At 58.3% G+C, this 81,934-nt stretch carries 86 protein-coding genes and 1 pseudogene; 52 read left to right on the forward strand and 35 right to left on the reverse strand.

The window, feature by feature from the left end:
* The first annotated feature begins 117 nt into the window (after positions 1–117).
* The gene (locus ACSQ8V_RS39250) at positions 118–465 is read left to right on the forward strand and encodes a hypothetical protein (protein ID WP_436209485.1); all 348 of its coding nucleotides are present in this window, start codon (positions 118–120) and stop codon (positions 463–465) included.
* Positions 466–969: 504 nt separating this feature from the next.
* On the opposite strand, the gene ACSQ8V_RS39255 is transcribed toward ACSQ8V_RS39250, so the two are convergent.
* From ACSQ8V_RS39255 to ACSQ8V_RS39280, 6 genes are all read right to left on the reverse strand, one after another.
* The gene (locus ACSQ8V_RS39255) at positions 970–1,965 is read right to left on the reverse strand and encodes a CAP domain-containing protein (protein ID WP_436209486.1); all 996 of its coding nucleotides are present in this window, start codon (positions 1,963–1,965) and stop codon (positions 970–972) included.
* Positions 1,966–2,153: 188 nt separating this feature from the next.
* Positions 2,154–2,768 carry a TcpQ domain-containing protein gene (locus tag ACSQ8V_RS39260; protein ID WP_436209487.1) on the reverse strand — a complete coding sequence of 205 codons (615 nt, stop codon included), beginning with the start codon at positions 2,766–2,768 and terminating at the stop codon, positions 2,154–2,156.
* A gap of 705 nt (positions 2,769–3,473) precedes the next feature.
* Entirely contained in the window at positions 3,474–4,055 is a 582-nt protein-coding gene (locus ACSQ8V_RS39265; protein ID WP_436209488.1) for a DUF6817 domain-containing protein, read from the reverse strand.
* Positions 4,052–4,630 carry a 2OG-Fe(II) oxygenase gene (locus tag ACSQ8V_RS39270; protein ID WP_165989341.1) on the reverse strand — a complete coding sequence of 193 codons (579 nt, stop codon included), beginning with the start codon at positions 4,628–4,630 and terminating at the stop codon, positions 4,052–4,054. The genes ACSQ8V_RS39265 and ACSQ8V_RS39270 overlap by 4 nt, the downstream gene beginning before the upstream one ends.
* Positions 4,627–5,220 (reverse strand): hypothetical protein, encoded by a 594-nt coding sequence (locus ACSQ8V_RS39275; protein WP_436209489.1) that lies wholly within the window; start codon positions 5,218–5,220, stop codon positions 4,627–4,629. The genes ACSQ8V_RS39270 and ACSQ8V_RS39275 overlap by 4 nt, the downstream gene beginning before the upstream one ends.
* Positions 5,221–5,508: 288 nt before the next feature.
* On the reverse strand, positions 5,509–6,276 hold the full coding sequence (locus ACSQ8V_RS39280) for a hypothetical protein (RefSeq protein WP_436209490.1): 768 nt from the start codon (positions 6,274–6,276) through the stop codon (positions 5,509–5,511).
* Between the two features lie 518 nt (positions 6,277–6,794).
* Here ACSQ8V_RS39280 and ACSQ8V_RS39285 point away from each other — a divergent pair.
* On the forward strand, positions 6,795–7,421 hold the full coding sequence (locus ACSQ8V_RS39285; protein ID WP_436209491.1) for a molybdate ABC transporter substrate-binding protein: 627 nt from the start codon (positions 6,795–6,797) through the stop codon (positions 7,419–7,421).
* Positions 7,422–8,110: 689 nt separating this feature from the next.
* Here the strand turns inward: ACSQ8V_RS39285 and ACSQ8V_RS39290 are convergent.
* The 8 genes and pseudogenes from ACSQ8V_RS39290 to ACSQ8V_RS39325 all read right to left on the reverse strand — a co-directional run bounded on the left by ACSQ8V_RS39290 (position 8,111) and on the right by ACSQ8V_RS39325 (position 16,129).
* Positions 8,111–9,316, reverse strand: coding sequence for an IS91 family transposase (locus tag ACSQ8V_RS39290; RefSeq protein ID WP_436209492.1), 1,206 nt, complete (start codon positions 9,314–9,316; stop codon positions 8,111–8,113).
* Positions 9,317–9,324: 8 nt separating this feature from the next.
* On the reverse strand, positions 9,325–10,203 hold the full coding sequence (locus ACSQ8V_RS39295; protein ID WP_436209493.1) for a tyrosine-type recombinase/integrase: 879 nt from the start codon (positions 10,201–10,203) through the stop codon (positions 9,325–9,327).
* A 270-nt stretch (positions 10,204–10,473) separates the two neighbouring features.
* A complete protein-coding gene (locus ACSQ8V_RS39300; RefSeq protein ID WP_436209494.1) occupies positions 10,474–11,487 on the reverse strand; it encodes a tyrosine-type recombinase/integrase in 1,014 nt (337 codons plus the stop codon).
* On the reverse strand, positions 11,480–12,451 hold the full coding sequence (locus tag ACSQ8V_RS39305; protein ID WP_436209495.1) for a tyrosine-type recombinase/integrase: 972 nt from the start codon (positions 12,449–12,451) through the stop codon (positions 11,480–11,482). The genes ACSQ8V_RS39300 and ACSQ8V_RS39305 overlap by 8 nt, the downstream gene beginning before the upstream one ends.
* Positions 12,448–13,701, reverse strand: a complete 1,254-nt coding sequence (locus tag ACSQ8V_RS39310; RefSeq protein ID WP_436209496.1) for a tyrosine-type recombinase/integrase — start codon at positions 13,699–13,701, stop codon at positions 12,448–12,450. Before ACSQ8V_RS39310 ends, ACSQ8V_RS39305 begins: the two co-directional genes overlap by 4 nt.
* A 280-nt stretch (positions 13,702–13,981) precedes the next feature.
* Positions 13,982–14,515: pseudogene (locus ACSQ8V_RS39315) on the reverse strand (DNA polymerase Y family protein); the annotation flags it as partial.
* A 3-nt stretch (positions 14,516–14,518) separates the two neighbouring features.
* A complete protein-coding gene (locus tag ACSQ8V_RS39320; RefSeq protein ID WP_436209497.1) occupies positions 14,519–15,478 on the reverse strand; it encodes a PD-(D/E)XK nuclease family protein in 960 nt (319 codons plus the stop codon).
* Positions 15,479–15,532: 54 nt separating this feature from the next.
* Positions 15,533–16,129: a hypothetical protein gene (locus ACSQ8V_RS39325; RefSeq protein ID WP_436209498.1), complete on the reverse strand. Its 597-nt coding sequence runs from the start codon at positions 16,127–16,129 to the stop codon at positions 15,533–15,535.
* Between the two features lie 392 nt (positions 16,130–16,521).
* Here ACSQ8V_RS39325 and ACSQ8V_RS39330 point away from each other — a divergent pair, with 392 nt between their 5' ends.
* From ACSQ8V_RS39330 to ACSQ8V_RS39340, 3 genes are all read left to right on the forward strand, one after another.
* Entirely contained in the window at positions 16,522–16,986 is a 465-nt protein-coding gene (locus ACSQ8V_RS39330) for a hypothetical protein (RefSeq protein ID WP_436209499.1), read from the forward strand.
* 143 nt (positions 16,987–17,129) lie between these two features.
* A complete protein-coding gene (locus tag ACSQ8V_RS39335; RefSeq protein ID WP_436209500.1) occupies positions 17,130–17,480 on the forward strand; it encodes a hypothetical protein in 351 nt (116 codons plus the stop codon).
* A 552-nt stretch (positions 17,481–18,032) separates the two neighbouring features.
* Entirely contained in the window at positions 18,033–18,635 is a 603-nt protein-coding gene (locus ACSQ8V_RS39340; protein ID WP_436209501.1) for a hypothetical protein, read from the forward strand.
* A gap of 776 nt (positions 18,636–19,411) precedes the next feature.
* On the opposite strand, the gene ACSQ8V_RS39345 is transcribed toward ACSQ8V_RS39340, so the two are convergent.
* From ACSQ8V_RS39345 to ACSQ8V_RS39365, 5 genes are all read right to left on the reverse strand, one after another.
* Positions 19,412–21,160 (reverse strand): hypothetical protein, encoded by a 1,749-nt coding sequence (locus tag ACSQ8V_RS39345; protein ID WP_436209502.1) that lies wholly within the window; start codon positions 21,158–21,160, stop codon positions 19,412–19,414.
* A 75-nt stretch (positions 21,161–21,235) separates the two neighbouring features.
* A complete protein-coding gene (locus ACSQ8V_RS39350; protein WP_436209503.1) occupies positions 21,236–21,490 on the reverse strand; it encodes a hypothetical protein in 255 nt (84 codons plus the stop codon).
* An 81-nt stretch (positions 21,491–21,571) separates the two neighbouring features.
* On the reverse strand, positions 21,572–22,168 hold the full coding sequence (locus tag ACSQ8V_RS39355) for a hypothetical protein (protein WP_436209504.1): 597 nt from the start codon (positions 22,166–22,168) through the stop codon (positions 21,572–21,574).
* A 79-nt stretch (positions 22,169–22,247) separates the two neighbouring features.
* A complete protein-coding gene (locus tag ACSQ8V_RS39360) occupies positions 22,248–22,745 on the reverse strand; it encodes a hypothetical protein (protein ID WP_436209505.1) in 498 nt (165 codons plus the stop codon).
* A gap of 157 nt (positions 22,746–22,902) precedes the next feature.
* Positions 22,903–23,571, reverse strand: a complete 669-nt coding sequence (locus tag ACSQ8V_RS39365; RefSeq protein WP_436209506.1) for a hypothetical protein — start codon at positions 23,569–23,571, stop codon at positions 22,903–22,905.
* Between the two features lie 632 nt (positions 23,572–24,203).
* Between ACSQ8V_RS39365 and ACSQ8V_RS39370 the strand changes: the two genes are divergently transcribed.
* The 6 genes from ACSQ8V_RS39370 to ACSQ8V_RS39395 all read left to right on the forward strand — a co-directional run bounded on the left by ACSQ8V_RS39370 (position 24,204) and on the right by ACSQ8V_RS39395 (position 27,540).
* Entirely contained in the window at positions 24,204–24,968 is a 765-nt protein-coding gene (locus tag ACSQ8V_RS39370; RefSeq protein ID WP_436209507.1) for a hypothetical protein, read from the forward strand.
* Between the two features lie 52 nt (positions 24,969–25,020).
* Positions 25,021–25,269 carry a hypothetical protein gene (locus tag ACSQ8V_RS39375; RefSeq protein ID WP_165989318.1) on the forward strand — a complete coding sequence of 83 codons (249 nt, stop codon included), beginning with the start codon at positions 25,021–25,023 and terminating at the stop codon, positions 25,267–25,269.
* 14 nt (positions 25,270–25,283) lie between these two features.
* On the forward strand, positions 25,284–25,649 hold the full coding sequence (locus ACSQ8V_RS39380; protein WP_436209508.1) for a hypothetical protein: 366 nt from the start codon (positions 25,284–25,286) through the stop codon (positions 25,647–25,649).
* A 78-nt stretch (positions 25,650–25,727) separates the two neighbouring features.
* Positions 25,728–26,303, forward strand: coding sequence for a hypothetical protein (locus ACSQ8V_RS39385; RefSeq protein WP_436209509.1), 576 nt, complete (start codon positions 25,728–25,730; stop codon positions 26,301–26,303).
* Between the two features lie 704 nt (positions 26,304–27,007).
* Complete coding sequence (locus ACSQ8V_RS39390) at positions 27,008–27,247, forward strand: hypothetical protein (protein WP_436209510.1); 240 nt, start codon at positions 27,008–27,010, stop codon at positions 27,245–27,247.
* Between the two features lie 86 nt (positions 27,248–27,333).
* On the forward strand, positions 27,334–27,540 hold the full coding sequence (locus tag ACSQ8V_RS39395) for a helix-turn-helix transcriptional regulator (protein WP_256443297.1): 207 nt from the start codon (positions 27,334–27,336) through the stop codon (positions 27,538–27,540).
* A 92-nt stretch (positions 27,541–27,632) separates the two neighbouring features.
* Here the strand turns inward: ACSQ8V_RS39395 and ACSQ8V_RS39400 are convergent, their stop codons facing one another.
* Together ACSQ8V_RS39400 and ACSQ8V_RS39405 are read right to left on the reverse strand one after the other, a co-directional pair.
* Positions 27,633–28,163, reverse strand: a complete 531-nt coding sequence (locus tag ACSQ8V_RS39400) for a hypothetical protein (RefSeq protein WP_436209511.1) — start codon at positions 28,161–28,163, stop codon at positions 27,633–27,635.
* Between the two features lie 420 nt (positions 28,164–28,583).
* Positions 28,584–29,384, reverse strand: a complete 801-nt coding sequence (locus ACSQ8V_RS39405; protein ID WP_436209512.1) for a hypothetical protein — start codon at positions 29,382–29,384, stop codon at positions 28,584–28,586.
* A 40-nt stretch (positions 29,385–29,424) separates the two neighbouring features.
* Between ACSQ8V_RS39405 and ACSQ8V_RS39410 the strand changes: the two genes are divergently transcribed.
* The 7 genes from ACSQ8V_RS39410 to ACSQ8V_RS39440 all read left to right on the forward strand — a co-directional run bounded on the left by ACSQ8V_RS39410 (position 29,425) and on the right by ACSQ8V_RS39440 (position 34,566).
* On the forward strand, positions 29,425–29,703 hold the full coding sequence (locus ACSQ8V_RS39410) for a hypothetical protein (RefSeq protein WP_436209513.1): 279 nt from the start codon (positions 29,425–29,427) through the stop codon (positions 29,701–29,703).
* Positions 29,704–30,019: 316 nt separating this feature from the next.
* Positions 30,020–30,295: a hypothetical protein gene (locus tag ACSQ8V_RS39415; RefSeq protein WP_165989302.1), complete on the forward strand. Its 276-nt coding sequence runs from the start codon at positions 30,020–30,022 to the stop codon at positions 30,293–30,295.
* A 134-nt stretch (positions 30,296–30,429) separates the two neighbouring features.
* A complete protein-coding gene (locus tag ACSQ8V_RS39420; protein WP_436209514.1) occupies positions 30,430–30,786 on the forward strand; it encodes a hypothetical protein in 357 nt (118 codons plus the stop codon).
* Positions 30,787–31,080: 294 nt separating this feature from the next.
* Positions 31,081–31,578, forward strand: a complete 498-nt coding sequence (locus ACSQ8V_RS39425; protein ID WP_436209515.1) for a hypothetical protein — start codon at positions 31,081–31,083, stop codon at positions 31,576–31,578.
* Positions 31,487–32,587, forward strand: coding sequence for a YqaJ viral recombinase family protein (locus ACSQ8V_RS39430; protein WP_436209516.1), 1,101 nt, complete (start codon positions 31,487–31,489; stop codon positions 32,585–32,587). The genes ACSQ8V_RS39425 and ACSQ8V_RS39430 overlap by 92 nt, the downstream gene beginning before the upstream one ends.
* 5 nt (positions 32,588–32,592) lie before the next feature.
* Positions 32,593–33,624, forward strand: a complete 1,032-nt coding sequence (locus ACSQ8V_RS39435; protein WP_436209517.1) for an ATP-binding protein — start codon at positions 32,593–32,595, stop codon at positions 33,622–33,624.
* A 96-nt stretch (positions 33,625–33,720) separates the two neighbouring features.
* Positions 33,721–34,566 carry an ArdC family protein gene (locus ACSQ8V_RS39440; RefSeq protein WP_436209518.1) on the forward strand — a complete coding sequence of 282 codons (846 nt, stop codon included), beginning with the start codon at positions 33,721–33,723 and terminating at the stop codon, positions 34,564–34,566.
* A gap of 589 nt (positions 34,567–35,155) precedes the next feature.
* On the opposite strand, the gene ACSQ8V_RS39445 is transcribed toward ACSQ8V_RS39440, so the two are convergent.
* From ACSQ8V_RS39445 to ACSQ8V_RS39460, 4 genes are all read right to left on the reverse strand, one after another.
* A complete protein-coding gene (locus ACSQ8V_RS39445; RefSeq protein WP_436209519.1) occupies positions 35,156–38,401 on the reverse strand; it encodes a conjugal transfer protein TraG N-terminal domain-containing protein in 3,246 nt (1,081 codons plus the stop codon).
* 129 nt (positions 38,402–38,530) lie between these two features.
* Positions 38,531–39,037 (reverse strand): hypothetical protein, encoded by a 507-nt coding sequence (locus ACSQ8V_RS39450; RefSeq protein ID WP_436209520.1) that lies wholly within the window; start codon positions 39,035–39,037, stop codon positions 38,531–38,533.
* Positions 39,038–39,054: 17 nt separating this feature from the next.
* On the reverse strand, positions 39,055–40,068 hold the full coding sequence (locus ACSQ8V_RS39455) for a ParM/StbA family protein (protein ID WP_436209521.1): 1,014 nt from the start codon (positions 40,066–40,068) through the stop codon (positions 39,055–39,057).
* A 1,041-nt stretch (positions 40,069–41,109) separates the two neighbouring features.
* Positions 41,110–41,553 carry a hypothetical protein gene (locus ACSQ8V_RS39460; RefSeq protein WP_436209522.1) on the reverse strand — a complete coding sequence of 148 codons (444 nt, stop codon included), beginning with the start codon at positions 41,551–41,553 and terminating at the stop codon, positions 41,110–41,112.
* A 691-nt stretch (positions 41,554–42,244) separates the two neighbouring features.
* Between ACSQ8V_RS39460 and ACSQ8V_RS39465 the strand changes: the two genes are divergently transcribed.
* Positions 42,245–42,976: a DsbC family protein gene (locus ACSQ8V_RS39465; protein WP_436209523.1), complete on the forward strand. Its 732-nt coding sequence runs from the start codon at positions 42,245–42,247 to the stop codon at positions 42,974–42,976.
* A gap of 87 nt (positions 42,977–43,063) precedes the next feature.
* Complete coding sequence (locus ACSQ8V_RS39470) at positions 43,064–43,774, forward strand: DUF2786 domain-containing protein (protein ID WP_436209524.1); 711 nt, start codon at positions 43,064–43,066, stop codon at positions 43,772–43,774.
* 215 nt (positions 43,775–43,989) lie between these two features.
* On the opposite strand, the gene ACSQ8V_RS39475 is transcribed toward ACSQ8V_RS39470, so the two are convergent.
* Positions 43,990–44,364 (reverse strand): hypothetical protein, encoded by a 375-nt coding sequence (locus tag ACSQ8V_RS39475; protein ID WP_436209525.1) that lies wholly within the window; start codon positions 44,362–44,364, stop codon positions 43,990–43,992.
* 153 nt (positions 44,365–44,517) lie between these two features.
* Here ACSQ8V_RS39475 and ACSQ8V_RS39480 point away from each other — a divergent pair, with 153 nt between their 5' ends.
* The 4 genes from ACSQ8V_RS39480 (at position 44,518) to ACSQ8V_RS39495 (ending at position 48,640) form a co-directional block, all read left to right on the forward strand.
* On the forward strand, positions 44,518–44,751 hold the full coding sequence (locus ACSQ8V_RS39480) for a hypothetical protein (protein WP_436209526.1): 234 nt from the start codon (positions 44,518–44,520) through the stop codon (positions 44,749–44,751).
* Positions 44,752–45,780: 1,029 nt separating this feature from the next.
* Positions 45,781–47,406 carry an ATP-binding protein gene (locus ACSQ8V_RS39485; RefSeq protein WP_436209527.1) on the forward strand — a complete coding sequence of 542 codons (1,626 nt, stop codon included), beginning with the start codon at positions 45,781–45,783 and terminating at the stop codon, positions 47,404–47,406.
* A gap of 222 nt (positions 47,407–47,628) precedes the next feature.
* Complete coding sequence (locus ACSQ8V_RS39490) at positions 47,629–47,943, forward strand: hypothetical protein (RefSeq protein WP_436209528.1); 315 nt, start codon at positions 47,629–47,631, stop codon at positions 47,941–47,943.
* A 175-nt stretch (positions 47,944–48,118) separates the two neighbouring features.
* Positions 48,119–48,640: a hypothetical protein gene (locus ACSQ8V_RS39495; protein ID WP_436209529.1), complete on the forward strand. Its 522-nt coding sequence runs from the start codon at positions 48,119–48,121 to the stop codon at positions 48,638–48,640.
* 478 nt (positions 48,641–49,118) lie between these two features.
* Here the strand turns inward: ACSQ8V_RS39495 and ACSQ8V_RS39500 are convergent, their stop codons facing one another.
* Entirely contained in the window at positions 49,119–49,493 is a 375-nt protein-coding gene (locus tag ACSQ8V_RS39500; RefSeq protein ID WP_436209530.1) for a hypothetical protein, read from the reverse strand.
* Between the two features lie 65 nt (positions 49,494–49,558).
* On the opposite strand from ACSQ8V_RS39500, the gene ACSQ8V_RS39505 reads away from it, so the two are divergent.
* The 13 genes from ACSQ8V_RS39505 to ACSQ8V_RS39565 all read left to right on the forward strand — a co-directional run bounded on the left by ACSQ8V_RS39505 (position 49,559) and on the right by ACSQ8V_RS39565 (position 61,258).
* Complete coding sequence (locus ACSQ8V_RS39505) at positions 49,559–49,849, forward strand: hypothetical protein (RefSeq protein WP_436209531.1); 291 nt, start codon at positions 49,559–49,561, stop codon at positions 49,847–49,849.
* A 159-nt stretch (positions 49,850–50,008) separates the two neighbouring features.
* Positions 50,009–50,617 carry an LPD29 domain-containing protein gene (locus ACSQ8V_RS39510; protein WP_436209532.1) on the forward strand — a complete coding sequence of 203 codons (609 nt, stop codon included), beginning with the start codon at positions 50,009–50,011 and terminating at the stop codon, positions 50,615–50,617.
* 236 nt (positions 50,618–50,853) lie between these two features.
* Complete coding sequence (locus ACSQ8V_RS39515; protein ID WP_436209533.1) at positions 50,854–51,231, forward strand: hypothetical protein; 378 nt, start codon at positions 50,854–50,856, stop codon at positions 51,229–51,231.
* A gap of 205 nt (positions 51,232–51,436) precedes the next feature.
* Entirely contained in the window at positions 51,437–52,255 is an 819-nt protein-coding gene (locus ACSQ8V_RS39520) for a hypothetical protein (RefSeq protein ID WP_436209534.1), read from the forward strand.
* A gap of 139 nt (positions 52,256–52,394) precedes the next feature.
* Positions 52,395–52,781: a hypothetical protein gene (locus ACSQ8V_RS39525; protein WP_436209535.1), complete on the forward strand. Its 387-nt coding sequence runs from the start codon at positions 52,395–52,397 to the stop codon at positions 52,779–52,781.
* Positions 52,782–53,197: 416 nt separating this feature from the next.
* Positions 53,198–53,950 (forward strand): hypothetical protein, encoded by a 753-nt coding sequence (locus tag ACSQ8V_RS39530; protein WP_436209536.1) that lies wholly within the window; start codon positions 53,198–53,200, stop codon positions 53,948–53,950.
* Positions 53,951–54,306: 356 nt separating this feature from the next.
* Complete coding sequence (locus tag ACSQ8V_RS39535) at positions 54,307–55,059, forward strand: hypothetical protein (protein WP_436209537.1); 753 nt, start codon at positions 54,307–54,309, stop codon at positions 55,057–55,059.
* A 255-nt stretch (positions 55,060–55,314) separates the two neighbouring features.
* Positions 55,315–56,172, forward strand: coding sequence for a hypothetical protein (locus tag ACSQ8V_RS39540; RefSeq protein ID WP_436209538.1), 858 nt, complete (start codon positions 55,315–55,317; stop codon positions 56,170–56,172).
* Between the two features lie 50 nt (positions 56,173–56,222).
* Complete coding sequence (locus ACSQ8V_RS39545; RefSeq protein WP_436209539.1) at positions 56,223–56,534, forward strand: hypothetical protein; 312 nt, start codon at positions 56,223–56,225, stop codon at positions 56,532–56,534.
* Positions 56,535–56,673: 139 nt separating this feature from the next.
* The gene (locus ACSQ8V_RS39550; RefSeq protein WP_436209540.1) at positions 56,674–58,251 is read left to right on the forward strand and encodes a hypothetical protein; all 1,578 of its coding nucleotides are present in this window, start codon (positions 56,674–56,676) and stop codon (positions 58,249–58,251) included.
* Positions 58,252–58,521: 270 nt separating this feature from the next.
* The gene (locus tag ACSQ8V_RS39555) at positions 58,522–59,667 is read left to right on the forward strand and encodes a replication protein RepA (protein ID WP_436209541.1); all 1,146 of its coding nucleotides are present in this window, start codon (positions 58,522–58,524) and stop codon (positions 59,665–59,667) included.
* A gap of 698 nt (positions 59,668–60,365) precedes the next feature.
* Positions 60,366–60,791: a hypothetical protein gene (locus ACSQ8V_RS39560; protein WP_436209542.1), complete on the forward strand. Its 426-nt coding sequence runs from the start codon at positions 60,366–60,368 to the stop codon at positions 60,789–60,791.
* Complete coding sequence (locus ACSQ8V_RS39565; protein ID WP_436209543.1) at positions 60,734–61,258, forward strand: hypothetical protein; 525 nt, start codon at positions 60,734–60,736, stop codon at positions 61,256–61,258. Before ACSQ8V_RS39560 ends, ACSQ8V_RS39565 begins: the two co-directional genes overlap by 58 nt.
* A 343-nt stretch (positions 61,259–61,601) precedes the next feature.
* Here the strand turns inward: ACSQ8V_RS39565 and ACSQ8V_RS39570 are convergent, their stop codons facing one another.
* The 4 genes from ACSQ8V_RS39570 to ACSQ8V_RS39585 all read right to left on the reverse strand — a co-directional run bounded on the left by ACSQ8V_RS39570 (position 61,602) and on the right by ACSQ8V_RS39585 (position 65,017).
* Positions 61,602–61,784, reverse strand: coding sequence for a hypothetical protein (locus ACSQ8V_RS39570; RefSeq protein WP_436209544.1), 183 nt, complete (start codon positions 61,782–61,784; stop codon positions 61,602–61,604).
* A 237-nt stretch (positions 61,785–62,021) separates the two neighbouring features.
* Positions 62,022–62,264, reverse strand: coding sequence for a DUF3717 domain-containing protein (locus ACSQ8V_RS39575; protein WP_436209545.1), 243 nt, complete (start codon positions 62,262–62,264; stop codon positions 62,022–62,024).
* A gap of 150 nt (positions 62,265–62,414) precedes the next feature.
* A complete protein-coding gene (locus ACSQ8V_RS39580; RefSeq protein WP_436209546.1) occupies positions 62,415–62,675 on the reverse strand; it encodes a hypothetical protein in 261 nt (86 codons plus the stop codon).
* Positions 62,672–65,017 carry an AAA family ATPase gene (locus tag ACSQ8V_RS39585; RefSeq protein WP_436209547.1) on the reverse strand — a complete coding sequence of 782 codons (2,346 nt, stop codon included), beginning with the start codon at positions 65,015–65,017 and terminating at the stop codon, positions 62,672–62,674. Before ACSQ8V_RS39585 ends, ACSQ8V_RS39580 begins: the two co-directional genes overlap by 4 nt.
* 274 nt (positions 65,018–65,291) lie before the next feature.
* On the opposite strand from ACSQ8V_RS39585, the gene ACSQ8V_RS39590 reads away from it, so the two are divergent.
* From ACSQ8V_RS39590 to ACSQ8V_RS39615, 6 genes are all read left to right on the forward strand, one after another.
* On the forward strand, positions 65,292–65,993 hold the full coding sequence (locus ACSQ8V_RS39590) for a hypothetical protein (RefSeq protein WP_436209548.1): 702 nt from the start codon (positions 65,292–65,294) through the stop codon (positions 65,991–65,993).
* Positions 65,994–66,128: 135 nt separating this feature from the next.
* Complete coding sequence (locus ACSQ8V_RS39595; protein ID WP_436209549.1) at positions 66,129–67,898, forward strand: type IV secretory system conjugative DNA transfer family protein; 1,770 nt, start codon at positions 66,129–66,131, stop codon at positions 67,896–67,898.
* Entirely contained in the window at positions 67,879–68,796 is a 918-nt protein-coding gene (locus ACSQ8V_RS39600) for a hypothetical protein (protein WP_436209550.1), read from the forward strand. Before ACSQ8V_RS39595 ends, ACSQ8V_RS39600 begins: the two co-directional genes overlap by 20 nt.
* 432 nt (positions 68,797–69,228) lie before the next feature.
* Positions 69,229–69,444 (forward strand): hypothetical protein, encoded by a 216-nt coding sequence (locus ACSQ8V_RS39605; protein WP_436209551.1) that lies wholly within the window; start codon positions 69,229–69,231, stop codon positions 69,442–69,444.
* A 233-nt stretch (positions 69,445–69,677) separates the two neighbouring features.
* A complete protein-coding gene (locus ACSQ8V_RS39610; protein ID WP_436209552.1) occupies positions 69,678–70,028 on the forward strand; it encodes a hypothetical protein in 351 nt (116 codons plus the stop codon).
* 164 nt (positions 70,029–70,192) lie between these two features.
* A complete protein-coding gene (locus ACSQ8V_RS39615) occupies positions 70,193–71,479 on the forward strand; it encodes a hypothetical protein (protein ID WP_436209553.1) in 1,287 nt (428 codons plus the stop codon).
* Positions 71,480–71,639: 160 nt separating this feature from the next.
* Here the strand turns inward: ACSQ8V_RS39615 and ACSQ8V_RS39620 are convergent, their stop codons facing one another.
* A complete protein-coding gene (locus tag ACSQ8V_RS39620) occupies positions 71,640–72,020 on the reverse strand; it encodes a hypothetical protein (protein WP_436209554.1) in 381 nt (126 codons plus the stop codon).
* Between the two features lie 301 nt (positions 72,021–72,321).
* Positions 72,322–75,252, reverse strand: a complete 2,931-nt coding sequence (locus ACSQ8V_RS39625; RefSeq protein ID WP_436209555.1) for a tetratricopeptide repeat protein — start codon at positions 75,250–75,252, stop codon at positions 72,322–72,324.
* 661 nt (positions 75,253–75,913) lie between these two features.
* On the opposite strand from ACSQ8V_RS39625, the gene ACSQ8V_RS39630 reads away from it, so the two are divergent.
* Positions 75,914–76,252: a hypothetical protein gene (locus tag ACSQ8V_RS39630; protein WP_436209556.1), complete on the forward strand. Its 339-nt coding sequence runs from the start codon at positions 75,914–75,916 to the stop codon at positions 76,250–76,252.
* Positions 76,253–76,447: 195 nt separating this feature from the next.
* Here the strand turns inward: ACSQ8V_RS39630 and ACSQ8V_RS39635 are convergent, their stop codons facing one another.
* The gene (locus ACSQ8V_RS39635) at positions 76,448–76,585 is read right to left on the reverse strand and encodes a hypothetical protein (protein ID WP_436209557.1); all 138 of its coding nucleotides are present in this window, start codon (positions 76,583–76,585) and stop codon (positions 76,448–76,450) included.
* Positions 76,586–76,720: 135 nt separating this feature from the next.
* Between ACSQ8V_RS39635 and ACSQ8V_RS39640 the strand changes: the two genes are divergently transcribed.
* The 8 genes from ACSQ8V_RS39640 (at position 76,721) to ACSQ8V_RS39675 (ending at position 80,877) form a co-directional block, all read left to right on the forward strand.
* Positions 76,721–77,239 (forward strand): hypothetical protein, encoded by a 519-nt coding sequence (locus ACSQ8V_RS39640; protein ID WP_436209558.1) that lies wholly within the window; start codon positions 76,721–76,723, stop codon positions 77,237–77,239.
* A 79-nt stretch (positions 77,240–77,318) separates the two neighbouring features.
* Positions 77,319–77,786, forward strand: a complete 468-nt coding sequence (locus ACSQ8V_RS39645; RefSeq protein WP_436209559.1) for a hypothetical protein — start codon at positions 77,319–77,321, stop codon at positions 77,784–77,786.
* Between the two features lie 21 nt (positions 77,787–77,807).
* On the forward strand, positions 77,808–78,140 hold the full coding sequence (locus tag ACSQ8V_RS39650) for an H-NS histone family protein (RefSeq protein WP_436209560.1): 333 nt from the start codon (positions 77,808–77,810) through the stop codon (positions 78,138–78,140).
* A gap of 47 nt (positions 78,141–78,187) precedes the next feature.
* A complete protein-coding gene (locus tag ACSQ8V_RS39655) occupies positions 78,188–78,694 on the forward strand; it encodes a hypothetical protein (RefSeq protein WP_436209561.1) in 507 nt (168 codons plus the stop codon).
* Positions 78,695–78,767: 73 nt separating this feature from the next.
* Positions 78,768–78,974, forward strand: coding sequence for a hypothetical protein (locus tag ACSQ8V_RS39660; RefSeq protein WP_436209562.1), 207 nt, complete (start codon positions 78,768–78,770; stop codon positions 78,972–78,974).
* Positions 78,975–79,585: 611 nt separating this feature from the next.
* Positions 79,586–79,831 carry a hypothetical protein gene (locus tag ACSQ8V_RS39665; protein ID WP_436209563.1) on the forward strand — a complete coding sequence of 82 codons (246 nt, stop codon included), beginning with the start codon at positions 79,586–79,588 and terminating at the stop codon, positions 79,829–79,831.
* A gap of 149 nt (positions 79,832–79,980) precedes the next feature.
* On the forward strand, positions 79,981–80,178 hold the full coding sequence (locus ACSQ8V_RS39670; RefSeq protein WP_436209564.1) for a hypothetical protein: 198 nt from the start codon (positions 79,981–79,983) through the stop codon (positions 80,176–80,178).
* Positions 80,179–80,535: 357 nt separating this feature from the next.
* Entirely contained in the window at positions 80,536–80,877 is a 342-nt protein-coding gene (locus ACSQ8V_RS39675; RefSeq protein WP_436209565.1) for a DUF7685 domain-containing protein, read from the forward strand.
* Here the strand turns inward: ACSQ8V_RS39675 and ACSQ8V_RS39680 are convergent.
* Positions 80,860–81,885: an IS30 family transposase gene (locus tag ACSQ8V_RS39680; RefSeq protein ID WP_436204693.1), complete on the reverse strand. Its 1,026-nt coding sequence runs from the start codon at positions 81,883–81,885 to the stop codon at positions 80,860–80,862. The two genes, ACSQ8V_RS39675 and ACSQ8V_RS39680, sit on opposite strands and share 18 nt — an antisense overlap.
* Between the last annotated feature and the right edge of the window lie 49 nt (positions 81,886–81,934).

Below are 81,934 nucleotides of genomic sequence, written 5' to 3' on the forward strand. Positions count from 1 at the left end.
CAATATGAGAAACAGATTTGGAATACTAAGGTTCGCGCTGTTCATCGGTGTGCTTTTCTTCACACAGTCCTCATTCGCGCAGGACTCGGATTGTTCGCCGGGGAATCAGGACAACACGTGCCTGCACCGCGTGACACACGCGATGATTTCCCCGCCGACCTGCTCGACAGCTGCCGGCTGGACGACAGTGACACCTGCGAAATGGATCGGATCCGGATACACCTCGCCGGCGTGCAATTACCAGTCGCCGCCGGCATGTTCAACCTCCGCTGGATGGCTTACGCTCACGCCGGCCAGCTGGAACGGGTCGGCGTGGTCCGCCCCACAGTGCGCGTACGAGGCGCCGCCGACGTGTTCAACGGATCCTGGGTGGACTACTGTCGCCGCAGCAGCGTGGACGGGAAGCGGATGGACAGCTCCGCAATGCAGTTACGTGGCCCCGCCCAGCTGTCCGAGCGGGTATAGCCAGACCGCCGCGCCGTCGTGGAACGGCTCGGCCTGGACCGGCCTCGGATGCGAAGCGAACACACCACCCGTCACCCAAACCACGCAAGAGGCCGCATGCGCGCAGTTCATCAACTCGTGGCAACCGTACGCCTCAACCTATCCGAACCTCCAGAATCAGCCATTCTCACCGTCTGGATGGCAGACCGTCGACAGTTCTGCTTCCTATATGATTAACGGGCCTTATACGTACGCAACGGGAAGTGCGAGCAGTTGGTCGCCTAGCTCGCCAGGTGTGACTTTTTACTACAACTGGAATTTCGGCCAGTACACGGACGCAAATTACCTGGTCTGTGGGGTTCAACAGGGTACGAACACTGTTGTCGGCATGGGCTTCTTTTTCACGACCGACAGCGATCCAGGAGCTGGAGGTGATGGTAGTGGTTAAGCCTGATGGTGCGCATGTTCTGCGGATCAAAAAAATACCCCGCACTGAGTGCGGGGTATTCACAAGGTGTTGGCAGACTACCCCACGACGCTACCAGTCGTGAAAGTAAAGCTGCGGGAAAACGCGGTGCCGTTGTCGGTACCGGTGATCGACACGGAGTACGTGGCGTTTGGTTGCAGAGGAGTGGTCGGATAGGCCACGGCTTCGAACGACGGGAGTTCCTTGTTCGGATCATTCGCCGAGTACAGCAATTGCAGGTTGATGACGTTGCCCGACGTGTCGGTCATTGTCCCGCTTTGCAGCACCAGCGTGTCGTTCTGACTCAAGCCGGCCAGTGCGATAGGCGTGCCCCAGTTACCCGACGTGTTCGGCGGAGTCGGCGTTTCACCGCCTGCCGAATATGCAACACCCGTTGTGCCCTGGCACGGGAACGTGAGCGGACCACTACCCGTTCCCGTCTGCATGTTCCCAATCTCGAGAGAAGCTTGGATTTCCGGAAAACCGTTGTAAGTCGTCTGGTTCCAGCCTACGCCAACCTCGGTAACCGGCCACACGCCGATGGCGATGTGATACACCCCAGACAGCCAGCCATACACGAGTTGCTGGCCATACTGCGTCGGCGTGAGCGTTGCGTTGGTGTAATACCCACCGCTTACCCCGCTGGTCAGCACAGTCGAGGGATAGCCGAAATGCACGGCACGGTCGGTATAGGTCACCCCGGTGAAACCTGGGTTGCCTGAAACCTCGGTGTCGGTAATCAGACCGCTGTTTTCGCCCATATACGTCGCATGCGCCTGAGCTGGCTGGTCCAAAGTTGTATTTTCCGTCAGCGCGGCGAACCCGCACTGCTGACGCTCTTGGTTTAGCAACTGGAAGGCAGCGAGCTGGGCGCTGGATGCAGCGTACTGCGGGGTAGACACGTTCCCGCTCGTTGCCGTCGTCGAGCTCGCCGACGTTGCCGCTGCGGTGCTCGACGAACCACCGCCACCACCGCCTCCGCAAGCTGCAAGGATGGCCGTGCTAAAGATCGCACCGTACAGAGCGCATTTTTTAATCTGGAGATTCCCGTTCATGGTTTTTTATTCCTTGGATGTACCCCGATGTGCAATGTGATGACGTGGGGCAACCTGCGCTCCACGCACACACATTGGTTATCGGTAGGGGATGAAATTTCTTGAAGGTCAGGCTTACTTGTGTGCGCCTGACCGGGGTCTTTGCGGAAGGAGATGACACACCAAAAAAAACCTGCGCGCCCTTGGCGTCAGGCCGCATCAGATACAACGATCTCCCGGGTCCGTGGATTTATCTTGATGTCCAGCTTGGGGACCAGGTTCGAAATCATGCGTAGCGCATCGACGAACCCGCCGGACACGGGCCCGCCCTGGGTCACCTTGTAAGGATCTGACGCCCGCCACTCAGGCGGTTTCCAGCCTGCGGTTTGCGCCCACGCCGCAATTGTTTCCTTTAGCGTATGGTTCGACTCGAGCGTCCAGACGTCCGGCACCGTTGGAGGGGTTTGAACTGCTGTCGGCGTCGGCGTTGTGACCGGCACTAATTTTGCAGCCGAGCTCACAGGCGCCGGCGTAAGGGTGGGCGCCGACGTTTTCGCCGACGTGTACTGGATGGAGTCCGGGTGGAAGACGGCAGACATCATGTAATTCTTCGCAGGCGCCGCCGGTACGACAACTTCAACCCCGTCGCGAGCGGGCGCCTTCGAACCCGCGTCCGGTGCTGATCCCGACGTCGGCGTCGCTTGCGCCGCTTCGTCCTTCATCAGCAGGGAAAGCAGCCGCGCCGCGTCCTCGGGCGGCAGCTGATGGCGCGAAACGAGATCCATGATGTCGCGAACCAGGGCGGTCCTTTGTACGTCACCCATCCTGGAAGAGGTTCCGCGGTTTGTCGCGGGCGCAGTAGCTTGCGTTGCCGCGCTAATGCGATCGCCTGATGTGTCTTTGTCGGCGGTCTGGACGGAAGTTGGCGCCGCCGCCCACGGCATTGTCGGTGACGCCGGTTGTGACTGTGTCGCGAGGGACTGGAGAGATGGAGACATCGTAACAATGACCGCGCAGTCGTAGAGCCGCCCACGCCTCAGTACACTTGAATCAGCGTCAGTCGCGATCGAAACTGAGCGGGGGTCTGTGCCGTTGCCTATCAGCCAGCTGCGGATCTGCGCCGCCCTTTGATGCGGGATCGCGTTCCTTGCAGTTCCAATGTCTCCGCAGCCGGCGATCGTGACCGCTCGCGCGTCCAGAGCACGAGGAAGGACATTGTCGAGCACGATCGTCGCGTCATCGGATAAGTGGCTCGTGCGAGCTGCGAACGGTACGCGATAGACCGACTCGACGAGTGCCGGCGGCCGGCCGCCCGTGGGGTCGGCCTGTGCATGGACATATGCCGTGGGCATGAGGACCGTGCCCACTATGAAGGCGATGCTTGATCGCATTGGTTTCTCCGGGATAGGCCTTGAGGACCTTGAAGTCTGATTTCTGGGATCAGAAATCGCCGTACGAGAATTATATTCGTGTTGAGATTTAAAACTATATTGACGGATAGCCCTGTCGGTCACCAGTGACGGTGTGCGTCAACCGGGCCTGTCACTTGCGAGGAGTTCGTCTTCGGTTCTCATGGCGAAAACACGGAAACCGTGAGGTCCGACCATTCCCCACGCACGCGCACCGCGCGCGAGCGCCGGCGCGCTGGCCAGCGCGTTCTGCTCGAGCAGGTTTGCGGTCTCGAGCCAGGCGAGAGCGACTACTTCGTCCGGGGAAAGGGGTAGGGCGTCGCGCGTGATCCGGTCAATTGGATCGGATCGACGTCCTGAGATCAAGCCGTTAATGGTCGAAACACGCCGATCGAGCCGACAGAACAACAGGGACAGTCGGGCAGCCTGTTCACCAGCCAGATCAGCCACGAGCGGGGCCTCATCCCACCTGCAGACCGTGTGCTCGAAAGCGCTCGTACCGAAGACCGAGTGAATGAGTCCGGCGAGCGCAACGTGCTCCGGCGCTCCAGCGTGGTCGAGGATGTCATAGGTGCCGAGGAGATGGTTCAGTAGCTTTGTGCCGCTATGATCAATCTTGGCGGCGCCGCGGGCGCGCAAAAATGCAAGTATTGGTGCGATAGAAGTCACGGATGACGACAGAATCTCCACAGTCGTGCTCATCGCGGAGCTCTCGTCTTGAACACGATGCACACTCGTAGTTCGTGACATTCCCGATCGACCGCTCTGGCTGCGTGCATCACGTTGGCCGGAAAGACAATCGCACGGTTCGGCCGCGGCAGACATGACCAGGCAATATCACCGGAATGGTCCAGAAAGACAGTTTCACCGCACCATTGCGGTTGCCACTCGGGCACCGCGTAATACACGAGCGACCAGTACCCGTCATCGCGGCGGTCCATGTGCGCATTGCCGCCGATACCGAAGGTGTGGGCATTTGCGTATGCCCGAATCAGCGTATGACCGCGCATTGGGCCGGCCGAGGCTCTGGCCCAAAGAACGCGGGCGATATCGTGCGTCAGTTCGTGCTCGACGCTGGCATCGTTCTCGGTCCGCGTACCGCCGTCGAGATCCACATGCCAGTGACTTCCATTTCTGCCAAGGTTCGACTTCCAGCCAAACTGCCATGGCAAGATACGTGCATCATCGGCCACCCCCCTGACCTGTTGCTCGGGCAGGAAGTCGTCAAAGCGCAGCAGCTGATAGCTTTGCGCACCCGCCATGCGTGCGATGCTCATTCGGGTTCTCCTGCCTTCGCTAACTCGGCAGCGGTCTCCGCAGTTGAGATCTCCTCGTAAATTGCCTCAATCTCGCCAAGGATCTCCGTTGCGGCCTGCAGAACAGTGATGCCGCGGACCCGTGCGCGTGCGGCCACGATCGGATACAGCTCTGGATTTTCGCCCCGTAAGGCAGCTTGCGCCTGCATGCATCGGAGCTGCGCTGCCACCGATTCGCCGGCGGCCCGCTCGCTCAGCCGAAACGCAAGACCCGGGAGAGCGTCCTCGTTGTGAACGTGGGGACGCTCAGTAGACTTGGCTGACCCACGCGGAGCCTTCTCCTCGCCAACTCGTTCGAGTGCCATTGGAAGTGCGATTGCGTTGACGATGTCACTTTCGTCACAGTCGTAGTGGTAGAAACTGCAATTCAATGCGTGTAACCCGACCGGAAGCATTGCGTCGGGAACGACGACGGTGCGCATCTCAGCTGTCGAAAAGGCCCGCTTGCCGTCATTGGAAATGACAAGGATGTCGGTCGGTATCGGATCGTGCCCGGAACGGGAAAAATACATGATCCGGTGCGACTGTGGGTCAAGGAATAGCGTTGCCATGGAGGCAGCATAGCAGCGCACGACCGCATCAAATTATCGCTGCGTGAGTTCAATCCCGGCACGCGGAGCCGTTCACGTCCGGCTTAGTGCGGCCAGTTAGAGACGTTCGACACCGAAGGCTAGATCGTCGACGTTCTTTCCCTCGGAAGTCACTGAAACTTATTCGTGCGGGCTTCAGTTGCCGCGTTGAAGCCCACAAGGCGTGTACTCGAGAAACGCCTTCGACAGAAGGCGCTCAACGGGCGCGTCGGTCGCGACCCACCGCGCACCGTCCGCAGGAAAGCATTACTAGGTGTTGGCGGCAGCTGATGGGGGGAAGTAAGCTTTTTTGAGAAAAGTTTTTACAACCGACGTGACGAACGCGTGAGCCTCTTCAAGAGTCATTGATGCGGTTTTATTCTGCTTTATAGCCTGCTTGAAACCGTGGCGAGAGTCGAACCCTGATAACGAGAAGTTATTAGCGGTGTTGGTGAAAGCTTTCCGGGTTTTTTCGTCGGTGCCTAAGGCAATGGATTTCGCCGCCGCAAACTGCTCTACCGCTTCTAAAAGCTTGTAATATGAAACCCAGCTGGCTTCCATATTCAGGTATTTGAGAATGAAGTACACGTCTTGATTTTCCGTTGCGAGATGTATCAGGGAAAACTTAAACGAAAGCCTTCTACCATGCTCCTGTTCCTCGTCGATCCGCTGCTGCGAGAATGGAGGCGGTCCTAGCAGTGCTGCTGAGCTTTCCATCGGTTCCCACTTGACCCCTGCAGAAGATCCTTTGTACAGCAACGAAGGAATCGACATCCTCCGGATATTGTAAGTAAGAAGCGCGCTCGCACCGTTGAAAAGGCCAACGAGCTCATACCCCACTTGCCAAACTGTATGCGATTCGGTTTCATCCTGCGCATATAACGTTGACATTCGGAAATCATCGTTGCGGCAATCCAGATAGTGGTCGATACCACCATGAACGCGAAAATATGCGGTTCCCAGCGACTCGGAAAGATCACGCAGTTCGTGGGGGTTCCCGTCGACGACAAACTCCCAGTCCATATAGTTTTCGTTCATGTTTCTTTTTCCGTTATTAAAGTGCTGACGTGCATGGTTTGTCCGCTGAGATGATACCTTTACTCCATTCTGTTGCGGAGCCCGATGTACCATCGGCGGCCGTTTTTGAAAGATTTGAAGGGATGCTAAGGATCGACATGCGCCCGACGCGTCGGGCAGCACGCGGCCAACAAGCGACACTCACTTGCCTCGTTGTTCAGTCGTCGCGACGGCGGCTGCGGGTCGGCTAACGGTCAACTCGCGATCAGGGAAAACGAGCCTGACCAGGCCAGGTTTCGTGCATTAGGGTTCTTGCATACGGAGCGGGTGCTTCATTTTCGCAGGCTGGCGCTCCAGAGAGGCTTGTATCAATGCTCGAACGAACGCGCAGCGACCAACACCGGCAGTCCCCCCACAGGGGCAAACCATGAACACAAAACTTAAGCGCATCAGCCTGAGCACTTTTCTGGCCGGCTCATTGAGTATGTTCGCAGCGATAGTACAAGCAGCCGACATCAAGGTCATTAGCGATAGCCCGGGTGGTCGATCTTTATCGCCGGCAGACACATAACCAGGTCAGCTTGGTGTTCGATCCATCGCCCGTTGTGAAGAAAAGGATTGAAGACGGCGAAGCGGCCGACGTCGTTATCGTTCAGCCGGACTTTGCCGAGGACCTTACGAAATCGGGCAAGGCGAGCGCCGGAGACAGACCAATAGTCGCTCACGTTGGCGTCGGCCTTGGTAACCGCAGAGACAGTCCGGCGTACGACATTTCAACCGTTGAAAAATTCAAGAACACTTTGCTCGGTGCAGACCTCCTTGTCTTTAACAGTGTTAAATCGGGACAGGCATTTGAAAGCACTCTTGAGCGGCTCGGAATTGCAGAAACGCTTAAGCCGAAAATTATACGCACGACGCCCAATGGAATTTTTGAACCTGTACTAAAAGGCAACGGCAACGATATAGTGGCCGGGACGATACCGCTTATCGCGACGACACCCGGCATAAAGTTTCTTGGCCCGCTTCCCGGCAATCTCCAGAGCACTCTTACATACACTGCTGTGCTCATGGCGGACATCTTACAACGCGATACAGCCGAAGGGTTTATCAAGTTCCTGTTGTCACCAGATGCGAGGGCGGCTTTCGCCGAGAACGGTGCGAAGTGAATTAACAGGCCGCCGAGTAAATCAGCGACCGGGGTTAGCTCGATCTTGTCGCAGCGGCGGGCGGAGAGCGATTGGGCACACTCTCCCGCACAAAGCCCGGAGAAAGAAAAGATCCGACACTGTTCACCTTGCAAGGTTTCGGCAAGAGCGAAGTGCGCTGATCGTCAGGCATCATTCCCGATTGCAACGCCGACGAGAAAAACTGCACCTCACTCGCCGACCACGGGCCGCCCGAGGCGGCCGTGCCAACGGCCGGTATGTCCCGAGACCCGCCGTCTAGGCTGCACAGTGTCGAAGGACGGCTACGGGTCGCTATGTAAACCTTTGCATAGGGCAGAGATTTTTTTGGTTGGCGGTCGCGGCAACCAGCGCATCGCCATGTCGTCGGACCTGATCCGCGACCGGTAATCAAAAAAATGTTTGTGCTAAACCGCTCCACAGGCGGTGGCCGCTATGGGCATTGAATGACCGCCGCGGTAATTTGTGAAGTCTTGCAGGGGCGATCACACACGGACTTCCGGCGCGAGTGGGAAACATCACGTGTAAAGGAAGCGCGAATGTGCGCGTGAACCGGCAAATCACCCGCCATTTTGGAGTACCCTGGTGCGCCAGCAGATCGAAGGCACGAGTGCAGCCGCGTTGGCCTCGTCAGGAAAGGCGAACGTGTACGGAAACAGGTGCGATGGCAACTAGCGCGCATGGGTGGGACCTGGCGGGGCTCGTGGAAGGCTGCCGGGCATGTCTTCGATGCGGAGCATGTGTCCCTTGCCACATACGGGGCAGTCGCGCAGTGACTTGCCGGTGAGTCGCTGGTAGCGGTCACGGTAGTCTTCCCCGGGCTCGACTGCGGCAACGGCGGGAGCCTCGACACCGAGCAGCCGCCTGCAGGTGGCGAGCTTGTCGGCACGGTGGCAGTTGGCGAGCCACCCGTAGCTGCGAATGCGCTTGAAGCCGTCAGGTAGCACATGCAGCAGGAAGCGACGGATGAACTCGTCGGCGGTAAGCGTCATGGTTCTTTGTCTGGACTCGTGCCGATAGTCCTTCCAGCGGAACTGCACGGTGTGCCCGTCGAAGGCGAGCAGCCGGTTGTTGGAGATGGCGACGCGGTGGGTGTAGCGGCCCAGGTAATCGAGCACGTGTTCGGCACCGCCAAAGGGTGGCTTGGCGTAGACCACCCACTCCGCCCGTGCCGCGGGTGCAAGCCAGGCTGCGAATTCGACGGGATCGCTCAGGGACTCGAACTGACCGCGCAGGCGCAGCCCGCCGGCGTCGTAAGCGCGGCGCAGCTGTTCGAGAAACAGGCGGCGAAAGAGCCGTGACAGGACCCGCACGGACAGGAAGAAGCCGGGACGGCAGGCGATCCAGCGCTTGCCGTCCGGGGAGATGCCGCCGCCCGGCACAACGCAATGCACATGAGGGTGATGCTGCAGATTCTGTCCCCACGTATGCAGGATCGTGAGGAAGCCGATCTCGGCGCCCAGGTGCTTCGGATCGGCGGCGATCGTGCGCAACGTTTCGGCGCTGGCGCGAAACAGCAGATCGTAGAGCGTCCTCTTGTTCTGGAACGCGAGAGCGGCGATGGATTCGGGAAGCGTGAAGACGACATGGAAATACTCGGTCGAGGGGAGGAGCTCCGCATGCCGGCGTTCGAGCCATTGCGCGCGGGCGAGTGACTGGCACTTCGGACAGTGCCGGTTACGACACGAGTCGTAACTGATGCGCTGATAGCCGCATGCATCGCACTGCTCAAGATGGGCACCAAGCGCTGCGGTACGACACAGCTCGATGGCACTCATCACGCGTCGCTGCACACGACTGAGCCCCCCGGCATGGGATAGCCGGAAACTGGGCCCACACTGGCGGAAAATGTCCGCCACTTCGAGCGCCGGTCGCATGACTGCGCTCAGAAGTACTGGGGCGCAGGTGGCGGGGATGGAATGGGTGCAGGGTGCGGCAGCAGGTCGAAGGGACTGGTGGTGGCGCACACGGTGCTGGTGGCGACCTTCAAGTACCGGGACGTTGTCGAGAGGGACCTGTGGCCCATCAGCAGCTGGATCCGGCGCACGTCAGTACCGGCTTCCAGCAGATGCGTAGCGAACGCGTGTCGCAAAGAATGGGGTGTCACGGGTTTGGTGATGCCGCTGCGCTTGCGTGCAAGCTCGCATGCGTCGCCCACGGCATGGCGGGTGATGGGCCGCCCCGGAATGCTGCCTGGAAAGAGCCATTCCTTCGGATGGGCGTCCTGCCAGTACAGTCTCAGGATCTCGAGCAGCCTGGGCGAGAGCATTACATAGCGATCCTTACGGTTCTTCCCCTGGTTCACACGGATCACCATGCGCTTGCTGTCGATATCAGTGACCTTCAGATGCACGACTTCGGAGACACGCAGTCCGGCGGCGTACGCGGTCATCAGGATGGTGCGGTGCTTGAGACTGGCGACCGACTCGAAGAAGGTGGTGATCTCCTCCAGGCTGAGGACGACTGGCAGTCGGAACGGCTTCTTCGGTAACGGAAAGTCCTCGTCGCTCCAGGGTCGCTTGAGCGTCACACGGTAGAGAAACCGGAGTGCGCCGATCGTTGCGCCGAGACTGGCGGGTGCCAGCTTGCGTTCTTCGCGGAGGTAGATGAGCCAGGCCCGAATCTCCTCGGGACCCAGCAGTTCGGGCGAACGGCGAAAGTGGCGGGCGAAACTGGCTACCTGAATCAGATAGGACTTCTGGGTATTCTCTGCAAGGTTGCGGATCTGCATGTCATGCAGCATGCGTTGGCGCAGTGGCGTCATGGCGAGCCTCCTGGAAGCAGTGGGTGGAATGCCCAACCGGGCGTTCACATACTGCTCCCGGCGATACCACTCACCACCTCGCCGAGGTTCAGCGCCAGACAACCCTCTTCATGAAACGTCAGCCACGAACCTGTGCCTACCTCCCACTACCGCGTCAGCGGTTTAGTACATCGACCCCTATGCTCAGGTCGCAACTATGCGCAGATGGTCATCGTGAGCGAGGCCAGCCCCTTGAGAGGTGCGGTCGGGGCTGGCGCAACCTACGCATAGTTACAGCGTCCTCAGGAATCGAATCAACGCGTCCGGTGCCTGATACCGGCGGATCCTGGCATCGGGCGCCTCCAGCCGACCAAGCGCTTTCTCCTTCATCGCGAGGTCAGCTTCGACGTAGCGATGGGTTGTCATCGGGTTCTCGTGACCGAGCCACAAAGCGATTACGTTGAATGGAACGCCCGCCTGCAACAAGTGCATCGCGGTCGTATGTCTCAAGATGTGCGGTGAGACGCGCTTCTTGAGGAGGCTGGGTTGCTCCACACTCGCACGGCTCACGGCAAGATTTAGGCGTTGCGCGACGTTGGAGCGCGACATTGCCTGCCCATCCCGGTTGGGCAGCAAGGCAGCTTCGCCGCGCATCATTGGATTCGATCGCAACCAACTGCGGATCTCGGCGACGGTGGCGTCCCACAGGGGAATCGATCGCAGCTTGCGTCCTTTGCCGCGCAGGTGCACGCACGCTGCACCGTCGAGGACCACATCGACGACCTGTACTCCGATAATCTCGGAGACACGCGCCCCCGTGTTGTAAAGCATCGTCAATAGCAAGTGATCGCGCCGTGAGGACCAGCTCTCACCCGGCTGGCCGAGTACGGTCACCACCTCCGCACGCGTGAGGTAGTTCAGCATCGGTCGCTCGAAACGCTTCATCGGCACCGCCAGTGCGCGCTCGACGTCGTGCAACGACGCCACGTCGCGGCGGCCGGCGAACTTCAGGAACGCGCGCAGCGCGGTGAGCCGCAAGTTGCGGCTGCGAATTGAGTTCTTCCGATCCTGCTCCAGATAGTCAAGGAAGGCCAGAATCAGATCGGGTTGGATGTCGGCCAGCCGCATCGTGGTCGGCGCCTTGCCAAGCTGACGGCAGGCGAAGTGCAGAAACAGCAGCAAGGCATCCCGGTAACAGGCCACTGTACGCGGACTGAGCGCCCGCTGCGCGACCAGGTACTCCGTAAAGAATGTCTGGACCAGCGCAGCGAACGAAGGCGGCTTCGGGGCTAGGGTCTCACGCATCTTGCACCTCCCGCTTGGCCGTGAACGACGTGAAACGTCCGGCGGCCAGCGCCATCAACTCGGGCACCGCCGAGAGGTACCAGTAGGTGTTGGTAACCATCGTATGTCCGACGTAGGTCGACAGCGACAGCATGGCCTGATCGATGTCCACGCCCTGGGCCTGCCACTGCACGATGCGGCGCACGACGAAGGTATGCCGCAGGTCATGGATGCGTGGGGCATGGTGCGCTCCGCGGTTGCCCCAGCTCAGCTGCTGGCTTAGGTCGCGGAAGACGCGTTGCACCTGACGCTGGCCGAGTGGCAGACCTCGTCGTCGACCGCGGGTGCTGACGAAGAATGGGCCATCTTCCGTCGGCGACCCCTCGGTCAAGTCGCGCTGCCAGCAATACCGGCGCAAAGCATCCACGGTGCTTGGGTGCATAGGAACCTGGCGCGACTTGCCGAACTTGGTCCGGCGGATGGTCAGCATCCCGTCCTTGAGATCAATGTCGCCGTTGCGCAGCGACAGTGCCTCGCCGATCCGTAGCCCCGTGGCGGCGATCAATCCAAACAGCGTTTCGTAGACGGCGCCGCGTAGCCCCGGCGATGGCCCGAGTAGGCGCGAGAGAGCAAGTAGGTCGACGATTTCTTCCTCGCTGAAGATGTGTGGCGCTTGCCGCTCCGGCAACCGTCCGAAGATCGAATCGTCGGGTACCTCGGTGCACGGCTCGAACTGCTGCAGCCAGCGTAGGAACGTGCGCAGCCTCTTAAGCCGTCGCGCCCACGTTCGCGGGTCATTGCTCTCATGGCACTCGCTTCGAGCCCAAACGGCCATGAGTTCCACCGTCAAAGCGCCGCGATGGCGGGTAGCGTGGACATGGCGTGCGAAGCTGCGCAGAACGTAGCCATCATCGGAGAAGCCAAGTTGGCGACGCTCGACCAGAAACTGTTCGACGCGTGCTTGCATAGAAGTCGTCGCGCTCATGCTGCACTCCCCGGCCATGGCAGCGCGACCTCGACCAACTTGCGGCTGTCGAGCTTGGCATAGATCAGAGTCGTGTTCAGCGAGCGGTGACGCAGGACGTCGGCTACTTCCTTCAACGAGGAGCCACCGGCCAGCAAGCGGTTGGCCATTGTGTGGCGCAGCAGATGCGAGCGCGTGTAAGGAAGGCCGGCACGCGCGAAGGCTTGGCGTATCGTCTTGCGCACGAGGTCGGCGCCGGCGGGCTGATCGCGCGGCGCGATATGGCGGACGAAGACGGCCCGATTGGAAGTCCTGGGACGTTCCTGCTCGAGGTAGGCCGCGATGGCTTCACCGGTAGTGGCGGGTAGCGGCAGCATATCCTCGCGGCGTCCCTTGGTGTGCCGCAAGACGAGCGTACCGGCTCGCCAGTCGATATCGTCCAGGTTGAGACGGGCGATCTCGCCGCTGCGCAGTCCGAGGTCGAGCGCACAGCGCACGATGGCGTCGGCTCGTCTCATCGAGCGACCCTGTTGGCCGAGCGATCTGATCAACCGCTCGACCTCTTCCACCGTCAGCGACTTGGGCAACGAGGAGAACGACCAGTTAGCAGGATAGGACACCGCGCCAATCAGTCCGTGGACAAGATCGCCGAGCGAGGCGCGATAGCGGAAGTAGCCGCGCAGCGATGCCACGACCGACCCAGCATTCGCCGGTTTGCTATAGAGCTTCGCTTGTCCAGCGAAGAAACGCCGAACGTGCTCGGGCTTGATCGCGGCGACGTCGACGGCGCCTTCGCCGAAACGGGCCGTCAGCAACCGTCCAACGATGCGCAGGGCTATGCTCCGCGTCTTAGGCGCCAGGCCGCGCACGTGATCCATGTACTCGTCGTAGCGGCGCAGTTCCTCGTCTACCGGTGTTGCACGGTCTGCGGGCACCGCGATGACGCCTTGAGCGCGCAACACCACGAGCAGATGTCCTAGCGCCGCGCTGTGGTCACCCCGATCGCGTTGGATCGCGCCGGGGCACTCGCACTGCGGCAGATGCTCGTCGAGGAACTCAGCGATCAACGCTTCGTCGATCCTTTGCCGCCGACGGTGCCCGAAGTGCGCCCATCGAGCGAAATGCGTGATGCAGCGAAGATAGGTAACGACCGTCTTTACAGCGTACCGGCGTTGCCTCAGGTACTGCTTGAACGCACCAACGCATGGCCCAATCGGGCCGTCGGGGAGATGGTCTATGTCAGTGCTGTGGGAGCGGCGAACGATGCCCATGGTGATCTCCAGAAGTGGGACCACCACTGCATCCGTAGATGAGAACTATGTCCAGATCTTTACCCGTTCGCCTTGCCAACGCTTCACAACACTTGGGTCGGCGTCGTCAGCCACCGACCATCTGCGCATAGTTGCGACCTGAGCATAGGGGTCGATCAGCGACAGTGGCGAACGGCCGAGTCCTCGCAGGAAGTGTCGGCCGCCGGATTTTTGCACGAACTGTGGCAGCAGTTTTTCACTTACCCGGCACAGTTCTCACGTTCTGTGGCATCCATCCGACACCAATCTTCGCGAGCAGTTTGTTTGGCGCGACGCAGATCGAGCAGGACAGCCCTGTCGCATCCGTCACAGCGCCCTTGATGCGCGACGCAACGGCACGGCAATCGCCCACGCCTGGCACGTCCGTCAGATCGATGCAGATTCTCGTCGATGCCTCGGTCCTCGATCCGGTCTGTGAATGCGGCCACAGCCGCCTTGAACAGCCTCGAGTAATGTCGATACGAGTCAAAGTCAGTGGGTTACAGGATCGCGTCGGGTGCCAGCTGCGCAGACTTCATCATCCCCATGGCCGAGAAGTCCCCCGGGGCGCGCGCTTCATACGTTGACGTGGTAACGACACCCCGGTCGGTATAGTCCCGCAGCCGCGCTTACCTGCGACCTCCGTCCGGGCGCGTCTCCGGCGCCGCGCTGTGTCGCCCCACTCCAATTACAACGCCCTGACCTCGCAGGTCGGGATATCGCAGGATCTCGACATGGATGCGTAACACGCGTCCATGTCGAGATGCGCAATCCGCCGCTCCGGTGTTGTACCCATTCCTTACCTGTCGGGGTCGAGGGCGTCGAGAACCTTTCGCCCCAGCTGTCTTGTATTGATAGGTTTCCCGGGACTTCGCTCGAGCGGGATTTCAAGGCGATATGCCCCGTTTACCTTGCGGAGAAGTGGATGCGCGGCAAGCTCGGAATCTGAATCAAGATCGAATACCTTGATCGCATCGGAGCGGTACCGGACGATCAGATATCGAACGCCGTCCAGGCTAACCTCGCGCTGCATGAGGACGTCGTCAGCCTCCGGGTCGGCCACTCGGATCGTCGGTGCGGATGACTGAATAACCCGCTCGAGGAACTGCACAAAAGCTTTCAGCGTGTGTCTGGTGTAGTCCGTCACCGGCTCAATTTCTGCCGATGCCTCGCGGCGCAACAGTTCGCGAATCAGATCCACAACGGTTCGCGGGACACTTGGATCAGCGACACCCCGCCATCGCAACCAGACCTTTGTGTTAGCACCGGATGCGTCAAGCTGCAGGGTATCGAACTCTGTCTGCAACACCCGGGCATCACCAGGTGGCGTGAGGAACACAACAGTGACGGGGCACGGTTCCTCCTGCCTCAACGCCTGCATCACACCCTCAAATTGATCCTTGAGTTGGTCGGCCTGTGCGGCACCGGTCTTTATCTTGTTCTCGATGATAATGTGATGCAGCTTCTTCTGCGTCGACGCGTTATCGAAGATCTGTAAATCTATATCAACGATGCGCGCGACCGTGCCGTCGTATCTGACCTCAAGACCGACTTGAGCGCTTATGGTTCGCCTCTCCAGCACGCATCGAAAGCGCTGAGCGTCGCCACAACCTTGCGCCATTTCCTCAAGAAAGCCGCGCAGAAACGTGTCCCCCAGACCGTGAGGAGCGTGTGGCGTAAGCAGGTACGCCAGGAAGGCGCTCAGATTGGTTTCCGTCAGGCGCCCGCGACCCTCCGACAGCGCATAGAAAATGTTCATGGTTTCATCCAGTTGAACCTGAGCTCAGAAGCGTCGCGTCGACCCGACAGTCAGTTACGGTTGATCCATGCCTGCGGCGAGCCGGGCCTGGCGCGTCAGCGGCGCCGCCACTGACGCGAGATACAGGCAGCGCTGCTCTTCCGCGCTCAGTGGATCTCCGTGATAGATCTTCTCTAGAAGATCCAGAAGGTCGGAGGCGGTACCGTACTCCATGCTGGCATCTTGCATGCGCCGCACTGTGATAGCGTCTTCGTCCTCGAGCCGCAAGGAACTACGAGTCACCGGCACGTCAGCGAGGGAATCACGGATACCTGCCTGCAAGCACGGCAAGAAGCGGGCGCTGGATTCCGATAAAGAAGTATTCGGCACCGCAATTTCCATTAAGGTCGACAGGGCCTGCCGGAACCATTCCGTGTCCGTACCCGACGGCGGAATCGCATGGACGTGAGCAATGTATTGCACCGCGTACGCAATTACTTCATCAGACTCCCGCTGACGACGGACGAAATCCTGATGTTCCTCTGCGATGGTGAGATATTTCCGCGCGAGTGTCTCAACCACATCGCTCGACGCGGCACCGTTCTTCCAGAGCACCGCACGCGCTACTTCCTTGCAGGCGTCGAACAGGTCGACTTCGATCGATTCCGTCATTTTCAATGGTCCTTTTGTGTAGTGCGACAACCGGCGCGGCACCGCGACGCGAGCCGCAGCGGTCATCCCCGCGGACACCTGTTTGTATATACAGTATATCGCTAATCCGGGCACCGCTATCTCGGCGGAACCGGACCTGCTTACGCGTAGCTATCGGTTGCGTATTTTTATCACTCACATCTCCGACACTCAGGCAATTGTTCGCGTAAGCGGATGTCACTTTCAGGAGATATCGAAATGGCCGTAAATTTTCAGCAAAGCAACGAAGCGCTGCGTGAGTTCCTCGGCGCGGCCGGGTATCGCGCGGTCGCCTACGGAGAGATGACGGCGATCGGACGAACGGGCAGGGGGCTTGCGCCGTTGCCCACTTCGCGCCCGAACAGGCGGATGCCGTGCTCGAAAAGTTGTCGGCGCTTGGCGGTCACGCCGTCGCGCGGCCGACATCTGTGCCGGGAAAGTATGTCGTTGCTTTCGAACAGCCCGAACGAAAATCACCGGAATCCAGCACGGTCCAAAGGATCGAGGCTGTTGCCAAGACCGTCGACGGGTTGACGAAGGCGTTGATGCAGGTGCTCGAGATGATCGCTAGTGGCTCTGGCGACGCGAAGGCGCTTGCAGCGACAACCCTACACAGGGCTGGCATGTGGGCCCCTGAAAAGGCAGCACCCGCGCCAGCGGTCGCCGAAGTGCTTCGCGTGCCAGTCAACGTCCTGGGGTCGCTCATCGCGATGGCAAACTCGCACGTTACGGAAATCGAATCAGGTCTCGAGGACGGCACCTACGAAGCCTCAGAAAATCTTGATCTCATGACGAAGCAGGAGGCGATTAAGGTCGCCGAAGAGCTTTACCGATTCTGACCCATTGCGCACAAGCAGTATTGTCCTTGCCTAACCCACACCCCGCTCATCTCTGATGCAGCGGGGTTTTTTTTGTCGCTCCATTCCGTCTGCTTTGCTCACTACTCGCCTGAACCGGGCTTACTCATCAAGGAGATTTGACGATGGAAAAAACTACGTTTGAGATGGTGCCGGAGAACGTCCGCCGGGCCATCGCTTTCGCATTGGGACGGCTGACTGAGATATACGACGGGATCACCCGTGCTGCAGACCTTGAAAAACGCATCGGTCAGGCGGGACGCTATCAGGCTGACACTTTCGTCAATCGACGTCGAGAGATCCAGAGCGCACACGCGACGCTCGCCGAGTTTCGGAAGCTTGCACCATCACACGGCGTCGAACCTGAAGCCTTCATAGGCTTCCTGGGAGGAGAACCTGACCTCACACCTTCCTCGGAAGCTCAAGCATGGCTCGATGATCCGCGCGGCCCGGTCATTGGAAAGACGGCCAGCTAAAGGATCACTCAGTAAACAAGCCTCATCAACCACGTCATTTCATATGATAAACGTCACCAAACTATTGATCTACGCCGGTATAGCGTTTGTACTTTCCGCATGCGCTGCCTCTCAACAGGTTCGAAGTCCGGGCTATCGGTCGACTATAGTCGTCGACGAACGGCCCGGAAACGAAGGAGACTTCGTCCTTTGCAAGGACGGGCGCGTTTTAGTCTTCCCCGCTTCACACCCTGTAACCTGCTCCTGACCTATCGGTCTGGCAATCAACAAGCCCGCACTCGTCTGAGTCGCGGGCTTTTTTAACACTCTCCAACCTGCTGGGCGGCCAGAAACGTAGTGCGGCTCACATATTTTCCGTCCACACATCTCCTGCGCTTAGATTCTTGCCCACATGTCGTGGGCTTACACAAGGAGAGTTATTCGATGGAAACGAAGACGTATCAACCAGGTGTAATACAAGCGGATGACTTGTCGTGGGACTTCGTTTGTGCGTATTTCGGACTCGACAGCAGCTTTCAGTATTCAGAACTACAACGCGACGAGTACTACAGATTGATCGAGCAGGATCAGGAGTCCATGCATCCGTTTGAGCGTGGAAGTGCGGACGTTGCGAAGGCACCGAAACAAAGGCCATTCTTCGGCATCTGGTCGGACGTGTTCTGGCCGTGGTACGGTGGTCAACCGCTCTGTCGTGTGGTGATCGATGTGGCGCACGATATGTTGATTGCTGCTCAGGTGCTCAATGGACGGAAGTGGGAGGATCTCTCGGAGCAGGAATGCATCGACGTGGCCCAATCGTTGTTCGATGAACACGATGTAAGTGCGGATCCCGTAGGGAATGGCTTTTCCGCGGTCAAGGCGATTCCGCAATGGGCAGAGGTCAGAAAGGTAATGGTATCGCGGCAGTCCCGGTCTGTAGCGGCCGCAACGGCCGCGATCAAAGAGCACGCAAACGCTCTTGGGATCGAAGGTGATTCCGCGATCCAGATCTGGCACCTCGTCGCATCGCTCCAGGAATACTGTGCAGCAAACGCCGTCGACCTGGATGCGCAACTTGCGGATGTTCGCAAGCAGATCGCGGCGGGTGAAATCGAATCGCCCCTGTTGGTCGAAAGCCAACGAAAGCAGGCGCGCGAGCGCCCACTGTCGTCGTGAATGTAACCCATCAATCGCACCCACGCCCGCCCAACCTCACGGTTGTGGCGGGCTGTTTTGTCTGTCGAGTATGATGCAACGATCCGGCCCGTCGATAAAATTGCGGCCAGAATACCAACCTTGCGTAGCGACATAACACTGCCCTATGAAGACAGCATTGATAGTATTTGCTGCGGCCTTTGCCGCGTGTTTTGCTCCAGTCGGGTGCGCCTATGCGCAAGATGATACGGCGAATCGAGCGTTTATCCATTCGCTCGGACAGGTTGATCCTGATACGGCCAATTATTTGGCGTTGGCCAATCACTCACTGGCAGTTCGCTGTGGTCGGCCGCCGACTGTGCGGTATCTCAGGAAGATCGCCCAGGACCACGTCCCGACGATCGTGCCGGACGGCCACGCATCGGATCGAGCTCAGGTCGCCGATCTGTCATGCGAGGGTCAGCCTGACGCGGCCAACTGAACAACTCTCTTTCCAGGAGGGGAACTCGGCGCTTGTGGCGACCCGTTTGGCTGCCGAAATCAATGCATCACCATAGGAGGACCGCAATGGCAGCCAAGAAGCGCACCTCTTTGGACGTGAAGGATCAGACCGAGACTTTGCAGTCTTGAGGCAGAGACCCTGCGCGCAGCAGAGGTAGAAGAAATTCTTGCGGGCGTCCAAGCCAAAGTTGCAGAATACGGCCTTACCGAGCAGGAGCTGCTTGGGCGAAAGCACGACGCGCGAGAGAAGCGGAGCGTGCCCGCGAAGCCGGCGAGTGTAGCCAGGTACATCTGGCTCAGATGAGCGAGCGGACCTCGTCAATGATAGTTTTAGCGAGAGTGTCCATCGAGTGCGTGAGATGGGGAAGGCGTCCGAGCCGTTTTAGCATCGCCGCATAAGGCACGACATACGCGTCCGCGCTCTTTGCTATCAGAACGGTAGCGATCTCGACCCCCATCTCAAGCGCGTCCGCATACAAGGCGCTTACCTGCTCCATGTTCGGCGTGCGGCCATCCAGTACCACGATGATCAGGCGCCGATCCTCCTCCCGGTCGACCATGTCAACCAACACGGATCTCAGCGCAGGGGCGAGATCAGTATTTCCGCCCAGCTGAGGAATCGCGGTTGCTGTGTGTGAGACGCGCTTCCAGCTTTCGTCAAACCGCTTGATTGTGCAGAATCTTGAATTGAAGACGGTCGCCGCAAAGGGCACTTCGTGCGCCTCGAGCACCTCCGCCAGGGCAACGAGCGCTCCGCCGGCGGCATTGATCGGAACGAACCCGTCAACTGACTTCGCAGTCATGCTGCCTGATACGTCGACGAGTAGCGTAGCACAGGCGTTTATGCCATCTTCGTCACGGCGGCGCCGGAATACTCGAGTGTCGAGCACTGCGAGACGGTGCAGGCGCTTCATGCTGAGCCTTCGGCCGACAAGCCCGACATGATCATTGGTCTCTCGTCTGGATTCCAGGAGCGCCTCGAGATCTCGGCCAAGTCTGGCGCGGATCACGGTCGCGGTCGTAATCCACGACGGCGGTATTGGTTTCGTGGGCGCGCTGGCCGACGACTGGCTCTGCACATGGTTTTGAGGTGGTAGGGCACTCACAGCGTCCTGCAACGCCTCGCCGACTATGTCTCCAATGTCCGACTGTCGAACGTCTTGTTGCACGAGCACCGAAAGAGCAAAGCGTTGCTCTCTCGCCTCTGCGCCTGTCGGAGCCGTGACGTTGGGCGTCTGGCCAGATGCGTCTTCGGCTGGCGTACCGTCATTCTGGCCCTCGGTGACGTCAGCAGCGAGGTCGTCGCTCGGATCCGCACCACCATCATCCAACGGGTCCCCTCCGTCGCCACCATCGGTTGAGGCAGCAGCGTGATCGCCCTGGCAACTCCGCGCTGCGGCGAGGTCTGAGAAGAGCAGCATGGCCTCGTCGACAAGCTGGATGACCTGCCTCGTCGAGTTTGCAGCCCATGCACGTTGTGTGATGTCTTTAAGCTGTAACCAGGCGGACGGGCACTGGGTACGGGCCCAGCCGTCATACGCCCTTGCGAGGTTCAGGAGTGGCTGCCCCTGACCGGGCAAGAGCGCCGCGCGCCCGACGCATAGCATGGCATCAACGAGCGTCTGCGCTGGCAGCGCCTTGCCGATCTCGCCGAGGCGGCCGAAGAACCCTTGTTGTTCGAGCAGCTCGACGGTCCTCGCGAGATTTCGTGCGATTCCGGGGTAGACCTCGGCGGCAAGGCGCTCTACCCGAAGATCCTCCAGGACGCTCAGAATCGAGCGTTTAAGCGGCCCAGCCGTGGCGGCGCAGGAATCGTAAGCGTCGAAGTCGGTGTGGCGCGCGTGCCCGGCCGCAAGATGGTCGATGACGCCCTCAAGCAGTTCGGAAATATGCGAGGTGCCCCCCGGCAGAACTGCTCCGACCCACGTCGCCGGAAGCGTGAGGGTCTCCCGGGTCACACTCGCGACACGTGTTTTGGAGTCGACCACGACATCCAGGTTGTGACGATTTCCAAGCAGGCGGGCTAGCAGGAGCAGGTTGCGCATCAGGGCACTGCCTCAAAAAAATTTCCCGCCTGCACACAGTGCAAGCGGGATGTGAGAATAGGGACTGGTGAGCACTTAGGCGTCGCCATCCAAGCCGCAGTAACAGCAATAACATCGGCCTTCTCCGTGGTAGCCGGAATCTTCGCCACCATGGGCGATTCCGGTATATGCCCAGCTATGGCGGCAGGTGAATTGCTCCATATCGGTGGCTACTCCAGGATCACGTACGAAAAGTAGCGCGTCGACCGCACGGTAGTGCAGGTTTCCACGCGCTCGGCGGTAGACAACATTGGTTGTCGCAAACTCAAGCAGTTCATCGGGTGTGCGCATGATTTTTCTCCATCAGAAGAAGTTGAACGGTAGGGCTATGCGCTCGATATGCCTGAGGAAAAAATAAGCGACAGCAGGTAGCTACGCAGCCCGCTTGATGTGCTTCTGCATGACCTTGACGAGGACCTTGGCGTGGCCGGTGACTACCCACGTTCCGCCCAGAAGGCCGTAATCCTTCTTCCAGGCGAGCGGATACCACAAGATTCCTACGCCGCCGGCGTTACCGGCGTTGAAGGCGATCTGTGCGACGTGGCTGGCAGGCGTTGCGGAGACGTCGCGTCCAAAACTCAGCGTCGTTCCGCGCAGCAGCCTGTGCGACATGGTCACGCTACGCACCGACTTGATCTCGATTACAAACCGGAAGTGAGGTGCCGTAATGACGGCATCGCAGTCACCGTTTGCTGTCATGACATTGCGCCGCATTTCCCAGCCGGCAGGCAGACGGGCTTCGAGCGCATTCAGCGAACGCTCTTCTGTGTACTTGCCAAACCAGCGGTGATAGCCGCGCTGCGCTCTCCAGTAGCCAAAGACTGCCACGAGGACCGCGGCCGGGCCATATTTGAGCGGGCTCACCAACTGGGTCCGAACGAGGATTAACACAGCGCCGATGGAGATGATCATCATCAGCGCGCCGAGTTGCATGTCGCGACGCCACGGGGTGAATTGCTTTGATGTCATGTTTGATCTCGGGACAGAAAGAAAAAAAACCACACCTCAGGAGGTGTGGTTTGTGGATTGCGGTCGCTCGAACGGCCTATTAGAACGGAATATCTTCATCTTCGAGGGGAGCACCTGCCGGCTGACCAGCGCCTTCGCTTGCCGGTATGCCATCGCCTTCACCAGTCGGGGTGTCTGCTTGCGACTGAAATTCCGAGACGCTCACCGACAGATAACGACCAGCACGATCACTCGTTTTCAGCCACGCGGCGAGACGCAGACGCTCGTTGCCATCGCGGTCAAGATCAACGGAGCCGGTGTAGTCAGGCTGCTTCTCCGAGTCCTTCTTCTCGTTAAGGAAGAGGGCCGCGTTGTAGTACGTGTTGTCGAGTCCTGTGCGGTCGATAAACACGAGACGGATGTACTGCTTTCCGGCAGACGACAGCGCTTTGATACCGATGATCTGGATCTTGTCCGCGGCGTCGCGTTCGCTTCCGTTGCCGTTGTAGTCCGCGCGCACCTTCTCGTCTTTCGACTTGTTGAAGGTGATGCCGTCAGTGGTGTTCTTGAACAGCGAAAAGTTGAATGTCTTCTTCATGGTGTAACTCCTGAGAATCAGCACTAGGGAGCTGAAGGGTTAGATGACCTAGTGGCTGAGATGGCGTTTCAAAAAATATCTGTGGCCTGCGTCGCGCCACACTGAGAAATACGCACTACTTACCGCAAAAACCTGCACCACATGCTCTTCGCGTAGGTCAGCACTCGAATACCCATCCGTCCCACAACATGGTGTGCTTGTCGACCCGCAGGCTGTAGCCCAGACTGCGAATGGCCTGGACGGCACTACGGATACGCTCTTCGCCTTCCAGATCCGGCCGCATCCGCGCGATCAAGGTGCGAGGCCGATCTCGTCGAATGCTCGCGATCACCAGCGCGATCTCTGCGGCCATCCCGGATGCCTCCACGAACACGACATCGGGCTTCACGCGCTGAACGAGGCGCTCGGCGGACTCTAGCCACGGGGCGGACAGGTCAGAATCGGCCAGGCGGGGGGTACGTTCGATGTAGGCCGCGTCATAGCCACCGCCCGGCAGCACAAGATTCACCGGCCCGGATTGATGACTCGGCACCACAGCCCAACCGGGATGCAAGTCAATCCGACACCCCCGATTCACATCAAGATTGCTTTGCGCTACGTGGCAAAGAAGGGGAGACGGTTCGTACGCTTCGACGCGCGCACCCAGTGTGGCGGCCCACAGAGACCACGCTGCGGATCCGGCGCCGATGTCCAGCACTGTTTGACCCGGTTCCAGGATCTCGGCGGCCAGGCCAAACTCAGTCTGTTCAAATGGCCGGACGCCCAGGAGCGTTTCTCTGGTATGGCAATCCATATGTGGCGAGACGATCAGCTGAAGTTCGCCCATGGGGCCCAGTGTTACCGTGTGTTCGGCTGGCGAGAGCCGGCCTGTTGGTCGTCCGGCGTCGTCTCGCATCGGGGCCGCGCTCATGAATGCCATCGGTGATAGTCTTGAGGATAGTATCTTAGTAAGATTTATAATCATCCTATAGGATTTCAACCGGCGTAAATTATTGTCCGTAGTAACGCTGTACAAGGTGGTCTCGGCGCGCGGTCGCTCTCCCCGGGGTTGAGTTATTCCTCGACGGGCTCGATTATTTCGCCGTGAAATTTGGTGATATAAATGGCAAACCGGTCAGATAGCCACGGTAATATTTCGGGAAAAATATTTAACAGTGATGTCGAAAAATCCTGATGTCAGGGTAAAAATCTGCGCAAGAAATACGTTGCGTTGGGCGAAGTAATATTTTGTAAGGATTGAAATTTAAGAACGGCGGGGAATTAGTTTGTAACTGCGTAGCAAATAACTCTAAATTTTTCTCCAGAATCTCCGATAAGCGTTGGTAAGCAGGCACTGTTTTTCCGCTTGCCACGATCAAGACCAGATCATCGCCGGCGGGGTCAAAAAGCGGGCAGCACACACTGCCCGCCGCATCGACGCCGCTCCACACAGCGTTTGTGAGAAAAAGAAGAAGCTTTATGGCTACGAGAGTCTTACTTCCGGTCGTCAGCGCGCGCAGCAAGGAAGAGCAGTCAATCCAGGCAACGGTGGTTTTCTGCAGCAACCCTACTGACGGTGCAACGAAGGTTTACCCAATTCATCTTTTCGCTGCAGGCGGGGCAGAAGTGATCCTCGGCCTCGTCGACGGTATCGCCGGCGCATTAAACGCGGTCGGACGTCCGCGGGCGAATAGCGCGAAAGGTTTGAAAGAAATTCGGGAGGCCTTCTGCGTCGCGGCCCAGGCGCATACCCACTCGGATGAATCTCTCCTGAATTCGCCGATATCAGACGCGCTGGAGTTGATCCTCGACATTTACGGGCCGGTGGGAGAGGGGGTCTATGTATTCGATGGTGCGGGCCGGTTCGCTGCGCGTCGCTCGATCCTGAGCGAGTACGATCCGGCTCCGGCTGGCGATACAGAGTTCCTTGCCATCCTGACAAACGCCGGACTGGTGGACCGGTTCCTGAGCGTGCGTGAGGATGCGTGCCGCACCGAAGTTGACGCGCTTAGTGCGGGCCGCCGCGTAACGTCAGCGTTGCGGCAGCGCCTGCTGTCGGTTCTGGTTGACTCACATACCCTATCGCCGGCGAGCTTGTCGTTTCCCAGTTCTGAGGTTCTGGCGCGGCTGGACATCCAGATGAGAAGACCAATTAAAAGGCTGGACCATCCCGACAAGGCCGCAAGTGCGGTTGGCGATGTCCGGGTGGCAGGCTCTGCCGCCGCGGTTTCAGCTGACTGGTGAAAAAAGTTTGGTGAGTGCGCATTGCGCACGAAAGACAGGATAGAGCTTTGCCATGGATGAAGAAAAGAGTGTCGACCAGATGATGGATCTTGGCCATGCCGCGATGAAGGAGGTCTTGCAGCAGTTGCGCACCGTGCGCCGGCCCGACGCCGGAGCGCTGCTGCAGTCAATCGCGATCTCGTCTATCACCGCGCTGCGCTTGAACTTCGGCGACCAATATACGGCTGACTTTCTTCGACAGGCGCTTGACGCAATCGAGCAGCACAGCCTCGCACAACGCCACGCGACGCACTCGCATTAGGCGGATCTCCGCTGATGCGCCAGAACATCTCTCGCCGGCGTCGTTACCGTCCTTTCAGTCTCACGTCGATGTACGAGCGCGCCCTTGCGCGCGACTTGGCGCTGGAGAACGGCAAGATCGGCCAGCTCGTTGAAGACGAACTCAGTTTCCTCGCGGACACGCATGCAGGCGTGACTTATTCCCTGTTCGAACGGGCAAGACGGCAGAAACTCTGCATCGTTATACAGAAAAAGCTCAAAACGGCAGATGGCCCATCAGACTACGCGTCTGCGATTCTGACCAATGCCGAGGCGGGGTTCGTCCTGGGACTTTTCGCTGAGTCAGAACGACGGGCACACGTCCGGAAGAACAGCGAGTCCGCACCCCCCCAGAAGCGATGACGGATCGCCCGAAGAATAAAATCATGGTGGTGTTTGAGCGCACAATCGCTTCAACCTGTTTGATTACAAATCAACGCCATGCCTAAAGTTGCCTTGCTGTCGTCTGTCACAGGCGATGTCCAACATCAGAAGCTGCTGCTCGCTCCCGAAGGGTGTAGCAATCCTGAAGCCGAAATCAACCGGATACTTTTGGGCCTTGCTGCGGATGCGCCTCATTTCAGCTGGCAACAGGCCAGTGAAACGCTCCGCGGCGCCGGCTTTACGCCGCTTGACGATATCGTGGAAGTGTCCCGCGCGTGGGATGAGTCCCGCTGTGGCAACGCAATGACTTTTGCGGTAGTTTTTCCGGGCGATGCCGGACACGAACATGCAGGCAAATCAGTAATGGCGAGCACCTGGCACGCTTGCGAAGGAGGGACCATCACGCTGGTCGACGAGTACGGCCAATGTCTGATGGCAGATGACCGTCTGTGGAAACACGGCGCCGAGGGAAGAGAGCAGGTGCCGCTTGGCATCGTACACCTGCCTTCCGAGCAATTTGCCAGCGCTACCCAACACGCGGCAGCGGTCCGCCTGCTAACGGAAAGTGGCTTTAGCGTAGCGACCGCGTCGCAGGACGTTTCTAGCGGCGCGACCGAGTCGATAACGCAATGAAGCTTCAGGACGGATTGCGGCGAGCTTCCAGCGCGCCAGCGCCACCTGGCCGCACGGGAGGGAGAAGCCGCGTAGTCGAAACAGCTGAAGTCGCACAGTGGCTTGGCCGGTACCGCGGGCACACCCATACAGCCTACAGGCGCGAAAGCACCCGCTTCATCGAGTTTATAAGCGCGAGCGGCTTCCAGGGCGGCCTTCTCGGTGCGACGCCTGCTGTCTTCAAACAGTACGCACAGTCCAGGCCGACTGAGAAGCTAGGCTGTTACGGGCTACAAGTTCTGCGTTCCCTCTATGCAACCCTGTGTGAACAAGGATTGATCAAGACGAATCCGGTTCCGCTGGCCAAGAGCACCCCGCACCCAAAACGGGTCGCGCAGCACAAGCATTTTACGCGGACCGAGCTCACAACGATCGGCGAGGTAATTGACGCGCTTGCTAGTGAGCCGGGAGGGCATCGGCGTTCTTACTCCACGAGGCGTTGGATATTCTGGCTGCTCGCTTACACTGGAGCGCAGCGCGAGGAAATCGCTGCCAGCTCGCGTCGCCCGGCGCTGAGGATGAGCGATCTGCATTGCTTCAAGATGGGAGAGGGTGCGTCTGCCGCGCCGGGCTGGATACTGGATGTTCGGGACAGAGCCGGCACGCTAAGACACATCCGCCTATGTCCATCTCTGATTGACGAGCTCGTAAGGTATAGGCAGTCCTTGGCGCTCAACTGGCATCCGCGGCCGGCGGAAGAAACGCCATTAATTGTCGGCAATGGATGGAAACCTATGGGCGCCCAGGGTATCTATACGAACGTGCAGGCAATGTTTGGAACCGTCGCCAGTTACCTGCGCGCGAAGAAGCGAGAGCCTCGCCTTGTTGCCCGCCTCGAGGAGGCGACACCTTACTGGCTCACGAGATCCATCCGCGCGCTTGCGACGCCCGAGATCGAATGTTAGCGCGCCGGCGGACGCTTGCGAGTCGGGTTCTGTCGCGCGGCGCCGCGAATTGACTCATTGGGAATCTTGCGATGAACCTCGCTGGAATGCTTCGGGCAAGGCGTGAAGAGCTGAGATTGACTCTCCAGGAGGTTGCGCTTGAAGTCGGCATCTCCAAAGGTCATCTCAGTGGTATCGAGTCCGGCCGCTATCGGGACATCCGTCTTGCAACAGCCGCCAGGCTCGCAAAAGCGCTGAAGCTTGACCTGCAGAAACTCGCCGACGTTGTATTGGCCGACGCTGCCAGCCGGTAAGAAGTCGCGGGGCAACGCGCATTGGGTGGATGACTAAATATTCCATACCGAACGCTTCAACAGATAATGCTCTGACAAAGCGGAACTTGTGATCACGCTGCCTGGACAGGTGCGGTCGCGAAGGAGTCCTCCGTTGCCAATGTCGCAAGCGGTTCTTGCCCCCGCGCTGCCTTGATCGCCAGCACGCGGTCAATAGGGACGCCCGCTCGGACAAGCGAGGCTCCAAACCATTGCAGGAACGCGTCATTGCCAAGGCACTCTTTCAGGTCATCAAAAGCTGCGACCGCAGGGTAGCCGCGAGTAACATTAAACTCCGTGCGCATCACGACATCCGTTCCAGTGGCGCGGTAATCGACCTTGAAAATCACCACGTCATGATCCAGAAGTGCCCCGCTATCAACCGTGCCTGCCCGCAGCCGTGCGGCCCTGCGGTCCTTACGGTTTGGTGGCATATTGGCCTTGCGCCAGTCGTTCGCCACGTCGGGCTTTACAACTGATGCCATTGCCCGGAAAAGATACGACTTGTCGATCGGTTTGCGGAAATCGTTCTCGAACTGCGCCTGCTCGAGTACCGTAACGATCGCGGCGCCGTCAGCGGGATCGTCGATCGCGACGACGACCACAAACCACGCGCAATCGCTCTCCGAATACACAAGAACGTGCCCCCGACGTTTCAGGTTGCGTTCGGCGTTGGTCAGCCATATCGCTCGCCCCGCGTGCAAAAGGTCTAGCAGCTGGATTGCGGTCATCGTGGTCCGCGAACCAAGGCGCTTGAGCGCGTGCTCGTCGTCTGGGTAGTGGAAGCGTTGGGCGACGCGTACAGACGGTGCGGTAGACATGAGTCGCATGGGAAAAGGTGGCAGGTCCAGACAGATTACCGCGCCACTTGCCGGCTGAAAAGCGGTTCGGAGGTTGGCGGGTCTGTTTCTGCTGATTCACCATAAACTCGAAAAGGGAAGCCCTGATCAGGCGGTTACCTGCCGTTTCCCCAAAAAAAAGCCGCATCCAATGGATGCGGCTCGTGGGTTGGTATGTAGCTTCGCTTAGGCCGCAAGCGGCTGCGCGGAACGTGCGTTTTCGAACTTCGGACCGATCAGGTCGCGATACAGGTTGTGGTGATACTCAACCTTCTTGTTCGCCTTGACCTTGTTCAGTGAGGCTCGATCGCTAATCCCGGCGGCGGCAAGAACCTTGGCCGCGGCATCAGCTAAAGCTTGCGCTTCTGCCCACAGTGAGTCCGGCGCCTTGACCTCTTTGCCCTGTGCGTTACGCAGGCTGAGGGCCTGGTTCGCGTAGAACCGGTCGCCCCGCTTCACCAGTTGCGAGAACGGCAAAAACGTCACCACTTCACCGGGCTGCACGTTCAGGAGCTTGTGTGCAAGCCGCTGCGCGAGTTCCGACTGGACGTCGAGTGAAAGCATGACGCCATCATCGCCCTCGCAAACGCCTTCAAAGCGCACGCGGACCTTCTGATACTCATTGCCGCGGCTGTCGCGGGTGGCCGCGAGCTTCACTGCGGAAATGCGACCCGTGATGCCCTCGGGCTTGCAGATGCCCTCGAGCGCGAGGCGGGCGACGGCCGTGGGGCCGTCCGCGCGTGTGTCGGAGTAGCCGCCTTTCCAGGCCGCTTCGCCGACCTGTTGCTGCGCAGCCTTCAGTGCACGATCGACCACTTCGTTATTGATCGGAACGAGCATACCTGCGACGGGGTTGTAGGTCACCAGCTTCATGTTGAACTCCTTCAATGTAATGCCCACCAGTAGGGCAGGGAAATCCTGGTGATCGAGATGACCTGCCAAAAAAAATCCGCCGGATTCTTTTTGCCGGGGCATGTCGACTGCCATGACATCCGCCCGCTGGCACGGGCTTTACCAGGAGAATTCCATGTCGGTTGCATACACCCCGCCGTTGTTCATGTTGCTCTGGGTCGCAGGCCTTTTCATGGTCGGATATCCGGCCACGATGATTGCGAGCGCTGGCGTTTCAATTCGCACTGTGCTTCTTGCAATCGTATTTGGCGTGATCGCGTGGGAACTGCGCGGTCTTGAGGCGGCTTTGCCCGTCCCGGTGCGATGGGCAGGCTGGTTTGCCATCATCGTGATGCTGTGCGCCGGGGTGTTGGATGCCGCGCGCGCCGAGCGCAAGGAAAAGGAGGGTTCGTGATGCATACGCGAACGATCGATGCGCGCACGGTTCGGACTGTTCTCCACCTGTGCCAGTTCTCGAGAATGCAGGTACGAGAACGAAAACATCCCTGGCAAGTGAGCCTGGGAGCGGTGTCCCGGATAGGCCCGAGCGAAATTGCGTCAATCCGGCGTCGGCACTTCATGTGCGCGTTGCCCTGACGTTGGACCACGACCCCGTTGACAGTCATCCAGACTTCACGGGGTTTTTTTGTTCGTCGGTAGAGAATATTTTTTGGCGGGAAATCTCCTGGCACAACGCTCCAATCCCCGAATCCCCCAGGAGGACCCTTCCCATGGCCGCACACACCCGGCTCGACATCGACATACTCAAGGTAGCCCAGCTGCTACTGCCCGACCAACCCGTTTCCCAGCTTGATCCCCCACAACTCGTTGCCAGCGACATCAGCCTCTTCAGGTTTGGTGATGGCCAGCGAGAGAGCCTGCACCTTCTTCTTGACGGATGCGGGACATTTACTGCGGTGTTCCATCCGGACACCGTCCTGCAGCACATCGAAGAGCACCACCTGAACGACTTTCCTGATGCGGGGGAGCGCGTCACCGTTCATTGAGTTGCTCTGCTGCTTGCCGCCCCTGGTCCGGGCGGCTTTTTTTTTGCCCTGCGCTGGCACCAGTTAATTTTGGATCGTCATCTCCAGACGCTTTGCCCTTCCCGACGCGAACAGCGTCTTACTGGAGATGAATCATGGATCTGGAGGTGATGTTAAATGCGTACATCCGCGCGGCCTTGTGGAGTACTGTTCTAGAAGATGGCGCGGCTATGGACAGTCGATATTCCTTGGACGATCTCGCGCCTGTGGCCAGGCAAAAGATGGCTGATGATTGTCGCGATTTTTTCAATGCACATGGAGTCGACCTGACAGTCGTCGGCGCGGAAGCTGCAGGGATTGACTTTTGGCTCACGCGCAACCGCCACGGTGCAGGCTTCTGGGATCGTGGGCTGAGCGATTTGGGCAAGCGATTGACGGATGCCGCCAATGCATTCGGCGAATGCGAGCTGTACATTGGCGACGACGGCAAGCTATATCTGCAGCCTGGCTGAGCGCCAGCGTCTCCTAACCCCAAAGCCACTCTTCGGAGTGGCTTTTTTATTTGCGGAAGCGGGAAGAACCAGCGCCGACCGATTATTTAATCGACCTACCTTGCCTTACCCTCTATGGCGCGGCTCATGATCGGCAGCCGTCGGCGTCGCAGGGTTGTTCACCGTGACGGCCGCATGTAGCGACTCGATTCAACCTAAGGATAGCAACGGCGAGGAATCGCGAGGCATCGGCCGTGCGCTGCACGGTGCGCTATCCCTCCCCGGCAATGAGGCTGGGGCGCCCGCGCAGACTGGATGACGCAAACCAATTTTGTCGCTCAACTGCTCGGCCGTTTGCGGGCGCGTCTGACAGCCTTGCTTCGGGGGGACCTTGCCGAGCAAGCGATCGAGGAGGATGACGCTCCGGACGACGAGGACATCGAGGCGATGTTTAACGCGCACATCTGCACGCATCTCGCCGCGCTCCCTCGCGCCTATGCGGCACTGGTGCCACCGGAGCTGGCAGATCTCATACGTCAAGCTAAGGCTTTCCACGTACTGGTTGACACGCGCGGAGCCGAGCAGGAGGCTGAGAGTGCACACGCCGAGATCGGCTTCTATCCACGCCATCATGTCAGGTTACGCATGGGTCCGAATGCGGAGCAGTACATGGCCATTCCAACGGTACTGAAGTGTGAATATGGCGACGGTCTGGACGCAAATGTCGAGCGACTTCAGATCAAGCGAGAGGGTGCTGTGGTGGTTGACGTTTTCGGTCACCGCATTCTTCGTCGATATAGAGAAGAATCTTGAAACGCGGACAGACGCCATTGCGCGCGAGTGTCAGGCTGATCGCATACCCGGGAAGAGCATGAAGCTCCTACAGATCGAACCCTATACGCCGGAGTGGCACGACTGGCGGTCCGGACGGGACCTTCCAGACGGACCCCGAATCACAGAGACGGCCGCGGCGATCATTGCCGGCCACTCGCGTGGAGCGAGCGTTCACCGCCTTTGGCAGGAGCAAACCGGGCGCGTGGCGCCACGCGAGCCGCAGGACAACACAGCGGCCCGCTCGAGCGCGGAGCGTCGGATGTGGCTGCGTGAGTTCTTCACCTCGACCCACGGACTGTCCATCAAGCCGGCCTGCATCGAGTCGTCCGAGCACACATGGATTGGAGCTACGCTGGACGGACTGTCCGAGCGGATGAACGAGATATGCATGCTGGTTACGCTGAGCTCCGGCGAGCATGACTCGGTTCGCAATGGCCAGGTACCGATGCGACTCCTCACCCGGATGCAATGGCAGCTGCTGTGCGCTGGGTCGCAGGTGCGCAAAGGACTCTTATTCGCGTGTCGCTTCGAAGCGTCCGGCATCCAACCTGGCGTCATGGTCGAAATGATTCCAGATGAGGACAAGCAGTTTGATCTACTGGAGAGTGCCCGCCGGTTTCGCGAAGCGGTTGTGGACAATGTCCCACCAGCCGGTAGCCGCTTTGAGCAAGCGGCACATCAGTGGTTGCTTGCCCATCGGCAGGTTGAGCGTGCGAGTCAGCAGCTAGAGGTGGCCCGGGCGCGCCTCGCTGTGCTTTACCCGGCCGGTGTCGACCCGATCACGGCGGGTGGGGTCACCGTATATCGAACAAACAAAAGCAATGCCTCGGGTCCTTCGGATCTGCAATCGCTCGTGGTAAAGCGCGCGAGCGACGCGCCTGCTGTCCTTGAGCAGCTCGACGCGCTTGACGTGCCGCTTGCGGATCTACGGGAGGGTGTGACCGGTCAGGATGTCGTTCCGGATACGCCGATCCAGCTTGGATGGTGAATGCCATGTCGGAAATTGGCGAAGCGAAACTGCAGAGTGACGAGCTCGATCGGATGCCACGTCTGCCCGGATCAGGAGCATCGTCGCATGGGTTTGCAGACGAACTGTTCGGCCTCACGGTCGGCGCCGAGGTACGCGAACACGCGCGGTTCCCGATACGTGCAGCGGGACCGGACACGCCGGCAAAGAACCCGAACTACCTGTTTCGCAAGGACCATATAAAGGTAGGGCAGGCATGGATCAGCGGACTATTTGACAACCTGATGCTTACAGGTCCGACGGGATCTGGCAAAACCAGTTTTATTGAGCAGTTTGCTGCTCGTCTTGGCTGGGGAGTCATTAGGGTCGCGTGCTCGAAGTCGCTCGAGTTGCAGGAGATCATTGGTCGGGTGTGCATCAATCCGGATGGGAGTACCGGGTGGGTTGATGGGCCAGCAATCCGGGCAATGAAAGAAGGCTCGATACTCTTGCTCGACGAAATAAACTTTCTCGATCCGGGGCAGGTCGGAGGTATGAATACCATTCTCGACGGTGGTTCTTTTCTCATTCCGGAAACGGGGGAGCGCGTGACGGCGCACCCGGATTTTCGGATTGCGGCCACGGGGAACGCACTCGACGGTGAAGACTCCAGCAGCTACAGAGGCACCCAACGCATGAATGTCGCTCTGCTTGATAGATTCAGCGGCGGCATCGAGGTCACTTATCTTTCGAAGGCGGAGGAAAGGACCATTCTGATCTCGGAAGCACCGAGGCTGCATCCTGCAGTGGTGAAAATTATGGTGGAGCTGGCCGAGGCGCTTCGAAAGTCCTACGCGTCCGGCCAGTTGTCAGCTGTATTGTCCACGCGGATCGTGGTCGCCTGGGGGGTCCTGTTGCAGAGTTTCTCCACCGTCGAAAAAGGCCAGCGGGAGAGTTTGCTTTCAACGTTGCGATCGACCTTCCTGTTTCGCGTCGGCCGGGCTGACAGGGCGGCAATAGAAGGCGTCGTGAACGGGGTGCTCCAGCGTACAACAACCGTCGGCAATGCGGGTCCGTAGCACCTGGAGCGGCTACCCACGGCAACTGTCACGATATTTTTTCGTGCCGCATATCCCTGTGCAATGTTCTCAACGTTCCAGCACAGGAGGTATCCCATGAATGCAGTCAACAACATAGAGGCAATGGTCGATCGGGCACGCGAGTGGATGCTCGGGCGGATTCAGCGCGAGCGGCCATGGCAAGGTCTCGGTGGTTTGCCGCTGCGTGTCACGGATGGAAAGCCGTACGAGGGCACCAACATTCCGCTGTTATGGATGCAGCAGGAAGCATTGGGCTCGCTTTCGAACGCGTGGGGCACGTTTCAGACGTTTCTACGCCGGGGCGAGCCGGTTGTGGCAGGGCAAGCGCCGGGGACGGCCATCCGCTTTCTCCCATTGGCCGGCGGGAACACGCAGGGGCGCGACTCGTGCGGACAGACGGGGCAGGAGGTTGCTCAGAGTCGAAGTACGGGGGTGACACTTCCGGTGAGTCTGTATAACCGCGCTCAGACGATCGCGTACGCGCCCGCTAGCGTTCCCGTCATCTCTGACACCACGCGTCACCCACAAGCTGTTCACAAGCTTGTAGATGACGTTTTGGCGCGCCATGCTGATGACTTGATCGCTGTGTCGTCGGCCGAGAGTTCGTTTATCACGCGGTTCACGTTCGACGTTGCCCGTATCCTTAGCGGGATCGATCCGTCTTCGATCGACGGGAACTATCAGGCCGACGCGGTGTTGGCTGTGGCGGATCCATCGACCGACCTGAAAAGGTTATGCGGGATCAGCGCAACCGTAATCCGGATCTGGAGCAGGGCGTCTATCGAAGTACGGTCGCCGGCCGGACAGCTCGAGTGTTCAGCGATTACGAACGCACGAGGTGCCGAAGAAGAGTTCGACCGGATACTCGGAATTGTGACGCGTGAAGGTATCGTGTATCGCCGCCCCGAAGCAGTCATTTAGCGACGTCAGTGACAGGCCCGCGCCTTTCACCGACAAGATCATCAGGCGCAACAGCGCCTCAACCCAACCAACCAGTCCGCATACCTTCGGTATGCGGGCTTTTTTTACGCAAACTCGAGGCCGGTCCTTATCGCTAGGCCATACCTGATAAGGTGCAGCGCCGTTTTTCTGAACTCCGCTGAACTTGCCCGTACCGCCCTTGCGGCTGACCGTTTTGCGATTAGAATGGAATCGTGATAAAGAAACGAACAGTTAAAGCGGGGTGAAAAAATGGGTGCAGGACTTCTTATCTTGGGCATCGGATACTTGGTGTACCGGACCATGGCGCGTAAGGGTGAGACGAGCGCATCGAGCACGGTCGAACCGCTTTCCAACGATGAGCTCGCCGCGCTTTCCGAAAGCGTTCCGCCGGCCCACCACTATCGGTGGGTTCCGCCGCACGGCAGCTCGGATGTGAGCGTTAACGCCAGCGATGACGGTCACTGGATGTTGTAAGCGGGGGCGAGGCATGGCCCTGTCCTAGCACCTGATTCAATGAAAAAAGCCACCTTCATTCGGTGGCTTTTTGCTTTATGCGGCGCGAATACTATCAATTCTTAGAAGGATGGAGTGGACGGTCATAAAGGTTGATTGCTTGCTGCGTCGCGTGTGAGGCCGGTGACTGCGGTTGAGGCGGGAGGCCTGCGCCAGGCGGTTCGGGCGGACCTGAATCCAGCAACGTGACTTTTGTGGATGGATCGTAATGGTCGGTGCCTTCCTGTCGCTGTGCGAGGCTTGCCTGATCCTTGGCGGCGCCACCTTCGATCCGGCCAGCCTCTGCCATTACCCGGTCCCGTTCGCCTGCGGGCAGGCCCATCTGGCTCATCGCGGCGGCAGCTTCCTGGCTCAGCGTAGGCGCTGCGGACGAACCAAAGCCGCCGCCGCCCGTTCCGCCAGCGAAGCCGCCGCCTCGAGCTCCACCCGAGCCCCACCCCCCGCCTGGGAGCGACCCCGGTGCCCCGAGCGGTCCGCTCGCGGGATTGAGTGACGATCCCGCTAGGCTTGTCGAACCGTCGGCAACGGCTGCAAGTGCGGAGTTTGTCGACGACGCTTCCGTCTGGCTGACAAACCGATCAAGCGAAGATTTTTCGAGAATACTTTGGCCAAGGTCGCTTCGGCCTGCCTGACTCGCGAGGGCTGCCACCCCAGCTTGTGCAGCGGTGTGCACACCAGAATCTCCGCTAAGCACGCCGCGTGAGAGGGTAGAAGTCACTGAGCTAGCGCTCGCGAAATTGGCACCCGCCAGGGCCGAATCCGTGATCGACTGTGCTTTGCTCATGATACTTTCGGCTGTGCCTGCAATCTGCCCGGAGCTGGCCATCCCTTGAGCAGTTTGCAGCGCGTCGCTGTATACGGCCTGACGAACGGCCTCTCCGACGCGAGCAGGGTCGCTGGTCTGATAGGCCATGGTGGCGATATCGGCCACATTGACCGAAGTCTTAGCACCGGATTGCATTGCGCTTTGGGCATCATGAGCGAATTGCTGATTGCGCTGCAGCGCGTCCTTTTCCGATTGTTGGGCCTGTGCGAGGGACGTGCGTGTCTGCGCGATCTGGCTATCGAGAGAGTTCCTGTCTGTAATCTGGACTCCGTCCCGAGTCGAATACTTGTCGTCGGCGGACACCTTGTTACTATTATTTTGATCGGTCGTCGTAGCGGCGCTCTGGCCGGTTGTGGTCCCTTGGCCACTTGATTCGCTCACGGTAACGCCGGCGCCGGTACCGCCGACCTTAAGGCCTGCGCTGGCACTTCCCGTGACCTGATTGCCTTTGTCGATATGTTCGCCTTGTGTTGCCGAATTGGTCTTTCTAATTGCCGTCGCGTTGTCGTCGGCCGTACCTGTTCCGTGAGCGTGTTCCCCGCCACTGGAGACATCGACACCGAGCGAGTGGCGTTGTGCGGTCAAGCTGGCGAGCTGATTGGTGAGCGATTGGACTCGCTGATGGGCCTCCTCGGACGACAGCTGTGCACTCTGGCTAGCGCGGAACGTATTGCTCAGCCCCTGCCCAAACTCGATCGTTGCCGCCGCTGTCTTATCGCCGGCGGTGTTGAAGCCCGCCGCACGAAGCGCAGATCCGCCACGACTCATCGCCGAAATTGCGGAGCTTACGCCCATGGCGTTGGCATTCGCGAATGGTAATCCTTGGGCCTGGATGTGCGAACGTGCGGCGTCAGCGTTGGTCAAGTCACTGGCATTACCGTCGTTATGCGACGTGTCCATGTAGTCGCGGCCTGTTCCTGTTGCACGGCCAGCGAGATTGGTAAACGCGTAGACCGATCCTGTGAGCAGCGTCAACGTAATGATCGGGGTGGCGGACATCAGCGACGATCCCGTATAGATGGTGCTGCTCACCTGGGTATAGAAGGTGTCGATACTGGCCGGCGAGATGATGGGGCTTGAAGCAAACGCAAGAAGGCGGGACCAGAAGGAAGTCTGGACGTAGTATGAAATGACGGCGGCAACCGGAAGCCATCCCTGGCTCCAGACACCCATCATGAACCACGATCCATAGATCTTGAACCCACCAATCCCCATCGTGAATGCCACCATAATCACGATCGGCGTCAGGGCAACAAAAATGAATGAGAAGCCATTCATGGCGTTCGTCATGAATGAGTCGAAAAGCGAGGCCTCGCCGGCGGTGTCGATCATGGCCTTGTTGCGAGCATTGGTCATCAGCGTCGTGAACGTGAAGGCTGCCTGGCTCTGATCGAGGGAGGCTTGCTGAGCCGAGCGGAAAATCGGGCTGAAGACGAGATTCATCATTGTCGCGTCGCGTTGTGCACCATTCGCCGTCATGGCGCTTTGCGCGCTGAGCGCGGTAACGGCGATGTTCTGGCTCAAGGTGTTGAGCATTGTGTCGGCTGCGGCCGCGGTTGACGGACCATCCGGCTCCGATGTCGACGACCTGGCGAGAACGTCACTCGTAAACGAGTCGCTGTCAATGTAAGTGGCCATCGCCTGGTAGATCTGCGGCCCAGCCTGGCTGCACGGCACTGGCGCCTGATTGATGGCCGGGTTTCCGGACGAATCGGTGCCGACGGTGTAGTAGATCGTAGTGCCTTGCATAGTCCCACTGGCTGTGCCGCCCGGGCTGTTGTTCAGCACATCGCTGATCCCTGTGCTCGATTGCATGGCCTGGCTCGAGAGACCTTGGACCGGGCAATACTTCATGTATGCAACCAGGTTATTGCAGATGGTCGTATTGTTTTGCGAGCAGTCGTAGACTTCCTGCAGCTTTAACAGCATCTTCAATGGCGAAAGCAGGCCGGCGGTGCCCTGTACGGCAACTCCGCCATCCCCAGGCGTGGTGAACCACTGCAAGTAGATGTCCGAGACAGCTTTGGTCATCTCACTCGCGATACCGGCAGGGTAGGCGAGACCGATCGGCACATTGTTGACCACGATCATTTGCGGTGTCACGGTCGTACCGTTGTCGCTGAAAAACGGCTTGACGGTAATCGTTGTGTGGCTGGTGAACATTGCCATGCCGACGATCGTGCTGATAAACCACGGTCCCACCATGAACTGTTGCCGTGTGGCGGTGCTAAAAAGAGCCACGATAAGCCCGGCAAGTCCCCCGGCAAGCAGCCCGCCGGTCATCACGGACGAGCTGCTGTTGCCATTGCCAAAGAATGCAGCTACTCCCTGAAATGCATTGGCGATCTGCTGCGGGTCACCTGCGACCCAGAAGACCGGGAAGCTTGAACTGGCGCTCTGTGCGAACGCAGCACCGGAAACCAGCATTGCAAACAAGCCAGCCAACGTGGTGATCAGTGTTGATTTCCTGCACATACGGACTCTCCTTGCGCAATTCCCCAGCGGAGAATGTATTAGCAAAGAACCGTATCAAATTATTCTGGCGGAGATTTCGTGAGGGCAGTGAAAGCCGCGAGCCGTCCGTACAACCGACCCTGTCGGCTGCTAGTCGTCGTCAAAACGGCTGACGAGGCCGGGCTTTCGCGTTGCCGGGGCGGGAGGTGGCTCCTGTGTCAGAGGCGGAGGAGGCTCCTCAGGTGCAGCCGTTGGGGCGCTCGCCGGCGCGCCGGCGGCGGCCGAAGGCTGCCCTGTGCCTCCAGCCTTGGCGGTGGCAAGCGACGCCGTTGGTGTCAAAGTACCAGTGACCGCCGCAGGCGTCGCGCCCCGCTCCCGCAATGGAGCGGGAGGGGGAGTCTCAGTGGGAAGGGCCGCGGCGATCGTGTCGTCTAGCAGTTGGCTCATGCCGCGCATGGCCACTTCTTTCTGGAAGCCGGGATCGCCAGCGCGATGCTGCGTCTGCTGGATATGCGCCCGAATGATGTCTCGCAACGCCGCACCAACGTCTCCTTCGTTCAGCGTGTAGAGGAACGTGTGCACGTCGGGGTGGGTATTGAAATGGGTGCGCAGACCGATCTGCAGCGTGGTTTTCCACTTGGATGTGGGTCTAGCCATGAAAGGTGCTCCCTTCATCAGGGGTTGAACCTCGAGAGGCCGTACCTGCAGAAGCCTTCGGAAACAGAAAAGCGAGGCGCGGGCGACATGACAGCATGAGGAAAGACCTCGCGAAGACCCGGGAAGAGAAGCTGGGCACCACCACCCGCGACGATTACGCCGTTGAGAGACGACGTCGCTTCGCCAAAACGGCGCTGCGCTTCGTCACGAACAACGTACAGCAGCTGCTCGCTTGATTCACGCAGTTCGGAGGCGAGATCGATCTGTTTGCCGTAAGCGGTCAAGGTCCCGTTGCGGATCGCGCGATCCACTGATCCCAGGTCGGATGGAAGATTTTTGCTTTGGAGGATTGCCGTCATGCGCTCGTACACGGCCGCAAACCCTACGCAGGAACCTGATGCCGCTTCGATGAAATCGGGGCCGTCCGTGAGGATAAAGTCGCTCGTACCCTGACCGACCTCGATGACCCCCCATCGTTCGTTGTCGAAATCATGCGCGGGATTCACACGGCCGTCGGACAGGAAAATCATCTCCTGCAGCGGACCGTTCGGCTGCGACTGCGCACGAACGTTGACGGTCTGCCCCGATCGCAGCATTGGCTCGACGAGTTGGGTTACGCGTGACTTCAGTTCCCGTCGCTGCGTGTCGTACCACGCCTGAGGCAGTCCAACGATCAGCTCGTAATGGTTTGGCACGTAGCCGATAGTGGTCTCGACTGCCTCGGCGACGCGTCGGAACGCACCGATCACGAGGACATCGTGGGTGTCGGTAAAGATCCAGTCCTTGTCCTGTCCCGAGTACGACTGTGCTCGGCCCTGCTTGACCGCAGTCTCGCCGTAGAAGTAATCACGTCCATTGAGGTTGACCGTCTCACGGGCCGCGCGCCGTCGTGTCCCCTCGTCGGATAGTGGGATAGCCGGACAGACAACCGTCAGAAACAAGTCCTGATAGTGCTGGGCGGGGTTAGTCGAGGTTGCCCAGACGAGTTTGGGTGCGGAGTGGCCGATGTCCATGCCGACTGAGATCTTCATGGTTTTTATTCCTATAGAGAGATTGTTGATTCACCGCTGTCCGGTGTTAATAATCTAGCACAGGTTTTAAATACCAAACCAAGATTTTTCGGTATGTACCGGAATTCCGGTTGCACGCACGACACGTTTGCGTGTGCTGCATAGCAGTATTCCGGTAGCGTTTTTGTGATAACGCCGCGTATAGCGGCCGAAGACGGCGAGAAAACTGGAGCGATGCAGAGGTAAGCAGGCGGCCCTGCGTGAGGTCCAAGCGACGGCCGGGACGGGGGGTGGTCGGAGCGCGTAGCCGCGCCCTTGATGGGCCGGGAAACGCGCGGGAGAGGCATGTTCGAGAGCGGAGGAAAGATAACAGTCGGCCCGGAAGGAAAAAGCGCCTTAAACATAATAACTGGACGGCCGTTGCCTTTTTCTGCTTGCGCTGCGCGCCACGCGGGTGAACCAGGAGGGTGCCTGTTTACCACCAGGAGAGGCTGAGGCTGGACCTTTTTCCGGTTACGTTCTTGCCACACGTTACTGCTTCCAGGTGAGGCGAGGATTGCCGGTTTCCTGCCAGTGAGGGGGCTACACGACTCCTTGCCGGCAGAGGCGGGGATGGCCTGTTGCCCGCTGGCGTGCCTCGTCGCCCCAAAGCGGTAGGTGCAGGGTAGAAATCGCTGGGGAGGGGGATCTCTCGTGCAAGGGCCGCAAGCGATTGAAGGGCACGCGGAGATCGTTTCGCAGCCGATGCTCAAGCAGCGGTCGTGGGATCGCACCTTTTCCAGGGTGAACCTGAAAAGGTCAACGCTTATGCCGACGGATGGGTTGAGGTGTGGTTGGCGGTGGCTGGATTCGGCACGGGATACTTAAAAAATGCGGATGTTGCCACGGTCCCACAGACAAGGCAGGAGGCTCCTACCGAGGAGGCTCCTGGTAGCGGGGCGCGGTACGCCTCGATCGACGACACCGGGCCGTGTCCTGGGTCAGGATTCTTAAAAAATGCGCATCTTCTAAACTTTGGTGGGGCGCGCAGCGCCCCAAAGAACAATCGCGGAAGTGCGCTACTTAATCCTCATCGACCTTCGAATAGTCGCGGTTGATGAGGTTGGCATCGATGCCATCGAGTGCCGCTTCCATACGGCGGATCATACGGATCGTCGAACCTCGAAGCTGCGCCGCGGCCGCGGCTAGTGGCACGTAACACGCTTCAACCTTGGCACGCTGTGCCATCAGTTCCTGAAGCAATCTCAGCAACTGCTTTGTTGCTTGGTCGTTGATGCCCTTGCGACGCAGACTAACGTAGCGCTCGCTGCGTGGAATGATCCGGTAGCGCGTTGCCGGCTGGCCCTTCCGGCCGTGCCAAAGGACGACCGTAGGCACACGGTCGCGAACGTTCTCGCCACGGTCGAAGCGCCGAAGGCACAGAAATCTGACACTGATCTTGCCAGCGCGTGGCCCTTGCGTTCGGTGAAGCATAAGGTTCGTGTCGGCAATCTGTTCGTCGATCACGACGAGAGCCTCCGCGAGTTCGTCGACAGTGCGCTGGAAGCGGTCTCGCCATTTTTCGGGTTTGCCAGGTCTTTCCGCGTCCACGGATAGGGCGCGATCGATTCGCGCTTGCCGATCGATGCCATCCGGCTCATTCAGGGTATCGGTTGGTTTGCTCATGCGGCGATGCTACCCCAACCGAAACAAGGTAAAGAACTCGTACAGGTCACCATTACTGGGAAACGATAAAAATCACCATAAGATGCATAAAACTACATCAAGATTGACAAACAAAAAAACGACGACATAATTGCCCGACATGTACTTAAAAAATGAGGGTGTTCGCCGTGGCCCGCAGACCAGTGATTTCCGAATTTTTGTACCAGATCGTCGAAAGAATGTGCGCGGAGCTGCCGTCAGACTCCCGTTGGGTGACGCTAGAGCAGGTTTGTAGCCATCCTGACGTTGTCGCGTCGGGATATAACAGCAAACAGGTCTGGTGCGCGTTGCGACTCCTCAAGCAGCATGGACGCCTCGAGGAGTTACGCGAGGACCAGAAATCGGAGGCGCGCTGCTACCTCCTTCCGCAGCAACAACAGATCAGCCACATCGTAGCCAAGGGTCTCCCGCCCCTGCCCAAGTCACTTGGGATCTCGCCCGAGGCGGCCCGCTACTGCCAGTACTCTCACCTCATCTGCGGGACCCTCCATTCATGAATCAAATGCGCAGGATGTGCCTTCTCCTGTGGGGTGTGGCGTCCCTTTCCCTTTCGATCCCGGTGGTGCAGGCCAAGGAAGATCCTTCCGCGCCGGTCCGCGCAGCGCTTGCCGCGAATGGCATCGCCGCCCAATCGGTCCAGGCCGCTCCGCTGAACGGGCTATACGAGGTAGTGACGGCGAGCCACGATCTGCTCTATGTGAGCGCCGACGGAAAATATATCTTCGCCGGGGAAATCATTGATGCCGGCACGCACGAGCGTCTGACGCAGGAGCGCATCGACAAACTGCAACGCGTCGACTTCACCAAGGATCTTCCTCATGACCTCACACTGAAGGCCGGGGACGCCCATGCAAAGAGGCACATCCTGATTGTGGTCGATCCGAATTGTCCTTACTGCCGCGACCTCGAGAATCGGCTCGCCTTGAGGAAAGACCTCTCGGAGGAGATCCTTGTGACCGGTTTGCTGGGCCCTCGCTCGCGCGAGGATGCCAGGACCATCCTGTGTTCCTCAGACCCTCTTGCGGCGCTCGACGCGAAGACAAAGGGTAATCCTCTGACACCGGTGGTGTGCGCGGCGGGCGATGAGAAGCTCGCGCGCATCGACGCGTGGTTACAGGTCCATCCTGTGCAGGTCACGCCGGAGACGTTTTTCCCGGATGGCAGCATGGCAAAAGGCGACCTGTCCGACGTTGATCTTGCAGATCGGCTGGCGAAAGCGAACTGAGCCGGGTCCCTATCGCGGTCTGCGTACCGCAACGGTTACGGCTCACATCACAACCTCGCGCGACTGGGCGCGATCCAGGGCGAAGCGATGGACAGAAAGACAGCAGTTGCAAAGATCCGCAAGTGTCTGAATCTGGCAGGTTCGGCCGAACCACACGAAGCCGCGGCCGCATTACGGCAGGCGCAAAAGTTGGTGGCGGAATTTGGCGTTGGTGATTTCGAACTAGCCGGCGTGGGCGTCGATGAAGCATGGGTGAAGAGTTCCGCATCTGCGCGTCCTCCCCGCTTCGAGGTCCAGCTGGCAAGCGTCGTCGCAGGTGCGTTTGGGTGTGAAATCGTATTCACGCGTCGTCTGAATGCTACACGCACGGGAATTGTCGGTGGCTATGCCTTCATCGGTGTCGCGCCAGCCGAGCAGATCGCTTCGTATGCCTTCACAGTACTGGCCCGCCAACTGCGAGCCGCACGAGCTCGATATGTCGCGGAAACACTGCGCCGGTGCCAACCTGGTAGTAGGACCGCGCGCGCAGACCAGTTCTGCGAAGGATGGGTGACAGCCGCACGTCGCCTGGTGCAGGCAAGCAACGTGAGCGAGCCCGACGCGCTCAGACTCGAAGGGTACCTGCGCGCGCACTACGCTGACACGCGAAGTGTGGCGCTGCGGTCCCGCTCGGTGGCACGCCACGTGGATCCGCATGTCGACAAGGTCCGTGGTTTCGCAAATGGCGCAAAAGCCAGACTCCATGGAGGGTTGCCATCCGTTCAGGAGCAACTCACGCTCGGATGCAGCGAGTCGTGAATGATCCGGATACCACGTCGAACGCTCGCTTACCTGACTCATCTCATCGGTCACGATCGAGCCTGTTCGCAGGTCCATCCTCGTTAAAGGCTAATCCGCCGAAGGCGCATCCCGAAAAGGCTCACCTGTGTCACGGCGTTCAGCTCGCTGACCGGCGACCGTGGTCGCCCAAGAACACAATTCGCATGTCGGCAGTTGGGAGGCGGAGGCTAAACCTAATGCGGCCCGGCCAGCCGCTCGACGAACGCAAGGACTTTTGACGGGACGACAGCCATGAGTGACCTCAATAGCACCATGATCGCAGGACCCGGTGAAGACACGGGCGAGATGTGTGACAGTCGCACGGCCGTTCTTGTCTGGATTACGAGCAATGCTGGAAGAAACATGCGCCACGCTGCGATCGACATAGATGACGTCCTGGCGATCGCGTGCCATTCGCGAACCACATGGTGGGCGTCGAGGTTGACCTGCGGCGAGTTCTTCGATGGGATCGTGACCGAGTCATCGACGAAAACCGGTGGCGCCCAGTTGATCCGGAAGAGTTCGAGACGCTCGGAGCCATCAGGCAGGTACAGAGGGCGAAGGGGCACCCTGAGGCACGTCGACCGAATGGAGTTGTCGCGCCGGGTGCCCTCCATACGGGACCATCCTTGTCTAGGGGCAACCTACGAGAGGCGAGTCCTGTCCACGCCTATCCTCATAAGGAGTGCCGGCGCAGGCCGTCCTGAGCGCGAGGTGAAACCATGACAAGGGAAACCCTCCAACACGCGGATCTCTTTGCCGAACTCGCCGACGACATCGCCGCTGTTCCTCCTTGTAGCTTGCAGCCGGAACTCGATACGTGGACACGCACGACGCAAAGACTCTACTTCCATTACCTGATCCAAGCCATCCACGAAGGCACCTACCTCGAGGCGAGTCTCGCCAACGTTCGTTATGTGATGCTTCACCTCAACGGACTCGGCGGTCAGTGGTAAAGAGGGCGGGGCGCGGCTTGCCACAGATGCCGCCCGGGGTGGCCATCCCGGTGGGCTTAAGCGTCGCAGGCATGGCTTCACGCCAGCGGTCTACCAGCCACCATCTGGCGCAGTGTTGAGGATGCTCCTAAGGATGGACCTGGCCGTTAACCCCGCGCGAAGCGCGTACCTCGAGGCGCGAAGCGCCTTCCGAAGCGCACAGCGCACTCCAAAGGAGCGAGAAGCCGAACTTGCCGAGAAACCCCGGGGAGGCCGGACGCGAAACCTCGCGGCCGGCCTCCCCGGGGCAAGCCGGAACGGCGCAGCGGCAAGGGCGGATTCGACCGCCACCCCGCCGCAAAGCGGCTTCCTAGGCGGTGCGTCAGCGCCGCCTTCCAACCCATCCGAGCGAAGGCGCTGGATGGGGGTTTCCGAAGTTGCCGTATACCGACCGTGCTACTCATTTTCTTACCGGGCACTTTCCCGTTCACATTGTTTTCAAACGCACATATCGAGCGCTAAGTCTTTCATCAATTTCTCAAATTCTTTGTGGGAGTAAAAAATGACTTGTGACCATTCTTCGACCAACTGCATGTGTCCCTTCGCTTTCACCGAAGCATCAGAACGTGTACAGAACTACGGATGCCTGCCCACTCCACATGAAATTGTCACCATGCGTACGGAGTTCGGCAAGACGTGGGCATGCCACGACGATACAACGAAGCCTTGCATCGGCGCGATTCTTCATCTGAAGGAGCACCGCCTGCCACATAAGGTCGTCGACTCCGACCTTTTGACGGACCGCAGTGACTGGCACCTTTACGCAAGTTCGACGTCTGAGCACACCGCTTGAGCATGCGAAAAACCGGAGCATGCATCTCGCACGCCTAACGAACTCCCCGACGTCTCCGCGCCAAAGCACCGCCCCTCGCTGCATCACCGCAGACGAGGGGTTTTTCATCTCCGCGATCTGCACGCCTATTTTTTGGCAAACCATTGCATGCGCTCAGACCTTTGCGCTAGGGCAGCGCTTCCCATCGGAGATTCAAGATGACCTCAGCCGTACGTGTTGCAGTCAATGAAGCAAACCTTGTCAAAAACCTCAAGTTCGCGTTCTCCAACTTCTCGACCTTCCTCGGCGAACTGATCCAGAACAGCCGCCGCGCAGGTGCCACGAAGGTGGACATCGTCCTGGTAGGGAAGACTCTTACTGTAACCGACGACGGTCACGGTATTGAGAACTTTCAGAACCTCTTTACCGTGGCTGAAAGCGGGTGGAACCAGCAGACACAAACGCTCGAAAATCCCTTCGGTATGGGATTTACCAGCGCGCTATTTGCTTGCGAGCGGCTCACCGTTGAATCATGCGGTCAACGACTCGAGGCGCCGACGAGCACTCTGCTGCAGTTGTCCGATGTTCAAGTCGTGCCCGGGGATTTTGCAGCCGGGACACGCCTCACGTTGGCTAATCTGTCTTTCGATGAAACCCGGGTGGAGAGTGCCCTCAAGGCCATCGCACGTGGCTACCCAATCCCCATCATCTTCAACGGCACTTCGTTGGATCGCCCTGAAGCTCTCGACTGCGCAACGTTCGAACAGATGCCCATCGGTGCCGTGTGGATCAAAGACCTTTCCAAGGTAACACTTGCCCGTTCGAATGTTCGCGTTTTCCTGCAAGGCCTTCTCGTTGCGGGCTTGCCACACTGTATCGCGCCGCTTGTCGTCATTCATCTGGACAGCACACTGTTCAACGCCAAACTTCCGGACAGGGACTGCCTTATCGACGAGCTTGAAAAAATGGCGGAGATCGAAAAGCAGGTCGGCCACGTTATCCATGCTTCGTTGGCTAAAAAACAGCGTGAAATGGATGTTGTGGCGTTCGTGGAAACCTACTGGGACGTAGCGTGCGAGTTCTCACCTGATCTCTTACGTGATCATCCAGCAGTTCCCACGAGACTTCTTTCTGAACTCGAAAGCCTCGCGTGTTGTTCGGACACGTATGTCCCGTACAAGTACGTACCAACTCGCGATGCTAAACCTCTTCTGCGAGATGACTTCGAGCGAGGAGACCACAAGGTAGTGCTCGGTAGCTGCTACGTCGATCTCGAGTGCGACTTAGCGAGCGCATTGAAACTAGCATACGTAAGGGCTATCGGCGCTTCAGTCGTCGAAAAGCGCCTTCCTGCCGGCCATTGGTTATTTAGCGCCCCGTTGCTGGAAGATTTCGATGTGCAGTACGAAATCGTCAACCCCGGTGTTGTAGCGGGGTCCGGCAGCTTTCAATGGGACTTTGACTTGCAGATTTGTGACGCCATAAGGATCAACGGTGTCTGGGGCGAAGTAACGATAGCCGACGACGAAATTGCTGTCGGAAACGGAGAGGACGATCTCCATATCTGCTTGTACAGCCCCAAGGACGTCGTACGACCCGGGGTAGGCGTCGAGCAGTTCGAGGATTTCTACTCGGACGATGGATTTGACGACAGCTGGTATGACGAGAGTCTGGACAAGTTTCGGCGGTTGATCATGCAAGCACGTCACTCGAAACCTACAGATTTGCTGAACGATCTTCTCTCCGATATCTATGTGGACACCGCAAGTGCGTTGAGCACGAGCTATATCCTTCAGGTTTCCGATATCGGCAGGCTCACTGTCATCGAGCAGCTCGCAACCTGACTATAGTCCAACCCAACGCCCGCAATTTCCATCGGAGATTGCGGGCATTTTCTTTCCGTCTACCCCAGCTCCGGCGGTCGACGCTGCCCACCCGCTGCGGGACGTCCCAGTCCCCCACCAAAGCTTTCTTTTTGGTCAAGCATTTCCTTCGCTTTGTTCTCGGCACGTAAAGCGTGCACTGAATCCCTTCTCCAAGGGCAATCCTCGATAAGGACCAACACCATGCAATCCATCTCTCTGAAAATGACGTGGACAGGCACCCTCAACCTGTTTCTCGCGCTCTATGAACACGGCGACCGAAAATACGCCCGCGAGCAGCTCGCCAACATGGCGCGCCTCGCCGACTTCGCCGCCGATGCAAAGGAAGCGTTCGACCGAATCGCTAACATGAAGGACCGTGATGGCACCGCGATAGACATGCATCGTGAGAAGCTGCGCGGAATTGCCCGTGCTGCTCTTGGGCAGCTCGGATCGCTCCAGCCCACCGCGACCTCAGACACAGCATGGGTCTCGCGAACCAGCGACACGGCAAACTGACTCTTGTCCAACCTCAATCCCGTCGACCAGCACCGCTGATCGACGGGATTTTTATTGCTTAAGAAGAAGCCGTTCGTCTGGCCTCGCATTCGGCTCCAGACGCAACTATTTTTTGACCACAAATACCGTAACACCCAGACAACCGCGCCTCCGCGCACTCCTTGGAGATACCATCATGCAGAAGCCCAGCATCGCGACATGTTCTATATATCAACTCATGTGCACGCTACGTGGAAAGCCCTATACGATCTTCCGTGAAGGCGCCTCTCAGCTCGCTGAATACATACAGGAAATGTTCGACGACCACGGTCCTCTATTTGTCGTCAACAGTATTCGCGCCGTGTCGATCGCGGAACAGATCAAGTACCGCCGAGCCCTAAAGCGGTCAGTCAGGGCAGATCTTAAGCACTGTATCAAGTGGATGGACGGAACCTACTATGGCGAAACCGGAGCCGTAGGCGATAAGGCAGACCCGTGGGAAGCAGCGAGTCGATTTTCGCTAAGCACGGGGTGTACTGGACAATCCGCGCAGCAATTTTTTTCCCGCCTGTCCATGCATAGTTACGATCGCCTTCAAATCCGGCAGCGCAACGTGATCGATTGGAGAGCACGACTGAACTGGACGGATGCGACGATTGCTGAACGTCTCCGTTACGGCCGTCGAGTATGGTCTCCATCCAAGCCAACCTTGCCCTGACCTGCGATAAGAGTGGGCAGGCGGATCCGCCTCGTTCCAATTCAACAGCCCGTCGACCAGCACCGCTGCTATACGGGTTTCTATTTTCGTCATCGCGGGGCCCATATGCACCTCTGTTGAATATTTTTAGCCGCGGCGTAGCCCCGTGCTTAGTCGTCCGCCCGTTCGTCCGGGCTTACTCGAGGAGATCACTCTATGAAAACGCGCGTCTATCGTCTGAATGGCTGTTTGCTCACGGACCACAAGATCGACGGTCAATGGGTAACTGTGCACGTTGAACCTGTCTAATTCGCCCATTCTGTGGCCAATACACTGCCCCTCAATCCGCACCGACGGATCGAGGGGTTTTTTTATGCCACCGCGATGAAAATGCCGTCGCATCTCGGACTGGCGCACCGCTTACACCACACCTTCAACCGTACGACTTTCTTTTGGGATCGCATCTCCAGTCACCCTGACTTCCGCCCGCGAGGGCGTTCTACTGGAGATACAAGTGCGACAAATCCACTTGAAAGCTGTTGTATTTGACGAGACGCGACACTGGTGTAATGACGTCGCCGCAATCGCCGGCGGCCGGATCTACCGCACGTACCTTTTCGACACGGAGCGTGCCGTCAACTGTTGCGAGCTCACGCTGAGCTACGAGCTTTGGCCTATGTACACCACGCCGCTTGAAGACGACGAAGAGGGCACAGCGCACGAGCAGCTTGTTGCTGGAGAGGACAGCGAGATCCGTTACTACCATCGACAAGTAATCGATAGCATGCCTCCTGAGTTTGTACAGGATCTGGGCTTTCACCGAGTCCACGAGGACGAGGGCCGCGACGAGGCTTTCGTGCGTTGTCTTGATCACTACCGGGGCAACGTCGTTCTGGACACGCCTCGGTTCGTTCGCTCGACAGCACGGTAGGAGAGGGCATGACCAACGAAAAGATAGTCCCAGAAGCACCGCTGGAGCCGGCAGAACAGGTGCCAGACAGCAAGCTAGGGCTTTATTACGTTAGCGCAGTGGCAGCCGACCGTCGGAAATGGTGGCCACTACTCGGGCCGTTTCCTGACGACCACGCAGGCGCGATCCGCAAGATTGACGCCGTTCGGAAGCTCGCCTGCGAACTTGACCCTCGCGGCTGCTGGTATTCGTACGGCACCGTGAGGATCGAACATCAGGACAAACCTCCTCAAGGGGCTCTTAACGGCCATCTTCTCTAGCGATCCCCTCGCCAAGCCACGTCCCCGTACTCACGCAAGTGAAACGGGGGCTTTTTTTTTGCCCACACATTGCCTCCGCAAAGCCAATGCGACGCGCGGGCCGGTACGTCATCAACCCGCGCTCTCCTGAATCAAACCCAACCTAGAAGGAAACACACCATGCCAGCCCACTATCTGTCGTGCGCCGAAACCGCAAAACTGGTCCGTCAGTCACTCAAAGAAGCCTTCCCAGACGTCAAATTCAGCGTAAAGAGCGATACCTACAGCATGGGTGCTTCAATCGCTGTGCGCTGGCTCGACGGACCCAACGTGCAGCAGGTCGAAAGCGTGGTCGGGCGATTCGAGGCTTCGTACTTTGATGGCTCCATCGATTACAAGGGCTCCATCTATCACATGATGGATGGGAAACAAATCCGCTTCGGAGCCGACAGCGTGCGCCGTGGGCGCGAGAACAGCGATGTCGCAGTTCAGCGCGCGATCGATCGCGTCTTCCGACGGTTCGCCGCAAACTTCGCCGACGGGAGACAGAGCAAGCCAACTGTCGCACAGTTCAACCGAGGCGAGCTGTACAACGTTCAACTTCCGAACCTTCACATTAACGGCGGAGAAAGCGTGCAAACCGAGGTTCGGCGAGCAATGACAAAAGCAACCGACCGCTTAAAAGTTTGCCCGAGCCCCACCGCAGGAAAGGTTTTCGTAACTCACGATGATGGCTATAGCAGATCAAGCGGTTCCGGATTCTCTGCGGTTTCACAGGAGACTCTCTGATTGCGAACGACCGTCGTCAATGCCCGATTAGTCGCGGCCGGCGCATTGAACCCAGCGCATTTCGATGCGCTGGGTTTTTTATTGCATGTTCACCTTGAATTCTTTTTATCCGGCCATCTCGCGTTGCCACGCCGACGGTCGCCGACACCTTCTGCGTCTCAATACGACGCGCTGGGTCAAACGCCCCGGTCCGCCGTTTGGGACCGCACCTATCAACCTTATCCAAGGAAGCGAAAATGCAACAGATCAGGGAATTTGCTCTGCGCGAACACTTGACCGCGCAGCCCGCCATGTTCGACATGGTTGAGCAATACGAGGCAACAATTTACTTCACTGGCCATCATTGGGAGTCTAGTTCGCGTAATGCCGCGCGTTACACCGAAGAAGAGGCGCGCGACGTCGCGGCTCGGCTAGCTCCATCGCCGGTGGAAGTGTTCAACATTGCAGAGTTTGAACGGCGAGGTGCGGTTTTCTCGAAAGTTTGGCGCGCAACCGCCGAGAAACTAGAGGAGTTAGGTGTCCTCGATCGCAAAATCAAAGCTGCAGCAGCGCGAGCGGCAGCCAACGCGGCGCTCACTGCCGTGTACGGCACTGACGACCTAAGCGCAACTTGACCGGGGCGCGAACTTACCCCAATAGCGGCCCTGTTATCAACGGTCGAAAAGGAGAAATAGAGTGTACGAATGGATCGCAACTGTCACACCTCGCACGGGAGGAACATAAGCAGTCATCGTGCAGGCTTGGAGCAAGGAGAGCGCAATTGAACATCTAAACGCTCTTGGATGCTACAACGTACGCAACGTCACAAGAAACTGACCCGTGCTATCGCTGGTAATCCACAGCCCGCTCATCTTCGATGCAGCGGGCTTTTTTCATGCGGCGAATTCATTTTGGTCCGTCATTTCCGCGAGCTTGGTCAATGGTCAGCAACATGCTGGCAACTTCCCCTTTCTCATTAGGAATTTCGTCATGAACCAATTTTTTCGTGCAGTTCGCAGTGGCAGCTTTGGCGGTCAGAAAGCCGGACCATTGCAAAAGTGGGTCGAGTCTTACGTTCGCACGCTGTTTCCCGAGGCCGGTATTGAATGGTGGTCTTGCAACGAATACGGCGGTCCGAAGGACCTAAAAAAGGACTCTCCTTTGCCAGCCACAGGTACGAGCCCCGAACATATCCACCACTATGCCTGCTACGTCCGCACTGGTAACGAATCGCCGATTATAGAGGTCTCGTTCGTTCTTAAGAACGGTGACATGCTTAATCTGACGACCGCTAAAATCTTCGACAATCGCAGTACCTGCTGGGAAATCTGTCATGCAATAGAGCGCGCTTTGGACTCGATTTTCTCGTACGAACAGATTCCAGAGATTGTCGACCTGGCAGCCAAACTTCCTCGCAAGGCTTGGTGGTCCAACGAGGCAGACATCAGTGAACCTGTGCATGTTGAGCAGACTACGACCACTCTCGCAGTGAGAACCACGAGTGGCCGAATCATAGATCAACGTGATTTTGCCGAGCATGGCGCGGCCGCGAAGTACTACGTTGAATCGTATGCCGAGGACTGGAAGAAGATACTCGTCAGTTCTCACGTGACGCTATCGGTGGCGTCGACATCTGCAGAAGAGACGGAACCGATCTGATCACCAGACCCAACCACCCGAGCCCCGCGCATCCAAAAAATGCGCGGGCTTTTTTTTGTACTCGCATAACTTGACGCTTCGTCAAATTCCGGCGCGCCGGCCTTGTTGAATCAACAGCATTTTCAGAGAACTTCGAACCATGACTTACTCCTGTACTGACTTTACCGATGATGTCATCAACCGTCTGATCGCTCTCGGCCTGATAGAGGAAAATGCCGTGCCGCCAGAAGACACCGAAGAGCAAGCTACCCTTGCGATCCGCGCTATTGCGACGCTGGTTTCGCGGCAACAGCTCGAACTTTTGCGAGCTATAGTGCAGGCCAAACTAACCCTCTGCGACGCATTGAAGCGACTGGAGGATGCTTTGACGGATGGCAAGGGATTCAGTGATCGCGCGAATGACGGCATCATTGAGGCCATCGATTCTTTGGCCACTGCCGTGCCAGCGGGGGCCTATGATGCGATCGCCGAAGAACATCTTCACGCCGTCAGTGCGATCGTTGAGAAGTACCCGGTCGAGGACTAGTCAGCGACGACTCCTGCTGGTTCCAAGCCATAGCCCACTCATGTTCGGATGCAGTGGATTTTTTTGTCCAGACATTCCGCTTGCTTTGTCAACGACGCCCGGATCTCGGGTCTCCTCGAAACCGACTTCCCTCGCAGCGATGCGAATCAACCGGAGAACATCATGAATGAGAACGTCTTGGACTGGATCTCCCTCTTCTTGATTCTGACGATCCTGTCTTTTACGATGCCGCTACACCTTTGGTGACTGCCGACGTCTGATCGTCCAAACGACACACCACGCATGGTCAAAGCACCAATCGGTGCCTTTTCCCCACGACCCACCCATCCCCAGGATGAGGTGGGTTTTTTTTTGCCGCACATCCCACGAACTTAGCCACCCGTCCGGACGGCCCGGACTTACTTCAGGAGTTACCCATGCCAAACGTTGCAAGTGTTGCCAACGCATCAAAACTCCTCTACGTCACCGACGGTGATGTTCAGACCATCACCTTTCAAGGACGTACCTATCGTTTTCGTGTCAACGTGCAGTTCGACGAACACATGGGCGAGCCGTGGAAGGAGCACGACGGCCACGGACCTGTCTCAGATTGGACTACTCGAGATAAGGGGCCTGGCGAGTGGGTTCTTGCAAATGACGGCTCTCACAAACGCTACTACGACGCGGCCGAGGCGAACCTTCTCGCGAAGCGAGACGGTTGGGGATTGGCGGATGAAGAACAAGCAGCCTTGCTTGATCGCCTGGCCAAGCCCCGGAAGGTTCGGCGCGTCATTGGCAAACCGAAACGCGGTCATCGATTCGGCGGGCTCATGCGGGTTCAGCAGGTGAAAACAGAGGTCGTGACGCTCGAAGGCCGTGACCGAACCAAAGCGCTTACACGCGGAGAAATCCGCGCCGAAGCTGTCCGGCGGGACTTCGAGTATCTCTCTGGGTGGGCAAAGGACGAGTGGCATTGGTGCGGTGTTGTCGTCACTCCGCTCGGTGATGATCCTGAAATGGATGCTTTCACACCGATCGATTACATGCAGGCACTATGGGGTATCAACGACGATGACGATGCATATATCGCAGAAGTTGCCCACGAGCTGATGCTCACCGCTGCCTGTGAAATCTCCAAGGAATCTGCGGAAGCTCAATATTGGGCGGCCCGGGGTCTAACAACCCTCTGATTCCAAATCCTACTGCCCGACGGTTCCGCAAGGACCGTTGGGCGTTTTCTTTTTTGGCCACATCCCGACCGGCTGTCCGCTCCCGCGGCACCGTATCCAACTCATCTCTTGCGACACAGGCTTCCAGCCCACTATTGCAAGCGTGATGTAACCCCCCACAGCCCCTGTCCGGATGTCATTCCGGGTCAGGGTTTGTTCTTCCTAGCCGTCAAATGCTACGGCGTTGCGTCACAGCGGTGACTGTGGCAGGCGTCTTCCGAAGGGCTATTTTTTTGACGTTGCATCTCCGGGCGCATCGACCCGTTTGAGGCCATCCGCGGCCTGAAATTTCTAACATTTCCCTGGAGATCACAATCATGACGGACTCTGTCTATCGCACCACGAAAATCATCGCGGGATCAAAGCAAGGCGTCAAGTTCGCCGACGGCACACATATGCTTCAACGCCGCGGAACCTCGGGAACGATTCATGGATCGATTGGAAAGGTTTTCCTGGAGGTCCACCAGTCCAATCCGAGTTTCCACTCGGAACTGTTCTTTCAAAACGGCAATATGGGCCCGCAACATCAGGCCCGGGGGCGTTACTCGCTTTGTGGGGACGAAAGCATTGGCAACATTCTGCCAGGTCAACTGATCGAAGAGTCTCTCAACTGGGTGGAAGCTCATACCGGCGACCGCCCCGGCACGATACGGCAGCAAGTGCACGCCTACATGTTCGGATGGAGTCCAAGCGCGATCGCTGATGATCTGCTGCTTTTGCGGTTTCGTTACGACAGTCAGCGACAGGTTGTTGTTGACATCGATAACGAAACGATTCTCGCCAAGGTCGAACCGTCGGACTTGACTTCCTTCAACACCGAGAACGTGGAGGTGATCGCTCAAGACGCGGTAGCAAGAGCATCCATTGTCCGAGCGTTACAAATCGGATTTCACCAGTGCGATACAAAAAAGGGAGTCGACTATTGCATGCGTCGTCTGACGTGGCTTGGCTCCGAATATTTTCACGAAGCTATGGCCGAAACCGTGATCGAGGTTTTCGTACTTAGCGACGACGCCGAAACACCGGCGCGGTTGCGCGAACCCGAACCCTCCATCGCTGTTTCCGTATGACTGCCCGATAGCTCCGGTCAACACCCAAAAAGCCTGACTGGACTTCATCTCAGGCAGGGTTGTGTTTCGTCGCGCATGACTCTCACATCGCAAACACAATCTCTGGCTGCTTAACGCCGGCTTAGTTCCGGGTCAACCCACAAACCTCACAGCGCCCGCTGTGAGGTTTTTTTTTGCGTTGCATATCCGCGACCACGTTTTCCCATCCCGCGCGTCGCGGTTTCGCGAGATCCGCGCTTCTATCTGGAGATTGAAATGACACATCCGATTCTGATCATAGCAGCAGCCAACGTACGCGAAGGCGATACCCGGTGCTTCACCAACTCGCGCTCGAACGTTGTTGTGCAGGGCATCAGCTCAACTGCGGCGGGCCTCCTCTGGTTTCATTGTAACGAGGAGACCTGGTCGGAGTGCCACTCGCCGGGTGATCTTGTCATGGTGCAGCGTACAAGCGAGGGAAGCTACCATCCTTGCCGACACTGGCAACCCGATTGGACCAAGTTCTCCGCCCTCGGGGTTGCTGCCTGCGTCGCGGTTGCGATGGATCAGTACTACAAGCACGATCGTCTCAACCGGCCGGGTGGAATGCGCGAAATTCTCATCGCGAGCTCCGAAACCGCACTTGCCAAATCAGGCTTCACCTGCATCGCTAGTCATCACGACAGCAAGACGGGCAACGGCATTTGGGCCCGCAACGCGCTACACGGCATCGAATTGTTCTCCGATCACCATTTCATGGAGAACGTCGGTACCGTCGCAACAGTCGAGCGCCTCGAGACTATGCGCTTCAACCAGACCTACACGGTCATCACCGATGAAAGCGCGGAAGAAGGCGATGCTGCTGAACAAGGCTTCGATTGGCAGGATGAATCGATGACGTTCAGAGAGCTTGTTCAGCGCATTCAAAGGGACTACAGAGGCGCAGAGCCCAGCGAGTCACACGGGGTGCCATCGTGGATCACTGCACACGGAGAGCGCGACTTCATCGACGGAACATTTCGGGACATCGCCCTCCACCCGGCGAATTCTCGGGCGAACCGCTGGTGGGGCAGGGCATTGGTCTGCGCCGGCATCATCAAAGCCACTGATCTCAGACCTTCGCGGCCGACCTGACCCATATCACGGGTTCAAACCAAGTCCTCAACTCATCCTAGGAGATTGTCATGTCAAACGATGTAAGCGCCGTTTTCGATGCATTGCCCGATACCGACGCGCTGCGCGCGCCGACGGCCGATCAGGTAGCTTTCGCAAAGGCTCGCTTTTACTGCACCGCAGTGATGCGTCCGGAGATAGCGGATGTGTTCCCGGAACACCGCAGTATTGCGGGTAAGTACGTCCGCGTGGTCGCCGATAACGTTGCGTTCAACGTTCGCTTTGGTGTTTGGGAGGTCATTTTTCGTGTATATCGCAACATGGATGATGACAGTTTCGTCTCGCACTTCTTCGCCCGCGCGCTGACCAACCTCTGTCTCTGACCTGCGACAGGTCCGATACCCGGGTCCTAAGTGTCCCCTTCTCTCCACGCCTCTGCTACTCGGAAACGAGTGCAGGGGCATTTTCTTTTTTCGCGAGCCGGAATAATTCGACGACCACGTTCCCGGTGACAATTTGAGCATGCTAAAAACCTACGTGTTCGGGCTGCTCGCCCCCGACAATCCAGAACTCGTCGCGACCCATCTCGCCGAGCGCGCCCGTGTTTGGAACCGCCTGGTTGAGCTCCACGACACGTCCCACCGCACCTTCCTGCAAACGCTCGGCGCCCAGCATCCAGGTGTCGCGATCGCACAGGAGCACTATGAGGCGGCGAGACTCGCGTTGGCCGAACATCGCCGCACTCCAGGCCGGACTGATCGCGCAACACCTGATGTCGAGACGACGCTCAAGCGAGCCGTACAGCAACGGTATGCCGCCGTTGCCGATGCTCTCAAACCCCTGAAGAGCGAGGTGCGCGATATCACTCATGCGTCAAACGCGCGCTTCCTGAAAGAGGCCAACCAGCTCACGGGCAATAGCTTCCTGTGGTGGCCCAATCGAAATGCTCTGATGCATGAGGTCATCCGCGCCCGGCAGCAAGCCTTGCGCCGCGGCGGCAAGCTTCGTCGCCGCAACGACTCTGAAACGGGGGTCCTCGTCATCCCATTCCCGAACCCGGTGCCGGCCACCCACCTCGCTGGCAAAAGCGCAAATCTCGCAATCGAAGGCGAGGGTCGCAAACGCACGCTCCGCTTTACGGTTGCGACATTGGGCAAGAAGCGGGATGACAAGATCCTCGCATCGTTTCCTATGGTGATGCATAGACCACTTCCGCCGGATGCCATGGTCAAGCTAGCAAGACTTGTCACCAAACGGGTTGGCGTCTCGTTAAGGTACGAGGTCCAAATCGTGGTGGAGACAAGCGGCCAGCCAGTCCTGAAACAGGGGACTCTTTCCGCTGCTATCAACATGGGTTGGCGTATCACGGAGACAGGCCTGCGCGTCGCAGCTGTTCGCTTCTCCGACGGCACCGAAGAGGTGCTCGAGCTGCCTGCACAATGGATGCTCAGCTTCGACTACATGGAGGACCTTGAATCAAGCGTCCGGCGTGCCGCCGTGGCAGACATGCCGCAGATAATGCCCGAGCTCGAGCTCGCTCCCGCGAGCCTGCGCCACCATGTCGAACGTATAAAGGCTAACCCAGGAACCGCTCTCGGTCTGCGCTCGCTTGGAGAGCGGTGGTCCCGTGAGGCGGCATTGTCCCCTCAGCTGCAAATCTGGTATCAGGCCAACCGGCGGAAATTCGACGAGGCCGCGCACCTGAGGAAAAACCTTCTTGCACGCCGCGCCGCGATCTACCGCAATTTCGTCGCAGCGATAGCGCCGCGCGTCAGCACAATCGCGATTGAGCAACTCGATCTTTCGATGCTCGCCAACCGGCAAAAGAACGACAACACATGGATTGTCGAACAGAGGAGGGGGCACAGGCAGCGCGCCGCGATATCCACCTTGCGTGCCTTTTTCGCTGAGAGTGAGCGGGCCGGGCGGTTTGAGGTACGCCGGATCGCCGCTCCCTATTTGAGCCAGGAATGCCACTTCTGCGGCAGCCGAAACGTCTTGGGCAGCCCGTTGATGGTCACATGTACTGGCTGCGGCTCCCGATGGGATCAGGACTTTAATAACGCCGCGAACCTGTTGCGCGCGTTGCGAAATCGATAAAGAACCTCTATTGAGTAAAAATAATCTTTTGCAGATTATGTGTGTCACAATAGGATTGTCAGCAATTTTGGGCGTGCCGGCGTTAATCCCGCCCAGTAACCCGCCAAGGATCACCAGATAAACCAGACTTGGCGATAAAACAGCACAACATGTCTCAACGTCAATTTCACCCGTACCTATGCAAACGCAACGGACTCACAAAGTCTGTCGTTCGCGGTTGCGTCGGGTTGGAAAACAGTTTTGTTCGACTGTCGAACCGGTGAGGCGACAATGGCGGACGACTTCCACTTTGACGAGTCGGTGTACCGCTCCGAATTGATCAGTCGTGGTATCCCGGCCGCTGACGCCACACAGACCGCCGCCAACATGGCACGAGCACGCGGCTCCTCCACAACCGCGCAGTCGGCGACCATCCGCCTTTCCAGCGACGCAGATCTGTTCGGGCACCCAACGTCAACGCAGCAAATAATCGCCAAGGCGCCGGCTGCCCGCCGCACGACCAGTTCGAAGAAGCCCGAAGCTTTAGAACTGACCAAGCGTCAGAAAATGCTCATCGAAGAAGCATTGATGATTGAGCAGGAAGAAGCTGGCCTTGCAGGTGCGACTGGATATCTCGCTAGAACACTCGCCCAGGCGACACTGCCTCACACCGACCCCAAGCTTCCACCTGGCCAGATCTACTGGCGCGACACAGGAAAACTCACGTTGACCGTGAGCCCGACAAGCAAGCATTACGGAATTCCCTACGGTGCCATACCTCGAATGGTGCTTGCATGGATCTGCACCCAAGCGGTCATAAGCAAACAGAGGATACTGTCTCTCGGTCGCAGCCAGGCCGAGTTCCTCGAAAAGGTCGGCCTGCACAGCAACGGGCGTGACATCAAGCGGTTCCGCGACCAGAGCATGAGGCTCTTCAAAGCCGTCATTTCCATCGAGTACGTCGACGAGCACATAGATTCGTCTAAAAGGCTGCTGATCTCCGACGAGTCGAACGTTTTCTGGCACCCCAAGTCGGCCGAACAGAAATCAGTGTGGGAAAGCAGCCTGGAGCTCTCTGAAAACTTCTTCAAAGAGATCGTTAGCGCGCCAGTGCCCATCAAGATGGAGGTTTGTCACGCCCTCACAAAATCGCCGTTCGCAATGGACATCTATGCGTGGTTGACCTACCGGATGTACGTCCTGAAAGTCTCCGGGCGCCCCGAAGTGAAAATCCCGTGGATTGCTCTGAAACAGCAGTTCGGCGCAGGCTATCCAGAAACCCAGCGTGGTCTCTACGACTTCAAGGCAAACTTCAAGAGGCGACTTCGGGAAGTCCTCACCTTCTATCGTGAGGCTGACGGCCATGTCGAACCCGGAACCGATTACCTGCGTCTTACGCCTTGCCCGTTGCACATCCCCCCATCGCGATCGGCGTAGTCAAGCACCCTCGACTCACACGCTCACGTGTGAAAGTCTTTACCGGCCCAGGCGGCCGGTTTTTTTTTGCCGCCGTCAGGCGAGCACATCGGTGTATCGCATCTGCGTTCAACGTCATACCGTCAAGGTAGCCTGTGGATAACTGGGATTGTCCACGTGTATCCGCTCAAATCCCACCGGAGGCTTGCTGGGCGGCCCGAATCGCCGGAAATGACCTGGTTGTCCACGTGTATCCGCTCAAATTGGCACGTGTATCTGCTCAACGATTCGCGTGTATCCGCTCAAATTTCCGGCGCGTGTAATCGCTCAAATCGATTGCTGGGCAAGGCTCTGCGGGCGGGGTGGCCATCCGGCAAGTAGTTGCAGGTAGGTTTGCAAATAGCTATACAGGTAGTTGTCACCCTCAGCCCGTGGACAACGCTGCGCGTTGCCCACCGCCTTCGGGCGCTCGACGACGATTTATAGATATGAAATACCGACAACCGTCTGCTCAAACATTGTTCAGGAATATCCGGACCGCATAGCCCGCAACTGCAGACGGCGGCTGGCTGCGAGGCCAGGAGCCGGCAGCCAATTGAACCTGCTCCGCGCGGCATCGGGTATGTCGTCGGGCAGTTGCACCGGCGCCGTCGAATTGTTTTCGGCCTGGCATCTCCGGTCACTACGCCACCGCGCGGAATTTACCCGGAGAGGAAGTCATGCAGACATTTGTCGAGCTTGTCGAATCGTTCATTGGCAAGGTCACCGCCCATTCCACCGCTGCCAATGCCCCTGTTGCAAGCACGCTTGAGACGGCCGCGGCGCAGCTCGAAGCCGAATTGCTGCGCGTCCGTCAGGCGGGCCACGCGCTCTTTATCGGCACCGAAGCTGTCGAGGCGTACGAGACGTTCCTCGCGACAGTGAGGGGCGAGCGTGCCGCGGGAAAGGCATACATCGCCATCATGTACGGCGGTGAACTGGAGTTGCAGGTTCGGGACGAAGACGGTCTGGACGATCTCCATCCCAATTGTCTCGACGGAGATATTCAGTTTGTACTGATCGACCGCAGTAGCCGCCAGGGCGACTCATGGAAAGCAACGTTTTACCCTCACGAAGCCGTCACCAAGTTCGTGAAGAGAACGTAAGCGGTCTCGGTACCGCCACCCACACGGCCCACGCAGGAGAGCCTTCTTCTCGTGGGTTTTTCTTTGCGAAAATGGAACTTGCGGCAGCGCACGAAGCAACATTTTGTTCATTTCGAGATTTCGAGATTTCGACTGCCTGGAATCTTCTATACCAAGAATCCACCTTTGAAAGTCCGGAAGACTCTATGAACAAAACTATCAAACACACCCCTGCGGCCTTTCTCCGCCACGTCGGTACCAACGGCGCAGTTTTCCTTGGCGTGATGTTAATCGCCGCCGTCGTGGATACCGTACGCCAGTGGCTCCTGAGCTGCGGTATGGACCCAGCCACGGGCTATGTATTTAGCCTCGCTGAATGGCTGCTGATGGTCTGCGACCTCGTTGTATTCGGTATTCTTGTCGCTCGAGGTGCAAACCACGTCCTCTTCGAAAGCCGCAAGTCCGCCGGGCCGCGGGGAGAAGCCTGACGTAGGCGCCGGCGCACATTCGTCCTGAGACGCTCGAGAGAGAGGCCATAGTGAACTTCGTTTTCAACGTATGGAACAGCTTTTTTGACGGCTATGTGCAGGCGTTGCGCGGCTACTGCAAGCTCGCGCTTACTATTAACCGGTTCATCTGCGCCGGCGGCAAATCGGAAACCCGCACGGGACACACTGAGGTCTCAATTGCTTCAAACGCGCAAATGAGCTCACTACACCTCAAAGCGGTGTCGCGAGCTCTTTTCTGGTGGGGCGCTTGTAGAGCCTTCTAATATCTCGGCCGGCCACGTGATGCTGCGATGCTGAAGCTTTGGCACTCTGTGTCCCTCGGCTATTGTGACGTCGTTCCGCGGGTGCGAATCTTCTCAATGGCCGCGATCGCGGCTTTTTCATAGCTACGAAACAGATCCGGGAAGAGGGCCATTTGCTGTTCGAGAATGTCGTACAACGCCATGCCGCGACGGCAGCCGTTCGAGTCGTTGCCCGAGCCCTTGTATGAATTTCCAAATTCCATGCTTACCTGTCCTTGCTGTACTTATTTATCGCTTCGCGCCACGCCGGTCCCAAACCCAGTTGAACACCTGTCCTTGGACGGGCGCATCGCGCGGTAACACCAGACAGACCAACGCTTTGGCCTTCACTTCCACGATCTGATAGCGACGCCCCGTTCCCGTAAGCAGCTCGTCGCCGCCGACTGGACCTGGTCCGCTCCAACCGCTCACGCGGAGCTGAACGCGGCTCCACGCAGGCTTCATTTCTCGGTAGCGCCGGCCTGCCGCAGGTAGCCGCGGGTTTCCTCCGGCACCTTCTCCAACGCGACGAAATTCGCACCGTTGGCGATCATCTCTCCATAAACGTCTGCGAGTCGGCTCACTGTCCTGCTAAGCGAAAAGCCGTCCGTGCACGGCTCTCGCTCCATCCAGTAGGCGATCGCTACGCGGACGTCGTCCACATCAAACCCCACGTTATCTACGGCCGTTCGTGCTGCTTCCATGTCGGACCTCATGTCAGAGTGACCGCCATGCTTTAGATCGGCTCCGTCAGGCGGAGGCCAATATTAAAAAATGTTGACGATTAAACCCTCGCCACTGGTTCAAACCTTAAATCCGATACCGGATATCCGGTATTCACTGCATCTCGACACTCACCTGCCAGCCTGCATCTTGCGAACTCCTATCGCCTCGAGCAGCAACGGACCGACGCAGGTCCCTACCACGGTGCCAACCAGGACGCCCATCAAGAACACTGCAGCCCAACCTCCATCAGACCCGTGTGCAACCAGCCATGCTTGCGTCGAAGCGCTGCGCAGATCCTGATACCAGCGGAACACCACGTAGGCGATACCAGCGACCATCGTCCACTGGCCGGCGCGTGAGAGACGCCAACGCCGCATCTCGTTTTTCATTCAGACTCCCGATAAGAAACAACCTGAAAATGCGACTTCGGTACCGAACCGACACGTGCTCGCTCCGAATCATTGGTCACGCGGTCCCAACGCACTGACGCGCCCGCGTGACACGCACGCTGGACCAGCCTGGAGTTTCTTCGCGGGATAGGACGCGCACACACGCGGCGCAAGACGTCGTCATCTGCGAATACCGCCAGACGCTCACGCGCGCGCGACAGCGCCGTGTAGACAATGCCCCTGTGCATGAACCCGGGCATGCCGTCAGTACAGACGAATATGACCTCCCGGTACTCGGAGCCCTGAGCCGCGTGTACAGTCAAAGCGTAGGCAAGCACCAACGCCTCCAGCCCCGTCCCGGGAAACCGGATCTCCCGCCCGTCATCCAAATCGATCAGCAGATGGGCGACTGCGTGGCCAGTGGAGTCCATTTGGCACTCGATCAGTCGGCCTGTGTCACCATTGACAACCTGCTCGAAACGCAGCTTGCCGTTTGCATCTTCGCCCTGTTCGAGACGAAGGTTTTGCCTAATCATCACCCGGTCGCCGAGTTTCAGGAAAGTCCCGGGTACACGGCTGCCGCCAGGATTGATGTGCTCCCGTAGCACCTCGTTCATGTACGTCACATTCCAGCCCGGCACCTTGGCGTCGCCGCGTCGCGCACCCATCAGGAGCCCCACGTTCTCGATGCCGCAACGTCCGACGGCGCGCAGGAAAACGCCGATCACCCGTCCCATACTCGTGGCATCAGCGGAAGGCAAACCGTGCGAAAACCGGACATCCGACCGTCCGACGCAGTCGCATCGGCCAGCACGGGCCTGCTCCACGACATCGAGAATTCCCCCGTCATTTCGGTGGGTAGTCGAAAGGGTACGATGGTCGGCCTCGAGCTCGAGCATGTCCGAAAGTATCTGACCAGGACCAACAGAGGCCAACTGGTCCCGATCACCGAGTAGGACGATGTGTGAACCCGGCGGAAGCGCATCGAAAAGAGCCCGCGTGAGTGCAAGGTCATTCATGGATGACTCGTCGGCAATGACGATATCCGCCGGCAGTGGGTTCTCTTCGTTGTAGTGAAACCCGTCCGCCTCTACACCCAGCGTCGCGTGAACGGTCGCCGATGTCATACCTAGCCGTTTTACCCGGGCGCCAAGCACCTTTGCAGCTTTTCCGGTCGGCGCGCAAAACACTATTCGCTGGCCGGCGCCCAGCGCGCAAATCACCTGTACACAAACCTCCATCAACGCCGTCTTTCCACACCCCGGACCGGCCGTGAGCGTGTGCACTGTGCAAGTAGACGTCAGCAACCAAATAACGGCGGCGACCTGGCTGGCATCGAGCCTGAACGTTTCGCCCATACTCCACTCGGCCATGCTCACTTCGTGGGCAAGCCGCTCTGGCGACAAGGTCGTGATGGGCGTCGCTGGACCTGCGAGACGACGCCCAAGATGCCCGGCCAGTGCGACTTCGCAGTTGTATAGCCCTAGCGGGTAATAGGCCTCGTCACTTACGACAATGGGTTCCCCGTTGTCGATCGCTGCACGGACGGCATCACTTGCCCTCACAGACGGATCATGACGCGCGATACGCGTCTCCATTTCAAGATCCGTCAGGAAAGTATGACCGCCACTCTCACAGCCCTCACGGAGGGCATGAGTGGCGAGCGCGCCGAGCCGATAGGGATGACTCGCCGGGAAGGACAGGTATCGGGCAATTCCGTCAGCGGTTGCAAAACCGTAGCCGTCAAGCGAACGAATCGGGTCGTATGGGTTGGCCGAAAGGCGTCCCCAGGACGACGACACTGGATCATCCAGAGTCCCGACCCGCTCGAATAGCCAGGCGGCGAGACGTCGCAAAAGATAGTCACGTACGCCACTTGCGCCGAGCCTAAGCGACAGATTCCGGTATATCAGCACTTCCGGTCCGTCGTTGGCCGACATCTTCACCGCGCGTCGTGTAACAGCACTAAAGTCCACTGCCGCGGGATTCGAGATCAATTGCTCACGCAGCGCGTCAAGGCCGCCCGGCGTCCCCTTCGCCCATTCGACAAATTTTGCCGCTGTCTGCTGGCCGCAGCCCGCATAGTTTTTCCGCAGATAGCGACATAGTGCGTTCTCATCCTGGGGAACCTCGAGTTGCGCCACGCGAACCTCGAGCTGGACCCCGTACCGCTCATGAGCACGATGTCGCCCTGACAGTTTGTAGTCGTTGCCTTCCACAAGGCCTATGAGTGCCTCGCCGACGCAGTTTACAACCGTGCCGTCAGCCAACCGGACGCTCGCACGTGCCCACTTGCCGTTGTAGGCAGTGACGGAGGCAAGGCGACCAACGATTTCGTCCATGGCTGAAGATCGGAAAGAGGCAAGTGCGCTGAAAGCGACAGGGCATACAAGAGAATAAATTCAAAACCTTCTTGTGGTTAATAATACCTTTTAATGAGAGTTCGATTTATTTTTGCTTCTACATTTCCGTCGCTAGGTCTGCCCGTCCGGGAAACCTTACTTTTTGCTGACGAAACGGAGAAGGGAGATGAATTCAGCCTGTACGCCCCCGGACCACGATGGGAACGGGGCGCAGGAAGACAACCTCTCCCTGTGGACCCGCGCAAGTAAGCGAATGGCCCCGGAGGCGCTATCTCAAGCGTCATCGGTGGTCGAAAACATTTCAGCGGCCGTGCAGCATTTGTCGTATCTGGCAAGCGCGGAATTTGGCCCGATCGGGGTCGGTTGGGGTTATGACATCGAGGAGCATGCTTTGCGCGAAGGGGCGCCCATTCTTGCAGCGGGAAATTTGGTCAGCCGGGAGCTTCTGCACTCGGCCACGATCCGCTTTTGGTACCGCCGCGAGGGACACGAACATCCTGTGAACCTCACTGCACGCTCACACTCGTTTCTTGTTATGGCGACACCGTATGGATGCACCACAGATCCCGACGCGCCGGCGCGGACGGAACTCAAAGCGTTCGCTTCGTGCATGCAGAAGATAGGGTTTAACGTATCTGCTGCAACTTCGTTCGCGCTACGCACGGCATTTCCTCAAACCCGACCGGCTGAAACTAACGGCGTGCGGGACCCGGGAAATACCGGTGACCATTGCCAGGCGACCAGTGCCCGTGACATACCGGCGGACGAGCGGGCCATTCTCGATACGAAGGTAAAGGGCATCCAGATTGTTGACCAGCCCGAAAACATCCGCCGTGCCGCGGAGATGATTTCGTCGATTCTGAAGCATCCCAAGGCGATTGCAGAGTTTCGCGAGAAAGCAGATCAACGCATCGAAGAGATCGAACGCGGCACCAAGCGTTCGGCCCACTTCTAACCCACAGCCCGTGTGACTTCGTCATACGGGCTTTTTATTGTGTAACGCGGGCAAAATATGCACTTCAGGCCTGTCACTGCGAAAAATGCCCGGAAGGTAAAGGAACGTCCTCCGCATGAGGCCGCGCCTTTTGACATGCGGCTTATCTACCGCAAGGCTTTCGACATGCAGCTCGGAGGCCCGGTAGACACAGCCAGCGCGCTTTCGCTCGGGCTGGGTGCTACGCTGTCCTCGCCTTTCTTTGCCGGCACCGTACCGGCACTCGTTCCTTTCGGTGCCGCGCTTGCTGGTTCAACACACCTGGCCAGGCGGATCCTGAATCCATGGAAGCGCCACTTTCACCTGAACAGCTCGATTGACGTCAGGTCTTCCCCCGCACCGGTGCACGGGACAAGCGGCCTCATGGTGGGCTATGCGACCGATACTGGCGAGCCGATCATCATCAACGACGACAACCTATTCCGCCACATATGGATTGTCGGACAATCTGGCGTCGGGAAAACCGTCGCCGGTTCCCTGATGATGTTCCAGCAGATCCAGCGGGGAGGCGGGGTGCTCTTCGTTGATGGCAAGCTCGACGAAGACAACATTCTTTCGCTTTACCAGTTCTGCAAGTGGGCCGGCCGCGCGCACGAGTTTTTTGTCCTTAACCCAGGCAACCCGGCTCTCTCGAATACATACAACCCGATCCTTGAGGGCGACGCCGACGAGGTTGCCGCTCGACTGCTTTCGCTAATCCCCTCCACAGAGTCCAACGCAGGCAGCGACTACTACAAGCAGTCCGCGAACACGGCGCTCGTTACTGTGATCAGCGCATGCCAGAAGACCGGTCTCGCGTACAATTTCTATGATCTCGCAGTTCTACTGAATAATGGGCGAGCCCTCGAAGAGCTTCAGGCGACGCTTACCAATCGATACCCTCGATCCGATGAGGCGCGTAACCTTAGGCTCTTCCTCGACAACTACCGTGTTCCAGCTGACCCTCGCAATCCGTTGAGCGGTCAGATTGACGTCAAGAAGATGAAGGACGTACTGGGCGGTATGGTCGGGCGTCTCTTCACATTCGGGACCAACCAGTTCGGCGAGGTGATGAACACCTACAAGCCAGACGTGCGGCTGTACGACGCGATCAAAGGGAACAAGATTGTCTATGTGGCATTGCCCACCATGGGCAAGGATGTCGCCGCGTCGAATTTCGGGAAGATGGTGCTTGGTGACTTCCGAACTGCCGTCTCCTGGCTGCAGGCAAACAAGGCCGATCGCCCGAAAATTCCGTACATGTGCTTCTTCGATGAAGCCGGCAGCTACGTTAACGAGTCCTGGGCGCGAATTTTTGAACAGGCACGCAGTGCGGGCATTTTTCTATGTCCAGCAGTGCAAACAGAGTCGAACTTCAAGGCGATTAGCGAAGACTTCGCCGAAATGGTTACCGGAAACACGACGACCAAGCTCGTGTTCCGCGTCGGATCTCAATCGACCGCTGAATCTGTTGCTGATCTGATCGGTACACATCTCGCCGTCCGGCGCTCCATGACGTCCACCGATAGCGCATCGAAATCCCAGGACGCGCTACGCGCGGCGCCGGGAGCAACCACCGGCGATTCAAGTGGCGAAAGCTATGCCGAGCGTGAGGAAGAAGTGCACCGCGTCGATCCTAACAAGCTCAAGGCGCTCGAAAAGGGCGAGGCAGTCATGCTCTATGAAGGCAAGCACGTTTTTAACCTTCGCATCCCGTTCGTGGGCCTCACGCCCGAGATGAAGAAAAAGATCGGTCCGATCAGGATCAACAAACCGCGGTTCTACAAACGCGAGGGCTTCAATTTCATCGATCCGGACAAACTCGACCGGTTCCTATCGACCACGCATGGCAACCGCGGAGACGGGCATGGCAACACCGCACCCTGAAGAGGAATACGATGCACTTGGGGAAAGTCTGGGTGATCCTGGCAGTGATTGGGATTTTGATGGTTTTGATACCGCCGATACGGCACGTCGTTTCGCATTTCTTGATCAGTTTCGTCAGTCCCACGATCCGGGTGATCCTGAGGGGGATGATCCTCTGGATATGGGCGTTCCTCAAATCGATCGCGCGGCATCACTTCGTCTTGCTGCGGAATTTGCTGATGCCCCGCCAGGCACTCTTCAAGACCCTGGAAACAGGAGGGGACGAAGACGAGTAGCCGAGCGGCTCGACTACATCACGCCCGAAGACTTCGAAGAAGGCTCGGAGCGGGACGCTTTCAAGTTGATCTATGGATTCGCAGTTGCGCTCTTCGGCGCAACTGCGACACCCGAATCACGAGCTCAGGCGGTCGAGTTCTTCTTCTGTGAGTCGCCTGGTAGTTTCAGCTTCCAGGAAGCGGCGATGGCCATTTCGCCGACGATCCGAACCGACGTCGTCCTGCTGCGTTTTCATTACGAATTCTGGCGCCGTTATGACGTGTTTGCCGAGCCGTTCCCGTTCATCAGTGCTTTGCCAGTGCCGCCGCGAGTAGTCAACGCCGCCGCGTTTGGTGGCAGCGATATCGGCATGCTCGCAGCCCGGAATATGTGGGTACAACCTGGTATCCACATCAACGAGCTCGTCGCTGATATAGCCGACGAGCTCGATATTGCGAACGAAGAAGGGCACGAGAAGATATTGCATGTCATCAACGCTATGACGGACAACTATGTTTTCTCTCGAAAGGTCGATAGCCTATACGTCACCCTGCGCAACCCAGACCTCGAGGCTGAAGATTGGGCCAACAAGAACCGCGCCGATGCCGCTCGCTCCAGAAAATGGTGGACGCGTCTTTTCTAGCAGATACACCAGATAGAAGCGCGCAGCGACGACCGCGATTTCGGCGGTTACACCGTCCACGAGCTTTAGGTCTCAGGAACGACCTCCGGCTGAAAAAACGCCTAGCAGTGGAAGGCGGACATCCCCTTCCTCGATGTCACTCGTCACGACTTCTGGTCTACGGCCGAAGTAGCCGGGATCGAAGATGCCGATCCGAATCGTCCCCGAATCGAGTACTGGCTCGAATCGGCCACCCAGTGGTTCGTGACCGCGCTCGCGCCGAACGAACGATCCGGATCCGCGAATACATCTCTACCTTCGGATCGCTCGAAAAGCCTGCCCGGCAACCGACAGCCGAGCCATTTTTCTATCGCGCATTTTTTTTGCCTCCTCATATCTCGTGCTTCGCCAACCTCACCAATTCCGCCCAAAACCTCACACGCAAAGGACCCCATGAAATTCGCCAAAGTCACCCTTACGCAAGAGCAGCAGTCAGCGCTCGTGGCGTTCGCCACGAGCCATGGACGCAACTGGAAATCCGCACTCCGTCGCCTGTGGGACACCGGTCGCGACGAGCGTGAACCGAACGGTCCGCTGCTGCGTCAAGTACGCAACACACTAGGACCGTCCCGCCTCGTGCGTTATCGCGTACCTGATCAAAACAAGTGACCTACGCACCTTGGTGCCCCAACTCACGGCCCGCTGTTCTCGTCGGAGACGGTGGGTTTTTTTCCGCCTGCGTGTTTCGAAATCTCTTACGACTGGCGCGAGAGTTCGGGAAGCGGTGGCCGACCGGTATGCGTCGCTCCGCGGGTCACCGCCGCTTATTTTTCGCCGCGACAGCTCTTTTACTTTGTCATCCGCTGGTTTTCAGCGGGCTTACACACGAGGAGAGTTGAATCATGGAAAGGAAGGTGGTGGAGGCGGCGTTTAAGCCCGGCGATGTCGTCTGTTGGACCAACGACAATGGCGTGAAATGGCACGGCCGGCGCATTCTCCGATTGGATGAGCCCGACCAATGGGGTCACCGGTATTATCTGGAACCCCATGACGCTCATTGGATGTACGTGCGCGAGCAAAACATTTCGCACGAAACGCTGAGTCACGCGCAGCTTCAGGCCGTATTACCACACGATGGTTCGCTGCGCCGTTATTGCGAGCTGCGGCCGAACTATCTGAGCGACATCTCGCGGGTCATCGAAGCCCGGGTTGGCGAGGTGACTGAGCACCAATATCCGTCCGCACGCACTTAGTCAAACCGTAACCCACGCCCGCTGTTCTCCTCGGAGACGGTGGGCGCTTTATTCCTGATGCTCGGCCCGGCAGTGGCCGTCCCGGATATTTTCCGGTGGGACATCTCCAGTGCTCAGTTATCGCCCGCCTCAGCAGCGGGCTTACCTAAACAGGAGATTTCAACATGGAAAGCAAAGTGAGTATCGTCGACCGCATCAACGCGGACCATCATCATCTCAACTGGGACGCGTCCCGGACGGCAATAGCGTTCGTCGATCGGGAGTCGCCGCGGCGGTTGTGGGTAGCCATGGTTGAGCACGAGGCGATACCTGGAACCCGGGCTGTCCTGTTTTTTCAAGCAAATGAGCCTGCCGATGATGCCATCTTAGGACGTTTTTCCGAAGATGCGTCGCCCGAAGATCTCTCGATCGCTGGCTTGTACGACCTGTCGCACGTTGGCGAAGTCGACCAGCTCAGCCGAGTTGCGCTAAACGATTTCGTGCGTGGCTTCGGCTCGAATGGCATCGTGGACGACAGGATGGCCGCAGGGACACCACGCAGTCGGACAGGTTTGAAGGAGCAGACGCCGCGTTGGTTTGTGGGCGATCTGGATCACACCTGGTCGTGGAACGAAGACGGACGCATGGAAGTGAAGTGCCGTGTCGTTGTCGACGTCGCGAATGAGAGGCTGCTGGCTGCGCAGGTTTGGGGCTACGAAAGTTGGTGTGAAGCGGACTCGGACCAGAACGATGACCTCGCAAAGTTGTTGTTCTTCGAGCACAAGGTAGGCGAAGCTCCGGTGGCATTCGATCTCTTTGAGATTGATCGACTACCCGAGTGGGCAACGTGCGCGGTGGGTGATCAGCAAGTGCCGCCATATCAGGATGATGAAGTGATCGGCCTCGACAAGGACGGCTGCGTAGTGCAATGGAATTCCGACAACGGCATGCCTGCCAATTCGGGGGAGTCTTTGGAGGAGTTCGGATTGCACAACTTGCGAGAATACGAGTTTGCTCGTGTCGGCGTCGCTCGAGAAGCGTGGGAGGCTGCGGTTGCCGAACAAGCGAACACACTACCTTCGGTGAACCCGACGGCGACTCATGCCCTCCAAGCTCTTATTGCGGCGGCGAGCTCGGACGTGGAGCGTTTCAAGCTAAGACTGCCGGAAGCGAAACTGCCAGAAAGCGCGAACGAGACTCCGCGAATCGACCGAATAATCGGCGGTCAAAATCGTGTTCTCGTCCTGCACACGAAAGAGTCGGACCTCACCTTCATCATCCCCCCTGGCGTCAGCGAGCGCGATTGGCTGATGCAGGAGACGTTGAAGGCGAAGTCCGAAGCTGCCGGCCTGTATGAGCGGGCGCAACAGTTGATGGCACGCGCGGGGCACGCGCACGTCGCTGCCGATCTCTGCGATGCGTCCGAAGCCGGCCCAAGTGACAGCGCATCGGCCCCGTCACCGTGCATGTGACCGAGTAACCCGCAACCGACACCCGTCACATCTCTTCGGAGATCGGCGGGTTTTTTCTTGTCCTGGAATTGTGGAATCTTGTTGGCGTCGATGCACACCCAAGAAAACGCACAGAGACTGTTGCATCGTCCGGACGCAGGATTCGCTTATCTTCGACACATCAGGGGGCAGGCGGCCCAGGTACGGGAGATCCTTTCGCAATCAGCATATCCCGCATTTGGGCATTCTCGGGAGAGGATGGATGGCAGTTGATGACATCAATTGGAAGCGCACCAAAGTTATTTTTCATGAGGAAGGGCGCGCCGCTGTTGAGGAGGATCTTCATGATGTCCGGCCTCTGGCTCCACACGGCAAAGTGGGTCGCGGTATTGCCATCAGGTGATCGCGCGCCCGGGTTGTTATCAAGGGCAGGCGGCCCGGGCGAGGCACGGGGTCGACGTATTCCGGCGATTTTCCGAGGTAAATGTAATCTTCCGACCGCGTTACAACCGCTCTGCTGTGACCGGACTGGGCTTACGGCGCCTCGAACAGGTAACAGCATCCTGATCGAGATGGGAAGAGTACGTAGCTCAAGCTGCCGATAAACGAGCGATGCTGGCGGTGCAACCGGCGACCAGTCGGCTAGGGCCAGACGGTGCGTGATGAGGCCGCAAAGCGGGCCGTTCCCTATGGCATTTCACCTTTTACCGGAATTCGACGCGCGTGGTCGACACGGCGAATTGCGCTTTTGCGGCCATCTCGCTCAAGCCGCGAGCTGCTGATCGGACCTCGAACCTAAACGCTACCGGCAATCGCTCCAATCCATATAAGCCCGTAGCCTCAGCTCCGCGCAATCAGGTCGTCTACTTGCCGCCAAGGCGGCGTATTGCCGACTCAAACCATGCCGCGATGCTTGTACCGTCACTGCTCGGGTACACAGCGACAAGCTGCGTAGCGGCGCCAAGTCCGCGGTGAGCAATCCCCGATGCCTCCTTTGGCATGGAAGAAGCCTCGAGACCGTTGACCATCTTTTGAAGACTGACACAAATATCGCGCAGCCGCTCGGCGTTCGGGCCAAGCTCGCGCAGGATGCCCTCGCGGATCTCCAGCGACTCGCGAAACAGCGCCAGCGCCGGCTCCGCCTGGTCCTGACCCAGCAGCACGTCGCCGACCCTGTTCTTCGACGCGGAGACGTCGCGCAGCCGCTCGGCGTTCGGGCCGAACTCGCGCAGGATGCGCTCGCGGATCCCAAGCGACTCGCGAAACAGCGCCAGCGCCGGCTCCGCCTGGTCCTGAGCCAGCCGCACCCCGCCGACCCTGTCCTTCGACACGGAGACGTCGCGCAGCCGCTCGGCGTTCGGGCCGAACTCGCGCAGGATGCCCTCGCGGATATCCAGCGACTCGCCAAACAGCGCCAGCGCCGGCTCCACCCGGTCTTGGCCCAGCAGCACATCGCCGACCCTGTCCTTCGACACGGAGATGTCGCGCAGCCGCTCGGCGTTCGGGCCGAACTTGCGCAGGATGCGCTCGCGGATATCCAGAGACTCGCCAAACAGCGCCAGCGCCGGCTCCACCCGGTCTTGGCCCGATAGCACAGTGCCAACCGTCTCCATCGACACAGAGACGTCTCGCAGCCGCGTGGCGTTCGGGCCGAACTCGCGCAGGATGCGCTCGCAGATCTCCAGCGACTCGCGATACAGCGCGAGCGCCGGCCCCACCTGGTCCTGGCCCAGCAGTACATCGCCGACCCTGTCCATCGACACGGAGACGTCTCGCAGCCGCTCGGCGCTCGGGCCGAAAGCGTCAAGAGCGCGCAAAGCCTCAGTCCGAAATCTATCAAATTGCGAACTACTCCCGGCCAGGTCGTCGATTGCGAGGGCGGCATCGCCGGCATAGCGCAGCAGCATCGATAGTAACGCCGACTGCTCCTCCGTAGCCGGTACTGCCGGCATAAATCCGAGACAGCCCCCCGCAATCTCGGCTACGGAGTTAACGCGATCTACCGCAAATGCACATTGCAACACACCCTCCAGGCGCCTGCGTCCGATGCGCAAGGTATTCGCTTCATCGCCTTCTCGCCAAACTCGCAACCACATATCCAGCAACGCCGCCATAGGCTCTGTTCGGCCCTCCACCTCCAGGTCGCAAATCTGTTCTGCCCAGGCTTGTAGTAGTGGCATGCGGGCGTCTTCATCCGAGCGCTCGCTCAAGCGGGAGTACATCTCACCCGAGGCAAAGACCAGGAAGATCTTCTTCGCCTCTGCCGGCAACCCGCCCAGCATTGTCTCGTCCAGCCAGCGCCGGATCAGTGCCGGAACATGCTCCTCAACGCAGCGCCATAGATCATCGGACTCCTCCAGTTGCCGCCGAAGTACGTCGCGGTAGACCAGCAAGCGAAACTCATCCAGTCGGTCGGCGACCGCCTGGATGATAGCCAGGGGGTTATCGGCCTGAAGGAGGGCACTTTCCACATCCTCTGCACCAAGATTTGAGCAAGGTGGTGCCTCGACGTGCCCGGCAAGGTCTTGAACAATCGGCCGCGAGAAACTGAGGCCAACATAGCTGGCAAGACGCAGCACGGAGGCCTCCACCGCGTCGAGATCCTGCAGGCGCTCTTCGACGAGTTCGTGATAGCTGACGCTCATACCACGCACCTTGGCTTCGCCCCGCGGCGTCAGCTCGCGACTAACATCCGATTGCTCAAACAGGTGTTTGCTGCGGTTCTTCAGCTTGGCCAGCAGTTCGACCAGAAGGCCCGGACTACCCCCCGCGAGCTGGGCGACGAGTGCGCATTGTGTCGCGGTCAGGCCTGGCAATTCTTGCGCAACAGCGTGTTCCAGGCTCGTCTTTAGACGACCGAGGCGACACTCGGTCAGTTGCGGGCCCACGACTCCGCTGTCGTGAGCCTGGTGTTGCAGCGCGCGTATTGCATCAGAAAAGGAGACGGGGCGCGAATCCGCCAGGGTCGAAATCGGTTGCGCAGTTGCCTCGTTCCATTCCCGCTCCCACGAGGTGGCGATGATCAGGAGCCGGGTTGGGGCCTCTGGACGATCCCTGCCGCGCGAGGCCAACTCACGCATCAGTCGCTGAACGAACTGAAGGCTCTCGGGGTCGGCCCAATGGACATCGTCAAGCACGAGAATGAGAGGCATCCCTCCCGGTACGATTTTGTCGGTCGAAGTAAGCGCGAGCAGGTGTTCGGACAGGTGACCGAGTTCAGTCTCAGATTGCGCGGCCCGTCTCGCGAGAATAGAGCGCTGATCGCCCGCGTCATACTTGCGAAGTTCATACAAATCCGCCCCGCGTTCGAAGATTTCGATAGCGGTGCCTGCCAGGCCAAAGGTGGCCAGATTCGCCACGGTCTTGCCAACGCCGACCAACGCTCGTCGTTCGGTTTCTCTTTTTTCCAAGTGGCGTCTGGCCGCTTCGACATGCGGTCTGAGATGGTCGGCAGCAGATATCGCTGCACAGGGTGCTACCTCACCAGGGTTGCGCAGAGCGGGTTTGACCCAGCGCAATCCCCACCACAACCAGGGAGGCAGAAGGTTGTGAGGTAGGTGCCCTTCGAAGACCGGATTGACATGCAGGCTGTCATCGTCGCCAGGAAGCGTGTCGGGCCAGTAGTTACCGGGATCCTCAAACTGGTTCAGCCATCGGTAAAACTCTTGTACGATGCGGGTCTTCCCGAGGCGTGCCTCCGCAACAAGCACGACCACCTGCGGCTTCCCATAAAGCGCAGCGCGCCACGCTTTGCGCAGCACGGCGAGCTCTTTCTCACGGCCCACGAACTCCATGGTATGCACGCTCGCTATCTGACGAAAACGGAAGGTTTAACTCATTGCCTATTGTGCGGATGTGCGTTTCCGATCACGTACGGCGATATAAATGGAAAGAATCGTGTGCGTCGCCGGAAGAAGAAAGCCGAAGCGACCGTCTGTAACACCCGCCACCGTTATGGCCGACCATTTGCGCCTCAAGTATGGGCGCATGTCGTTTAGGATCCGTCTTGTGAGAGCACGTCCTGGCAGCGCCAGTGAACGTCAGCAGTTGCGCGGGCGACTCTACGGAATACGTCGGCAACGTAACCTGAGACGGCGCTCCATGGAAGCCACCGCGAGCTAAGAACAAAGATCGCATCTCAGATCTGCTTCATGCCGGATGAGGTGGCTAACTCGTTGTTCTTCCGTATTATGTGTTGTAACTGTGCGACGGTTACCCTTCGAGGTTGGTAGCAATGACGCGGTGATATGCTTAAAAAAGAGCCTCGCGGTTTTTCTCTCTGAACACGACCGAATTCCAACGCGTTCAGAGGTCCACTATGCGCCAGCAACACATCAAACGCGCTGAAGTTCGAGCTCCGAGCCAAATCCGGCACCTCTTCTTCGCGTCACAGACGCCACGAGTCGCTATCCTGAAAGAGACGCCGTTGTTTTGCTGTTGGGACTGGCGTGCGGCATGCGAATCACCGAGATTGCCCAAGTTACCGTTGCAGACTTCTACTTTGCGAGCGGCGAATTGCGGCGCGAAGTCTCGCTATGTGCCGCGATCACGAAGGGATGTAGGCAGCGACGCATCTATCGTTCATCGATCAAACTCATCGGGGCATTGCGCCGATACGTCATTTATCGCCGCGAGCGCGATTTGGGAACTGCTCTCGGCCGCACTCACTATCACGGGCTTAATCCGCATTTGCCTGTTGTTCTTAGCCGGATAACCGTTTTATCGACGTTTCCGATGCCGAAATTAGTCCAGCATTTCGTGACGTTATCTAAAAGACAGGACGGCCTGGCCTAAAGAATCTAAAGAAACTGCCGTTAAAGACGGCAAAGTGCTATAGCGTCGCGGAATCGCATAGAACAATAGGGAGGGAACCCAAATGCCGGCGATCAATGTACGTGTCCGGCGCGGCCCGTTTTCCGGCATTGCAGCCGATGGCGCTCGGGCAAACATCATCCCTGGTGTGTTTCAGGCGGATCACGACGGCAATACCTAGGCGAGTTGAAGCGCGATTGCGAACGTAGTGAAGGAAGTGGTGCCCAGGAGCGCCGCCGCGAGGAACATCAGCAGTCGCTGCATGACGCCATAGCCCAGTGCGAACGCGATCTTGAAGTGGCAAAACGCCAGCACCGAGGTGGTGCCAGCGGCAGCGCTTCGGTCTGACCGGAAAACAGATCGACCCTTTTGAGGGCGCAGCATGCTACTGAAGTTACATCTGAGTGTTAGCTTAACCGGCACCTCGCGGAACAGGGGTAAGGAAATATCTTGTTAAACACTGCAACAATAAAAAATGGAAATCGCGTGAATACAAAAAATTTCGTGTCTATCTTTCTTGCTACAGCGCTGTGTGGCTGCTCGGCATTGCAATCGGTTACATCACAGCCGCAGGCTACGCCGACGGGTTCGTCATCCACAGCGGGAAGCAACAACCAGTCAACTTCAACCGCCGACGGCCGCAGCATCCAGAAAATCCATGTCGGTGACATTGATGGTGAAATTTACGGTACACCCGCGAGGAACAGCAAATTTGCGAAACTTCGGATTGGTATGGGCCAGAGGGAAGTCGAGGACTTGATTGGCGCTCCGAATGACTCTCATCAGTACGTTACTGGTAAGGCATTTATTCCGTTCTATTTTGGAAAGGATGCTTATCGTTTTCAGACCTTTTACAAGAAAGAAGGCTCTCTTACCTTTCAGGGTGGCGGCATCAGTGGGACCAGCAAAGTACTCATTCGCGTGAGCGTCGATACGACAGCGGACGGCTACGCACACGACGTCCAATAAATATTATTGTGATTGGTTAAGTACCCCGCGCGCTGTGTGCCAGCGCGGGCCGATAACGCATCGGGAAACAGGAGAAGAGATGGCAACGGTCACCGTATGGACGTTCGATGTGCCGGGCTTGCCTACGGACCTTCCTGGTCTTCGGCGAGCCGCAACGCAAGCCGCGATCGATCGTTTCGGATATGCACGTCTCGGCGCTAGCCTCAACGTGGATGAACGCCTGTTAGACGCCAACGGGATGACCCGCGAGGAATATCTGACTTTTCGAGTGCGAGTGGGACATTCTCAGGCATTCGCAGGGTACAGCGTCGACGGTCAAAGACTCCAAGTTATGACCGGTGAGTACGACGCACAGCTAACGATTCGCGAATTCAGCGCGCTTGTCGAAGCCGTTCCATGTGTACGGCTGATGGACGGAGACTCACGCGGTGGTCATCTCTGGATCAAGATTGAGGAATACGACGAACTGGTAAATTTTCCGGACGTCGAAAACCCACGACACTTGACTGTACTTGCATCACGTGTGACAGCGCCGGAAGAACTGTAAATTTGCTATCGGAAAAGACGCATGTCGAGGTTTCTTGAACTGACGGCAGAGCTTGCGATCTTGGATCTCAAGATCGAGGTGGCACTTGCGAGCGAAAAAGCTAGGGCGATTCGCGAGATTCAGGCAAGGATGTACGAATGGGGCATCGAATCTAAGGACCTTCGGGAGGTACGCAGGGGTCCCAAATACGTGCCGAAGAAAAGCGGGCGATATGTGCCGAAGTACAGAGACCCGGATAGCGGAGCAACATGGAGCGGCAAAGGTCGGGAGCCTCGCTGGATCGCTGGCAAGGCCCTCGCTGTCTTCTCTATCGTGTCGGCCGACATCGATCCACTCGCGAGCTGTAATGGGTAGGAAAACACGGTCGTAGCTTTACGCTACATGTAGCCTCAAGCTACACATTGGAAAACAACAATGAAGGTCATTACATGGATGTTTTGACAGTTACCCAGGTCTGGGACGAGGTCAAGCGGACCGGAAGCAAAATTTCGTCGCTCAGTGCCACTCAAGCCTTCTTCACCCTGATTCAAGCCACTGCGGATGCAGTAGATGCGAGATCAAGCGGGGAAAGTGCGGGAGTCATACAAAAATGGATGAACGGCGACGAAGCAATCGCGATGGTATTCGCCTATTACGTCTGGACCGGTTTTGATGATCGCAACGCCGCAATCGTCGGCGCGATGCTTACCGAGTACTGCCGGACGGAAATCATCGCCTCGTTTTATGAGTTTTACCCGCAACTCGCAAAAAAGCGCTTTGAGGAGTTGTTTCCCGATGGCGTGGGTGAGTCACCCGTTCAGCTGACAATGGACATCGGTCAATATGCCTTGACCAATCGCACGAACATCAAACAACACTGGAATCCATTTCGGGAGCCGTTCGCGAGCGACTGGCACGACGCGTTCTGACGACATTGCCTGCGGTTTAACAAAGACGCCCGAGAAGCGCTCGCGCAGGTCGCGCGGGCCACACAGGAAAACAATGGAACTGAGCAACTGGCGCGAATTTGACGAAGGCGAAGAGTGGTTCGCAGGAAGGGCGCTTTGGTTATGGGCGCCCTCTTGGGAAGAACCTCGGCTGGCGGCAGCAGATCGCGGCGACGACTTCGAGTGGTTTTACGCGAGCGGTCCGAAGCTCGAAGATGCTAGCTGGGAGTTCCGCTTGGATGTCGATGACTGGAAACGCTAACAGTATAGTGAGTTTTAATATATTTTTTGATAGAAATTGCGCTGTGTCGGGGTCAACCGGCAGCCGCCGGTTTGCATGATCTGTTCATGCCTCCGCGGAGCTCTCGGGACGCGGAAACAAATTTTCACACCAATCCCTGAACAAGCTTGTTCCCCTGTTGGACGGTCAGCCCGCGCTTCGCGCCACGAGACAACCGGGACGGGCCGCTTTGACGCAGGATCGGGGAACGTTCTATGCAAACAAACGGAGATCACGGACGCATAACATTAGGTATCCTACGTATTTTACATAATTAACATTATCGATTTTTCGTTCGCACTCCAAAATAAGCGAGCGCATCTGCGATGCAGCAAGATATCTTTGCTCAGAGTATGGTGATCAGCTTTCATGTCGCGCAAGATTTGTCGCAGATGCACATTTTGGTAACGCACTGCGGTGACGGCAAAAACATTCACACCGTCGTTCGAAGACTCGATATGGAGGCGCCAAGGTTCATGGTATGGGACACGCTTCCTGGGCGATGATGTGCGACTGCTCGTGGATACCAGCAGGACGGCACGGGTAGATGATTTGGCTCATACTAAGGGTCGCCTAATCAACGGAGGTAGCTGATGGAAAATTCGTTTGTGCACAAAGGCTTTACCGTCTCGATGAACGCAGTGAGAAATGACGCTGATCCTGAGCGTGTGCGTTTTGATGTTACCGTTGCCATCGAAGACATATCCACGGGACAATTTCTTCTCAACGAAACCCGGCCGGCGGAAGCGCAGGATAAGGAACAAATGACCGCGGAGCGGGCGTTGAACCACAGCGCCCGCGAGGCGCGCAACTTGATTGATGGTGGACACACGGCTTGAGCCAGGCGGCCGCAACGCTCGTTCCCCCTAGTTGTCGCCGTGGCAGTGTCGCTGTCCGGTAGGACCATCACTTCCCCGATCACGACGTCCCTGACAAGCGATCGAACATTCGTCATAGTTGGCGTCTTGAGGGCTCTAAGGAGCTGGGCATGCCAGAAAAACTCAGTGCAAAAGCGAAAACCGCGCTTTTGGAACTTAACGAACGCGCTGCTAGCGCCCAACCCCTCATGCTTGAGTGGGACATCCAAACAGAACTGGAAAGGAGTGAGCTGGTTTCGGCGGCTCCGCACGGCGGGTGTCTGATCACGAAAGAGGGGCAGACATATGTGCGACAGATGAACAGCTAACTCAGCCACATGTCTCGCAGACAAACGCACCATAACCCGGATCTCTTACTGCAGAACGGCTGAAGCGAGATGCATCATACTAGAGACGACTTGGAGGTCAGTCGCGCACCGGCTGATGAGGACGCCACTGCGACTTATCGCATTTCACGATTTGGATGTCAGCTGGCTAATGGATGACCCCACGAGTGCTTGATATGTTGTCAGCGTTGCCCGGTCGCGTAGTCGCCAAGAGCTATCTCAGACGTTCCAAAATATGCAGGGCCCAAACGAAACCGATCTTTTGTGCTGCAGCGGGCCACGGCGAGGTGAAGTGCACTGTGACGGATGCTGCGTATCTGAATTCCCTGGAGTTCCATCATGTCCGTCAGCCAATGCGCAGCTTGCGGCACCAACGTGCCGCCGTACGAAACTGTCAATACTACAAACGAGGGGCTGAGCGGACGATTATTGTGCACCGCCTGCTTCAATCGCGAAATGGCTCACCACGCCGGTATCGACAATTTCGGTTCGATCAAGTTTGAGCCGGTGCACCTGAACGATGCTAGCGGAGTCGCCCACGAATTCCATTTTCGAACACTCCTTTTCGGCGACAAACGTTCGCTGGAGTCATTCGAGTCGACAAGCGACGATGAACCTTCGGGATATCGCTTGGCGGTTTCAAAGCTGAAATGCAACAGCGGGTTAATGAACGGAAGCTGAGGTTATCGAAGCGGTTGCGAGCATACGTTCGAAGACCTCGAATGGCGAATGAAATGCATGGGTAGCGCGAGGTCGGCTGTTGAGGCTGTCGGCGATGGCATCGAGTTCGTCCTGACTGTAGATCGAGAGGTCAGTACCCTTGGGCAGATACTGCCGCAGCAGCCCGTTGGTGTTCTCGCAGGTACCGCGTTGCCATGGACTGTGCGGATCGCAGAAGTACACGCGCACGCCGGTGGCGGCGCTGAGCTCCTGATGCCGGGTCATTTCCTTACCCTGGTCGTAGGTGAAGCTCTGGCGCAGTGGGGCGGCGATCGAATTCAGTTTGGCAGTGAAGCCCGCCAGTGCCGAGGCGGCGGTGGCGTCTTCCATCTTCGCCAGCAGCACCAGGCGACTGGTGCGCTCAACCAGCACGCCGACGGAAGACTGATTGCCGGCGCCCTTGATGAAGTCACCTTCCCAGTGACCTGGCATCACCCGGTCGTCGACCTCAGGCGGGCGCACATGGATGCTCACCATGTCGGGGATCTGGCCGCGCCGGTCAGTGCCCCGCTTGCGTGACATGCGGGTGCTGTGACCGTGGCGCAGACAGGCGATAAGCTGGCGGCGCAGCTCACCGCGTGGCTGCGCATAGATGGCAGTGTAGATGGTCTCATGCGAGACGTGCTGGGTTGGATCGTTGGGCCACATGCGCTTGAGCGTACCTGAGATCTGCTGGGGCGACCACTTCCATTCCAGCAGGGTGAGTACGACGCGCCACGACATGCTTTGAGGGTGCAGCTTGGGACATGGGCGCGCAGCCTCGCGTCGGCTCGTGCTGAGCGACTGCGCCGGGGCAGACGCATAGCCCACGACAGAACACGTGTTCCTGGTCAGCTCGCGGCTCACAGTTGATGCCGAGCGCCCGAGTGTTCGGGCCATGGCCCGAACACTCGAACCCAGCTGCTTCATGCTTGCAATGGTCATGCGCTCTTCAGGCTGAAGCTGTTGATACGTTCTTCTTTTTTGCATGTGCGCACCTTACACGAGGAAGGTGTTGCACTTCAGATTTGATGGCGCC

The sequence above is a fragment of the Caballeronia sp. LjRoot31 genome, assembly GCF_964253885.1.
GTDB lineage: Bacteria > Pseudomonadota > Gammaproteobacteria > Burkholderiales > Burkholderiaceae > Caballeronia.

Bases quoted from the DNA above. Each gene is read 5' to 3' on its own strand.
- ACSQ8V_RS39350 (WP_436209503.1), bottom strand. From the start codon at position 21,490: ATGCGCACACCCGATGAACTGCTTGAGTTTGCGACAACCAATGTTGTC.
- ACSQ8V_RS39590 (WP_436209548.1), top strand. From the start codon at position 65,292: ATGGCCCCGGAGGCGCTATCTCAAGCGTCATCGGTGGTCGAAAACATT.
- ACSQ8V_RS39255 (WP_436209486.1), bottom strand. From the start codon at position 1,965: ATGAACGGGAATCTCCAGATTAAAAAATGCGCTCTGTACGGTGCGATC.
- ACSQ8V_RS39570 (WP_436209544.1), bottom strand. From the start codon at position 61,784: ATGGAATTTGGAAATTCATACAAGGGCTCGGGCAACGACTCGAACGGC.
- ACSQ8V_RS39540 (WP_436209538.1), top strand. From the start codon at position 55,315: ATGACACATCCGATTCTGATCATAGCAGCAGCCAACGTACGCGAAGGC.
- ACSQ8V_RS39545 (WP_436209539.1), top strand. From the start codon at position 56,223: ATGTCAAACGATGTAAGCGCCGTTTTCGATGCATTGCCCGATACCGAC.
- ACSQ8V_RS39370 (WP_436209507.1), top strand. From the start codon at position 24,204: ATGGCTACGAGAGTCTTACTTCCGGTCGTCAGCGCGCGCAGCAAGGAA.
- ACSQ8V_RS39355 (WP_436209504.1), bottom strand. From the start codon at position 22,168: ATGACATCAAAGCAATTCACCCCGTGGCGTCGCGACATGCAACTCGGC.
- ACSQ8V_RS39295 (WP_436209493.1), bottom strand. From the start codon at position 10,203: ATGACGCCACTGCGCCAACGCATGCTGCATGACATGCAGATCCGCAAC.
- ACSQ8V_RS39455 (WP_436209521.1), bottom strand. From the start codon at position 40,068: ATGAAGATCTCAGTCGGCATGGACATCGGCCACTCCGCACCCAAACTC.
- ACSQ8V_RS39430 (WP_436209516.1), top strand. From the start codon at position 31,487: ATGTCGAGCGACTTCAGATCAAGCGAGAGGGTGCTGTGGTGGTTGACG.
- ACSQ8V_RS39630 (WP_436209556.1), top strand. From the start codon at position 75,914: ATGCGAATCACCGAGATTGCCCAAGTTACCGTTGCAGACTTCTACTTT.
- ACSQ8V_RS39535 (WP_436209537.1), top strand. From the start codon at position 54,307: ATGACGGACTCTGTCTATCGCACCACGAAAATCATCGCGGGATCAAAG.
- ACSQ8V_RS39360 (WP_436209505.1), bottom strand. From the start codon at position 22,745: ATGAAGAAGACATTCAACTTTTCGCTGTTCAAGAACACCACTGACGGC.
- ACSQ8V_RS39345 (WP_436209502.1), bottom strand. From the start codon at position 21,160: ATGCGCAACCTGCTCCTGCTAGCCCGCCTGCTTGGAAATCGTCACAAC.
- ACSQ8V_RS39650 (WP_436209560.1), top strand. From the start codon at position 77,808: ATGTCGAGGTTTCTTGAACTGACGGCAGAGCTTGCGATCTTGGATCTC.
- ACSQ8V_RS39615 (WP_436209553.1), top strand. From the start codon at position 70,193: ATGGAAAGCAAAGTGAGTATCGTCGACCGCATCAACGCGGACCATCAT.
- ACSQ8V_RS39480 (WP_436209526.1), top strand. From the start codon at position 44,518: ATGACAAGGGAAACCCTCCAACACGCGGATCTCTTTGCCGAACTCGCC.
- ACSQ8V_RS39585 (WP_436209547.1), bottom strand. From the start codon at position 65,017: ATGGACGAAATCGTTGGTCGCCTTGCCTCCGTCACTGCCTACAACGGC.
- ACSQ8V_RS39530 (WP_436209536.1), top strand. From the start codon at position 53,198: ATGCCAAACGTTGCAAGTGTTGCCAACGCATCAAAACTCCTCTACGTC.
- ACSQ8V_RS39485 (WP_436209527.1), top strand. From the start codon at position 45,781: ATGACCTCAGCCGTACGTGTTGCAGTCAATGAAGCAAACCTTGTCAAA.
- ACSQ8V_RS39560 (WP_436209542.1), top strand. From the start codon at position 60,366: ATGCAGACATTTGTCGAGCTTGTCGAATCGTTCATTGGCAAGGTCACC.
- ACSQ8V_RS39525 (WP_436209535.1), top strand. From the start codon at position 52,395: ATGACTTACTCCTGTACTGACTTTACCGATGATGTCATCAACCGTCTG.
- ACSQ8V_RS39380 (WP_436209508.1), top strand. From the start codon at position 25,284: ATGCGCCAGAACATCTCTCGCCGGCGTCGTTACCGTCCTTTCAGTCTC.
- ACSQ8V_RS39670 (WP_436209564.1), top strand. From the start codon at position 79,981: ATGCCAGAAAAACTCAGTGCAAAAGCGAAAACCGCGCTTTTGGAACTT.
- ACSQ8V_RS39450 (WP_436209520.1), bottom strand. From the start codon at position 39,037: ATGGCTAGACCCACATCCAAGTGGAAAACCACGCTGCAGATCGGTCTG.
- ACSQ8V_RS39625 (WP_436209555.1), bottom strand. From the start codon at position 75,252: ATGGAGTTCGTGGGCCGTGAGAAAGAGCTCGCCGTGCTGCGCAAAGCG.
- ACSQ8V_RS39275 (WP_436209489.1), bottom strand. From the start codon at position 5,220: ATGGCAACGCTATTCCTTGACCCACAGTCGCACCGGATCATGTATTTT.
- ACSQ8V_RS39310 (WP_436209496.1), bottom strand. From the start codon at position 13,701: ATGGGCATCGTTCGCCGCTCCCACAGCACTGACATAGACCATCTCCCC.
- ACSQ8V_RS39265 (WP_436209488.1), bottom strand. From the start codon at position 4,055: ATGAGCACGACTGTGGAGATTCTGTCGTCATCCGTGACTTCTATCGCA.
- ACSQ8V_RS39405 (WP_436209512.1), bottom strand. From the start codon at position 29,384: ATGGCAGTCGACATGCCCCGGCAAAAAGAATCCGGCGGATTTTTTTTG.
- ACSQ8V_RS39620 (WP_436209554.1), bottom strand. From the start codon at position 72,020: ATGCTGTTACCTGTTCGAGGCGCCGTAAGCCCAGTCCGGTCACAGCAG.
- ACSQ8V_RS39280 (WP_436209490.1), bottom strand. From the start codon at position 6,276: ATGAACGAAAACTATATGGACTGGGAGTTTGTCGTCGACGGGAACCCC.
- ACSQ8V_RS39510 (WP_436209532.1), top strand. From the start codon at position 50,009: ATGCCAGCCCACTATCTGTCGTGCGCCGAAACCGCAAAACTGGTCCGT.
- ACSQ8V_RS39515 (WP_436209533.1), top strand. From the start codon at position 50,854: ATGCAACAGATCAGGGAATTTGCTCTGCGCGAACACTTGACCGCGCAG.
- ACSQ8V_RS39505 (WP_436209531.1), top strand. From the start codon at position 49,559: ATGACCAACGAAAAGATAGTCCCAGAAGCACCGCTGGAGCCGGCAGAA.
- ACSQ8V_RS39260 (WP_436209487.1), bottom strand. From the start codon at position 2,768: ATGGGTGACGTACAAAGGACCGCCCTGGTTCGCGACATCATGGATCTC.
- ACSQ8V_RS39605 (WP_436209551.1), top strand. From the start codon at position 69,229: ATGAAATTCGCCAAAGTCACCCTTACGCAAGAGCAGCAGTCAGCGCTC.
- ACSQ8V_RS39575 (WP_436209545.1), bottom strand. From the start codon at position 62,264: ATGGAAGCAGCACGAACGGCCGTAGATAACGTGGGGTTTGATGTGGAC.
- ACSQ8V_RS39580 (WP_436209546.1), bottom strand. From the start codon at position 62,675: ATGAAAAACGAGATGCGGCGTTGGCGTCTCTCACGCGCCGGCCAGTGG.
- ACSQ8V_RS39550 (WP_436209540.1), top strand. From the start codon at position 56,674: ATGCTAAAAACCTACGTGTTCGGGCTGCTCGCCCCCGACAATCCAGAA.
- ACSQ8V_RS39555 (WP_436209541.1), top strand. From the start codon at position 58,522: ATGGCGGACGACTTCCACTTTGACGAGTCGGTGTACCGCTCCGAATTG.
- ACSQ8V_RS39300 (WP_436209494.1), bottom strand. From the start codon at position 11,487: ATGCGTGAGACCCTAGCCCCGAAGCCGCCTTCGTTCGCTGCGCTGGTC.
- ACSQ8V_RS39415 (WP_165989302.1), top strand. From the start codon at position 30,020: ATGGCCGCACACACCCGGCTCGACATCGACATACTCAAGGTAGCCCAG.
- ACSQ8V_RS39425 (WP_436209515.1), top strand. From the start codon at position 31,081: ATGACGCAAACCAATTTTGTCGCTCAACTGCTCGGCCGTTTGCGGGCG.
- ACSQ8V_RS39320 (WP_436209497.1), bottom strand. From the start codon at position 15,478: ATGAACATTTTCTATGCGCTGTCGGAGGGTCGCGGGCGCCTGACGGAA.
- ACSQ8V_RS39490 (WP_436209528.1), top strand. From the start codon at position 47,629: ATGCAATCCATCTCTCTGAAAATGACGTGGACAGGCACCCTCAACCTG.
- ACSQ8V_RS39610 (WP_436209552.1), top strand. From the start codon at position 69,678: ATGGAAAGGAAGGTGGTGGAGGCGGCGTTTAAGCCCGGCGATGTCGTC.
- ACSQ8V_RS39565 (WP_436209543.1), top strand. From the start codon at position 60,734: ATGGAAAGCAACGTTTTACCCTCACGAAGCCGTCACCAAGTTCGTGAA.
- ACSQ8V_RS39395 (WP_256443297.1), top strand. From the start codon at position 27,334: ATGCTTCGGGCAAGGCGTGAAGAGCTGAGATTGACTCTCCAGGAGGTT.
- ACSQ8V_RS39595 (WP_436209549.1), top strand. From the start codon at position 66,129: ATGCGGCTTATCTACCGCAAGGCTTTCGACATGCAGCTCGGAGGCCCG.
- ACSQ8V_RS39465 (WP_436209523.1), top strand. From the start codon at position 42,245: ATGAATCAAATGCGCAGGATGTGCCTTCTCCTGTGGGGTGTGGCGTCC.
- ACSQ8V_RS39645 (WP_436209559.1), top strand. From the start codon at position 77,319: ATGGCAACGGTCACCGTATGGACGTTCGATGTGCCGGGCTTGCCTACG.
- ACSQ8V_RS39665 (WP_436209563.1), top strand. From the start codon at position 79,586: ATGGAAAATTCGTTTGTGCACAAAGGCTTTACCGTCTCGATGAACGCA.
- ACSQ8V_RS39440 (WP_436209518.1), top strand. From the start codon at position 33,721: ATGAATGCAGTCAACAACATAGAGGCAATGGTCGATCGGGCACGCGAG.
- ACSQ8V_RS39365 (WP_436209506.1), bottom strand. From the start codon at position 23,571: ATGGGCGAACTTCAGCTGATCGTCTCGCCACATATGGATTGCCATACC.
- ACSQ8V_RS39325 (WP_436209498.1), bottom strand. From the start codon at position 16,129: ATGACGGAATCGATCGAAGTCGACCTGTTCGACGCCTGCAAGGAAGTA.
- ACSQ8V_RS39675 (WP_436209565.1), top strand. From the start codon at position 80,536: ATGTCCGTCAGCCAATGCGCAGCTTGCGGCACCAACGTGCCGCCGTAC.
- ACSQ8V_RS39660 (WP_436209562.1), top strand. From the start codon at position 78,768: ATGGAACTGAGCAACTGGCGCGAATTTGACGAAGGCGAAGAGTGGTTC.
- ACSQ8V_RS39495 (WP_436209529.1), top strand. From the start codon at position 48,119: ATGCAGAAGCCCAGCATCGCGACATGTTCTATATATCAACTCATGTGC.
- ACSQ8V_RS39375 (WP_165989318.1), top strand. From the start codon at position 25,021: ATGGATGAAGAAAAGAGTGTCGACCAGATGATGGATCTTGGCCATGCC.
- ACSQ8V_RS39335 (WP_436209500.1), top strand. From the start codon at position 17,130: ATGGAAAAAACTACGTTTGAGATGGTGCCGGAGAACGTCCGCCGGGCC.
- ACSQ8V_RS39420 (WP_436209514.1), top strand. From the start codon at position 30,430: ATGGATCTGGAGGTGATGTTAAATGCGTACATCCGCGCGGCCTTGTGG.
- ACSQ8V_RS39410 (WP_436209513.1), top strand. From the start codon at position 29,425: ATGTCGGTTGCATACACCCCGCCGTTGTTCATGTTGCTCTGGGTCGCA.
- ACSQ8V_RS39445 (WP_436209519.1), bottom strand. From the start codon at position 38,401: ATGTGCAGGAAATCAACACTGATCACCACGTTGGCTGGCTTGTTTGCA.
- ACSQ8V_RS39470 (WP_436209524.1), top strand. From the start codon at position 43,064: ATGGACAGAAAGACAGCAGTTGCAAAGATCCGCAAGTGTCTGAATCTG.
- ACSQ8V_RS39290 (WP_436209492.1), bottom strand. From the start codon at position 9,316: ATGCGACCGGCGCTCGAAGTGGCGGACATTTTCCGCCAGTGTGGGCCC.
- ACSQ8V_RS39600 (WP_436209550.1), top strand. From the start codon at position 67,879: ATGGCAACACCGCACCCTGAAGAGGAATACGATGCACTTGGGGAAAGT.
- ACSQ8V_RS39435 (WP_436209517.1), top strand. From the start codon at position 32,593: ATGTCGGAAATTGGCGAAGCGAAACTGCAGAGTGACGAGCTCGATCGG.
- ACSQ8V_RS39385 (WP_436209509.1), top strand. From the start codon at position 25,728: ATGCCTAAAGTTGCCTTGCTGTCGTCTGTCACAGGCGATGTCCAACAT.
- ACSQ8V_RS39680 (WP_436204693.1), bottom strand. From the start codon at position 81,885: ATGCAAAAAAGAAGAACGTATCAACAGCTTCAGCCTGAAGAGCGCATG.
- ACSQ8V_RS39305 (WP_436209495.1), bottom strand. From the start codon at position 12,451: ATGAGCGCGACGACTTCTATGCAAGCACGCGTCGAACAGTTTCTGGTC.
- ACSQ8V_RS39270 (WP_165989341.1), bottom strand. From the start codon at position 4,630: ATGAGCATCGCACGCATGGCGGGTGCGCAAAGCTATCAGCTGCTGCGC.